The organism is Brevibacillus sp. HB2.2 (genome assembly GCF_013284275.1).
Classification (GTDB): domain Bacteria; phylum Bacillota; class Bacilli; order Brevibacillales; family Brevibacillaceae; genus Brevibacillus; species Brevibacillus brevis_D.
In genome coordinates this window covers 115081-210620 of sequence record NZ_JABSUV010000005.1, presented here as the reverse complement: position 1 = coordinate 210620, position 95540 = coordinate 115081, and the positions used below count along the sequence as shown (strand labels likewise).

General features: G+C 46.7%; 90 protein-coding genes, 1 other RNA gene and 1 pseudogene (1 of these 92 running past the window's edge). 56 read left to right on the top strand and 36 right to left on the bottom strand.

The features are described 5' to 3' along the window. Positions 1 to 184: 184 nt before the first annotated feature. Entirely contained in the window at positions 185 to 1750 is a 1566-nt protein-coding gene (locus tag HP401_RS05845; RefSeq protein WP_173604398.1) for an acyl-CoA synthetase, read from the top strand. Positions 1751 to 1815: 65 nt separating this feature from the next. Here the strand turns inward: HP401_RS05845 and HP401_RS05840 are convergent, their stop codons facing one another. Then, complete coding sequence (locus HP401_RS05840) at positions 1816 to 3879, bottom strand: exo-beta-N-acetylmuramidase NamZ domain-containing protein (protein WP_173604405.1); 2064 nt, start codon at positions 3877 to 3879, stop codon at positions 1816 to 1818. Between the two features lie 223 nt (positions 3880 to 4102). On the opposite strand from HP401_RS05840, the gene HP401_RS05835 reads away from it, so the two are divergent. From HP401_RS05835 to HP401_RS05805, 7 genes are all read left to right on the top strand, one after another. Further along, positions 4103 to 4933, top strand: coding sequence for a copper amine oxidase N-terminal domain-containing protein (locus HP401_RS05835; RefSeq protein ID WP_173604397.1), 831 nt, complete (start codon positions 4103 to 4105; stop codon positions 4931 to 4933). Between the two features lie 66 nt (positions 4934 to 4999). Beyond that, the gene (locus HP401_RS05830; RefSeq protein ID WP_173604396.1) at positions 5000 to 5623 is read left to right on the top strand and encodes a YhcN/YlaJ family sporulation lipoprotein; all 624 of its coding nucleotides are present in this window, start codon (positions 5000 to 5002) and stop codon (positions 5621 to 5623) included. A gap of 122 nt (positions 5624 to 5745) precedes the next feature. Then, complete coding sequence (locus HP401_RS05825) at positions 5746 to 8952, top strand: AfsR/SARP family transcriptional regulator (RefSeq protein WP_173604395.1); 3207 nt, start codon at positions 5746 to 5748, stop codon at positions 8950 to 8952. A 127-nt stretch (positions 8953 to 9079) separates the two neighbouring features. Beyond that, the gene (locus HP401_RS05820) at positions 9080 to 9691 is read left to right on the top strand and encodes a TetR/AcrR family transcriptional regulator (RefSeq protein ID WP_173604394.1); all 612 of its coding nucleotides are present in this window, start codon (positions 9080 to 9082) and stop codon (positions 9689 to 9691) included. Next, entirely contained in the window at positions 9688 to 10878 is a 1191-nt protein-coding gene (locus tag HP401_RS05815; RefSeq protein ID WP_173604393.1) for an HlyD family secretion protein, read from the top strand. The genes HP401_RS05820 and HP401_RS05815 overlap by 4 nt, the downstream gene beginning before the upstream one ends. Further along, a complete protein-coding gene (locus HP401_RS05810; RefSeq protein ID WP_173604392.1) occupies positions 10868 to 12046 on the top strand; it encodes an ABC transporter permease in 1179 nt (392 codons plus the stop codon). Before HP401_RS05815 ends, HP401_RS05810 begins: the two co-directional genes overlap by 11 nt. A gap of 162 nt (positions 12047 to 12208) precedes the next feature. Then, positions 12209 to 12721 (top strand): YpuI family protein, encoded by a 513-nt coding sequence (locus HP401_RS05805; protein WP_064203299.1) that lies wholly within the window; start codon positions 12209 to 12211, stop codon positions 12719 to 12721. Positions 12722 to 12800: 79 nt separating this feature from the next. Here the strand turns inward: HP401_RS05805 and HP401_RS05800 are convergent, their stop codons facing one another. From HP401_RS05800 to HP401_RS05780, 5 genes are all read right to left on the bottom strand, one after another. Beyond that, positions 12801 to 14201 carry a S8 family peptidase gene (locus tag HP401_RS05800; RefSeq protein ID WP_012685813.1) on the bottom strand — a complete coding sequence of 467 codons (1401 nt, stop codon included), beginning with the start codon at positions 14199 to 14201 and terminating at the stop codon, positions 12801 to 12803. Positions 14202 to 14286: 85 nt separating this feature from the next. After that, positions 14287 to 15057, bottom strand: a complete 771-nt coding sequence (locus tag HP401_RS05795; protein ID WP_173604391.1) for a Cof-type HAD-IIB family hydrolase — start codon at positions 15055 to 15057, stop codon at positions 14287 to 14289. Between the two features lie 112 nt (positions 15058 to 15169). Continuing rightward, positions 15170 to 16285, bottom strand: a complete 1116-nt coding sequence (locus HP401_RS05790) for an ABC transporter ATP-binding protein (RefSeq protein ID WP_064203302.1) — start codon at positions 16283 to 16285, stop codon at positions 15170 to 15172. A 112-nt stretch (positions 16286 to 16397) separates the two neighbouring features. Then, positions 16398 to 17405 carry a PucR family transcriptional regulator gene (locus tag HP401_RS05785; protein ID WP_173604390.1) on the bottom strand — a complete coding sequence of 336 codons (1008 nt, stop codon included), beginning with the start codon at positions 17403 to 17405 and terminating at the stop codon, positions 16398 to 16400. A 42-nt stretch (positions 17406 to 17447) separates the two neighbouring features. Next, a complete protein-coding gene (locus HP401_RS05780) occupies positions 17448 to 18347 on the bottom strand; it encodes a metallophosphoesterase (RefSeq protein ID WP_173604389.1) in 900 nt (299 codons plus the stop codon). 162 nt (positions 18348 to 18509) lie between these two features. Here HP401_RS05780 and acsA point away from each other — a divergent pair, with 162 nt between their 5' ends. Beyond that, on the top strand, positions 18510 to 20225 hold the full coding sequence (acsA, locus tag HP401_RS05775; RefSeq protein ID WP_173604388.1) for an acetate--CoA ligase: 1716 nt from the start codon (positions 18510 to 18512) through the stop codon (positions 20223 to 20225). Between the two features lie 49 nt (positions 20226 to 20274). Here the strand turns inward: acsA and HP401_RS05770 are convergent, their stop codons facing one another. The 3 genes from HP401_RS05770 to HP401_RS05760 form a co-directional block, all read right to left on the bottom strand. Beyond that, positions 20275 to 21288: a cation diffusion facilitator family transporter gene (locus HP401_RS05770; protein ID WP_173604387.1), complete on the bottom strand. Its 1014-nt coding sequence runs from the start codon at positions 21286 to 21288 to the stop codon at positions 20275 to 20277. A gap of 27 nt (positions 21289 to 21315) precedes the next feature. Beyond that, positions 21316 to 22356 carry a flavin-containing monooxygenase gene (locus HP401_RS05765; protein WP_173604386.1) on the bottom strand — a complete coding sequence of 347 codons (1041 nt, stop codon included), beginning with the start codon at positions 22354 to 22356 and terminating at the stop codon, positions 21316 to 21318. A 143-nt stretch (positions 22357 to 22499) separates the two neighbouring features. Next, complete coding sequence (locus HP401_RS05760) at positions 22500 to 22889, bottom strand: ArsR/SmtB family transcription factor (protein WP_012685821.1); 390 nt, start codon at positions 22887 to 22889, stop codon at positions 22500 to 22502. A 252-nt stretch (positions 22890 to 23141) separates the two neighbouring features. Between HP401_RS05760 and HP401_RS05755 the strand changes: the two genes are divergently transcribed. The 4 genes from HP401_RS05755 to HP401_RS05740 are packed head-to-tail and all read left to right on the top strand — an operon-like array spanning position 23142 to position 27019. Next, positions 23142 to 24068, top strand: a complete 927-nt coding sequence (locus tag HP401_RS05755) for a permease (protein WP_483862058.1) — start codon at positions 23142 to 23144, stop codon at positions 24066 to 24068. Between the two features lie 10 nt (positions 24069 to 24078). Then, positions 24079 to 25071: a TIGR03943 family putative permease subunit gene (locus tag HP401_RS05750; protein WP_173604385.1), complete on the top strand. Its 993-nt coding sequence runs from the start codon at positions 24079 to 24081 to the stop codon at positions 25069 to 25071. A 16-nt stretch (positions 25072 to 25087) separates the two neighbouring features. After that, complete coding sequence (locus tag HP401_RS05745) at positions 25088 to 25540, top strand: GNAT family N-acetyltransferase (protein WP_173604384.1); 453 nt, start codon at positions 25088 to 25090, stop codon at positions 25538 to 25540. 24 nt (positions 25541 to 25564) lie between these two features. Then, positions 25565 to 27019: a M1 family metallopeptidase gene (locus HP401_RS05740; protein ID WP_254457010.1), complete on the top strand. Its 1455-nt coding sequence runs from the start codon at positions 25565 to 25567 to the stop codon at positions 27017 to 27019. A gap of 86 nt (positions 27020 to 27105) precedes the next feature. Here the strand turns inward: HP401_RS05740 and HP401_RS05735 are convergent, their stop codons facing one another. The 3 genes from HP401_RS05735 to HP401_RS05725 form a co-directional block, all read right to left on the bottom strand. Then, positions 27106 to 27510, bottom strand: coding sequence for an SET domain-containing protein (locus HP401_RS05735; RefSeq protein ID WP_012685826.1), 405 nt, complete (start codon positions 27508 to 27510; stop codon positions 27106 to 27108). Between the two features lie 81 nt (positions 27511 to 27591). Then, a complete protein-coding gene (locus tag HP401_RS05730) occupies positions 27592 to 28239 on the bottom strand; it encodes a response regulator (RefSeq protein ID WP_012685827.1) in 648 nt (215 codons plus the stop codon). Further along, positions 28236 to 29042: a sensor histidine kinase gene (locus tag HP401_RS05725; RefSeq protein ID WP_173604383.1), complete on the bottom strand. Its 807-nt coding sequence runs from the start codon at positions 29040 to 29042 to the stop codon at positions 28236 to 28238. The genes HP401_RS05730 and HP401_RS05725 overlap by 4 nt, the downstream gene beginning before the upstream one ends. 108 nt (positions 29043 to 29150) lie before the next feature. On the opposite strand from HP401_RS05725, the gene thiD reads away from it, so the two are divergent. Next, positions 29151 to 29945 (top strand): bifunctional hydroxymethylpyrimidine kinase/phosphomethylpyrimidine kinase, encoded by a 795-nt coding sequence (thiD, locus tag HP401_RS05720; protein WP_064199742.1) that lies wholly within the window; start codon positions 29151 to 29153, stop codon positions 29943 to 29945. Positions 29946 to 30011: 66 nt separating this feature from the next. On the opposite strand, the gene HP401_RS05715 is transcribed toward thiD, so the two are convergent. Then, the gene (locus tag HP401_RS05715) at positions 30012 to 31343 is read right to left on the bottom strand and encodes a DUF4179 domain-containing protein (RefSeq protein WP_173604382.1); all 1332 of its coding nucleotides are present in this window, start codon (positions 31341 to 31343) and stop codon (positions 30012 to 30014) included. A 5-nt stretch (positions 31344 to 31348) separates the two neighbouring features. After that, on the bottom strand, positions 31349 to 31894 hold the full coding sequence (locus HP401_RS05710) for a sigma-70 family RNA polymerase sigma factor (protein WP_173604403.1): 546 nt from the start codon (positions 31892 to 31894) through the stop codon (positions 31349 to 31351). A 107-nt stretch (positions 31895 to 32001) separates the two neighbouring features. On the opposite strand from HP401_RS05710, the gene HP401_RS05705 reads away from it, so the two are divergent. The 4 genes from HP401_RS05705 (at position 32002) to HP401_RS05690 (ending at position 34907) form a co-directional block, all read left to right on the top strand. Then, a complete protein-coding gene (locus HP401_RS05705) occupies positions 32002 to 32229 on the top strand; it encodes a hypothetical protein (RefSeq protein ID WP_012685832.1) in 228 nt (75 codons plus the stop codon). Between the two features lie 73 nt (positions 32230 to 32302). Further along, entirely contained in the window at positions 32303 to 33376 is a 1074-nt protein-coding gene (splB, locus tag HP401_RS05700; RefSeq protein ID WP_012685833.1) for a spore photoproduct lyase, read from the top strand. Between the two features lie 154 nt (positions 33377 to 33530). Continuing rightward, positions 33531 to 34172 carry a deoxynucleoside kinase gene (locus HP401_RS05695; RefSeq protein WP_173604381.1) on the top strand — a complete coding sequence of 214 codons (642 nt, stop codon included), beginning with the start codon at positions 33531 to 33533 and terminating at the stop codon, positions 34170 to 34172. 42 nt (positions 34173 to 34214) lie between these two features. Further along, positions 34215 to 34907: a deoxynucleoside kinase gene (locus HP401_RS05690; protein WP_048032347.1), complete on the top strand. Its 693-nt coding sequence runs from the start codon at positions 34215 to 34217 to the stop codon at positions 34905 to 34907. 69 nt (positions 34908 to 34976) lie between these two features. On the opposite strand, the gene HP401_RS05685 is transcribed toward HP401_RS05690, so the two are convergent. Next, positions 34977 to 35567 (bottom strand): TetR/AcrR family transcriptional regulator, encoded by a 591-nt coding sequence (locus tag HP401_RS05685; RefSeq protein WP_173604380.1) that lies wholly within the window; start codon positions 35565 to 35567, stop codon positions 34977 to 34979. 33 nt (positions 35568 to 35600) lie between these two features. Then, entirely contained in the window at positions 35601 to 36026 is a 426-nt protein-coding gene (locus tag HP401_RS05680) for a VOC family protein (RefSeq protein ID WP_173604379.1), read from the bottom strand. A 176-nt stretch (positions 36027 to 36202) separates the two neighbouring features. Between HP401_RS05680 and HP401_RS05675 the strand changes: the two genes are divergently transcribed. The 7 genes from HP401_RS05675 to HP401_RS05645 all read left to right on the top strand — a co-directional run bounded on the left by HP401_RS05675 (position 36203) and on the right by HP401_RS05645 (position 40368). After that, positions 36203 to 36940: a class I SAM-dependent methyltransferase gene (locus HP401_RS05675; RefSeq protein WP_064199748.1), complete on the top strand. Its 738-nt coding sequence runs from the start codon at positions 36203 to 36205 to the stop codon at positions 36938 to 36940. Between the two features lie 76 nt (positions 36941 to 37016). Beyond that, positions 37017 to 37301: a 4a-hydroxytetrahydrobiopterin dehydratase gene (locus HP401_RS05670; protein WP_007724250.1), complete on the top strand. Its 285-nt coding sequence runs from the start codon at positions 37017 to 37019 to the stop codon at positions 37299 to 37301. A gap of 111 nt (positions 37302 to 37412) precedes the next feature. Then, positions 37413 to 37733 (top strand): hypothetical protein, encoded by a 321-nt coding sequence (locus tag HP401_RS05665; RefSeq protein WP_173604378.1) that lies wholly within the window; start codon positions 37413 to 37415, stop codon positions 37731 to 37733. Continuing rightward, positions 37730 to 38494, top strand: a complete 765-nt coding sequence (locus tag HP401_RS05660) for a DUF3109 family protein (protein ID WP_173604377.1) — start codon at positions 37730 to 37732, stop codon at positions 38492 to 38494. Before HP401_RS05665 ends, HP401_RS05660 begins: the two co-directional genes overlap by 4 nt. Before the next feature lie 56 nt (positions 38495 to 38550). After that, positions 38551 to 39060, top strand: coding sequence for an acyl-CoA thioesterase (locus tag HP401_RS05655; protein ID WP_012685841.1), 510 nt, complete (start codon positions 38551 to 38553; stop codon positions 39058 to 39060). 76 nt (positions 39061 to 39136) lie between these two features. Then, positions 39137 to 40057 (top strand): aldo/keto reductase, encoded by a 921-nt coding sequence (locus tag HP401_RS05650; RefSeq protein WP_173604376.1) that lies wholly within the window; start codon positions 39137 to 39139, stop codon positions 40055 to 40057. A gap of 14 nt (positions 40058 to 40071) precedes the next feature. Further along, positions 40072 to 40368: an RNA polymerase alpha subunit C-terminal domain-containing protein gene (locus tag HP401_RS05645; protein ID WP_064199752.1), complete on the top strand. Its 297-nt coding sequence runs from the start codon at positions 40072 to 40074 to the stop codon at positions 40366 to 40368. A 61-nt stretch (positions 40369 to 40429) separates the two neighbouring features. Here the strand turns inward: HP401_RS05645 and HP401_RS05640 are convergent, their stop codons facing one another. The 4 genes from HP401_RS05640 to HP401_RS05625 all read right to left on the bottom strand — a co-directional run bounded on the left by HP401_RS05640 (position 40430) and on the right by HP401_RS05625 (position 43552). Beyond that, on the bottom strand, positions 40430 to 40870 hold the full coding sequence (locus HP401_RS05640; protein ID WP_173604375.1) for a thiol-disulfide oxidoreductase DCC family protein: 441 nt from the start codon (positions 40868 to 40870) through the stop codon (positions 40430 to 40432). 79 nt (positions 40871 to 40949) lie between these two features. After that, complete coding sequence (gene hutH / locus HP401_RS05635) at positions 40950 to 42464, bottom strand: histidine ammonia-lyase (protein ID WP_173604374.1); 1515 nt, start codon at positions 42462 to 42464, stop codon at positions 40950 to 40952. Positions 42465 to 42793: 329 nt separating this feature from the next. Then, a complete protein-coding gene (locus tag HP401_RS05630; protein ID WP_041749367.1) occupies positions 42794 to 42985 on the bottom strand; it encodes a hypothetical protein in 192 nt (63 codons plus the stop codon). A 6-nt stretch (positions 42986 to 42991) separates the two neighbouring features. Continuing rightward, positions 42992 to 43552: a hypothetical protein gene (locus HP401_RS05625; RefSeq protein ID WP_254457009.1), complete on the bottom strand. Its 561-nt coding sequence runs from the start codon at positions 43550 to 43552 to the stop codon at positions 42992 to 42994. A 56-nt stretch (positions 43553 to 43608) separates the two neighbouring features. Between HP401_RS05625 and HP401_RS05620 the strand changes: the two genes are divergently transcribed. Next, the gene (locus HP401_RS05620; protein ID WP_173604373.1) at positions 43609 to 43929 is read left to right on the top strand and encodes a hypothetical protein; all 321 of its coding nucleotides are present in this window, start codon (positions 43609 to 43611) and stop codon (positions 43927 to 43929) included. Here the strand turns inward: HP401_RS05620 and uvsE are convergent. After that, entirely contained in the window at positions 43888 to 44814 is a 927-nt protein-coding gene (gene uvsE / locus HP401_RS05615; RefSeq protein ID WP_173604372.1) for a UV DNA damage repair endonuclease UvsE, read from the bottom strand. The two genes, HP401_RS05620 and uvsE, sit on opposite strands and share 42 nt — an antisense overlap. 190 nt (positions 44815 to 45004) lie before the next feature. Between uvsE and HP401_RS05610 the strand changes: the two genes are divergently transcribed. The 9 genes from HP401_RS05610 (at position 45005) to HP401_RS05570 (ending at position 54285) form a co-directional block, all read left to right on the top strand. Beyond that, complete coding sequence (locus tag HP401_RS05610; protein ID WP_173604371.1) at positions 45005 to 47422, top strand: EAL domain-containing protein; 2418 nt, start codon at positions 45005 to 45007, stop codon at positions 47420 to 47422. A gap of 145 nt (positions 47423 to 47567) precedes the next feature. Continuing rightward, a complete protein-coding gene (locus tag HP401_RS05605; protein ID WP_173604370.1) occupies positions 47568 to 47711 on the top strand; it encodes a hypothetical protein in 144 nt (47 codons plus the stop codon). A 4-nt stretch (positions 47712 to 47715) separates the two neighbouring features. Further along, positions 47716 to 49248, top strand: coding sequence for an amino acid permease (locus HP401_RS05600; RefSeq protein WP_173604369.1), 1533 nt, complete (start codon positions 47716 to 47718; stop codon positions 49246 to 49248). A 156-nt stretch (positions 49249 to 49404) separates the two neighbouring features. Then, a complete protein-coding gene (locus HP401_RS05595; protein ID WP_173604368.1) occupies positions 49405 to 49863 on the top strand; it encodes a hypothetical protein in 459 nt (152 codons plus the stop codon). A 276-nt stretch (positions 49864 to 50139) separates the two neighbouring features. Further along, on the top strand, positions 50140 to 51315 hold the full coding sequence (locus tag HP401_RS05590; protein WP_173604367.1) for an amidohydrolase: 1176 nt from the start codon (positions 50140 to 50142) through the stop codon (positions 51313 to 51315). Between the two features lie 27 nt (positions 51316 to 51342). Further along, a complete protein-coding gene (locus HP401_RS05585) occupies positions 51343 to 52173 on the top strand; it encodes a DUF3100 domain-containing protein (RefSeq protein WP_173604366.1) in 831 nt (276 codons plus the stop codon). Then, entirely contained in the window at positions 52170 to 52607 is a 438-nt protein-coding gene (locus tag HP401_RS05580; RefSeq protein WP_012685856.1) for a hypothetical protein, read from the top strand. Before HP401_RS05585 ends, HP401_RS05580 begins: the two co-directional genes overlap by 4 nt. A 93-nt stretch (positions 52608 to 52700) precedes the next feature. Beyond that, a complete protein-coding gene (locus HP401_RS05575) occupies positions 52701 to 53489 on the top strand; it encodes an ABC transporter ATP-binding protein (RefSeq protein ID WP_012685857.1) in 789 nt (262 codons plus the stop codon). Positions 53490 to 53595: 106 nt separating this feature from the next. Beyond that, positions 53596 to 54285: an MBL fold metallo-hydrolase gene (locus tag HP401_RS05570; protein WP_173604365.1), complete on the top strand. Its 690-nt coding sequence runs from the start codon at positions 53596 to 53598 to the stop codon at positions 54283 to 54285. Between the two features lie 52 nt (positions 54286 to 54337). On the opposite strand, the gene HP401_RS05565 is transcribed toward HP401_RS05570, so the two are convergent. The 3 genes from HP401_RS05565 to HP401_RS05555 form a co-directional block, all read right to left on the bottom strand. Then, entirely contained in the window at positions 54338 to 54985 is a 648-nt protein-coding gene (locus tag HP401_RS05565) for a SurA N-terminal domain-containing protein (RefSeq protein ID WP_238351933.1), read from the bottom strand. A gap of 108 nt (positions 54986 to 55093) precedes the next feature. Further along, positions 55094 to 55780, bottom strand: a complete 687-nt coding sequence (locus tag HP401_RS05560) for a tetratricopeptide repeat protein (protein ID WP_012685860.1) — start codon at positions 55778 to 55780, stop codon at positions 55094 to 55096. Between the two features lie 80 nt (positions 55781 to 55860). After that, complete coding sequence (locus HP401_RS05555; RefSeq protein ID WP_173604364.1) at positions 55861 to 57822, bottom strand: beta-propeller domain-containing protein; 1962 nt, start codon at positions 57820 to 57822, stop codon at positions 55861 to 55863. Between the two features lie 183 nt (positions 57823 to 58005). Here HP401_RS05555 and HP401_RS05550 point away from each other — a divergent pair, with 183 nt between their 5' ends. The 5 genes from HP401_RS05550 to HP401_RS05530 all read left to right on the top strand — a co-directional run bounded on the left by HP401_RS05550 (position 58006) and on the right by HP401_RS05530 (position 63299). Further along, positions 58006 to 59541 (top strand): fumarate hydratase, encoded by a 1536-nt coding sequence (locus tag HP401_RS05550; protein ID WP_173604363.1) that lies wholly within the window; start codon positions 58006 to 58008, stop codon positions 59539 to 59541. 165 nt (positions 59542 to 59706) lie between these two features. Next, positions 59707 to 60927 (top strand): metal-dependent hydrolase family protein, encoded by a 1221-nt coding sequence (locus HP401_RS05545; protein WP_173604362.1) that lies wholly within the window; start codon positions 59707 to 59709, stop codon positions 60925 to 60927. Between the two features lie 150 nt (positions 60928 to 61077). Beyond that, the gene (locus tag HP401_RS05540) at positions 61078 to 61419 is read left to right on the top strand and encodes a LysM peptidoglycan-binding domain-containing protein (protein ID WP_012685864.1); all 342 of its coding nucleotides are present in this window, start codon (positions 61078 to 61080) and stop codon (positions 61417 to 61419) included. A gap of 100 nt (positions 61420 to 61519) precedes the next feature. Beyond that, a complete protein-coding gene (locus HP401_RS05535; RefSeq protein WP_007724315.1) occupies positions 61520 to 61708 on the top strand; it encodes a hypothetical protein in 189 nt (62 codons plus the stop codon). Between the two features lie 181 nt (positions 61709 to 61889). Beyond that, complete coding sequence (locus tag HP401_RS05530) at positions 61890 to 63299, top strand: MDR family MFS transporter (RefSeq protein WP_173604361.1); 1410 nt, start codon at positions 61890 to 61892, stop codon at positions 63297 to 63299. A gap of 2 nt (positions 63300 to 63301) precedes the next feature. Here HP401_RS05530 and HP401_RS05525 read toward each other — a convergent pair whose 3' ends face one another. Both HP401_RS05525 and yfkAB read right to left on the bottom strand, forming a co-directional pair. Then, a complete protein-coding gene (locus HP401_RS05525) occupies positions 63302 to 63556 on the bottom strand; it encodes an alpha/beta-type small acid-soluble spore protein (protein ID WP_173604360.1) in 255 nt (84 codons plus the stop codon). 31 nt (positions 63557 to 63587) lie between these two features. After that, on the bottom strand, positions 63588 to 64703 hold the full coding sequence (gene yfkAB / locus HP401_RS05520; RefSeq protein WP_173604359.1) for a radical SAM/CxCxxxxC motif protein YfkAB: 1116 nt from the start codon (positions 64701 to 64703) through the stop codon (positions 63588 to 63590). Between the two features lie 77 nt (positions 64704 to 64780). On the opposite strand from yfkAB, the gene HP401_RS05515 reads away from it, so the two are divergent. Continuing rightward, positions 64781 to 65464, top strand: coding sequence for a DUF1385 domain-containing protein (locus tag HP401_RS05515; RefSeq protein WP_173604358.1), 684 nt, complete (start codon positions 64781 to 64783; stop codon positions 65462 to 65464). A 94-nt stretch (positions 65465 to 65558) separates the two neighbouring features. Here the strand turns inward: HP401_RS05515 and HP401_RS05510 are convergent, their stop codons facing one another. Beyond that, positions 65559 to 66092, bottom strand: coding sequence for a gamma carbonic anhydrase (locus HP401_RS05510; protein ID WP_173604357.1), 534 nt, complete (start codon positions 66090 to 66092; stop codon positions 65559 to 65561). Between the two features lie 13 nt (positions 66093 to 66105). Further along, complete coding sequence (locus tag HP401_RS05505; protein WP_087349415.1) at positions 66106 to 66414, bottom strand: iron-sulfur cluster biosynthesis family protein; 309 nt, start codon at positions 66412 to 66414, stop codon at positions 66106 to 66108. A gap of 116 nt (positions 66415 to 66530) precedes the next feature. Between HP401_RS05505 and rnpB the strand changes: the two genes are divergently transcribed. The 5 genes from rnpB (at position 66531) to HP401_RS05480 (ending at position 73729) form a co-directional block, all read left to right on the top strand. After that, an RNA gene (rnpB, locus tag HP401_RS05500) (RNase P RNA component class B) lies at positions 66531 to 66920 on the top strand. A 278-nt stretch (positions 66921 to 67198) separates the two neighbouring features. Then, on the top strand, positions 67199 to 69535 hold the full coding sequence (locus tag HP401_RS05495; RefSeq protein ID WP_173604356.1) for an S-layer homology domain-containing protein: 2337 nt from the start codon (positions 67199 to 67201) through the stop codon (positions 69533 to 69535). Positions 69536 to 69699: 164 nt separating this feature from the next. After that, complete coding sequence (locus HP401_RS05490; RefSeq protein ID WP_173604355.1) at positions 69700 to 71211, top strand: monooxygenase; 1512 nt, start codon at positions 69700 to 69702, stop codon at positions 71209 to 71211. Between the two features lie 103 nt (positions 71212 to 71314). After that, a complete protein-coding gene (locus HP401_RS05485) occupies positions 71315 to 71800 on the top strand; it encodes a MarR family transcriptional regulator (RefSeq protein WP_173604354.1) in 486 nt (161 codons plus the stop codon). A gap of 1251 nt (positions 71801 to 73051) precedes the next feature. After that, positions 73052 to 73729 (top strand): hypothetical protein, encoded by a 678-nt coding sequence (locus HP401_RS05480; protein WP_173604353.1) that lies wholly within the window; start codon positions 73052 to 73054, stop codon positions 73727 to 73729. A 437-nt stretch (positions 73730 to 74166) separates the two neighbouring features. Here HP401_RS05480 and HP401_RS05475 read toward each other — a convergent pair. From HP401_RS05475 to HP401_RS05465, 3 genes and pseudogenes are all read right to left on the bottom strand, one after another. Then, positions 74167 to 74407: pseudogene (locus tag HP401_RS05475) on the bottom strand (Tn3 family transposase); the annotation flags it as partial. Positions 74408 to 74839: 432 nt separating this feature from the next. Next, complete coding sequence (locus tag HP401_RS05470) at positions 74840 to 75703, bottom strand: alpha/beta fold hydrolase (RefSeq protein WP_173604352.1); 864 nt, start codon at positions 75701 to 75703, stop codon at positions 74840 to 74842. A gap of 18 nt (positions 75704 to 75721) precedes the next feature. Beyond that, positions 75722 to 76639: a PadR family transcriptional regulator gene (locus tag HP401_RS05465; RefSeq protein WP_173604351.1), complete on the bottom strand. Its 918-nt coding sequence runs from the start codon at positions 76637 to 76639 to the stop codon at positions 75722 to 75724. A gap of 812 nt (positions 76640 to 77451) precedes the next feature. Between HP401_RS05465 and HP401_RS05460 the strand changes: the two genes are divergently transcribed. Then, entirely contained in the window at positions 77452 to 79494 is a 2043-nt protein-coding gene (locus tag HP401_RS05460; RefSeq protein ID WP_173604350.1) for a molybdopterin-containing oxidoreductase family protein, read from the top strand. 121 nt (positions 79495 to 79615) lie between these two features. Here HP401_RS05460 and HP401_RS05455 read toward each other — a convergent pair whose 3' ends face one another. Continuing rightward, a complete protein-coding gene (locus tag HP401_RS05455) occupies positions 79616 to 80377 on the bottom strand; it encodes an alpha/beta fold hydrolase (protein WP_173604349.1) in 762 nt (253 codons plus the stop codon). Positions 80378 to 80523: 146 nt separating this feature from the next. Continuing rightward, entirely contained in the window at positions 80524 to 81705 is a 1182-nt protein-coding gene (locus HP401_RS05450) for a NupC/NupG family nucleoside CNT transporter (protein WP_064199784.1), read from the bottom strand. A 207-nt stretch (positions 81706 to 81912) separates the two neighbouring features. Here HP401_RS05450 and HP401_RS05445 point away from each other — a divergent pair, with 207 nt between their 5' ends. Then, complete coding sequence (locus HP401_RS05445; RefSeq protein WP_173604348.1) at positions 81913 to 82449, top strand: DL-endopeptidase inhibitor IseA family protein; 537 nt, start codon at positions 81913 to 81915, stop codon at positions 82447 to 82449. A gap of 56 nt (positions 82450 to 82505) precedes the next feature. Here HP401_RS05445 and asnB read toward each other — a convergent pair whose 3' ends face one another. Continuing rightward, the gene (gene asnB / locus HP401_RS05440) at positions 82506 to 84353 is read right to left on the bottom strand and encodes an asparagine synthase (glutamine-hydrolyzing) (protein WP_173604347.1); all 1848 of its coding nucleotides are present in this window, start codon (positions 84351 to 84353) and stop codon (positions 82506 to 82508) included. Positions 84354 to 84484: 131 nt separating this feature from the next. Here asnB and HP401_RS05435 point away from each other — a divergent pair, with 131 nt between their 5' ends. The 8 genes from HP401_RS05435 to HP401_RS05400 all read left to right on the top strand — a co-directional run bounded on the left by HP401_RS05435 (position 84485) and on the right by HP401_RS05400 (position 93848). Continuing rightward, positions 84485 to 86236 (top strand): LytS/YhcK type 5TM receptor domain-containing protein, encoded by a 1752-nt coding sequence (locus HP401_RS05435; RefSeq protein WP_173604346.1) that lies wholly within the window; start codon positions 84485 to 84487, stop codon positions 86234 to 86236. Beyond that, positions 86236 to 86964 (top strand): LytR/AlgR family response regulator transcription factor, encoded by a 729-nt coding sequence (locus tag HP401_RS05430; RefSeq protein ID WP_012685882.1) that lies wholly within the window; start codon positions 86236 to 86238, stop codon positions 86962 to 86964. The genes HP401_RS05435 and HP401_RS05430 overlap by 1 nt, the downstream gene beginning before the upstream one ends. 150 nt (positions 86965 to 87114) lie before the next feature. Continuing rightward, positions 87115 to 87462, top strand: a complete 348-nt coding sequence (locus HP401_RS05425; RefSeq protein ID WP_012685883.1) for a DUF485 domain-containing protein — start codon at positions 87115 to 87117, stop codon at positions 87460 to 87462. Further along, positions 87462 to 88988 carry a solute symporter family protein gene (locus HP401_RS05420; RefSeq protein ID WP_012685884.1) on the top strand — a complete coding sequence of 509 codons (1527 nt, stop codon included), beginning with the start codon at positions 87462 to 87464 and terminating at the stop codon, positions 88986 to 88988. The genes HP401_RS05425 and HP401_RS05420 overlap by 1 nt, the downstream gene beginning before the upstream one ends. Positions 88989 to 89077: 89 nt before the next feature. Next, positions 89078 to 90622, top strand: coding sequence for a solute symporter family protein (locus tag HP401_RS05415; protein ID WP_375140427.1), 1545 nt, complete (start codon positions 89078 to 89080; stop codon positions 90620 to 90622). A gap of 153 nt (positions 90623 to 90775) precedes the next feature. After that, positions 90776 to 91633, top strand: coding sequence for a patatin-like phospholipase family protein (locus HP401_RS05410; RefSeq protein WP_012685886.1), 858 nt, complete (start codon positions 90776 to 90778; stop codon positions 91631 to 91633). 120 nt (positions 91634 to 91753) lie between these two features. After that, a complete protein-coding gene (locus tag HP401_RS05405) occupies positions 91754 to 92815 on the top strand; it encodes an HD-GYP domain-containing protein (protein ID WP_173604344.1) in 1062 nt (353 codons plus the stop codon). A gap of 166 nt (positions 92816 to 92981) precedes the next feature. Further along, the gene (locus tag HP401_RS05400; protein ID WP_173604343.1) at positions 92982 to 93848 is read left to right on the top strand and encodes a universal stress protein; all 867 of its coding nucleotides are present in this window, start codon (positions 92982 to 92984) and stop codon (positions 93846 to 93848) included. A 59-nt stretch (positions 93849 to 93907) separates the two neighbouring features. Here the strand turns inward: HP401_RS05400 and HP401_RS05395 are convergent, their stop codons facing one another. Together HP401_RS05395 and HP401_RS05390 are read right to left on the bottom strand one after the other, a co-directional pair. After that, positions 93908 to 95155, bottom strand: a complete 1248-nt coding sequence (locus HP401_RS05395; RefSeq protein ID WP_173604342.1) for an MFS transporter — start codon at positions 95153 to 95155, stop codon at positions 93908 to 93910. A gap of 62 nt (positions 95156 to 95217) precedes the next feature. Continuing rightward, positions 95218 to 95540 carry the 3' portion of a TetR/AcrR family transcriptional regulator gene (locus HP401_RS05390; RefSeq protein WP_064199792.1) on the bottom strand. The gene runs 271 nt beyond the window's last position, so the window shows 323 of its 594 coding nt (coding positions 272-594); its start codon lies beyond the right edge, outside the window; its stop codon occupies positions 95218 to 95220.

The following is a 95540-nucleotide window of genomic DNA, read 5'->3' as shown; positions in this document are numbered from 1 at the left end:
CGGGTTCGAATCCTGCTCCCTCCGCCATAAATACAAATGAACCGACTCCAGTTGAGAAGCTGGGGTCTTTTTTATGGTCGAGCGCATTGAGAGTTGGTTGTCGGTTCTTTTTTTGTGAAATATCAGAAAATAAAGAAAGCTATTATATAATGGAGAGGAGACTATAAGTGATGGGGGAATTTGCATGCTCGAAGCGCAAAGGGTTCGTAGAAATGCACTTGGCGATATTCTGCGAAGAAGTCGTGGACGAAATCCTGATAAGCCTGCCCTATACTTTGAGGAAGAAGTATTGACGTACAAGCAGCTTGATCAGCTTGCTAACAAGACAGCTCATTCGCTTCTTTCAAAAGGCTTGCAAAAAGGGGAGCGGGTAGCAGTATTGTCACGCAACTCGATGGATTTTGCGATTCTGAACTTTGGGATAGCAAAAGCAGGGGCCATCATGGTGCCGATCAACTTCATGTTGAATAAAGAAGATGTCGCCTATATTTTCGGTCATGCGGAAGTGAGCGCGTGCTTCGCAGCTCCCGAATTCTTGCAGCTCGCCCAAGATGGACTCCGACTAGCTGGAATTTCCCCAAAGCTGCTTTCCCTCATGTCCAAACCAGCAGAACGAGCAGGGGAATGGTTGCCTTTTCGCACGATGATTGAAGCGGCAGACGACCACGAGCCTGAAGTAGACATAGTGGACGAAGATGTTGTGCAGATTTTGTATACCAGCGGAACGGAATCAAAGCCAAAGGGCGTTATGCTCACACATAAAAGCATTATCTCTGAATATGTCAGCACGATTATCGAAGGCGGGATGACGCAGGATGATGTGGCTGTTCATGCACTCCCCTTGTTCCATAGTGCACAGCTTCACTGCTTTTTGGGACCGTACGTGTATCTAGGTGGAAGTGGAATTATTTTGGAACAGGCAACCCCTGCGTTGATGCTACAGACAGTAGAGACGTATAAGGCGACTCAGTTGTTTTGCCCGCCAACCGTGTGGATTGCTTTACTGCGGTCTCCCGATTTTGCCGCGCGTAATTTGAGTTCTTTGCAAAAGTGCTACTATGGTGCAGCAATCATGCCAGTAGAAGTATTAAAAGAGCTCGGTAAACGCCTCCCAAACGCTCAGTTTTACAATTTTTACGGACAGACGGAAGTGGCGCCATTAGCAACTGTGTTACAACCGAAGGATCAGATGAGAAAACCAGGCTCTGCAGGCAAGCCAGCATTAAATGTGGAAACGAAAATCGTCGATGATGACGGGAATGAAGTCCCTCGTGGTAGTGTTGGTGAAATTGTACACAGGACCAGCCATGCGATGCTGGGGTATTTCCGAGATGAGGAAAAGACACAGGCTGCCTTCCAAGGAGGGTGGTTTCACAGTGGGGATTTGGGCATCATGGATGACGAAGGCTATATCACGGTCGTTGACCGGAAAAAAGATATGATTAAATCGGGGGGAGAGAACGTAGCAAGCAGGGAGGTTGAGGAGCTTATTTATCAACATCCGAAAGTGTCAGAGGTCGCTGTGATCGGAGTTCCTCATCCGTTCTGGATCGAAGCAGTGACGGCTGTTGTTGTCCCAAAAGCGGGTGAGTTACTGACTGCTGACGAGATGCTTGCTTTTTGCAAAGACCGCCTTTCCTCCTTCAAAGCACCCAAATATGTAGTGATTGCTGACAATCTTCCTCGAAACCCCAGCGGAAAAATCTTGAAAAGAGAGTTGCGCCTCCGATACGAAACACTGACGACTTAGCCAGTCACAAGGTCTAAAGCACAGAAAAACCCGCTCTGTTATGGAGCGGGCGTTTGCTACTGTGATTATTTGACGTTGGAAACAGTCGGGCGATCAGCTTGAATGACTTCAAAACGATAACCTTTTTCCTTCAAATACGAAATGATTTGGGGGAGAGCTTCAGCCGTTGGCGACTTGGTGCTGGAATCATGCATCAAGACAACGATTTCTTTTTGTGACTTTACTTGCTGCTTTACATTTGCCAGTGCCTGCGCGGCTGTGTACTTGTTGCTCCTTGCATCGCCGTTTGTTACATTCCAGTCGATAAACGTATAGCCACGTTGTTTTGCTTCTTCTTTGATCGCATGCATGACGGTCTGCTGCTTGTTATAACGTGTGGGATCTTGATATTTCAAACTAACGGTATTCGTACTGCCACCTGGATAGCGGAACACGGTTGGTTTTACGCCAATTGCCTTTTCAATCATTTGACTACCTTTTTCCACGTCTGCAAAAAAGCCATCCATATTTTTGTAAAGAAGCTGATAATTATGGGAATACGAATGTCCTCCCACCGCATGTCCTTCAGCTACGATCCGTTTGAGAATGGCCTCATGACCAGCTACCTCACGGCCCACAATAAAGAAAGTGGCTTTGACCTGATGCGCTTTCAGCGTATCCAAAATGCGTGGAGTGACAGGTGAAGGTCCATCGTCAAAGGTTAAATAAGCGATCTTCTCAGAAGACTTCGGTGTCTGAGGGATCGGCTTTGTAGCTGGTTCAGGCTTCTTCGTTTGATTGGTCGTTCCTTTTTGTTTGTCAGTCTGCGGTGGAGTCGGTGTCTCTGGTTTTGCTGGCTTAGATGGTTTTGGTTGTTCTGGTTTCGGTTGCTCCGGTTTCTTTGGTTGTTCAGGCTGCTTTGGTTGCTTCTGTTGAAGCGGCTGCATCGGGATAAACGGTTCATCGCCATAGATCAAATATTTTTGCCGCAGCTCAACAAATTTCTTAAGATCCGCTTCATAGGAAGAAACAATCTCCTGAGGGGATTTGCCTTGTTCGAGAAGCAGACCGATTTTGTTGGTACCCATCACCTTGTCGAACATAGAGATTTGCATACTCGTACTTTTTGGTATAGGGAATGATTGTAATTGCTTGGCATAAGCCAGCGCGTAAATACCTGTTTTTGCCGGATTAAACTGATGTGGATCGTTGATCTGAAGGCGGACGCCCCCGGCAGTTCCTTTAGTCTCAGGAATAAAGATGACGCCAGGCAGAAGACTTCCATTTAACAGATCGGCGTACTTGTGCGAATCTAGACCCTCTGCCCCGATCCAAGTGAAATGGTCTCCTTGTCGAAGGGGGGTACCCTCACCCAAACCAGTTGCCATATACCCGAAAACCGAGGTCAAGTTAGGGAGATGCGGAGAACTCGGAACCCAGGCCAATCCTGTCTGTTGATAAATCAAGCTACGTGTATACCCTTGCATCGGAATAACGGTTAGATCTACACCGATGGTACGATTGAAATACAAGGCCAGCTCTCCGATGGTCATGCCATGTGCAAGCGGGAGGGTATCCACTCCGATAAAGGAACGGTAAGGTAGTTCAACTACTGGCCCCTCGACAATCGTTCCACCGAGGGGATTCGGTCGATCCAGTACCATTACTTCTTTTCCTTGTTCTTTTGCTGCAGTCATGGCGTATTGCAAGGTAGATATGTATGTGTAGGTTCTCGATCCAATATCTTGCAAATCGACGAGAAGAATATCGATGTCTTTGAGCATTTCCGGTGTCGGCTTGCGAGTTGATCCAGATAAGCCGTAGACCGGAATAGCGTAGACGGGATGAACAAAGCTCGTTACCTGTTTTCCTGCTACCGTTTTTCCGTCGAGGCCGTGTTCAGGTGCATAGAGAGCGGCTAAATGGACGGAGCGATCTCGTCGTAACATGTCGATCGTGCTAACCATTTGACTGTTCTGACCTGTTTGATTCGTAATTAATCCGACTTTTTTGCCTTCAATGAGATAGTGGAACTGATTGAACAGTACATCACTTCCCAATTGGATGGCAGTGGTATTGGCGGAGCTTCCTACTGGAGGAATTAAAGTTAAGATAAGTGCCAGGATGAGGAAAGGGAGAAATTTATTCATCATTCATTGCCTCTTTCAAGATAAAATACTGTCGCTTCTTGTCTATTGTAACGTTTTTGGAAAGCAAGATGGTTGCATTTTTGTAACAATTTGAAATTAGGTCAAAAGGAGCAGAAAAAAGGAACGGAAAAGAGGAGGGGTATTAGGAAAAAATGTTCTTTTGAAAGGGAGTCTACAGGAAAATCTTGAAACAGCCTTCATCCTATAGTAGATTAAGAATCGTGTGAACCTTTTTGGAAATGGAGTGAATGTATTGCTGAAAAAAGTAACCTCATTACTGCTCGCAATTGCCTTGGTACCGATGGCAGCGTTTTCTGCAGCGGCAGCGACTGCACCTGTAGTGCCTAAAACCGTACAGAATGCTGTTAAGGTGGAGTACAATAAAAAACAAATTGCGTTTCCTGACCAAGCACCTATTATCTCCCAAGGGCGGACATTGGTTCCGATTCGTCCGATTGCAGAGAGTCTTGGATTTGAAGTGAAATGGAATGAACAAACGCGTACCGTTACCATCAACAAAGGGAAAGATAACATCAGATTGGTGGTTACTCAAAAAATTGCCAACAAAAATGGACAAACCATCAACCTCGACGTACCTGCACAGATTGTGAACAAGCGAACTGTAGTGCCTGTTCGTTTCATCGCGGAAGCTCTGAGCTACAAGGTTGAATGGGATCCGAAGACACAAACGGTATTGATTGCAGATAATGTGAACCCTAATCAAGTCGGCCAACAGGAAAAGCCAAAAGATACGACGAAACCGGCAACAGATGAGAAAAAGCCTGAGCAGGTAGCTTTGATCGACAAGGAAAGTATTGAAGGGAAATCTACCAAAATAGCTGTGATCGGACTGTATCGAGTTACTGGTAAGGTTGATCCGAAAGCGGATCTAACCGTTGTAATTGATGATGATACACATGAAGTAGAAGTTAATGCAGATGGAACCTTTAAATTACAAATTAATGGCGATGAAGGTATTCGCAGCTTTACCGTAAAAGCTGAAAAAGACGGTAAAAAAGATACTTTTGAAGGCGAATTTATTTCCATTGATTAAGCCATCTGATTTCTGAGTAAGAACACCTCCTGCACATCACACTAAGTGCAAGGAGGTGTTTTTGTTGTGAGACGAATAAGTAGGAGTATCGTTGCTGTACTCCTGTTTTCCGGCTTGCTGACAGGGTGTTCGCCTAACAAAGAACAGGGCACCGAAGATCAGAACGGAAATCAGGCTAAATTTGAATCTCTCGGAATTAACTTCCAGAACGATAACGTCGGTAGGGACAAAGGACCGGCAGCCATGATTAGCCAAAAGAGGGTTCATCAGCGAGAACCGCAGCTGGTGACGTACTTGGAAGGGCGTGCGGAAAAGCTGCCCGGTGTAGCCGATATCAAGGTGTTAGCGTACAAGGATAACTTGATTGTAGGTGTGCTGCCAGTTGATACACCAAAGCCTGACGAAGTCAATCCGCGAACGTCGATCCCGTATACGCCTGGAAAAATTGTGCGAGTCGATAATGGACATCCAGATTCACTGCACAGACGTGTTGTGAACCGGATGAGGTCAAGCTTACAGGCAGAAACACGCTTTAACATTTTGTACGTGTCTACCAATCGCGCTGTTTATGACCGAATCGCAGATTTGCATTCACGAATTACGAACGGAGAGCACATCAGTGACGAGGAATTTCAAGTCCTGTTAAATGATATTGGATATACGGTTATTGGATATAATTTAGTGGATTGAAAGAGCACCACCTGGACTCCCGGGTGGGCTTTTTGTCGATTAAGGGTCAAATGGCAGGAGAATAGTTAGAAATGGGGAAATAGTCAAAGAAGAGCAGGAGAACGGCAAGGAGTGCACATTATATGATTCCAATCCACATCCCTATATCCAAAATAACTCCTCCAGGACAGAAGCCATATGTTTTACGGCGACCTGCATTGGCAAAAAAATTACGCCTGTTGAAATATACGCAGATTTGTCTCATTCATGCAGGGGCAGGCTATGGCAAAACGACTTCTTTGGCTACATTTCTACATGATGAAGCACTGGCTGCATCCTGGTTTACCATTCAGGATGGAGACGATGCCCTTCTTGCGTTTGTCTTTTGTCTCGTCGAAAGTGTTCGGCAGGTTCATTCTGGTTTTGGACAGGTATTGAAAGAACAACTCAAAGACATCACTGAGCAAAGTCCGGTGCCGTCCCTAGACAGTAAAGTACTGGTCGACTGGTTTGTCGGGGAATGCGTACAGCTCCAGGCTGACCACATACTTGTTTTGGACCATTTCCAACGAATTGAGAATGGGAGTGAGGTCGATCAATTTGTTCAACGATTAGCCGAGGCGCTTCCACAAAAGGTCAAGCTGGTTATCTTAACGCGTACCCGACCGAAATGGTCCAATCTCGACTTGTTATCCGCAAGAGGAGAGTGTCTGGAGCTTACAACCAATGACCTTTCTTTTACACTGGAGGAGAGCGAGGCCTTTTATTCTGATCAATACGACATCACGTTGTCCGAAGAAGATTGGGGTCGTGTCGAAGAGGTGGCGCAAGGCTGGGTGATGGCGTTGCGAACTTTTGGTGAAATGGTGACGAGGGGGCAGACGGTGTCCGATAGTCTGCGTGAGCTATCCCGATTGTTGCATTTGCTGGAAGTAGAAGTCTGGACACAGCTGGGTGCAGGTATGCAGCGCTTCTTGATGGAGGCAGCCGTTCTCGAACAATTCGATTTGGAGGATTGCAAGCAAATACTCGGGGAGGGATGTATCGAGTACCTGTTGGAAGCACAGCGTTGTCATCTTTTTCTGCATGTCCAAGCAGATTCTCAATATTCCTTTCATCCGCTATTTCAGCGTCTCCTGTCGAGCAAGCTGGCTGCGAATCAAGCGACGTACGTGCATGTAAATCAAAAGGCCGCAGGATGGTATAGACGAAAAGGGGACGAGGCAAAAGCTTTTGGGCGGTTGCGTCTCGTTGAACAGTGGGAGATGCTGGGTGAGTGGCTGTGCCAAGCATCGGAAAGGTTGCTGCAAGCAGGGAAGCTGGACTTTTTATACGAGTGGATAACGCTATTACCAGAGCACATCAAGTGCGAACAGCATTGGCTGTTGTTTTATCAGGGCGAAGTAGAACGCTATCGCTGTCTATATGCGAAATCCTTTGCTTCTTATGAGCAATTTTTGAAACAATGTGAACAAAAGCAAGATCAAATCGGATTGTGCCGCGGGCTGGAAGGGCAAGCACGCGTCCATCTCGACAGCGTCCAAGGCGTCCGGGCCGAAGAGCTGCTCAAGAGGGCAATTCAACTTTTGCCCCCATTTGAACAAGAGAATGAGATGGCACCGAGGCTATATCGCTTGCTGGCAGAAATTTATACGAATCGCGGAGATGCCAAACAGGCGGCAGCTTGGTATGAACGGAGTCAGGAATTAGAGCAGCAGACGGAGGTTGAGCTAGAATCGCGCCTGTTGTTTCGTACTGGCCGACTGCAGTCCTCCATCCAGCTCTTGGAAAGTAAGTGGCAGGTAGAACAAGGGAAGCATCCCCCACTGACCAGATCGTATCGGGAAACCTCTTTACTGCTATCTTTTGTGTATGCATTGAATGGCGAATGGGAGCGAGGGTGGGAAGCGGCAGAAACTGCCATACAACTCGGACGTGCAGCGCATTCCCCTTTTGTAGAGGCGAATGGCTATGTTCGAAAAGCGCATGCGGCCCTCATCAGTCAAACATTGCCTACGGACGAGATTCGTGAGCTTTATGAAAAAGGTTTGCAAATCATGGAGGAGCTCCAGTCCACACGCGGAAAGTCAGAAACGCTTCTGGGACTAACCTTGTTTTATGCAAGAGAAAAGGCACTCGACCAAGCACTTCTGTATGGCAACAGGGGAATACAAGAGACAGAGGCAATGCGCGACGACTGGTTAGGCAGTCTGGTACGTATGGCCATTGGGATTGCCTATGCCAAATACGGGAAAGAAGAGGAAGCGTGGGCTATCTTTATCGATTGTGCCGACCGACTCAGTCACTGCGGGGATAGCTTTAATGTCGTCATTTGTCAATTGTGGTTGAGCTTCTTGGCTTATCGTAAAAAACAATGGGATTTGTTTGTACCTGCGGTGACACAAGCTCTGTCCTTGATGAAGTCCGGTGAATATCAATTCCTTTTGCAGAGACCTACGCTGCTTACACCGCATGATGTACAGCAGCTGATGCCGATTTTGATTGAGGCAGAGCGCCGAAAGGTATCCCCGGATTACGTCTCTCAGCTGTTAAATGATTTGGGCTTGCAAAACGTGACATTCCACCCCGGGTATACCCTTCGTATTCAGACGCTGGGCGCCTTCCGTGTATGGCTGGGAGAGCGGGAATTGAGCGAAAAGGCATGGCAGCGTGGGACGGCCAAGCTGTTGTTTCAGCTTTTATTGACGAAGAGACACCATTTGTTAGCCCGGGAAGAAATCATGAACCGACTTTGGCCAGACAGTATCGAAGAAGCGGCAATTCGCGATTTTAAAGTGTCGTTGAATGCATTGAACAAAGCCCTCGAGCCAGATCGTGCTGCCAGAACAGACACATTCTTCATTCAACGTCATGGCAGCTCTTACGGTTTCAACCTGGCATCGGGCTACCATATGGATGTCGAAGAGTTCGAGAAGCTGGTTACACTGGGCTTGGCAGAATCAGATCGGCGCCAAGGGGCTATCATGTTGGAAAAAGGACTTGCCTATTACTTGGGCGATTACATGCCGGAATGTCGTTATGAGGATTGGTGTGTAGAAGAGCGTGAGAGAGTGCAAACGCTGTTTTTACGCGGAGCAGAAAGGTTAGCCAAAATCATGCTAGAGGACGGGAAGTTGGAAAAAACAATCCGCTGGTGTGAAGCGATTCTGCGGGTGGATGATTGCTGGGAGGAGTCGTACCGCTTACTTATGACTGCGTATTATCAGCAAAATAATCGCTCACAGGCAATCCGCTGGTATGAAAAATGTGTAGCAAAACTGAGGGAGAACCTCGGCGTCGCGCCGATGCCTGCAACGATGGAGACTTACTTTCAAATTATAGAGAAGTAAAAGATCGCCCACAAAGCGATCTTTTTTTGTACATAGAGCAATGGCTGCTTGACAAAACTAGGAAGTATTCGTAATATAATCTTTGTACTGACCAGTCAGTTCAAAAGATCGAAAGGGGACAGGAGTGATGGCACCATCCAAAAAAGATCAAATTGCAAACGGAGCTTTAACCGCATTTGCCCAATTGGGTTATAGCGAAACGACCATGGATGCAATCGCGGAAATGGCACAGGTGGCAAAAGGAACCCTCTATTATCACTTTTCCACAAAGGAAGAGCTGTTTTTGTACGTGATAGAAAAAGGCGTGAAGATGCTGATTTACCATGTAGATCATGTAATGCAGAATGAAGAGCTTTCCTTGGAGGATCGTATTCTGAATGTGCTGGATGAGCATCTTCGCTTCTTTTCCGAGAATCAAGATTTGTGTTTCCTGTTGCTGAGTGCGTTCTCAGGAGATGGACAACGCGACAGGATGGTTGGCAATCTGCTAGGTGGCTATTTCAGCACGATGGAGTCACACATGCTAGAACTGCAGCGGCAGGGGTATATCCGGGCGGATATCGATATTCGCACACTCGCTTCCTCGTTGTTTGGCATGGTTGGTTTTACCGTACTTCGCAAGCAGTTTCGCAAAGAGCCAGTGAACAGTGCTGCAGATAAACAGACACTTCGTTATTTGCTGTCAGGAATGTTCCAAAATAGTCTAGAGAAATGTAAAACAAGAGGAGAAGACAGATGAACAAACGTGCATGGATCGGTGTAGGTGGCTTTGTAGTGAGTATTGCAGTACTTGGAAGCGTATTGTTTGGTTCGAATGTGAGTAGCATGGCTGGTCAGAATACAACGAAATTAGCAGGTGTAATCGAAGGAACAGAGGTCGACCTCTCTTTTAAAATGGGTGGTTCCATCGAACAGCTCTCCCTGAAAGAAGGAGACGAAGTAAAGGCAGGGCAAGTAGTTGCCACGCTAAGCAGCGCGGAAATCCTTGCGAAGAAGGAACAGGCTGAAGCTGCTTACAAGCTCTCACTCGTCAAGCTTGATCAGGCGAAAAAAGGAGTATCAGTGACAGATAGCTCCAGCAATGCCCAAGTCGACCAAGCAAAAGCAGTAGTCAACTCGGCGCAAGCGCAGCTTGACGCGAACAGAAATGGAGCGCGTTCAGAAGAAATCACGCAGCTCAAAGCGAAATTACAAGCAGCACAAACTTCGAATCAAATTGCCGCGACGAATTTGGAACGAATGAAGAAATTAATGGCGGAAGGTGCCGTTCCACAAGTGAAAGTGGAAGAGGCGCAGATGCAAGCAGATAAAGCCCAAGCGGAGTTTAAAGCAGCAGAAGAGCAGTTGAAAATGGCTCAAACTGGATCGCGCAAAGAGCAGGTCGATGCCGCACAAGCACAACTGGATCAAGCAAAAGCTGCATACAACCAAGCGGTAGCAGGGAGAGGTCAAGTAGGCTTGAAGGAGCTGGATGTTAAATCCGCAGAAGCGAACGTCATGCAGGCAAAAGGTGCACTGGCTGAAATGGAAGCCTATGTGAACAACACCAAGCTGACAGCTCCAGTAGACGGTATTGTAAAAGCAGTTGCCGTTCAAAAGGGAGAGCTGGTTTCGCAAGGCTTCACTGTATTGACGATCCAAACAAAATCAGACAACTATGTCAAATTTTATGTAAATGAATACATGCTTTCGAATGTGAAAACAGGCGATCAAGTGAAATTGTTTGTCCCAGCCCTGAACAGAGAAGTAGACGCCAAAGTGGTTACTGTAGCTCCTGCTGCTGACTTTGCCGTAAAAAAAGCGACACAAGAACTCGGTGATCGTGACATTCGTTCCTTCCAGGTGAAGCTATTGGTGTCCGATTCGGAATTGCGTCCAGGTCTGACGGTTGAGTGGCAACTTGAAGGAGCTGGTAATGGTGAATAGTTTCTCTCACCTGTTCTGGAGCGAATGGAAAAATCTTTTTGCAAACAAAACCATTCGGAATATTCTTTTCCTCGTTCCACTGATTTATTTGACGATGTTCGGCTTTCTGTACAGTGAGAAAAAAGTGATGGAGATCCCTACTGTGATGGTGGATGCCGATCAAACCGAATTGAGTCGTGAGCTCTACCGCGCCTTTGAGGTCGATCATACATTTCGGATCACGTCAGTCGTAGGAACAGAAGAAGATGCAATGAAGTTGGTTGACAAGGGCGAAGCAAATATCGCCCTGATCATACCTGCTGGATTAGAAAAGGATGTAAAGGCTGGGAGAGAGGCAGAGGTACTGACTGTTATCGACGGCAGTAACATGATGATTTCGAATACGGCAGTTCGAGCAGCGAATACAGCAATTAAGTCTGTTTCAGCAGGAACCACGCTGAAGAAGATGGAAGCAATTGGCGGATGGGGAGAAAAAGGGAAAAACATGTTTACGGGTATCGACTATCGATACAGAGTGTTGTACAACCCGACCTTCAGCTATCTGTCCTTCATGGTATTTGGTCTTGCAGGTACAGTGCTTCAGCAGGTGTTGTTCCTTGGAATTGTATTGTCCGTGGCCCAGCAAAAAGAAGAGGGGACCTGGAAGGATACACTCTCTCGTCATAGCTTCTTCGCGATCACGGCGAGCAAATTGTTGCCGTACTTTCTGGCAGGAACCCTCAACATGTTCCTGGCGTTTACACTGATGTTAAAAGGTTTTAATATCCCTTACTACGGAAGTACGTTTGATCTAATGCTACTGGCTAGCATGTTCAACTTGGCGGTGTTGGCTATTGGGTATGCCATCTCCTTTGTGTCCAGCAGCCAGCTCCAAGCTACTCAGATCGGGATGATGATTGCAGTCCCTTCTTTCATGCTATCGGGTTATACTTGGCCAATCATGTCGATGCCAACAGGGATTGCTGCGATTGCAAAATCTTTGCCGCTGACCTATTTCTTGGGTGGTGTAAGGGAAATTTTGTCGAAGGGACACGGGTTGTCATCTGTCATGAATGACATCATGGTTCTCGGTTTCATGACACTCATCGGGGTGTTCGCAGCCTATGTCATTTATTTGTTGCAGATAAGGAAAAGTAAGGGGAAAGTTAGAGAACAAACGGCGGCATGAGTGGAAGGATTTGGCTGCGCCAGAGTGATGGCGTAGCCTTATTTTTGTTTACAAGGATCTTGTTTGGCAGTCAAGTTGTATAAAAATAAACCTTGTGTAATAAATAATCTCTCCTTTATACTTATTATAAAAAAGCAGATTCTTCAACACTAGGGGGACTTTATGTCAGCGACTCATCTAAAGCAATTGTGCGAGGAGACGTACACCAAGTTGAAAAAGGTCAGCATGGAAGTAGAACGTTTTTTGAATCAGGTTACCTTATCTGGTCTTGTATCCGCATCAGGTGATCCTGAAGAATTTGAAACGTATTACCGTAACTATCTTTCCGACTTGCGCCACCTTTTAGTCTACTGCGAAAATGCATACGAAAGGCTGGGAGTATCACTCCGACGCGCACGATTTCATGAGGAGTTTGCCGAGGAAGTATTGTATCAGGTATACCATAGCTGTATAAATAACTTCTATTACCCCAAAGGTGAGGTTTACGAAGAAGATGGTCGGTTGGCCTATACGGGTCAGGACTGTATCATTTTTCGCAAGCAGGTCGTCCCTGAGTTGCAGCAGTTGACCTTATCCTTGTCCAGAGTGTTCGAACAGTTGCGTAATGATTTGCAGTATTACGAGACAGACTACATAGCGAAAAAACAAATGCAACAAGAAAAAGCACGAGCTTAAAAAAGCCGTGCCTCTATATAAACGGAAAAAGGTGGAATGGACCACCTTTTTTATTTTTGAGCTTTTTTGCTCACTAATCTTATTGCGCACCAAAACGCAGACGTTGAAAAAATTTATTGAGCAAGCCGCCGATTGTTTTTGGAGGCTGTTCCGTTTTGACTTCCTCGACCGGCTGGGCTTGACGAAGGGCCTGATTCACATTGATCATACCGTACCCATATAACTGATCGTGACCCGGAGCTCCGAGGTCAGTTGCAGAATGTCTTATGAGATTCATTACGTCTCGGGTGTTCATATCGGGATGAACGGACCGGATGAGTGAAGCGAGTGCAGCGACGTGAGGACAAGCCATCGAAGTACCTGATAGCGAGGCATAGTCGCTGTAAATGTACGTGCTCGGAATATCAACCCCAGGAGCAGATACATCTACATAATCACCAAAGTTGGAAAAATCCGCGCGTTCTTTACGGTGGTCGACAGCGGCAACGGCGAGGACTTCATCATAGGCCGCAGGATAACTAGGCTGATCGCTCGCATCGTTTCCGGAAGCAGCGACTAATACGACATTATTATCAAAAGCATAGCGACAAGCTTCCCGCAGAGCAGCAGAGGAGGTGTAGTTGCCTACGCTCAAGTTGATGACATCTGCTCCGTTATCGGTTGCCCAATAAATCCCGTGTGCAATGTCTACAGCTGATCCCGAGCCGTCTGCGCCAATGGCTTTAACCGGCATGATCTTACTATTCCAGGACATCCCGGCAATGCCATCTCTGTTATTCGTTTTCGCTGCTATGACACCAGATACGTGGGTTCCATGACCATTATCATCCTGAGGTTTGTTACTGCCATCCAAAACGTTATAGCCTTTGACCAGCTTTCCAGCAAATTCTGGATGCTTCATATCCACACCTGTATCGACGACTGCTACGATAACATCACTGCTACCTTCGCTGACATCCCAGCTTTTCTCCATGCCGATTAGAGGAAGATTCCATTGATATTCCTTGTAATACGGATCGTTTGGCTTCACGTTCGGGAGTAAGAGGTAATTTGGCTCTGCAAATACGGAGTCAGGATGTTCAGCCAGTTTTTTCATGAGCTGCTTGGTAGTCATGCTCTTTGATTTGATGATGAGAAATTTGTCAAAGTCGCGCTTGATCTTGGCATCCAAAGAGGAAACAAGCTGATCAATTTTTTCTTGCTTGGGACGAGGGGAAAAGCGCACGACGACTTCATTCTCTACATAATGACTGCGGTCACGTTGGTTATGATGAAGCGTTTGGATATGGCTTTTTTTCTCCAGGTCACGACGAACGTCTTTTACCTGTTCAATGTAGTTAATCCGTGGAATTCTCGCCTGAACAGATGTCACGCGGGGATGAGGTTCGCGCATTTCCTGTTCTGCATGCTGATTCATCCGATACGGGACAACGACGAGACCGACCAAGGCAATAGCGGCAACAAAAGGCCAGACGCGCAAAAAAACTCACTCCCTCCAGTGCTGTTATCTATATCGTGCACATGAAGGGAGTGTTTATGAAGGAAATAGCTTACAGTTAACGTGATTAGATTAAACCAAGCTTTGCTAAACCATGTTGGATGCCATTGTCGTTTACGTGGCGCGTAATCATATTGGCGAACGGCTTCAATTCATCATGAGCATTCCCCATCGCAACTCCCATGCCAACATAGGAGAGCATCTCTTTATCATTCAACCCGTCTCCAAAGGCAACAGCATCCGCCGGAGTCAGTCCAAAATGTTTTAAGACAGCTTCAATTCCTTTTGCTTTGGAGCCGTTCGGGGGCAAAATATCCATGCAGTGTTCATGCCAACGAATATATGAGACGTCATGGAATTCACCCGTGTATCTCGATTCATCTGCGCCACAGTAGAGAAATGCCTGATAAATCGGCGTTTCCTCCCAGTAGCGATGGCGATACGCTGGGTGTTCCAGTCCCAACCAATCAAAAGACTCGATGATATGTGGGTGGTCCATTGCATTGGCATAGAAGTGATCTGCACTCAAAAATACCATCGGATGGGAATGACCCTCAGCCATTTGTTCGAGCTTTGCCAATGTATCTGTCGCAATTGGCGTGTGCTGGATGATCTTCCCTTCACTCTGCACATACGACCCGTTAAAGCCCACGAATGTCTCAATGCCCAGTTGCTTAGCGATTGGCATCAAATGATAAGGAGCTCGGCCGGTTGCGATCGCGACATGGACACCGTTTTGCTTTAATGTTTGTACGGCGTCCACCGTTGTTTGTGGAATAATGTGATCGGTGTTCAGTAAGGTTCCGTCAATGTCAAAAAAGACGATTTGATAAGCCACTTCTTATCCGCTCCTCTCCACGCTCTCTCTCGTTGTTTTCTCTCTATAAAAGGTTTTGCACAAAAAAATAGGAAAAGGAATGCCGGCTGGGACACTCCTTTTCATTTCGCTATTAGAATACTGCTACTTCTGTCTCGCTGTCAAATACATGACATTTGGCAAGATCCATCGCTAGTTTTACCTTCATCTTTGGTTTTAGCGCTTCACGAGAATCCACGCGCGCCACCATCTGGGTATTCCCGATATTGTGGAAATAGACGTACAATTCGGAGCCCATGTTTTCTACGACTTCAACTTCTGCTTCTAGTGTGCTCTCAAATGGATTTGCTTCCATAAAAGAAGCGTCGCTGTAAATATCCTCCGGGCGGATTCCAAAAATAACCTGCTTATTTACATAACCTTTTTCCCGTAAAGTCTTGGCTTTATCTTCTGGGAAGCGTACATGAATATTTTGCGCATCAAAATAGAGTGCTCCGTCTTTCTCGGAGAGATTCCCTTTCACGAAGTTCATCGCAGGGGAGCCGATGAAGCTCGCGACAAACAGATTGACTGGATGATTGTAGATTTCAGTCGGGGTTGCCACCTGTTGGATAAGACCGTCCTTCATGACGACGATTCGGTCTCCCATGGTCATGGCTTCCGTTTGATCGTGCGTCACATAAATGATCGTGGTATTCAAGCGTTGATGCAGTTTCAAAATTTCCGTGCGCATTTGTACACGCAGCTTTGCATCGAGGTTGGACAACGGTTCATCCATCAAAAATACTTGCGGCTCACGCACGATCGCACGACCCAGTGCGACACGCTGTCTTTGCCCCCCGGATAGCGCTTTTGGCTTGCGGTCTAGCAAATGCGAAATATCGAGGATTCGCGCTGCATCTTGAATGCGCTTATCAATATCGGATTTGGAGAATTTGCGCAATTTCAGGCCGAAAGCCATATTTTCGTATACATTCATATGCGGATAGAGTGCATAGCTTTGAAACACCATGGCGATGTCGCGATCTTTGGGAGCTACATCGTTGACGCGGCGATCGCCTATGTATAAATCACCTTCCGAAATCTCTTCCAGACCTGCAATCATGCGCAGCGTGGTAGATTTTCCACAACCAGATGGTCCGACGAGAACGAGGAATTCGCGATCTTGAATTTCCAAGTGAAAATCGTCAACTGCCGTAACGTTGTTTCCATATCGTTTATAAATGTGGGAAAGACTTACCTTTGCCATGAAAAAGGCACCTCCTCGGGATTGTGAAGAGAGAAAATTCTTGGATGACTATAAGGGTAGGGTACCAATTCACTTGCAGGTTGGATATGGACAGTATATACAAAATGTTTTGTTAATTTTGACGAAAGAGAAGGTAGAGCTGTAGCAAGACGGCATCAGGAAACAATCGCGGGTCTAATCCGGTTTGTTCCGTCAGCTTGTCCAATCGATACAACAGTGTATTCCGGTGAAGGAAAAGCTGTCGTGCTGTATCGCTTACATTCAATTGTCTGGTGAACAACGTGTCTAATGTTTCCAGTTGTTCATCTGTCATGTGCGGAACAGTTATGACAGCAGACAGCTCGTTTGCGAGAGCGGCTGCTATTTCTTTGGGGAGAGAAGCTGCCCATCGTTCTAGCGGATAAGACCAATCTCCAGCGACCATCATTTGTGGCCGATAGGCTTGAAGGGCACGAGCTAGTGATAATTGCCGTAAGAGAGTGTCGCCCAATGCAAGTGGACTCGTGATTGGCGATCCGACAACAAGGCGAACGGGTTCCATCCATTCCATCGAAATCAGATCATGTAGGCCAAATGCCCACTCTAAAAGCTCTGAGGCCGTTTTTTGATGATCGAGCATGGAGACAGGAACGATGAGAAGCGCATGTGTTTGTGTTAACGGAATGAAATCGGGTACGCCTTCAAAAAAATCATGCAGCAAGAGCTGCAAAAAATCCCATTCGCCCTTTCGATCCGGTCTGCATCGCTCTAATAAAAAGGAGACGCGCGCTTCTTTCCACGGCCATTTTGCTTCCAGCTGAGCAGGGATGGCAACAGGGGAGCCGGAGACCATGCTTGAAAGCCAATTGGCTATCTGTTTTGGGAGGGGAAGCGTTGCTGGATCATCCAAATGAGGAAAAATCAGATCCAACAACGCTCGGGCTGAAGTATGCCAAGATGCCGTTTCGATAAGGATCATTGTCATCACATCGTTGCTCGAATGGATGGCAACTTGCTCCCAGCCTTTTTGTACCCAATCCTGCTGAGCCTGCGCTGCTTCTGTTTGTGAGACTTGTACATATTCAATAGGTAAATTCGTAGCTTGTCGGATGTGCTCGACATCTCTCTTCCAATTTTCCACAAGGTGACCCCCATCTCGACACGAAAGTAAGACTATTATACCTTAGTCGAGGGCGAGCACGGCAGCGGTTTCTTGAAGAGCCAGAGCTGGAGCGGCTATCTCATGAAGTGGAGTATTACTGCCCAGTACATGCAAGGTGATCTCGGGGCGGGAACGCAGACGGATGTTTACCCCTGTTTGCCCCAGGCCCTCGCTGATGTAAAAGGGTCGACCATCCATCTCGTGAAGACCTTTTACGATATTTTGCTTCGGAAGTTTCCCCATCTTTACGAGATGAAAGGGGCGAGGCCAATGGATCTGTCCTCCGTGAAAATGCCCTGACAACAAATAATCGTAAGCATACTCCTTCATGTGCAAAACTATATTAGGATCATGAGTCAAGACGAGCCTTGCTCCTGTCTCGGGAACTCCGAAGAAAGACTTGGCCAGGTTGCTATGGCGCGTGCTGAAATCATCCACACCAATAAGGTGCAGGGGCTGCCCCTTGTGATAGATCGTTTCATTTTCGTTGACAAGAACACGACAGCCAATTCGTTCCAACTCTGATTTTAACTGTGCAAGCTTGAAAGGGGTAAGCACGTAGTCGTGATTACCAAAAACTACATAAGTTCCGAGTGCCGGCTGTAATTGCTGAAGACATTGCACAAAAGCAACTGCCTTCGGAATGTTTTTGTCGCGGTCGAGCAAGTCTCCGGTAATCGCAATCAGGTCTACCTGACGCTGCGAAAAGTCATCGACAATGCGCTGGGGCAATACAGATAAGTTTTCCATGTGCAAATCAGACAAATGCAAGATCGAAATCGGCTCAAAATCATGCGGTTGTTGAAGGTGCCGGGATTTTTGCAAGGTTATTGCTACTTCCTTTATTTGAACATCGAATGTATTGCGATAGGCCCGAAAAAGCAACAAAGCGATAGCGCCAAGTAAAAGAAACCAGATCATCAAGGTCAGCCATCTCCTTTGCGGTAAGAATACTGTTCATTATACAAGAAAAAGTTCGCAATCGAATAAGTAGGTTCTGGCAGGAGGAATTACGCAAAAAATGTAGAAATATTATGAATGTTGCGTAGTGAGAAAAACGATGTAGAGTGGGAGAGTGAAGACATGAACGTTGAGAAAATTCCTGCAACGGAAGGCCCTTATAATCTGAAAAATTATGACGAAACATATGCGAATTTTGATTGGGCAGATGTGGAGAAGCAATTCTCTTGGTATGAAACCGGGAAAGTGAACATGGTGTATGAAGCCATTGATCGACATCTCGCTACTGATCGGAAAGACAAAATTGCTTTGATGTACAGCAATGCGACGAGAGACGAGACCTATACTTTCGCGCAATTAAGCGAATTATCCAATAAATTCGGGAATGTTTTGCGGAATTTGGGCATTGTAAAAGGAGACCGCGTTTTCGTCTTTATGCCGCGTTCGCCGGAGCTTTATGTAAGCGTTTTAGGCACAATCAAGGTTGGCGCAATTATAGGACCGCTGTTCGAAGCGTTCATGGAAGCCGCTGTGCGTGATCGCTTGGAAAATAGCGAAGCCGTTGCGATCGTTACGACACCTGCACTATTGCCACGCATACCCGTTAACGACCTGCCTGCCTTAAAACATGTGATTGTTGTAGGTGCAGAAGAGGAGCTAAAAGAAGGTCACATCCGCTTTGAAAAAGCGATGGAAGAAGCCTCCACCGAGCTGGAAATCGAATGGGTTGATCGTGAGGATGGAATGATCCTCCATTACACGTCAGGTTCAACGGGTAAGCCAAAGGGTGTTCTGCATGTTCACAATGCCATGATCCAGCACTACCAAACTGGGAAATGGATTCTCGACTTGCAAGAGGATGATATTTATTGGTGCACAGCCGATCCTGGCTGGGTAACGGGTACTTCTTATGGCATTTTTTCACCTTGGTTGAACGGAGCAACAATTGTTGTACGTGGCGGACGTTTCACTCCGGAAGACTGGTATAAAGTCATTGAGAAGAACAAAGTATCGATCTGGTTCAGTGCTCCCACTACGTTCCGTATGTTCATGGGGGCAGGGGATGAACTCGTCAAGCAATTTGACTTATCCAGTCTGCGTCACGTCCTGAGCGTTGGAGAACCGCTAAATCCGGAAGTCGTTCACTGGGGCATGCGCGTGTTTAATCAACGCATTCATGACAACTGGTGGATGACGGAAACAGGTGCTCAGCTGATTTCTAACTATCGCTGTATGGCGATCAAGCCTGGATCGATGGGTAAGCCGTTCCCAGGTATATATGCAGCGATTATTGACGACCGTGGAAATGAGCTGCCACCGAATCGAATGGGGAATCTGGCAATCCGTACAGGTTGGCCAGCTATGATGAGACAAATCTGGAACAACCCAGCGAAGTACGAAGAATACTTCAGCATCCCAGGCTGGTATGTATCCGGGGATTCTGCATACAAGGACGAAGAAGGCTACTTCTGGTTCCAAGGCCGTATTGATGACGTGATCAATACTTCCGGTGAGCGAGTCGGCCCGTTTGAAGTAGAGAGCAAGCTCGTGGAGCATCCAGCAGTAGCCGAAGCGGGCGTCATTGGTAAACCAGATCCGGTTCGTGGTGAAATTATCAAAGCATTCATCGCGCTGCGAGCTGGGTATGAGCCAAGTGAAGCGTTAATGGAAGAAATTCGCAAGTTTGTGAAAGAAGGACTGGCTGCACATGCTGCTCCTCGTGAAATCGAATTCCGTGACAAGTTGCCAAAAACGCGTTCCGGAAAAATCATGCGCCGCGTCTTGAAAGCGTGGGAATTAGGTCTACCAACTGGTGACCTATCTACGATGGAAGATTAATCACAAGAAGAACCATCTCTCGAAAATGCCGGGAGATGGTTTTCTTTTTTTAGGAATGGCTATGTTGTTTATGAGCATGCGGATGGTCGTGGTCGTGCTCATGGTTATGATCGTGATCGTGCGAATCGGATGTTGCCTGGCAATGTAAGTCACCATGTAGAGTAGAGGAGTTCTCAATCTGGATGGTAGCGTGTGTAATGCCGAAATCTTTTTCCAAAAGACTTAGAGCGTCATTTAACACAGGGTAGCTGGGCAAATCGTCCTCGACAACCAGATGGCATGTAAGGGAATCAAATCCGGAAGTAACCGTCCAAATGTGCAGGTCATGCACTTTGATAACTCCAGGCAGCTGACTGAGTGACTCTTCCACTTTTGTTGTATCCAGGCGTGAAGGGGCGCCTTCCAGCAAAATATTGACGGATTCTTTCGTTACACGCCATGCGCTCAGCATGATCAGGACTGCCACGACGATACTGATGATCGGGTCGGCAATGTACCAGCCAAAAGCCCACATCAGGATACCACCAACAATTGCCCCGACAGAACCGAGAAGATCGCCGAGAACGTGGAGATAGGCACTGCGTACATTGACGTTGTTTTTGGTATCGCCACGCATGAGTACCATGGCTGCAGCAATATTCGCCAAGAGTCCGACTGTGGCGATGATGATCATGGAGCCACTGGCAACCTCAGGCGGATTCCACATGCGTTGGAACCCTTCCCAGAAAATGAACAAGGAAATCAGTACAAGTGTCACACCATTGGTCAGTGCAGCCAAGATTTCAAAACGTTTCAATCCGAATGTTCTCTTTGCAGAAGGTGGTCGTGCAGCAAAATGAACAGCGATTAAGCTCAATAGAAGTGCTAATGCATCGCTCAACATATGCCCAGCATCAGAGAGCAACGCCAAACTATTGGTGAGGAAGCCCCCGATGGTTTCTACAACCAGAAATACAGCAATGATGAGGAAAGAAATGAGAAGAGCTCGTTTACTGGCTCCTTTTCCATGATGATGGTGATCGTGATCGTGTCCATCTCCATGATCGTGATGATGAAAGCCCATGATAGAATCCTCCTTCTAGAAAATAATTTATAAATGTTCCACTAGATAAAGGGCGTCTTTTCCTACGCCGCCCATAAGCGCTGACGCCCTCGTATGCTGCCATGGAAGTCCGAGAAAGGATAGGCCAGGCACTTTTGTGATACCCCGAAGATGAATGGGTCTGCCTTTCGAATCAAGCACATCTGGAATACTCAGCCAATCGTAGTTTGGTCGAAAGCCAGTGGCCCACAATACGTTATTGACTGTTGCCTCTGTTCCATCTGCAAAATAAACGGTACGCCCATTAACCTGTACGGTTCGAGAAACCAACCGCAATGCTCCTGAGCGAGAGAGCTCGCGCACCTGGTTTTTGTAGCCGAATATCGGATCGGGTGAGTTGCGCATTTTCTTGCCGATCCAGGTGGAGTGGGGAGCATCGAGTAATCCAAATGTCTTCATGTAATCAAATATAGGTTTTCCAAATATGAAGTTTGGCAAATAAGAGCGTGATTCTCCCTGTGAAAAAATAACGGGTCGATGAGCGGCGAGCTCTACCGCAATTTGTGCCCCAGAGTTGCCGCTGCCAACAACAAGGACCGGGCCGTCGATAAGCTGGCTCTCATTCTTGTACTGCGAAGTGTGCAGTTGATGAACGGTGTGGTCCAAGCTGTTCGCAATATCTGGGATAAACGGCGTATGAAATGGCCCTGTTGCAATGACGACTTGCTTCGCGTGGAGCAGACGATCTTGTGTCCGTACTTGGAAGCGGAAACCAATTTTGCTGAGCTCCATAACAGTCGTACCAAGCATGACAGGCAATTCGAAATGTTTGGCGTACAATTCTAGGTAGTCTGCCGCTTCATCCTTGCTTGGGAGCGTATTCTGCTCTCCGGGAAATGTAAGACCAGGTAGTTGATTATGTTTACGTGGTGTAAAAAGCACCAGCGAATCGTAGCGTTGCCGCCAACTGTCCCCGATCCGTTGGTTTTGCTCCACGATGACAAAACGGCGATTTTTACGCTTGAGTGCATATCCGAGAGCAAGTCCTGCCTGCCCCCCGCCAATTACGATGACGTCATAGTCGTTCATGATTCGGGCCTTCTTTCTGGTAATTGATTACCTAAATCATACCATATTCATTATTATATTCAAGTAATTGTTTGAATGTTTTTTGAAAATCAGCAAAAAAGGCCGCCACTATTAGTGACGGACCTGTTTAAAAGCCAGTGGATTTACGGTTTTGATTGCCTCAATTCGGCAGCATGCTCAATACCACACATGATTAAATGGCGGACATGATCGTCATCGAGTGAGTAATAGACGAGCTTGCCACTTTTGCGGTATCGGGCGAGACCCATGTTTTTTAACAAGCGCAGATGGTGAGAAGTATTGGGGATCGAACTATTGATGGTTGCTGCGACATCACAAACGCATAGTTCTCCTTCAAGTGCCAGCGCGTAAATAATTTTTGCTCGCGTATCGTCTGCGAGAGCCTTGAAGAGAGGGGCGACACCATCCGTTTCCGTCATTCTAGGCCGAAGCCTGTTTACTTTTTCTTCATCGATCGTCTGGACTTCACAAACCTCAAGATCAGTGGGAATGCGCTGGATGTCTTCGCTCACTTCATTCACCCCGAACCGTACGATTTTTCACCATTATAAGACGGATACAGGGGGAAGGGAAGGCTGGACAACCTGTTGATTTTGTAAAAATGTAAAGGACAAGAAGGAAAAATAGGTGTCTGTATATAAATAGGAATGATACCTATTTACAAAATGAGAGGAGAGAACTCCCGCTTGATTCTGAAGATTCGCCAATTTTTAGTTGAAATAATCGGGGCGCTTCTGCTTGGTCTAGGTGTCGTTTGGTTAACGATGGGAAGTGACAGCAGCTTGTTTTCCGGTTGGAGCATAAAGTGGTCCCCTTTATGGCTTGATGTGAAAACCTTTTTCCTTAGTATTTGGCTGGAAGCAATTCCGTTTGTCCTCTTGGGTGTATTCTTTTCGGCATTTATCCAGACGTTTGTGACAGAAGAGCAGGTGAGGCGTTGGACACCGAAGCATCCACTCGTGGCCCTGCCGTTTGCCGGGTTGCTCGGATTTTTGTTCCCTGTCTGTGAATGTGCCATTATCCCTGTGGTTCGTCGCTTGATTCAAAAAGGGATGCCGCTGTCAGTCGGGATTGTTTTTTTATTGGCGGGACCGATTGTGAATCCCGTTGTTTTGTCATCGACCTATGTCGCTTTCGCCCGTCAGCCGGAAATGGCTCTCTATCGGGGCGTTGCGGGATTCGTTGTTGCGCTCATAGTGGGCATGCTTGTCTTCTTGTTTGTTAAAAAAAATCCGATACGGCTCGGCATGGAATCGCAAATCAGTCATGAAGCCGATCATGTAAAAGCGACGAGTGGAAAGCTGTCCTCGACATTTGCGCACGCAGTGGACGAATTTTTTGACATGGGGAAATATTTGTTGTTTGGTGCGTTTATCAGTGCACTTTTACAAGTGTACATCAGCCGGGATACGCTCATGGACATCGGTCAAACGCCCCTCACCTCCCATTTTGTCATGATGGGGATGGCGTATTTGTTTTCGCTTTGTTCAGAGGCGGATGCGTTTATTGCTGCCTCCTTTTCCAATACGTTTTCAAGCAGCTCGTTGCTTGCTTTTCTGGTTTTCGGTCCCATGCTCGATTTAAAAACGACGTTGATGCTATTTGGAACGTTTCGCTTTGGTTTTGTTGTCAAGCTGGTCGTAGCTATTACGCTTTTGGTGATTGGCGTCACTATGCTTATGCCGATGTAAGGAGGAGAATATGGATCCGAATAAATTGAAGCGTCATCACATTATGCGCAGTTTGATTTTGGCGGGCATTACAGCATTGTTGGCCTATTTGATCCTGTCGGAAGCACTCAGTCACTATCTCGCACCCCGCTTGCACATGTTTAGCTATGTCACGCTCGTCATTCTGGCTCTGTTGACAATGGTCAGCATACGGCAAATTTTTGTTGGCAGTAGCGTTTACGATTGCGATTGTGAGGAGCAGCACAAAGTACCGCGTACACCCATGGGTTCCTTTTTGGTTTATGGATTGTTTGTGCTCCCCATCGTAATGGGATTTTTCATGCCGGATAAAATTCTTGGCAGTGATGTAGCGGAAAAGCGGGGGATCACGCTACTCAGCAATGATGTACGAAAGCTGGCGGATGTAACGGCGAATGCGAATGTGAATGCAACAGAGAATGTGTCGCAGACAGCAGGAGTCAAAGAAGATGCCGAGCCAAGTATAAAACCACAGCCAGAGGCTACGAATCAAGTAGCAATACCCCCGGTGCAAGCAACAGACGACGAGCAATTGCGGCAGCGATTCTCGAACGTGGGATTTGGTGACTTTTACACGGATATAGCCGTCTTTTTACATAAACAACCAGTGATTGAACTGAATGACAAAATGTTCTTGGACGGACTCACCACGATGGAGCTATATGCAAAAGAATTTGCTGGAAAAGAGCTTGAGACGATGGGATTTGTATATCGACAGCCTGATTTTACTAAGCAGCAGTTTGTCGTAGCGAGGTTCTCCGTCACCTGCTGTACAGCAGATTCCAGTGTCTATGGGGTTCTGGTGGAAAAGGAGGACGCGGACAAATGGAAAAAAGATAGCTGGGTAAAAGTACGCGGAAAGCTAGAGCTGCGTCAGGTAGAAGGATATGACATGCTTGTTCTCAAAGCCTCTCAGGTTGAAGCTGTCTCCGCTCCCAAAGATCCTTATGTGTATTACAGCTTTGAATCAGCTCCAGAAAGTTAAAAGCGGGGGAAACAAAATGATCGTGCGACTAGATTTACAGGATGAACAAACGGTACAAAAACTTTGGAACATGCAGAAAAGAGCGTATCGTGTAGAGGCGGAGTTAATTGGAACAGAAGATATTCCACCTCTGCGAGAATCAGTAGAACAACTGAGGGCATGTGGGGAAACGTTTTATGGCTACATAGAGGGAGACGAGCTGGCAGGGGCTGTTTCTTTTATGATCGAGGGGGAAACGTTGGATATTCACCGAATCATTGTCGATCCTATTCATTTTCGCAAGGGAATCGCGAGTCAATTGCTAGCCTCTGTCCACGAGCATGGTTGCAGCAGGATCGTCGTAGCAACTGGTTCCTTGAATGAACCGGCTGTTCGATTGTATGAAAGACGTGGGTTTACCTTGACGGATAAAAAAGAAGTGAAGCTCGGTCTTTGGCTATCTTTTTTCGAGAAAACGATTCGACGATAAGGAGAGAGGTTGGGAGGGTTTACGTTGATATCGATTAGGAAGGAAATCAAGTGGCAACAGCGTTTGCTCAAGGCCACGACAATGGCTTCCTTGTTGGCTTTGGTCCTCGGTGGATATGGGAGTGGCTGGTGGATGCCAGAACGGGTAAGGGCGCAGTCTCCTGCGGTGGGGAAGATAGACGACTTCACAGCCAAGCCTATAGCAGATGGCAGTAAAGGCTCGTACGACCTGAAGTTTGAGATGTCGCCAGAAGGAAAGTTTACCGCTGAGGCCAAGATCACCGTTGAAAATCGTTCCAAGGACGAATGGGATCAGCTGATCTTTTATTTCCTGCCTAATGCATTTATAAAAGAGAACAAACCTCCATTCTTCGAGGACGCAGCCGAAGTGAAAATTCGTGACGTCAAACTGGATGGTGTGAATGTGAAGTATCAGCTGACGGGTGATACGCTTGCCATCGCACTTGCCGATAAGCTAGCGCCAAATGAGAATCGAGAGGTAACCGTAAAATATGCGTTTACCGTTCCGAGAAAAGGACTGCGCTTTGACCGTACGGAAAATGGCTTTCATTTGGCGCAAGCATATCCGATGCTAGCTACCTACCAGGGGAAAGACGGATGGAATAAGAAGCCGTACTCGCTTCGAGGCGAATCTTATCATACGAGCCATGCGGATTTTTCTATTTCGTACCGCTTGCCGAAAGGGTATACCGTTATTAGCTCGTCTGATCAGGATAAGGAATCGAGCAGTCAGAGCGGTAATATAAATGTGAAAAATACGAAGGAAGTATTCATCGCAGTTGTAAAAGGAATGCGTAGTATAAGCAAAACGGTCAAAGGTGTCGAGCTTCGGGTATGGGGAAAGGAAGCAGACAAGGAAGCGATCACAGTCGCCCTGCAAGCTGCGGAAAAATCGTTTGAACAATTCACGGATAAATTGGGGCCGTATCCCCATAAACAACTCGATATCCTGCTGGATGAAACCGCAAGTATGGAATATCCTGGCGTGGTGACGGTCGGACACATGGGGAGTGTGGACCCTGATTTAAGTCACACCGTGGTGCACGAGATTGCTCATCAATGGTTCTATGGAGTGGTCTCAAATGATCCGTTCCATCACGCCTGGTTGGACGAAGGAATAACAGAGCTTGCCACGACGCTCTATTTTTACGATGTTGAGAAAAAAGGGGATGCCAGCTTTTATTTTGCTGAACAAGCTGACGCGACCCAATCGGTTTCCAATCTGCCGCTGGATGAGTTTGGCAAGGGACCGATCGTGGGTCCGGTGTACGGTCAGCCTGTAAAAGAGCTATGGAAGCTGATTACAACATATGGCGATGCGACGGATGGCTGGGAGTTTTTGCAAGCGTATTATCAGACGTACGCCTACAAACAGGTGGATACGCCTGAGTTTGTTCGTTTTGCCACAGCGTATTTTCCAGTGAATGAACAGTACTTTGCGAAATGGCTGCGTTTATAGTACGCCCCTTTACACAGAACAACCCGGATAACGGCACTTTTTTCAAGTGTCAGTTTCCGGGTTTTCCTTCTTTTTAAGGCGTACGCTTATTTGGTATCATCTGTTTCTTTCTGTTGGTCTTCATAAAACCAGAGAGGATCATCGCAATCTTCATCGCCATTGTAATTGATTAAAATTTCTTCACCCGCTTGAATGTCCGTATACGCATAAAAGTCAAACGTGTGGTTGTCGAAGTTAATCTCATACGTGGCATTTGGCGTGTAGGAATGATTAAATAGCATGCCATACCCTAACAAGAAGGCTGTATGATTTGCACCGTACTCAAATGCATAATCCGCGAGCAAGGTTTTCTCGATATGCTCATGCTCTTCGTTCAAATAGGGCAGCACGGGCGCTTCATGAATCAGGTCGCCTTTTCTGATATCTTGCGTTGCAAATACACCTCTATTTAATTCTCCATTGCTAAGTTTGGAGGTCTTGACTTCGATCATGCGGATCACCTGCATTTCTTATGTCTGTGGAAAACGTATCTTTCTAAGGATGACAGTTGATTGAGCAGAAAGCAATGTTTTTTATTTGATAACCAAATGATGGCGAACCGCATAAGCAGCGAGCTGGACGCGATTAGCCAATTGCAGCTTCTCGAGAATGTTTTTCAGGTGGTTTTTCACAGTGTTTTCTGCGATGATCAGCGCTTCGCTTATTTCCCGATTTGTTTTTCCGGCTCCCACATACATGACGATCTCTCGCTCTCGCGGGGTCAGAACAGCTGGTACCATTTCATCCGTCGCCTCTTCTTGACGGAAGCGGTACATGAGCCGGGTTGCCATTTCGCGGGTCAACTCACTGTCCTCGCCGAGCAAGGCATGCAAGTAGTTAATCCAGTCGTCAGGCTCTAAATTTTTCAGCAAGTAACCTTGGGCACCGAATTGAATGGCCGTGATCAGGTCAGCAACGTCATCGGAGACGCTGAGAATGACGACTTTGATGTGCGGGTATGCTTTCTTGACCTCACGGGTCGCTTCGAGTCCGCTCCATTTCGGCATGTTGATGTCCATGAGCACAAGGTCCGGCTGTATTTGTCCGCATAGGAGAAAGGCTTCCTCGCCATTTTGTGCTTCTCCGATGACTTCAAAAGAGGGATCGGGATCAAGCAGGCTGCGAATGGCCATACGAGCCATCGGGTGGTCGTCGGCGATCAATACACGGTAAGCGTTCATAGTGTTTTTCCTCCTGAATGAAAAGATAAGCGGATGATCGTACCGCCTGCCGGTCGTAACTGAATGTCGATGGATGCGTTCAACTGGCGTGCTCGCTCGCGCATCATGGACAGACCGTATTTTTTCGTATCGGGAAAAGGGTTAGAAATCCCAATGCCATCGTCCTCAACGGAGAGAACCCAACCAGTTGGTTCATCTGTCGTGAGGTGAATCCACGAATGCTTGGCCTGAGAATGCTTGCGAATGTTTGCAAAAGCTTCCTGGATGATCCCGAACAGTTGCACCTCTGCGGTGGGAGTAAAAAAGCCGTCTTTGACATGTAATTCGCTTGCAACGTCGATTCCAGATAAAGCGCTCCATTGCGCCAGCCATTTCTCAAGGCGCTGATCCAGACTGCCTTCTTCTGGCAATGAGCGCAAGTTAAAGATGGCTTGCCGCACATGATTGTCGATGGCAGATACAGCGATCCGTGCATCGTCCAAGTGTCCCTGCTTCAGCTTTACGTTGAGGAAGAATAGAGACTGGGCAATCCCGTCGTGTAATTCGCGGGCAAGGCGTTCCCGCTCCTCATAAACAGCGCGACGAGCTTGTTCCTCGATAATTCGTGCATTCATTTGTTTAAGGGTGTGAAACATCCAGGTAGCGAATAAAAAAGAGAGAAGGAGCGTCAAGAGGGTAATGTACACATTTCCGGCTTCCATAGACATATAGGGCAGCAGAAAGTCGTGACGGATGAATTCAAAACCCCCGATGATGATGGTTGGAATCAAAAAGGTCAACCAATAAAAAATTCGATAGGACATGCAGATGCCTCCTTGCATGACTGTTGGCAAACATTCCTTTAGTATACCGAATGGGACGAGCGGATGGTATACTCAGGTGAGAAAAGGTGGAAAGCAGGAGGGAATATCATGAGCACGATTGCGAAAGCATTGACGATAGCGGGTTCAGATAGCGGTGGGGGAGCTGGGATTCAGGCAGATCTGAAAACCTTTCATCAACACGGTGTGTACGGAATGAGTGCGATCACAGCAATCACTGCACAAAATACATTGGGCGTAGCAGGTGTGTATCCATTGCCGACAGAGGCAGTTGCCCAGCAAATGCATGAGGTGCTGCGTGATCTTGGCGCTGACGCGGCGAAAACGGGCATGCTGTTCAATGCTGATATCATTCGTGCTGTTGCGGAAGAGCTCAAGGCATTTGGCCTGAAAAAGTTGGTGGTAGACCCGGTGATGATCGCCAAGGGAGGGTCAAAACTACTGCTGGATGAGGCGATCGTTGCATTGAAAACAGAGTTGCTACCGCTGGCGGAAGTCGTTACACCGAACTTGCCGGAAGCAGAATGCTTGACTGGCATGAGAATCGAGACGACAGACGAGATGCGCGAAGCGGCAAAAGCGATACATGCGTTAGGCGCTCGCAATGTCCTGATGAAGGGTGGACATATGCAAGGGGACGTTGTCGTTGATATTTTATTCGATGGTACAGCATTCCATGAAATATCCCACGAGCGTATTCATACACGCCATACGCACGGCACAGGTTGTACGTTCTCAGCGGCTCTTACAGCAGAGTTAGCCAAAAATACACCTCTCATCACTGCGGTTGAAAAAGCAAATCGCTTTATCTTCGAAGCTATTAAGACTGCTCCGCAATTGGGTGGCGGGCATGGGCCGACCAATCACTGGGCGGTTGTAGATTGATTTGACGAATCAAAAAATGAATGCCCCACAGCGATGCCGTACAAACAATCGCTGAAGGGGCATTTTTTATTTGACTTCAATAGAAAAAGTCCCTTGAAGTCGTTCAGGATAGCTGGACAGAGGAAAGGAATAAGAAGTAGGCGTACCTTTGTTTGTTTTTCGCTTGAATAGCATGGAATAGTATTGAATGGAGTCATCATCTGTCGAGTGGGTGCTTCCTTGCACATAATCATATTTATTTCCCACGTCGTCAGTCAGGTCATACCCTAAGGAGATATGAGAGTCTTTATCTTGGGGTGGAACCTTCAAAGAAAAGTCCATACCCACCACATCATCAACTTGACGTAGTGCCGTTAATTTTAAGCGATCATTTGGCACGTTTGTTAATGTGCCTGCCTTCGCATCGATTACAATTTGCAATTTATCTTTGTCTATGGCACGAATACCATCGGCTTTGAGAATAAGGTTTTTGGGCTCTACAAAATAAATACTTTCCAGATGGTATACTCTTCGATTCTCACCGTTGTCCCGAACAGGAACGCCATTTCCCCAAAAAGCGAATGTTTCTCCTTTTTCATCTTCGAGCCTCAGCTTATCAAAATCAAATACGTGCTTTTGGTTAGCTGGATCAAAGCGAATGCTCACTTCAGTCTGAGTAGGAAAGACTGCAATTTGTTCAATCGTGAAGTGTTGACCGTCAACTTTGACATCCTTCATCACCGGATACACTTTTTTCTCAAAGGTCTTGAATTTGTTTTTATCTACAGCAAAGTCGATCAAGAGAGGAGTCTTTTGCTCGAGATTATCGATTTTTAGCGTGACTTTTGCAGTCATTGCATCGGGTATCTCAGTGGCTTCTTCGATGACAATATCAATACGATTCTGAATCACAGGCTCTTCGCTCTCCATGCTTGACCAAGCCATACCGTGTTTCCATTCTTCCCCTGTTTGGTCTAACAACTCGATCTTGTGCAAGCCTACATTTTTATCGGTGAAAGAATGCTTTAGTGTATAGAAGAGGACCATCCGTTTTTCATCGGCCAAAACTTGATCGATGGTAAACGTAACATCTTCTACTGAACCACTGGCACCAATATTTTGGACAAGATTGTGTTCTGCTGCTTTTTGTAAGCCTTTGTCATCCCGAAGAAACTCAACGATTTTCTCCATCCCAGGAATCGAGCTGACATAAGCGGCAACAGCAGGTGAAAGTCGAACGGAAAAAATAAACACGAAAATAAACAAACAGGCAACCAGACTAGACCCCACGCGTATCCACCGATTGCGGCTCCGATTTTGACGCAACTCTTTTGCTTGTTCCATTCCTCTGCGAATGTATTGATCAATCTCAGCGGGAACCATGAATGGACTCGCATTGGTTTTATCATTTTCACTCATAATGCTCACCAGCCTTTCCCGAGATCTTTGCGAAGTGCACCTAGAGCCTTGTGCAGCCATGTTTTGATGGTGCCTTCCGGATGACCGAGTACCTCTGCAATATCGCGTATCGTCCGATCTTCAAAATATTTCAAAATAATGATGTGGCGATAATTTGGACGGAGACGAGCGAGAGCCTCTTCGATTTGAATACGCTCGACATTTTGGTCGTCCATCGGGAGACTTGCACGACTTTCGACGTCATCTTCCATCGGACTCAAGATAATCCGTTTTCGATGCTTTTGCTCATCCAGACAAATATGAATAAGGATGCGGGTCAGCCATGTACGAAAATACGCAGTCTGTTTCAATCGTGCAAGCTTGAGATAGGAACGGCACGTCGCTTCCTGGATGGCCTCTAATGCATCTGTCTCGTTACGAAGAAAGGCGTAGGCGATTTTATACAGTTGATCTTTATGAAGGCTGACGAGTTGAAAAAAGGCATCATCATCCCCATTTTTTGCGCGCGAAACGAGCTGTTCCAGATTCACTTTTTCCCCCTCCTCTACCATTAGACGGTGCAGGGGCAAAAACGGTTTTCCTAAAATGTCAGCAACTTTCTTTTGTTTGAACCAATCCCCCGTCCACTGCTTACTGTAAAAGAAAGAAGTGTGTAAGGATGGGGTGCAGGTGTATGTGGATCAAATGGGTTACGATTCATGAATCGTATGGCCTCCCACGGATTGCTCAGGAATGTCGGCGTTATTTAGAAATGAAAGGAATTCGAGTCAGGCTTTTGTCCAAACAGACCAAAAAAGCAGGACATGTCTATACACTACAAGTACCGCTAGCTCAACAGGAGCAAGCAAAGGTGCTGCTACGCGATTTTAAAAACACACTGAAATAACGGGGCACAGCCATACTTCTCCTTACGTCCAGTCGAATGGTGCGGGCATACTAGGTGAGGGAGGGATGAAGGCATGGGAACGACCCTTTTGGAACGACCTGAAAAGACGGAACAAAAAGGCAGCAAGCTGTTTGTTCCGGATTATATTTTCGTGGAACCACATGCATTGAATTATCCACTTGGAAAAGAGCTGTATCAACGTTTTCAAGCAGAAGGAATTCCGATGCAGATGACGACCAGCCATAATCAGGTTCGTGGCATCCCTGGGGATACAGAAGTGGAGAAATATCGCAATGCGAAGCGGACGTTGGTCATTGGTGTACGCAAAACATTGAAGTTCGAGACTTCCAAGCCTTCCGCCGAATATGCCATTCCACTGGCTACGGGATGTGCTGCCCACTGTCATTATTGCTATTTGAACACCAATATCGGGACAAAGCCGTATGTTCGAGTGTACGTCAATACAGATGAAATTCTGGCACAGGCTGAGAAGTATATCCAGGAACGCCCGGGTGAGATCACTCGTTTTGAGGCTGCCTGTACATCCGATCCGGTTAGCATTGAGCATCTAACGGGCAATTTGAAACGAGCGATTGAGTTTATGGGCCAGCAGGAGTTTGGGCGGTTGCGCTTCGTGACCAAGTTTCACCACGTGGATTCCTTGCTGGATGCCAAGCACAACAAGCATACCCGGTTTCGCTTCAGCATGAATGCCGACTATGTCATCAAAAATTTTGAGCCAGGTACCTCCAGCTTTCATCAGCGACTAGAGGCTGCAGGGAAGGTAGCCAAGGCCGGTTATCCGCTCGGCTTTATTTTAGCGCCTTTGTATTGGTTTGAGGGATGGGAAGCAGGGTATACCGATTTACTGGAAAGACTGCGTTCGCAGTTGGTTCCCGAAGCGATGGAGGATTTGACGTTCGAGCTGATCCAACATCGTTTTACCAAGATTGCTAAAAGCTTGATCCTCCAGCGCTATCCGAAAACGAAGCTTGAGATGAAGGAAGAAGAGCGCAAGTACAAATGGGGGAAATACGGGAAAGGGAAGTACGTCTATCCCGACATCCAAGCAAAGGCTTTGCAGGCCCATTTGGAAAGTGAAATTGCCCGACTGTTTCCACAGGCTCGCGTTGAATATTTTACGTAAGAACCAGACTGCTCTTGATGAAGAGCAGTTTTTCTTTTAGAAAGAGGTGTACCAAATGATACCAAACGACACAATGCGAATGTTTTCGACAAACGCTTACATACGTGCTAGAATATGGAGTGCTCTCATTTTCTTGAAAAGGATCGAAGCATACATGAAGTCCATATTGATTACCGTTGAGGGACCTATTGGTATTGGGAAAACCTCTTTATCGCGGGAACTAAGCCGTGCCTGCAACTTGCAGCTACTGGAAGAGATCGTGTACGAAAACCCATTCCTGGGTAAATTTTATGAAAATATTGCCGAATGGAGCTTTCAACTCGAGATGTTTTTCCTCTGCAATCGTTACAAGCAGTTGCAGGATATACATTCACAGTTCCTGAATCAAGGTATCTCCGTTGTTTCTGATTACAATATTTTCAAAAATACGATTTTTGCCAAACGGACGTTACAAGGAAATAACCTACCAAAGTACCTTAAAATTTATGATATCCTAACAGAGGATTTGCCTCAGGCCCATTTAGTGATCTACATGACAGCTTCAATTGAAACCGTGATGAAGCGGATTGCGATGCGCGATCGCGAAATGGAGCGCAGCATGGATGTCACCTATATGGAGAACCTGATTGCGGATTACAACGAGTTTATGGACGCGTTTGAAAAGCATCATCCGGATACGCCTGTCATCAAATTCGATTGTGACGATTTGGATTTCGTACATAGACCAGAAGATTTGAAGTATGTACTGGATCGAATTGCACCACGGATTCAAGAGCTGATGGGACAAGAAGGATAGGGAACAAGGGAAAAGTAAGCATGGGGATAAGGAGTTGCGTACATGTCGAGGTTTCAAAACAGCACGCTTCGTGAAAAATACGGGATACCAAACAACGCAGTGATTACGATCGGCGGGACAGTAGGGGTAGGAAAATCCACCTTTACACATGCCTTGGCAGATCAGCTCGGATTTCGTGTATCTGTAGAGAAGGTTGACAATAACCCGTATTTGGGCCGTTACTATAATGATTTATCGCGTTGGGGTTTCCATTTGCAAATTTTCTTTTTGGCTGAACGCTTCAAGGAACAAAAACGGATGTTTGATTATGGCGGCGGTTTTGTCCAAGATCGCTCCATCTATGAGGATACCGGGATTTTTGCCCGTATGTTGTACGAGCAAGGCAACATGACAGAAGAAGATTACCGCACTTATACAGAGCTTTTTGAAGCGATGGTCATGACGCCTTACTTCCCGCATCCAGATATTTTGATCTACTTAGAGGGAAGCTTCGATGATATTATTGGTCGCGTAAAAGAGCGCGGGCGTCCGATGGAGCAACAAACGCCGGTGGATTACTGGCAAGATTTGTTTGGCCGCTATGATAGCTGGATTGCTTCCTTTACTTCCTGTCCGATTTTGCGGGTCAATATTAACGAATACGACGTTGTGGATGACCCATCTTCGGTAGAGAGCATTATTGCGCGGGCTGCTGAAAAAATTCGGCTTGGACGAGCTACCCGCTTTTCATCATAAAGATCCTATACCATAACAGAGCACCCCTGCATTTTGCCAGTAAGAGGCGGAAGCAGGGGTGCTTTGCTTTTATTTGCAGCGATATCCTTCCAAGAGAAGGGTCATCGCTGCTGAAATTTCCTCAAGGGACTTCTCATGATCGGGAGTCTCCGAAATCCAGAGCACGGCTTCGTTCATCGCACCAGACAGCAAATGCGTCAGAGCATCGATGGAAACGGGACGTAGGTACCCTTGCTCCTGTATCGTTTGAAGCTGCTCTCTGAGATGCCGCATGGAGTTTTCCTCGTCCATTCGGCGCCACTTTTCCCACCCGATGACAGCTGGGCCATCGATAAGCAAAATCCGCTTGTTCCGTTGTTCGACGGCCGAGGAGACAAAGGCCAAGCAACCCAAGATCAATTGTTGCCAAGGCTCCTCACTTTTCGCAGCTTCCGCTTCTACGCGCTCTCCGATTTCTTGTTGGACAGAAGCCAGTACTGCCTCAAATAATCCTTCTTTGCTCCCAAAGTTATGGTACAGTGCGCCACGGGTCACCCCGGCTTGTTTCACGATGTCTTCCATGGCCGCATCCGCGTAGCCTTTTTTGGAGAACATCTCTCTTGCCACTTCGATCAGCTTTTGCATCGTCTGCTGTTTTTGCTCGGCTTTGGACATCTTCATGGGATACGATCTCCTTACTTATTTCATGCCAGATTAGACAGGGTCAACATAACGGTCAGCAAATGCTTCGGAAGGCGGGATTACCTTTATGATATCAAGTAAAATGCCATTCGGATCGGATGTAATAAAATGCCGCTGACCAAAATCCTCATCTCGAATGTCGAGATGGAGAGGAAGACCTGCTTTCACAATAAGCCTCTCGTATTCAGCGTCAACATCATCGACTTCGAAATTAAGGATAAGACCACCCTCTACAGGCTTTCGGAATCCTTGTGGAATTGTGTCATGAGAAGGATTTAAGATGGCGAGCTCAAAAGCTGGAGTGCTGCTCTGATTCTGCATGCTCACATACCAGTCTGCTTCGAAAACAATATCAAATCCAAAGTGCTCTCGATAAAACTTCGAGCTAGTCTCAACTTGTTCTGTCAAGATGACAGGATAAAAGCTGTTCACTTTCATTCTGGGTCTCTCCCTCACGATTGGATGAGGTTAATTTAACATACATACAGTATGTATGTAAAGTGATTTCCCTTTTTTCAACAAAGAGTTTCCTACACTTTGCCACACGCAAATCGGCTACGGATAAACCCCGCTGTGGTATAATAAGAACATCTTGGAATTAAAGGGGCTCAGACATGGCTGAAGAATGGTTTGAACGCAGCTTTCGCGAAGATTATGTGCTTGTGTATCGTCATAGGGACGATTCGGCCGCAGATGGAGAGATCGCTAATCTGTTGGAAAGATTGCCGGTAAAGGACACAGGACGCGTACTTGATCTTTGCTGCGGGAGCGGGCGTCATTCGCGTGCGCTGGCTCGCCGGGGGTATGAAGTAGTTGGTGTGGATTTGTCGCCTGTTCTTTTACAGTTGGCTGAGGAACAAAACACCTATCCACAGCTAAGTTTTGCCCGCTGTGATATGCGCGACATTCCGTTTCACGAAGAATTTGATATCGTGGTGAATTTGTTTACCAGCTTTGGGTATTTCTCCACAGATGAAGAAAATGCTAACGTTATTCGCAACATGGCACAAGCACTCAAAACAAAAGGTGAAGTGGTCATCGACTTCTTAAATGCAGCGTACGTCATCGATAACCTCGTGCCGCACTCTACCAAGGAAGTCAGTGGGATGTTGATTAAAGAAGAACGCTGGGTCCAGGATGGATTTGTGAAAAAGCGGATACTGATTTCCGACGAGTCATCGAATGAACCGCGTGAGTATATGGAGCAGGTTCGCTTGTTTTCTGCCGAGCAAATGATTGCGATGCTAACAGAAGCGGGATTCGAAAAAATCCAAGTATTTGGAAACTATCTGTTTGAAGAATATGTAGCGCATGAATCACCTCGGATGATTTTTTATGCCGTGAAGCAATAGGGTGCGGATAACCTGTACGTCTCGTGAATATGATGGTGTAACAACCATTTATCGGGTAAAAGGGGGCATTGCTACAATGAGCAAGCTGTCTTTGGAACAGGTCAAATTGTATCTGAGCAAGGTACCTGGCTGGAAGCTGGTAGAAGACCGAATGGCGCTATCACGCACGTACCACTGTCGTGACTTTTCCACTGCAATCAGTTTCGTCAACCGTGTGGCAGAGATGCTTGAGCATGACAATCAGCATGTGGAAATTCATCTGGCAGGTGGCACAGTCACGTTTACATTAGCCACCCGCGAGGCAAAAGGTTTAACCGGCAAAGATTTTGCATTAGCCCAGACGATTAGCAAAGTAAGCTGACAGGCAAAAGAGAAATAGCCGCTTCCCACAGCGAAGCGGTGTTTCTTTTTGGCTTTTTAAGAGCTACTTTGTTATGATGGGCAGTATGAACCATTTCGGAGGGATTACAAGATGGACATTCAACAACATGAGCAATTGATTCAAGTGTTGGCGGAGTATAAGAATCAAAAGGCTTCCGTGACTTTTACCCAATGGGATACCGATAGGGAAGAAGAGGAAGAGGTATCCCAGTTTCAAGCTCAGCTTCTAGAAACCAAGCTGACTGACAATGAATTTGAAGAAAAAGATCTCCTGCTCGTGTTTACGACAGAAGAGGGCGATGAAATGGAAATCCTGATGGAGATTCCGGGTGATGAAGTAGATTTGGCTAGCTATGAGGAAGGTCATTTGCGAATTTTTGGAACAGAAGCGGAGATTGTTTTGCAAAAATGAAAACGAAACGAGCTTTTCGTTATGTAGGCACGCCTGATCCCATGTCTGATAAAGAGGCGTACCACTGCGAAAAATATATAAAGAAACACAAGCATTCCTTGGTGAGAGCGGGACAATATTTGGTTGATGTATCAGCCCTTCATGCTCTGTTTCATTTGGACTGTTGGAATTGCAGGACCGTTCATCGTGAGACCTGCTGTGAAGGTGGACAACCTTACGCTGTAGAAGAATGGCAGATTCCCATTATGGAGGGGGAAATCCCATCTATCTCTGCTGGACTAAAGGATGAGGCTGAACGCAATCATTGGCTTCTTCATGGGGTTTGGGATCGCAATGAGCCTCGAGGAACCATTCGTATGCGACATGGCAATTGTCTTTTTTATCAAGAAAACAATGGGCGTTACGGCTGTGCGATCCATGCTTATGCGGAACAGGCTGGTCGTGAAGTTGAGCCTCTCAAGCCATATAGCTGTCAACTGTATCCAATCGACTTGATTGATACAGGGGAAGGGATCCTGCTAACGGCGGTTACTAACGAAACGTCATCCTTTTCCAGGTGGGGTACAGATTATTTGGAGCAGTTTTACTGTGCCAGTCCGGCCCGCCGAAAGCTAGCTACGCATATAGATGACAAGCTGTTTGCACTAGACGGCTATCGGCCAGCCTATGAGTGGAATCTGCCTTTGTTACGTTATATTTTGCAAGAAGAGGCAGAGAGAATAGAAGGCATACTTGGGAGCAGCTATCAATTGGAACGTTGAATGCCTTGTGATATGATGATGTATGCATCAAGTAGATTGATAAAGGAGCAACAGCGATGAACGTCAAGACAACTCAAGAATCTCGTACAATTCAGGCATCACTGGTTCAGCCATCTGATACGAATTACCATGGTACTATTTTTGGTGGTACGATGATGGCTTATATAGATGAGGTAGCTGCAATCGCTGCGATGCGACATTCGCGTCGCCCTGTTGTGACAGCATCGATTGACTCGATTGATTTTCTTGCTCCCGTCAAAATGGGACATTCCATTTGCCTCGAAGCATTTGTTTCGTCAACGGGCAAAACGTCCATGGAGATTTTCGTAAAAGTCGTCTCGGAAAATCTCCAGACCGGCAAGCGTATTTTGACCGCGACATCTTTTCTTACCTTTGTTGCCTTAGATGAGGAAGGGAATCCGACTGAGGTGCCAGCTATTGTCCCTGAAACAGAGGAAGAAGAGCGATTGATGGCCACTGCGGACGAGCGGAAGAAAATGCGCAAAGAACGAAAAGGGAATCTGCAAGATTTTGTGAGCCAATTGAACATCGAGAAAAGCATATAATTTTTTTTAGTCTTCACCCTGAGCGAACATTCGTTCAGGGAATTCTCGTTTATTTATGAGGAGGAGGAATCGGGCAATGAAGTACCGCAGATTAGGAAAAACGGATCTGAACGTATCCGTAATCGGTGTAGGTACCTGGCAATTTGGCGGGGAGTGGGGACTGGATTTCTCCCAAGAAGCTGTTGACCAGATTCTCGACAAAGCAAAAGATCTCGGCATCAACTTGATTGATACAGCGGAATGCTACGGAGATCATCTGTCCGAACAGCTTATCGGGGGATATTTGAAAAAAAACCGCCGGGAAGACTGGATTGTGGCGACGAAATTCGGGCATCATTTTCACGACAAATTTTCTCGAACTAATCATTATGGAGCGGCTGAAGTTCAGCAGCAATTGGAAAAATCGCTACAAGCTTTACAGACCGACTATATTGACTTGTACCAATTCCACTCGGGACCTGACGAAGCGTTTGACAATGATGACTTGTGGACCTACCTCGACAAGCAGGTGCAGGCAGGAACGATCCGCCATCTCGGCCTCTCGATTGCGAAAAATGATAACATGCATCAAACATCTGCTGCTACTTCGGTAAATGCAAAAGCCATCCAGGTAGTTTACAATCGTCTGGATCAAAAGCCGGAAGAAGGTGTATTTGCTTCTTGCCAGCAGCAAGACCTGGGTGTATTGGCTCGCGTTCCGTTGGCGAGTGGTTATTTGAGCGGAAAGTATAAGCCGGGTTCTGTATTCGCTGGAAACGATGTGCGGCATCGACACGATCAGGAGCATGTCAACAAGCTGCTGCTCCAAGTAGAAGAAATCAAGAAAAATGAAGTTCCAGAAGGAATGGATATGGCGCAGTGGGCACTGGCGTGGTGCCTCAAGCATCCAGCTGTCACGACCGTGATCCCAGGTAGCAAGAGCCCAGCGCAGGTAGAGGCAAATGCCAAAGCGGCTGACTATGTGAGCGATGAGCATCCACAAGCGATGTCGAAATAAAAAGGATACGTGCCATGACAACTTCCAAAAAAACGGTTAGAACTTGCGCGAATGGTCATTCATACAGGAAAAGCACGGATTGTCCGACTTGTCCAATCTGTGAGCAAGAACGCCAACCGGACACTGGATTTCTTTCTTTGCTTTCGGCACCAGCGAGAAGAGCATTGGAACACAATGGGATCACGTCCTTGGAACAGCTCGCAAGCTACAGTGAAAAAGAGATCCTGAAATTTCATGGGATGGGACCAGCATCTATGCCGAAACTTCGGACTGCATTGAAGGAAAAGGGATTGTCATTCAAGAACGAATGAGTAAGGCACAGCGAATAAAAAAAGGAGGAGCCGCGAGAGACAGCGACTTCTCCTTTTTCTTTTAATCCAAAAAGCGGGATCTGATCTGCGGGGTAGGAAGCATGCATTGCTCTGCTTTACCCATCCACCGATAGCGATTTCTCGCGGCCCAATCATAAATCGGATTGCGGACAGGCCTTGGGATGAGCCGAGCTACAGTTGACAGCAGAGGCCATCCACCTTGAAGCTTGCGACCAACGTGCAAGATCGCATCCGATTTTGTATATAGCTGTCCGTTGGCTATAAAGACCACGGATGACATGTCTTTTTCCTGATAGTTGTAATGAGACAAAATTTCCTGGGCTCTACGTGACTGCAAGGAAGCAAAATGAATGTGTCCATGCGGATCACGCTTCAAAATAAACTGCACAGCACCGTGGCACAGGTGACAAACCCCATCAAACAGTAACAGGTACGCAGGATGGTCGAGTTCTCTGCCTGCATTCATGAGACAGCCCTCCATACTTCAAGTGGTTTGGTCGAAATGCTTATCCTTAGCTCCATCATAACAGAGAAAAACAATGGTTCCTATACATGAACGATTATTCCTTTACAAACGCGAGTGTCCCTTGGTGGATCAACTCTTCTGCCTTGACGAGATCAGGGTGCATTTCGCGGTCTTCATGCAGGCGGGGAATCACCCGGCGCAACTGCTCATAGGCTCTTGCTGTACCTGTTCCGAGATCTCCCGAACCAAAATCGATAGCTTGAGCTGCTGCCAAATATTCGATAGCAAGCACCTTGGTGACGTTTGATACGATCGTGCGAAGCTTGCGAGCAGAAGTCGTACCCATGCTGACATGGTCCTCCTGATTAGCAGATGACGGGATCGAATCGACTGATGCCGGATGGCAGAGCACTTTGTTTTCAGAAACAATGGAAGCGGCAACATATTGCGTAATCATAAATCCAGAATGGAGTCCGCCATTTTCAGTTAAGAATCCGGGAAGGCCACTTAGCTGTGGATTGACGAGACGTTCTGTGCGTCTTTCGGATATATTTGCTAGCTCAGCCATCGCAATGGCAAGAAAATCAGCTGCGAATGCCATTGGCTGACCGTGGAAATTCCCGCCGGAGATGACATCGCCTGTTTCTGTGAAAAGAATAGGGTTATCGGTAACGCTATTGCATTCGCGTGTAACCGTAGTCCATACATACTCAAGCGTATCACGAGTTGCACCGTGCACTTGCGGGAGGCAACGAAGGCTGTATGGATCTTGGACGCGTAGCTCACCCTGTCCAGTGGTTCGTTTGCTGCCGGATAAGTGCTGGAGCAAACGCTTTGCTGATTCCTGCTGTCCTGGATGCGGGCGGACGAGATGGAGCTGGGGATCGAAGGCTTTTGGAATTCCACGCAGCGCTTCAATCGTCATCGCAGCAATCAATTCCGCGCTTTCAAGTAGAACTCGCGAATCATACAAGGCGAGGCAAAGCTGTGCGGTCATTGCCTGTGTACCGTTAATCAGAGCCAGACCTTCTTTTGCCTCCAGTCGAATAGGGGAGAGGCCCACTTCGCTCAGTGCATCTTTACCGGATAGCCGCTTGCCATTGACGAGCGCTTCACCTTTGCCGAGCATGACCAGTACCATATGAGCAAGAGGTGCCAGGTCGCCGCTTGCACCAAGGGAACCTTGTTGAGGAATAATCGGATGAACCCCGCGATTGCATAGTTCTACTAGCTGAAGCAATGTTTCTTCCCGAATTCCCGAATACCCCTTTGCCAACGCATTGATGCGCAATGCCATCATCGCACGGACAACTTCAACGGCATAAGGGTCGCCCATCCCGCAGGCATGACTCATAATTAAATTTTCTTGCAGCTTGCTTACGTCCTCATCGTGGATCATGACATCGGAAAATTTTCCGAAGCCAGTAGTGATTCCGTATACGACTTCCTGCTGTGATACCATTCTCTCCACCATGGAACGTGAAGCACGAACACGATGCAATGCTTCTTCAGTTAATTGGATGTGGGTGGCGCTTCTTGCAATGGAAACAACATCTTCGATACGCAATTGATCCCCATCTACTTTTACAACGTTTACTTGCTGATTCATCTGTAATTTCCTCCTTTAGCAGAGCAGAGAACGAAAAGAGCGAGGGGTTAGGATACTATCTCCTAACCCCTCGCTCGAGAGCATGTATGTGATTGGATAAAAACGTGTAAGCCTGCATTCGTCGCGGCATACGTTCTTCCTCACTTTCGTTCATGTGCAACTGTCTGATTATTTTAGCTATTGCTATCATTGTATCAAATGCCTACGTGCAGTCAAGATGATCTTGTCACGGCGGCTTCCCTAGAGAGTAAAAAACGGGCTTAGTCCAATTTTTTAAACTGGGCGAGAGTCGTCTCTTGAGTTGGATAAATGTCATACCATGTACTGTGTTAGTTCATCCGAAAGGACGTGTAGAATTCCGTGGAAAAGCGACGTAAGATGCCGCCTATGCCTACCGCACTCCCAAGGCGTCCTAAAGAAATGCCGAAACCGCCTTCTTCAGCGATGCCATTGCCCTCTCCATCGATGCCGTCACCTATCAAGCCTTCTCCTGAAAAGCCCAAGTCGGAAAGTCCAATCAATCCGAATCATTCTATTCCTGCGCGCCCAATGCCGCAAAAACCGATCATGCCTGCTCCCAATCTGGCTAACCCAAACGTACCAAACGTGATGCCGCCAAATCGGATACCAGCGAATCCGATGCCACCTAATAAACCGTCCAATCCAATGCCACCAAATCTCAAACCGAATCCAATGCCCATGCCACCGAACCGGATTCCGGCAAATCCGATGCCTAACGCTTCACCAAATGTAAGGCCAAATGAGAGCCCAAACATGAGGCCAAATGTCAGACCCAATGTGCGACCGAATGAGAGTCCAAACATGAGACCAAATGTCAGACCGAACGTAAGGCCAAACGAAAGTCCAAACATGAGACCAAATGTCGGCCCGAATGTAAGACCGAATGTACGACCAAATGTCAGACCGAATGTGCGGCCGAATGAAAGTCCAAATATGATGCCAAATCTAAGACCGAATATCAGACCAAATATCAGACCAAATATCAGACCAAATATCAGACCAAATGTAAGGCCAAATGCTCGACCGAATGAAAACATAGGAAGGGAGCTGGAGTTGTACCTGTTCAAATTCCAGTTCCATATGGATCGGATGGATTATTTCCGCCACAAATGCGAGGAGCATCGTGAAAATCGCCGCAAATACATGGAATACCGCAAACATTACAAGCATCATGAACGAAGAATGCATCATTATCATGACCGTTGCCAATTATGGAATGACGGTAGCAGTTCATTTGGGCGAGGTTCATCATCTTCATCCTCGGGTGGCAGTAGCTCCTCCTCCGGATACCATTATCGACATAGACGGGATCATAGACGAGGACGTGGGTGTGACTGCGGATGTTCATTTTGAAGCGTATGAGGAAGGACGCCAGCTAATTAAGCGGCGTCCTTTTCCATACTCAATTCGTAAATGCTTCAACAGCGACTCCTTTTTTCTTTAACTCGCGTCTTAAAGTAAGGAGGGCATCATCTTTGTTTTTACATTCCAAGATGATGTCCACATTGTAATCCGCTAGCGCACTGACAAATGTAAGGAACGCCTCTGGATCAATATCGTCAGCATGAGCGCGAAAGTCATTTGCTGACTTAGGCGAGGACATGTGCATCTTCGGTGTGCGTTCTCCCCAGGTTTGAATAATTCGTGGAAGGTATTCCGTCCAATCCTCGCCATCAGAATGGCAGTTGTGGTGGTGAATATCGAGCACCATCGGCACACCGATCCGTTCGCACAGCTCCAGAACCTCGCGCATGGTAAAAGAAGTGTCATCGTTTTCCACGACTAAACGACGTTTGACGTTTTCAGGAAGCTGCTCGAAGTTGGATGCAAAACGAGCAAGAGAAGAGGCTTTATCTTCGTATACCCCTCCCACATGTGTCACCAAGACGGAGTTATCGTCAATTCCCAGTAAATCAAACACTTTTGCATGGTAGGAAAAATCGGCAATGGTCGCTTCCAGCACAGAAGGCTTGTCACTGTTCAATATGCTGTAATGTCCGGGATGAGCTGTCAAACGAATGCCATGATTGCGGATATAATTCCCAGCCTTTTGGAAGTCCCATGCGAATTCCTTTGCCCAATCCCATTCAGCTGCTACCGGATGAGTAGCCAGTGGAACAAATTCAGAAGGAAGCCGATACAAAAAGATCTGATTTTCTACATTATAAGCAAGTAAATCCATTAAATTGAAAAAGTTTGCCTGCATAACTTGCCGCAGCTTTTTTAATCGAGCTGGGGGATCTAATTTATTTACTTGGGCAACCGTCGTTTTTTTGTTTGGATTGTTTTTCGTCTTTACACTGATGCAGGCATAGCCCATACGGATCAAGGAAATCTCCCTCCTTTGCAGCAGCATTCCTTTGTAGTATCTCCAAAACGGGAACGTCGTCGACTTCTTGCCAGGGAATTATAAAACGGATAAGATGGGAGAATGTCACAGGCACGGCTACAACCTTTCCGTAAAAATGCAGACGTTCCTCGTGAGTAGACTTCGGTAAAGGTTTTTGAAGGAGAATGCAATGAATAGTCTTGACCAATCCTATAGTATGACTCTGGTTTTTCTCTCCTATTTTATTTCAGCAATGGCGTCATACACAGCATTAGATCTAGGCGCACGTCTCCATTATGCAAAAGGCAGGGGACGTGTGTTTTGGTTATGTGCTGGAGCCGTCTCCATGGGGCTTGGTATTTGGGCTATGCATTTTGTTGCCATGCTTGCTTTGCATCTGCCGATTACTGTCGAGTATGATCACTTGATTGTATTTTTCTCGATTGTTTTGGCCGTGTTATCATCAGCGCTTACATTATGGATCGTGAGCGAGCAGTCCATGTCCAAGACGAGGGTGGTAACAGGATCAGTTGTCATTGGAACTGGTATCGCAGGAATGCATTATACAGGGATGGCAGCGATGATGATGAACGCCGTTATTCTGTACGATTGGCTATGGTTTACTGTATCCATTTTCGTGGCGATCTTGTTTTCGAAGGTTGCGTTGATTCTTACGTTTCAATTGCGTTCGGTGGACCCAGTAGAAGGTCTCTGGCGTAAAATTTTTGCAGGGCTGTTGATGGGGGCAAGCATTACCAGCATGCATTACACTGGAATGTACGCCACCACATTCGTCGCTCACGAGCACATGACAATCGCAGTGATCCCGTATGATGATTCGGGGCTGATCGCTACCATGATTGGCATTGTCAGCGTGTTGATTCTAGTCGTGACCTTGGCTTCTGTATACGTGGACAAGCAATTCGCAGGGAAGACCTTGCGCGTTCTAGAAAGTGACCAGCGCTATAAATCGCTATTTGAGCACAATTACGACGGAGTAATCTTTTACTCGATCGATGGGACGCAAAGTGTCATGAATCCTGCGGCGATGCGATTGACAAAGGAGCAGAGCTTGCCTCTCAAAAAACTAATGACGATGTGTACTACTACAGATGCCGAGCTCATATCGACCCACTTTGCAAATGCCGTGCAAGGTGACGCGCGCAACTGCGATATTACCTTGACGACGCGCGAGGGCTGTCAGCTTCATCTGAACATGACTCATACCCCCGTATTTGTCGATCAGCAGATGACGGGTGTCTTTATGATTGTGAGAGACATTACCAATAAGAAGGAATACGAGGCAAAAATCAATTATCTCGCTTTTCACGATTCGTTGACGGGTTTGCCGAATCGCCGTTTTGTCGAACAGCAACTGGATCAGGTGATCATGGAGGCACAAAAAACAGATCAGCAAGTTTACGTGCTGTTTCTGGATCTCGACCATTTCAAACTGGTAAACGATTCCTTGGGGCATGATTTTGGTGACCTGTTACTTCAGGAAGCCTCCTTGCGTTTGCGGGAATGTGTAGGAAAAAAAGGAACGGTGTACAGGCTCGGCGGAGACGAATTCATGGTGATTCTGACAGATGTCACGGAAAGAGAAGTATCTTCCATGGCGAATGAAATCAACGAGACGATTGAACAGGCATTTTTTATCCATGGGCACGAGCTGTACATAACGACGAGTATCGGGATTTCTCGCTATCCAGAGAATGGGCAAGACAGAAGTGTCTTGATGCGGAACGCAGATGCGGCGATGTATGCAGCCAAAGACAAAGGGAAGAACAGCTTCCACCTGTACGTACCGAATCTGGAGCAAGCAGTGAATGACAAAATGAATATTCAAAATGAATTGAATCGTGCCTTGGCCAGGCAAGAATTTTTATTGCATTACCAGCCACAGGTAAGTGCCAAATCAGGCGCAATCGTTGGTGTAGAAGCACTGATTCGGTGGGATCATCCTGAACGAGGCTTACTTTTGCCAGACCAGTTCATCTCGGTAGCAGAAGAAACCGGGTTGATCGTACCGATTGGAGAATGGGTGCTGCGGACGGCCTGCAAGCAGAACAAGCAATGGCAAGATCAGGGACTCATGCCGCTTCGGGTAGCCGTCAATCTATCTGCACGACAATTCCTCAAACAAGATTTTACCCAGATGATCGCTGAGATTCTGCACCAGACTAGGTTAGCACCGGAATACTTGGAGTTGGAAATCACAGAAAGCAGCATGATTGACGTCCACCGTGCCACACAGGCACTTAAGGAACTGAAGCAATTAGGCGTGCACGTTGCGATTGACGATTTTGGAACGGGCTACAGTTCTCTCTACTATCTGAAAGAATTCCCGTTGAATCGTTTGAAAATAGATCGCTCGTTTGTGCGCGACATGATCGAACAGCCTTCCAATCAGGCCATTGTGTCCACGATTATCTCCATGGCGCATCATTTGCAACTGCATGTGATCGCAGAAGGGGTCGAGACAAAGGAGGAGCTTGCGTTTTTGCAGGAGCATCTGTGTGAAGAAGTGCAAGGCTATTTATTTAGCAGACCGTTACCGAGTGAAGACGTAGCATATTATTTGCAAGCCCAAAAAGGCGTTAGTTAAACAAGAGGAGCAGCTCTCATGAGTTGCTCTTTTGTTTTGCTTCTGCCAGCCGAATGAGGTGGTATAGCTGTCAAATTGGCACGTAAAATGTACTATTCCTGCTAACTTGTCAAGGAATTGCATCTAGGACGAAAGGAGGGAGAGAATGCTAGCTCTAGGTGTCACCTTATTGCTGTTGACCATTGGAGTTGCGATTGCCATTGGGTATCGGGCAAACGAAAGCGTCCGGCACTTTGATGAAAGCACGCATGAGAGTTTTATCGGTTCCCAAGCAGAGAGGGAGGGATAACGAAATGCAGCAGGAAAAAGAACAGCAATTGCTCGAGGACAGGAGAGACCTGAACAAGTTTGGTTATGCGCAGGAATTACTGAGGGATATGGGTGGCTTTTCGAACTTTGCGATCTCATTTTCGATTATCTCTATTTTGACAGGTGCAGTATCCTTGTATGGGCACGGATTACTGTATGGCGGTTCTGGCATGATGGGCTTCGGATGGACCTTGGTCGCCTTATTCGTCATCCTGATAGCAGCATCGATGTCTGAGCTCGCATCTGCGATCCCTACAGCCGGAGCATTGTATCATTGGGCAGCTATTTTAGGCAGCAAACGGTGGGGCTGGTACACAGCGTGGATCAATCTCATCGGCCAAATCGGGATTGTCGCAGGTATTGACTATTCGTTCTCTTTGTTTGCGGACCCGCTGCTCGCGAGTGCGTTTGGCTATACCTCAACGGAAACGACTACGTTAATCCTGTTCGGGATTACACTCCTTTTGCACGGTGCGTTTAACCACATTGGAATTCGACTTGTTGCCCGGTTAAATGATTTCTCTGCTTGGTACCATATAGGCGTCGTCGTCATACTCGTCGGAAGCCTCGTTTTTTTCTCCCGTCATGATCTGCAACCGCTTGATTACCTCTTCCAAGTCGGTCAAACCTTTTCAGACAAACCGTACGCGATTGCTTTTTTGATTGGGTTGTTACAGGCGCAGTGGACATTTACTGGCTATGATGCATCGGCGCATACGATTGAAGAAACGATTAACCCGCGGGTTCGTGCTGCTTGGGGGATTTATACATCTGTGGCCTTTTCCTTTATTTTTGGATTTATCATGCTTGCTTTTGTCACTTTATCCATCAAAAACGCAGCGGCTGCGAGTGAAGCGGAAAATGCATTTATTTATGTGATTAGCGAAGCATTAGGCGGCACATTTGGTTCCGTTGTGCTGTGGCTCGTCACCTTTGCGATGTGGTTCTGTGGCTTGGCATCGATTACTTCCTTTTCGCGAATGTTGTATGCGTTTTCGCGTGACAAAGGAATGCCGTGGAGCCATCAGTGGGCAGAAATTTCGACCAAATACCGAACGCCGGCAAAAGCAATTTGGCTGGTTATCATTCTTTCCTTTGCGCTTGCCTTGTTCGATTACATCGTGAAAAGCATCAATCCGAACACGTCGTATACGACCTTGGCATTTTTGACTGCGGTAAGTGTCGTTGGGTTATATGTCGCTTACGGGATTCCGTTGTACCTCAAGCTCCGGGCGGAATCGCGAGGACTTTTTCAGCGGAAGCATTACGGTCCTTGGCATCTGGGGAACTGGAGTAAACCCATTAATGTGTTGAGCCTGATTTGGATCGTCTTCATCTCGATAATGATGGTGATTCCGCCGAATCAAACAGCTGGGTATGCCTTGATCGCCATGTTTTTGGTGCTTCTGATCATGGATTTGGCTTATTACCGGAAGCATTTCAGGGGCCCGCAAGCTGCGTTGGGCAATTCAGAGGAAGACATAAAACGTCAGGAAGCAAAATTTCGCGACTCCTAATGGAAAAGAAGCTCTGGCTCACGGAATGTGAAGGGTCACCCTTATGTCAGTATTGGCATAGGGTTTTTTTTCGTGAAGGACGGTTTTGCATAACGAATGGCAGAGGACGAAAAGCTATCAGTAGGAAGGAAATAGCAATAAGATGGGAGGTAGGCGATGAAAAGGATGAGATGGCTGCTACTAACAATGGGAATCGTGCTGATGGCTCAAGCAACGAGCTTGGTTCCGCAGGTGAGTGGGTATGACAAATATGTGCGTGAAGGAAACTCCTCGAATCGGTATGAAGTCGCGGGTATTACAAATGCAGGCGCATTCGAAGCCTTTTTTGAAAAACTTCAAGAAGCGGTCAAAAATAGTGACAAGACAGAAGTAGCCAAGCAAGTCAGGTATCCTCTGCGAGTGAACAAAGACGGAAAAAGTCAGTTTATCCGAGATGAACAGCAATTTTTGGAAGAGTACAATCGAATCATGACTGAGAAGGTAAAGGAAGCGTTTTTACAGCAAAAGGTAACCGATACGTTTGTTAATGATCAAGGCGTGATGGTAGGGAATGGAGAAATCTGGCTGGGGCAATTTTCGAATCGCTTTGTCGTTTTTGCAATAAATGTGGAGTAGGACAAGAGCTTTTCTCTAGAAAAGCTCCCACTCTAGTAATATAAATCTTTTTATTGTTACAAATAGTATATTTTACATGGACATTATCGGTGGAAAATTCTAAAATAACAAATAAATAGACAGCTACAAATGTGGATTCGACAGCCTTGTCCTTGTGGAATGGACATTTGTTATTTTCATCGTTCCGTGATAGAATTCACAAAACGATATTTTTTTTAGCTAAACTTAACTGACTCGGGAAATGTTGAGGGATAAGGCAAAAAGAGGAGTGATTGTGTGAGTTTGGAAACGAAGAAATGGGCGGATGAAGTAGCTGAGCAGGTAATCTCATGGCGTCGATATCTCCATCAGCATCCAGAATTGTCGTTTGAAGAGGAAAAGACGTCTCAATTTATTTATGAAACGTTGGAATCTTTCGGGAATTTGGAGCTTTCGCGGCCAACCAAAACGAGCGTGGTCGCTCGACTGATCGGATCACAGCCAGGAAAAGTTCTTGGCATTCGCGCTGACATTGATGCTCTCCCGATCCATGAAGAAAATGATGTGCCATATGCATCAGGAAAAGCTGGCGTGATGCACGCGTGCGGACATGACGGTCATACAGCGATGCTGTTGGGAGCCGCAAAAATTTTGTCCCAGTACAAGGATCAAATCAAAGGTGAGGTTCGGTTCTTCTTCCAGCATGCCGAGGAGCTGCCGCCGGGTGGGGCTGCTGAAATCGTAAGAGCTGGTGCAGCGGACGGACTGGATTCGATCATTGGTATTCATTTGGCATCGTACATGCCTGTAGGGAAATTTGGTGTACTTTATGGGGCACTTACTTCATCGACAGATCGCTTCGATATCAAGATTCAAGGAAAAGGTGGACACTCCTCGCAACCGGAGGCATCTGTTGACCCGATCGTCATTGGGGCACAGGTTATTACTGGCCTACAACAAATTGTATCCCGCAACGTCAGTGCGTTGGACAAGGTCGTTATTTCGGTGACGATGCTGAATGCAGGGACAGCCTATAACATCATTCCAGATTCGATGACGCTGACGGGCTCCACACGCTGCTTCGATGCACAGATTCGCCAAAATATTCCGATGTGGATTGAAAGAATTGTCAAAGGAATTACCGAAGCGCATGGAGCAAGTTATGAATTCACGTTCTCACATGGCTACACATCCGTTGTCAACGACAAGCAGGTGACGAAGCTGATGGAGGATACGATCCGCGAGCGTTGGGGAGAAGAAGAGATTATTTACATTGATCCTTTGATGCCGGGTGAAGATTTCTCTGAGTATTTGAAAAAAGCTCCTGGCTGTTTTATTCAATTGGGTGCTGGCAATCCGGACAAAGGCTTCACGTATCCGCACCATCATCCTCGCTTTGATTTTGATGAGGATGCAATGGTACGCGGCGTGGAATTGTTTGTTCGGGCAGCTCAAAAAGTCGTCATGGCGTAGAGCAAGATAGAATGAGGGGGATGTCGTATGGCAGAGGCACGCGTCAATGAGTACAAGCTGCATTTTCTCGTACTTATTCTCGTCGCATTGACAGAATTTATCGGGACAAAAAAAATCAGTATTGGCATCGGGGTTATCGCTCTGTTTCCGATGCTTTACGCGCTCGTTTTAGGCGGGGCAATCAGCTGGCCTAAGTTTAAATTCTTGAGTGAAAAAGAAATGAATGTCGCAGCCAATATTTTGGGTGTTTCGTTTTTGATCTTTATTGCGAAGCTGGGAGCCAATATCGGTCCTGAGCTGCCTAAGCTGCTCGGCTCTGGTGTATCCTTGATTGTACAAGAGATGGGACACATTGTAGGGACAATTGCACTTGGTCTGCCAATCGCATTGTGGCTGGGTCTGAAGCGTGAAGCAATTGGGGCGACTTATTCTCTTGACCGCGAACCAAACTTGGCGATCATTGTAGACAAGTTTGGAGCAAACTCTGCCGAAGCTCGCGGCGCGCTGGGCGTATATATTTGCGGAACCTTGTTTGGTGCTATTTATATGTCGATTCTAGCAAGTATTTTAGGAAGCAGCGGGTTGTTTCACCCGATTTCACTGGCGATGGGAGCTGCAGTTGGTTCTGGTAGTATGATGGCAGCAGCTACAGGCTCATTGGCTGTTATTTTCCCAGAAGCTCAAAAAGACATTGCCTTTTATTCCGGAGCAGCAAATTTGATGATGAGTATCGTCGGAACGTACGTATGTATCTTCTTCTCCTTGCCGGTTACACAAAAGCTGTACGCATGGCTTGAGCCTATCATTGGACGCAAAAGTGCTTCTTCTGCAGCAGAAGGGGGGAGAAAAAGCGCATGAATCAAATCTTGACGATTTTTATCATCGGCTTCATTGCTCTCATCGGTAACTGGATCGGTTATAAAGTTCCAATCATGGACTCTTTGCCAGGTATTTTGCTCTTGGCGGTCATTACGCTGATTGGAATGGGCTTCACGCGCATCCTGCCATTCAAATCTCCCGTCATTGTATGGATTTCTTTGTTTGCGATGCTTGCGACATCCCCGTTTTTCCCAGGGAATGAATATACGGCTGCTGCGATTGCCAAGATCAATCTACTCGCATTGGCCACGCCGATTCTCGCCTATGCAGGTCTGTCACTCGGAAAAGATGTTCATCTATTCAAACAGCTTAGCTGGCGTATCGTAGTCGTGTCTCTCGTCGTCTTTACTGGCACGTTCCTCTTCGCTACGTTGTTTGCTGAGATTGTCTTCAAGATTCAAGGTAAATTTTAACGAAACTGTTTTTGGGTTAGGGCCTCCGTGTGCTTCCATATGCCATGGAGGTTCTTTTCACATACAACTGTGAGAGTCAGGAGTGGAGAGAGTATGGTCATTGATGTTAGAAAGGTTACCTGGCAAAGAGATGAAACAACCATTCTGCGAGACATTGCCTGGCAAGTGCAAGACAAGGAGCATTGGTGTTTAGTCGGGTTAAACGGCTCTGGTAAAACCAGTCTGTTGAAAATCATTTGTGGTTATGTATGGCCGACAAAGGGGGAGGTCAGTGTATTAGGCAACCTTTACGGAACCGTCGACTTGCGCGAGGTGCGTAAATCAATCGGCTGGGTAAGCACAGCGTTGATGGCTCAGCTTCATGAGCATGAAACCGCACTCCGTGTCGTCTTGAGTGGACGGGAGGCAACCATCGGCTTGTATTCCGTTCCAGAGGAGGCGGACGTAGAGAAAGCGTCGGATTTACTCGATACATTTGGATGCCGTGCATTGAAAAACAGACCTTTTGCCGCTTTATCGCAAGGGGAGAGACAAAAAGTACTGATTGCTCGCGCATTGATGGCTTCCCCTCGCTTACTCATTCTAGACGAGCCTTGCACTGGGCTGGACCTGCTATCAAGAGAACAGCTGTTGGCCATGATTGAACAAATCGCCAAGCAGCCTAACGGACCCACTCTCATTTATGTCACCCATCACATCGAAGAAATTTTGCCTTGCTTCACGCATACTTTGCTGCTAAAAGCGGGGGAAGTTGACCAGGCTGGAAAAACAGATGAGGTCCTAACGGCGGAACGTCTGACAAGCTTTTTCGGCGTACCTGTTCACATTCAACGCTCGCAAGGAAGATCTTGGGTCAGCTTAGGGGAAGAGGCGACCGTGTGATTGTGTAGTGTGTTGGATAAGTTTGGGCACGAGTCAGCACGGTTGTGCATGATTGTGTATAATAACAATAAGAAATTGTATCTGGGAGGAGAGGAGAGATGGAGGCATGAACAATGTGATTGCACCAATCACAGACTCCACCTGGGCGATCATCACCTATGAGGAAGCGTGGAATAGCTACGTGAACAGCTATGTGATCAAACAAGGGAATGCCTTTGTATTGATTGATTCTCACCAGCGCAAGCAACGCTCATTTTTTCAACAGGCGTTGGAAGAGATCGGGGTCAAGCCAGATCGAACGGAATATGTCTACTTCACTCATCGACATGCTGATCATATTGGAAATGCCGATATGTTCCCTTCTCGTAACAATTGGATTCACCTCGACGATTATTACGAACTGGATGATTTTTCACAGACGCTATTCGGCCATACGTTTACAGGTAGTGGGGGGGATCTGCCGTCCCTGCGTTTCCGACAGCTTTCTTTTCATACAGAAGGCTCCGTTGCCTTCTTTGATCCCCAGTCGAAAATATGCTTTGTTGGCGATCATTTATGCTTTGAAAACACAGAACTCGGCCAAATCGTTGGCGGAGAAGTGGACTGCCGGGCAGCTTATCAAGAACAAGTGAAGCAATGGGTAGCGCGTGAACCAGAGCGAGCGGCGGAGTTTACGGGGGGCTTGGAGATTTTGCAGGATTGGCCCATTGAGTATTTAGCTACTGGTCATGGCCCCATTCTTCATGGCGAAATCAAGGAGTTTTTGCAAGAGTTGATTGCGATTGCTCGTCCGTAACGAAAAAAGACTTGTGCGCCGCGCATTGACGGCTAGCACAAGTCTTTTTGCATTACTTGCTGGAAGGTGTTGTATCTTCTTCATCCACTTGTTTTTCGCTTTCCAAATCTTTATCCATGATTTGGACGTTATGCTTTTTATACAATTCATCGATCCATTTATCCATATTATTTCGTTTATTTCTGGATTTTACTTTTTCGATCACTTTCGGGCGGGCTTCTTCAAATGTTCCCTCGAACTTATCTTTGTTTTTCTCATAGTATTCTTTGATTTGTTCTTCAGTGATCGGGTTATCCTTCTCGAACAGCTTGTCCCGCAACATAACAGAGCGCACACCTTCACGGAGCTCTTGCTCAGTCATTTGCTTATCCTTCAAATACTGTTGGAATCTTTCTGGTGATCCCATTTTTTCTTTAACTGGGTTCACACGTGCATCGAGTTCTTGATCGGTTACAGTAATTCCTCGTGCAGCGCCTTCCTGTTTGTACAGCTCCAAGGTGATGATATCAGCCATGACACGCTTACCAGCATCTTTTTTCAATTTGTCGTACATTTGCTCTTGCGTAATCGTCACATTACCGATTTTGGCAACAGGGTTATCCGCAGAGAAAGCGGAATCTTTTCCAGGTGTACAGCCCGCTACAGCGAGACCGAGTACAAGTGCTGAGGCAGCAAGTATAGATACATTGAATTTTTTCATGAAAAATACCTCACTTTCTTGATAGTAATACGACTGTGCGTAGAGCAGCGTTACGGGAAGCGGAAAATAAAAACCGCACACATAAAGCAATGTGCGGTCGTCAATCAATTAGCTGGCTTGTGTAGAGGCTTTTTTCCACTCTTCCAAGCGTTTTTCCAGTACGGAGTGATTCAGATGCACAAGACTAGCTGATTTGTCCATCAATTGTTTCAGATAGGAAAGGGCTCGCTCATAATTTCCTTTGGCAGCTTCAATCTCTGCCAAGCAGAAGAGCTTCCAGTCCTTTGCCGATCGTTTGCTTGCGATCAGCTGGTAAGCTTCTATCGCACTCTCCACTTCACCCAGGCGTGCGTGCGAGCAGGCAATAAGTGCTAAGGAATCAGTCATTCCCTGATCACGCTGGTAAATACGAAACGCCACTTCCAATGATTCGTTGTATCGTTCGGAGGAATAGTAAACGATCGCCAGGTTGTAAAACAAGTAGTGAATCATCGCTTGATTGAATAACGTTGGTCGTTCCTTGCAGACGTTGATTCCTTGAACGATATATTTTTCGGCCATTTCATAATTGCCAAGCATGATCTCATGGGTTGATTTATCCAGCATAGCGACAGCACGGGAACGGTTCTTCCGATAGGAAGCCTCCAGCCAGCGCAATCGAATATTCAAACGGCGTTTGAACAGATTGGCCATGTACTGAAAGCGGAAGGGCCAGTGCAGGCGAATAAACATAACTAACAGCACAGCCGCAATCCCTGCCAGCGTTGATGTCAAATTAAAACTCAAATACTCCACGTAGTGACACCCTCTCTATATACGCTGCATCTATTAACCCATCTTAGCACAGAACCTGTCCGCATGACAGAGCATTACCGCTATTTCGCCAATGGCAAGATATTCTCTTTTTTTGATGCAGAGAGCTGCTGCGCTTTGACGTAATCGTCTGAAACGGTATAGAGCGTGTCGCCAATCGTGAGTATCCGCTTAATGTTACTGGAGCTGTCGTACCAGCCTTCGCCTGCTTTCGCAACATCTTCCTTCGACAGATGGGTGATCTGATCTCTCAGCTGAAACCCTTTTTGTAGATCAAGCTGATAGACGTAGGCACCTTGGAAAGTAAAGTGGCCATACTCGCGCATATCGTTTTTGGTTTTTTGTTCAGCCGTACGTTCGTGGACGGATACAGGAAAGGCGAGCAGATTTTTTTCTTTGGAGAACAGCAGAGCCTTGTGATTGCGCAACAGCTCGGAATCCGTTCCTCTGTCCCCGATCACAGTCTTGAACTTTTCCTTCGGTTTCGTTACATCACTGACGTCAAAGAGGGCAATTTTCATCCCTTGGTAGTACGCCCATTCTTTATCTGATTCTGCGTCTTTGCCAAAACCGATGATATGGTTTTCATCATACGGGTGTAAATAGTCGCTGTAACCTGGAATTTTCAGGGCACCTAGTACGCTTGGTGCAGAAGGCTTCTTCAGATCGAGAACGAACAGCGGGTCGACTTTTTTGAAGGTGACCATGTAGGCACGATCTCCCATGAAACGGACCGAATAAATGCGTTCTCCTGGAGCGATGCCTTCCAGCTTCCCAAATACCTCAAGTTTATTGTTCAGCACATACAAGTTGTTTTTGGACGTAAGCTCATCGTCCCGCCACATGTTCCCGCTCGTGGTGGCGATTCGGAAATAACCGTCGTTTTCATCCATGGAAAACTGGTTCAGAATGCGTCCAGGCACTGCCCCTTTTCCTGTAAACCGAATGTCACCCTTATTCATGGCAAATCGATAAATGGTTGTATCTGACTCAAGGGGAGGGGCAATCAAAGGAGCTGTCACCCCTTTTTGCTTAGCGGCTACTGGCTGGGCATTGTTCTGGGTGACGGCTACATACAGATTTTTGGTGGATGCATAGATGTTCTCACCAGCACCAAGGTACGTATTCAGTGACATCTTTTGTTTCGAATCATCCAGATTCACGCCAGTGACGATCAAATACTCTGGACGAAAGTGATCCGGGAAGTAACGAATCTCGCTGTAGGGAATGGTTTGGTATTGGTTATGATGGGCGCTGTCTTTATACGTTGGGCCTGGCACTTCTGCTTTCTCTTGCATGATACGATACGCATCCATATAATGGTTGGCTGTCACGTACAAGCTCGCGCCGATTTTGCGGGACGACATGTACTGGCCTTCCAGCTCCAGTTGACGAATGAGCCGCGGTTGTTTTTTGTCAGTAATATCGTAGATCATGGTTTTCACGGACTGCATGCTTTGGAAACGGGGGATGCCTCTTTTGGAAGCGGTACCAGGAGGATAGGAGATGTTCTCATCCGCTTGCCCGATAACGATGAGTCTGCGATCGTCTACGTACATTTCTTGTGGTACGAATTTTCCATTGTCATAGCTGATACGGCTTGCGACCTTCATTTCGGTCGCTGGATACGCTTTAATGATGCGCACTTCATTTTGCGTGGATTGATAAAGATAAGTTCCATCTGATTTGACGATATCTGCTTCATCGACGCCCTGCACTTGTGTGTTCGTTGTGGAAAAATCACCGCGAGCAGCGCCACCGGAAGTGTCCGCTACTTTGTTGGCTGTGCTAGGTGCGGCTACTGGCATAGCGGCAGTCGTTTCCAAGGTGCCGTAATGATAGCTATCCAAGTCAGATGATTGGATGAGCTTTTTTAGCTCCGCATAGGAACCGACTACTGGCAACTCTTCTGTAGTTGCTGCGGCTTGAACGGTTGGCTCCGCAATTGTACCTGTCGTGAACAGGAAGGGTATAGAGGCCACCACCATCACGGAGGCGAGAAGCCCGGCAAATGTTCTTTTCATTATTAATCCCCCTCATATCTGCTTCTTGCCAAAATTTGCTGTCGGTAATAAGACGACGCACGTTTACGGAATGTTTCACACACTCTTTGGGCAGCAATCTACGGACAGGTGGGGGAGCGTGTGCTATAATAATAGGCGGTTTATGCTACCATTTACACCACTACGTCAAAAGGGGCGTCATAGATGGAAAACTTGAAGAAAAGCATTCTGGAACTCATCACGGATACTTCTACGAATCTACCACCAGACGTGCGTCGTGCCGTCAATGCAGCTAAAGTGAAAGAGGATCTTGGCACACGTGCAGCGCTGTCTTTGTCTACAATTGCGCAAAACGTCGTCATGGCAGAAGAAAATGTTTCTCCGATCTGCCAAGATACAGGGATGCCTACATTCGAAGTGAAAACTCCGGTTGGAGTCAACCAGTTGATCATTAAACAAGCAATCAAAGAAATGATTGCAGAAGCAACCAAAACGGGTAAGCTGCGTTCCAACTCCGTAGATTCCTTGACGGGTACAAACACAGGGGACAATCTCGGACCAGGTACTCCTGTCATTCACTTTGAGCAATGGGAAGAGAATGAAATCGAAATCAAGCTGATTCTCAAAGGCGGCGGCTGTGAGAACAAAAACATCCAGTACTCCCTGCCTTGTGAGCTTGAAGGCCTGGGCAAAGTGGGCCGCAACCTGGATGGTATTCGCAAGTGCATTCTGCATGCGGTATATCAAGCGCAAGGACAAGGCTGTAGTGCCGGCTTCATCGGCGTAGGAATCGGTGGCGATCGCACCTCCGGCTATGCACTGGCGAAGCATCAATTGTTCCGCAAAGTGGACGATGTGAATCCAATTGCTGATCTGGCTGCTTTGGAAGACTACATCATGGAAACAGCGAACCAACTCGGAATCGGAACCATGGGCTTTGGTGGTAACTCTACTCTCTTGGGCTGTAAAATCGGCGTGGAAAACCGCCTGCCAGCGAGCTTTTTCGTATCCGTTGCGTACAACTGCTGGGCATTCCGCCGTCAAGGTGTTCGCCTGAATCCGGAGACTGGCGAAATCCTCCGTTACCTCTATAAAGACGAAGAAGTGGCGATGGACTTGTCCCCTGTAGCAGCTACGGACGATGCGGGCGAAAAGCGCAGAGAGGTTGTTCTGCAAGCGCCAATCTCTGAAGAACAAATCCGCAGCCTGCGAGTGGGCGATGTGGTCATTATCAATGGTGAAATGCACACAGGACGCGACGCCCTGCATAGCTACCTGATGGATCATGACTGTCCAGTGGACTTGAACGGTGGCATCATCTACCACTGCGGTCCAGTCATGCTGAAGGACGAAGCAGGCGAGTGGCATGTAAAAGCGGCTGGCCCGACTACCTCCATTCGCGAGGAACCGTACCAAGGCGAAATCATCAAGAAATTTGGAATCCGTGCCGTTATCGGAAAAGGCGGAATGGGTGCGAAAACCCTGAAAGCATTGAACGAGCATGGCGCTGTGTACTTAAATGCGATTGGTGGAGCGGCTCAGTATTATGCAGAATGCTTGGAAAAAGTAGAAGGTGTGGACTTCATGGAATTCGGTATTCCAGAAGCGATGTGGCACCTGCGCGTAAAAGGCTTCGCAGCAATTGTCACCATGGATTCTCATGGCAACAGCTTGCACGCGGATGTGGAAAAGTCTTCCGCTGAGAAATTGGCTCAGTTTGCTGCACCTGTATTTAAATAAGGAATGTAACACGAAAGCCTCTGGCGCACTTCACGTGCTGCCGGAGGCTTTTTTTTCAAACTAGACGAGAGAGGAGAAGGAAATAGTCGGATAGATGATGAACTTTCGAGGAACGAACCACGATTGCGGACAGATGGATTTTCATTTTTGACAGGGGGGACAGAAATGAAATGGTTGATTGCTGATCGCGTCATTATCGGAGATGGAGAGCATGTACTCGAACAAGGCGCTGTCGGGATTGATGAGCGAGGAAAGATTGTAGCAGTGGGGACAGAATCGGAGCTTACGGATTCCATATCGGAAGGAGAGGTAAAGCGATACAGCGGATGCTCCATTTTGCCAGGCTTGATCGATTTACATGTTCACATCGGGTATTGGTGGAGCAAACCAGACTCCGCTGAGTATCGCAACAACGACGGACTCGTGGCTTTACTGGCGACAGCGAATTTGAAAGAGGCACTTTCCTTGGGGGTTACGACGATCCGTGATGTGGCAGCACCGGATGGATTGTGCAGTACGCTGAAGCTGGCAGCCAAGAACGGCTTCATTGTTTCCCCTCGTCTTTTTCAGGTAAACCAAGGGATTATTATGACCGGGGGACACGGCTGGCAATTAGAGGGTGCCCTGCGAGAAGCAAATGGTCCGTGGGACGTGCGGACAGCCGTACGTGAACAAGTAAGAGCAGGAGCAGACTGGATCAAGCTCATGACGAGTCATCGTACACCAACGCCGGAGTTCACACAAGAGGAGCTGGATGCGGCGGTTGATGAATCTCATCGCTTGGGACGAAAATGCTGTGTACATGCCTCACTCCAACCGGCGATCCAGATGGCGATTGATGCGGGATTTGATACGATCGAGCACGCGACATTTATGACCGTTGAACAAGCAGAGCAGATGAAAGAAAAAGGACTGGTATGGGTACCGACTATGGTTACCTTCTTCCAGATTGCTGATTATTACAAGCATATTTGGAATGAGCAGCAACAGGCGAATCAAGGCATCTTGAGCGAAGAGATTATCGAGCAGGGAGCCTTTTTCATCGAATCGGAAAAGGCGTATCGCGAGAACTTCGTACAATTGATGAATACAGGCGTAAAAATCGCTACGGGTACAGATGTCGTATTGGAAGGCTATCCAATTACGCCTGTGGCAGAGGAAATCAAGCTGATGGTGGAGCTGGGGATGGAGCCAATTCGGGCGATCCAGGCTGCTACTCAAAATGCTGCTGAGGTGCTGGACCAAGGAAGTAGGATTGGGACGTTAGCGCCAGGTTATTTTGCAGATTTGCTTGTGGTAAAAGGTGATCCATTACAAGAGATAGGGGAATTGAAGCAAGTAGAGGAAGTGTTTCTTGAGGGTGTTTCTGTCTATTCAAAGTGTTGATGGGACTGAGCCTTGCTCTTTCAGGTTTGTAACGGCGTTTGTACTGGGTGTTTGACTATTTTCAGCCAAAATGGGTATTGGTTTATTGCGCGTGTACCAGGGCGGGCATAGGTTAATAGCGAATGATCACAGAAAAAAGGAGTGAGATTCGTGAACTATGTAGTCCGTTCGGGAGATACGCTAAACAGCATTGCGGCTCGATTTGGTGTATCCGTTCAGGAATTGATCCGTGTGAATAATGTCGCCTATCCCTACTACATTTACGTTGGTCAAAATTTGTACATCCCAATTACGCCGACACCAGCTCCTGGTGGGGATGTCGAGCGTCGTCTGAATCGACTAGAGAATCGAGTAGATGCGCTGCGTGAAGACTTTCGCAGGCTGGATAATCGAGTAGATCGGTTGGAGAACCGTGTCACTCGTCTGGAGCGGGCCACTACGCCGACACAACCTCCGCGCCCGCGTCCGACCGCTACGCCTCGTCCACGCTAAGCAGCTGGATAGAGGGCCAAATAATTTTCCACATTTGGCAATTTCCTCTTCGCTTGATCCTGCATAAAGTAATACGAGAGGATTAAGAGGAGGTGCGGCCATGCTAGGGTTAAATGGAAAAAACGTCCGACACCATTTCATGGGCGTCTATGGAAAAGTGGTGCAGATTCGGGAACTGGTGGATGTGATCGACCAAGTTTTTGACTCTGTAAACAAAGTGGGCGACATAGGTAAGGCAATGCTTGGACCTCGTAAGGCAAGTGCCAAAAAGCTCGACAAGCTGAGATGAATGGCAAAACAAAAAAACCGCGTCCGTAATGGAGGCGGTTTTTATTTATGGTTCATTCGTGATTTCTAGGGGCAGACTCTAACATCAGAATAACTCATCGGAAAGAAAAAGTCTACTCTTTTTCTAAAAATTCCCTTATATTTTTGGAGCTGTTATCAACTACTTCAAAAAGGGGAGTGCGATGGAGATGGAAAAGGAAAAGCGTCGTGTAGGCTTAGTCACGTGTGGAGTGCTGATGGGATTAGTCTTGTCAGCGTTGGATCAGACGATTGTCTCAACAGCCATGCCGACAATTACGAAAGAGCTGGGAGGGCTATCTCTTTATAGCTGGGTGTTCGCGATTTATATGCTTACATCGACCACGAGCATGCCCATTTATGGGAAAATGGCGGACTTGTTTGGAGCGAGAAAAATGTATTTGATCGGGTTGTTTGTGTTTCTTTTAGGATCTCTCCTGTGCGGCATGGCGAATTCCATGACGGGTCTTATTGTAGCGAGAGGAGTTCAAGGTTTGGGAGCTGGGGCATTAATGCCGGTTGCATTCATCATTGTGGGTGAACTGTATCCACCCGAAAAGAGAGGCAAATTTCAAGGACTTTTCGGAGCTGTCTTTGCCATGACGAGTATATTCGGTCCCTCGTTGGGAGGAATGATTGTGGAGCATCTGCCATGGGGATGGATCTTCTTTATCAACCTTCCTATTGGTATCGCTGCCTTTTTGATCATTGCGCTAGCCTTGCGTGATCAGCGGCACTACGATAAGAAGTCAGTCATCGACTGGTACGGGGCGATTAGCTTGAGTGCAGCCATCATTCTCATCCTGCTGTCCCTTGTCATGGAGGGGAGGGAATACAAGATCGGAATAGGGGGAGCAGGTACCTTATTTCTCGGCTTGTTCATCTGGATTGAAACCAAAGCAAAGGAACCCCTGCTTCCGCTTTCCCTATTTCGCATTCCAGCCATTGGATATGGCAATCTCGCAGGATTCTTTGTGAGTGCCGCTTTGTTCGGTGCAATCGCATATGTCCCTCTGTTCGTCCAAGGGGTACGCGGTGCGAGTCCCTCAGAGGCTGGATTCCTTTTAGTCCCACTCATGCTGTCTGCAGCGATTTCTTCGACGATTGGGGGAAGATGGATGGCAAAAGCTTCATTTCGGGCGATTCTGATTCCCAGCTTACTCATCATGGCGACAGGCTTCTTCCTTTTAAGCACGATGAATGGAGAGACAACGAACGCACAGCTCGTTATCTACATGATTGTCACAGGTCTAGGCATGGGGGCAATCTATCCGGCACTCGGTACAGCAGCACACAGCGCTGTCAAACCGGAAGATCGGGGTGTTGCCATGTCGACATCGCAATTATTTCGTTCCATTGGGGGTACGATTGGAGTGAGTGTGTTTGGGAGCATTGTAGAATGGCGGATGCGGGGAGGACTGGTGTTTAGTGAAGCTTTGCACGACGTCTTTATCACTGGTTTGATTCTGATTGGAATCAGTTTGATAGCCAGTGTCCGACTTGGCAATACTCGATTACTCGACAAAGAACCCCGCCATTCGCATTCAACAAATAGCGGGGTTCCCAAACAATAGAATTACGGTTTTTTATTCATACCTTCCATTGCCATCCGAACCATCTCTTTGACCATACTGCCGCCTAAGCGTCCTCCGATTCGACCGGCATCGTGAGAGGTTAACTGTCCATTGTAGCCGGGCTGCAATGGGACATGAATTTCTTCTGCGACCTCGAATTTGGCCTGCGCAGGATCAGCAACGTGTGCAATCTGCGCTTTTAGGGCGTCCAGCCCTTTTCTCGCCTCGGGGACGAGAGGGCGTTTGCGTCTGCTCATGGTAGATCACCTCACACCCTAGTGTGCCCAATTAGACGAGTGCTTTGCGCAGAGTAAAATCAGTCTCCTGATAGTAAGTATTAGCAACGAGCAGGTTCGGTCCTGCACATCCAGCAGCAGGGCAGAAGCAATTGATCTTCTGATTCAGTGTGTGTTCTTGCCATTTTTCAAACATCGACTGGAGCTGATCGGTTTGAATATTGCCCAATGGCTCTACATCCCCGAAATCGGTCACGATGACATCACCGGTGAAAATGTTGATGTTTAGACGATTCCGACCATCTGGATCATTGCGAGTCGTCACATTTTTCGCAGAGCGCAGTCTGCTGATCAATTCCCTGTCTGCTGCTTCAGAACTACAAGCAAAAAACGGAAGCGTCCCGAAAAGCATCCACAAATCTTCATTACGTACATCGAGCATCCGATGAATGGCTTGACGGAGCTCATCGAGCGAAAGGACATCCAGATCACGGGCAAAATCACTCGCATACATCGGGTGTACCTCATGTCGCTTGCTGCCCATCTCCTGAATTTGACGGTGGAGGGTATCGAGCTTTGTCCATGTGCGATGATTCAGCATCGTTTCGGCTGAGACAAATACACCTGCTTCCGAGAGCTTGCGTGCATTTTCCACCATCTCATGAAATTGTGCTTCCGCTCTTTTCATTGAAACCGGCTGCCGTGCTTTTGCGTAAACAATATCATGGAATTCTTCGGGAGTAGACCAGTTCCATGAAATATGCATGACATCGATGTAAGGCAGGATCAACTCATACCGAGAAAATGGCATGGACATGTTGGAGTTGATTTGCGTCCGCAGCCCACGATCTGCTGCATATTGTAGAATAGGAGCGATCACAGTTTTCACGGTACGCTCGCTGTACATCGGTTCGCCGCCTGTTATACTGAGAGTAAGCAGATCTTTTGCTTCATCGAGACGACGAAGTATGAGATCAACAGGGAGTGCGGGATCGTCTTTGTATCGCAATGTATCACCAACCGCGCAATGCTCACAGCGGAGATTGCACAGATTCGTTACAGTAAACTCGACGCTGGTAAGTTTATAGGCGGGGGGTGTCGCATTGAACAACGGCTCCCATGGATCGTGTAAAGGTGTTAATGGTGTAGTTGGAACCATGCGGATCAATTGTGAAACCTCCTTCATTCTGCGTACAACTCAACCTATTATAACGACATTAGGGCGGAAGGAGAATAGCTAACGAGATGATTATGGGGATGTCTTTTGGACGCGGTGTGCTTTTTCATGATCGAAATGTGCTGGCTTGCGCGGAAGTAAAAGACGGCGTGATTCATATGTGGGCGGAAAAAATCACATTGAAGACGATAGGGAAGCTCTGGTATCGAATCTTTTTTTCCTTCCCGTGGTACTATCAATTGTTTCATCTCCTGCTTGCTGGTTATGTACTAGCAGCGATCGTGAAGCCAGACTGGGCCATCCTCGATCCGATGTGGGTAGCTGTATACATCGCAGGCTTTCACTTCGTTTTTCCGAAAAAGATGAAAAAATTTCACGGTGCAGAACATAAAGTGTTTAGCTATGGAGGGAAGAAGTCACTAGCAGCACTGAATGAGATTCAACGGGCAAATATCGTGAATGACGGTTGCTCGACGAATCTGGTCGTGTGGTTTTTTACAGGATTCATCTTGTCTGTATTCTTTTTACCTTTAGAATGGAGCGTCGCATGCGGGGTAGCAGGACTGCTTGTTGGCATGCTCGGTGAGCGCTACGTGCGTAAATATTTCGGTTTTCTTTACAAGCTGTCGGCTTTCTTTCAAAAATACAGCACGACCAAAGAACCGGATCAGCTTCATTTAGAGACAGCGATCCGCTCGTATATGCTATTTGAGCACATTCGTGAGGTAGATCGATTGCAGAATGCTTCGTAAGGAAAAAGCGGTGTTAATCGGCTTGGATCGCCAATCATAAAAAACAGGGAGGATAGAAGGTGCTTATGCGCCCTCGACCTCCCTTTTCTTTTTCCTACTCCCGTTCGAGCGGGCTTTCTTCCAGTTGGCGATACATCTTTCCTTTATCCACATACGATTGGCGAATGCGTACGAATTCTTTCAAGTCTGCCTCGTTGAGTTCACGTTTTACTTTTGCTGGGTTGCCGACAACAAGCGAGCGAGGTGGTACCTTCATGCCTGGAGGAACGAGTGCACCCGCAGCAACCATCGCTTCTTCTCCAATTTCCGCACGATCCAGCACGATCGCACCCATTCCAATCAATGCGCCGCGACGTACCACGCAGCTATGTAAAACGGCGTTATGTCCAACGGTCACCTCGTCTTCGAGGACCAGCGGGTTGTTCGGGCTTTGGTGCAGGGTGCTGTTGTCTTGGACACTGACGCGTTTTCCAATGACGGTCGGAGCGATGTCCCCGCGGATCACAGTGTTGTACCAAATAGAAGAATCCTCGCCGATTTCGACATCGCCAGAAACGACGGAGCCTTTTGCCAAGAAAACGGTAGGGTGAATCTTCGGTTTGATGTTTTCAAATGATAAGAGCAGCATAGTTACCTCCTAATCAATGAGTAAGCGAGCAATCTGTTTGCATCGGGCGCGGATGGAAAATAGAGAAGCGGCCAGTTGCAGGATCGCAGTCGATGACTGTCCCGGAAAGCTGGTCTATCTCATGTGTTTGATAAAAGAAACGAATTCCACTTATTTCTTGGGCGAGATCATGTTTGTCCGCTTCCGTAATGGCAATGCTATATGTATAGCTGCCACAACCCGTCGTAGTCGGGACGAGTCTGATTCCGAGCTGTTCTGCGTCCGATTCTTCCGCGATCATTTGTGCAAGACGTACCGCCGCAATTGGAGTAATGGTTATCATCGTCATACCTCCTTGTAGCCATTTCTATTGTACTACAAATGGCCCTTCCAAATCCTGCTTGTTGACCATGTAGGAGGCATGTGATAGAGTAAATGTTACTGATTCTGATGTGCAGGAAATGTGGGTAGTCGCTGCCGCAATCGTTTCGACGATTGGCGGTAGAGGAAAGTCCAGGCTCGCCCAGGCTGAGATGCCTGGAGTGTTCGTACCTGGTGCAAGCCAGGGCAGTGAGGTGTTGAGCCTTGCTGACGGCGTGGAAAGGGCTCTCTCTGAGGCCCGAGTACGCTGAAAGTGCCACAGAAACGTAGCTTTTCTGGCGACAGAAAAGATGGAACGCGGTAAACCCTGCGAGCGAGAAACCCAAATTAGGTAGGGGAACCGTCCTGAAGGAATCAAACGGAAAGGACGGATGGTATCTTCGGATGCCATAGATAGATGGCTACCGCTCTTGGTGCGAGGGATTGCCCCGCTTGAAGCACGGGAGAGACAGAACCTGGCTTATAGCATTTCCTGCTGGAATGAAAACGTAAAACCACCTGAGACCTCAGGTGGTTTTTTTACGTTCTGCGAAATATCGTGAACCCGCTCCCTATCCATGTTTGAGGAGCAGTGGAATGATTTACCCGAACAAGCTTTGAAACTTTTTCGGAAATCGTGTCGTCTAAAAAGAGCGTTCAGCCGAAGAAAACAGTTCTACTGTGGACTATTCCATCATTTCTTCAAATGGGAGAGTCTGCTGGAGAGAAAGAACTGATAAACGGTTACAGTGATGGAGGGGTTTATTTTGAAAAAAGAAAAGAATCGAGCAACCAAGGATTTTAAAAAATTAGTAGCGACTGCGGTTCTGGCAGGATCGCTTGCGTTGCCGGGTACCGGATGGGCTGCTACGGCACTGCCATTCTCCGACATCGGAGGAAACGTGAACAAAGACGCGATTCTGAAATTGAACTATGCGGGTGTTCTGAAGGGTTATACAGATGGTACTTTCAGACCGTATAAAGAAGTGACGAGAGCGGAGTTCGCCAAAGTTGCGGTGCTGGCACTGGGGTACACAGACGCGCAAGCAAAGCTCCTGCAAGGAAAGACCGCATTTAAAGATCTGCCAGCAGATCACTGGGCAACTGGGTACATTAATCTTGCGGTATCCCAAGGCATCATCAAGGGATATCCAGATGGAACCTTCAAACCGAACAACAACGTAAAAATTGCGGAAGCATTGACTGTTTACGTACAAGGCTTAAAAATTGACGTTCGTCCATCAGCCTCAAGCGAGTGGTACATCCCATACTTACTGGAAGCGGACAGAGCAGGTATTTACGATGCAAAAGAAACACCGACAGCAGCAGCTCCGCGTGATATCGTCGCGAAGTACACGGATCGCTTTATGGAAACGCCTGTCTATGCAAACGGCGCGTACTACGACAAAGATGGCAACGCAAAAGGAACCAATCAGAAGCTGCAAGTAGTGAAGGGCGCAGTTGCTTCGTATGACAAGTCTGGCAAAAAGCTGAAGCTAGTCGGACAAAACAAAGAAATCGAATTGGCTGATTCCGCGCAAGTATACGGCAATCTGATCGTAGGCGCGCAAGTCGAATACATTACGAAAAATGGCCGAGTGGCTTTCCTCACCGTTGTTACTTCTGACTCCGAAATTGTGGAAGGAATCGTGAAGACTGGCCTTAATTTTACAACGGCTGTAGGCGATGAAAAGAAATTCAAGGCAATCGTCAATGGAAGAGAAGTTGTTTTGGAAGTAGAAGATGGCGTAAATGTAAGCCGCTCTCACATCGGCCAAAAGTTTGTGGCAGTGGTTGGCGACAATGGAAAAATCAAGTCCATCACGATCAGCGACAACACGACAAAAGGAATCGTGGAAAAAGTATCTTCCGTGAGCGGTTCCAACTCGAAGAAAGAGCTGAGAGTAGACGGCACGACCTACACGCTGGATTCCAAAGCAACGGTCAAAGGTAAGGCGCATCCAGAGGCAAAAGCAACAAGTGCTTCGTTCTCTGACATCGAAAAAGATGACTTGGTCGAGCTGACACTCAATGTGGACGGAAAAGTATCTGAGCTTGTTTACACGAAGCTGAGCTTCACAGATACGATCACAGTTGATACAGACAAAAACCTGATTCGCGTTGGCGGCGTCAATTACGAGGTGCATGAAGATACAGAGTTGTTCGTAGACGAAGACGAAGTAGATGAGCTGGATGAGTTGACGAGCGGCAAAATTGCAGTGCTTACGTTTGACAAAAATGGAAATCTGGTGAAAGTAGAGCAGGGTGTAGGGGCAGCTACGAACAAACAGATCTCAGACACAACTGCGTATGCACCAGGAAAACTGGCAACTGTGAAAATCGACGGGAAAACCTACGATATCTTGACCAACGCGAAGCTGACTGTCGATGGCAACTCCGTATCTCCAACGACGATTAAAAACGATCAGTTTAATGACCACCGCATCCTTACTTGGAAATACAACGTCGGCACGAATGACATTGTGGAGCTGACTTTGGAAAAGCAAACCGTAAAAGGATACGTGACGAAAAAATCCGGTTCCAAAATTACCGTGAACGGGAAAGTGTATGAGCTCTTGTCCGGGGTTACGATTGACAGCGATGCAGCATCCAACGACAACGAGTACACGCTGACACTCAACAACGCTGGCAAAGTAAAAGCCATTACAGGTGCGCCTAAGAAAGTAAGCGGCGTGGTTGACTCAGTTGAGGTCCGTAACGATAACGGTAAGGTGACTTCCGCGAAAGTAGAGGTTAACGGCAAGACGTACGATGTAACGGATGAGGACGCGATTGAAGATGTCGATCAATTTGAGTACGTGACATTGACTCTGGATCGTGACGGCGATGTCATTGCTGCTTCCGTGAGTGGAAAGCTGGCGAAGGAAAACGTGCGTTTCGTCGGAATTGAATCCCGCGTAAACAAAGACAAATACGTATTTTTCGATGACGTATCGACGAGCTTGAAGCTGACAGAAGACGCGAAGATCAAATACTACAACGGTAAGGACATGAAAGAAAGCGAGCTTTCCTCCAAGGACAAAGTGGATTTGTGGACAAATGATCAAGGTCTTGTCTATGCCATTGTCGTAGCAAAACGATAAGAAACTGGAAAAAGGCGATCTCCTCCTCCATTCGAGGAAAGGGGTCGCCTTTTCATTTGGTGGCATAGGCATTAAAAAGTATTTAATTGAAAATGGTTTTCAATTAAAAGGAGATATGATATATTATTTTTGTTTCGTGCAAAACAAAAATAGGAGTGATTTTAATGCAGGTCGATTATGAAGTAATTATTGTTGGTGGTGGACCAGTTGGCATGATGGTGGCTGGAGAGCTGGCATTGGCTAAAGTGAAGGTATGCGTACTTGAGCGCTTAAAGGAAACAACCCCGTATTCACGGGCGCTCACGGTACATCCGCGCACACTGGAAATCCTGGATATGCGCGGGTTGAAAGCGAAATTACTCGAGAGAGGAAAGCCGATTTCGACGACGCATTTTGCTGCGCTTGATACACGCTTGGATTTTTCAGTCTTGGATTCTTCCTCCAACTACACCTTGATTATTCCCCAACATGACACGGAGAAGGTACTAGAGGAGTGGGCAAAAAGTCTAGGGGTAGAAATACGAAGGGAAGAGGAGGTAGTTGCCGTACACCAAGATCAGCATGGGGTTGAGGTTGAGACTTCCGGGCCCAATGGAAAGGCTGTGCTGACAGCAAGCTATGTGGTGGGTGCAGATGGCGCTGGCAGCATTGTCCGCAAGCAGACAGGCATTCCGTTTGTCGGTAAGAATGCGACCTTTACGGCTATGCAAGGGGATGTTGTTTTGAAAAATCCGCCGGAATCAGGAGCTCCTTCCTACTTTAATGAACAAGGCTTGGTCATGATTGTACCCTTGCCAAACGGAATGCATCGGGTGGTGCTGATCGATACGGAGCGAATGGCTGTACCAAAGGAAGAACCAGTTACTTTGGAGGAACTGCGCACTAGTTTGCTGCGTATTCTTGGAGACGATTTTGGAATTTCCGATCTGTTTTGGATGACTCGTTTTGGCAATGCGACTTTGCAAGCTCAGCGTTATCGAGAAGGGCGGATTTTCCTGGCGGGAGATGCGGCGCATATTCATTTTCCAGCCGGAGGACAGGGGATGAACGTTGGCTTGCAAGAGGCAATCAACCTGGGGTGGAAGCTGGCGGCCCATTTAAAAGGCTGGGCACCGGATTGGCTGTTGGACAGCTATCATACAGAGCGTTTCCCCATCAATACCGCATTACTTACGAATACACAGATGCAATCACTGCTATTCGGTAGTTCGGAATTCTCCCCATCCGTTATCGCTTTGAGGAATATGGTGTCCGACTTGCTGCAAATACCCGAGGCAAATTATCGGTTGGCTACTCAAATCTCTGCGTTCAATGTCCAGTATGAACCGGTTGGGGAGATGCCGTCGCATGTATTGAACGGTCGACGTTTTACAGAGTTGAATCTGCGTCTGGAGAACGGTGAGTGCCAGAATGCGTACGAGCTTTTTCATTCTGGTTCATTCCTCTTGCTACATTTGGGCTCGGATGAACGAGTGGATGAAGCTCTCGATTGGTCGAAATATAAGCATGTCCATGTAGTTCGTGCTTCGCTTGCAAAGGGAGCTGCTGATTGGCATGACGTGCATACAGCGTTGATTCGACCGGATGGATATGTCGCATGGGCTGTTTCCCAAGAGGAGTCTGATCCGCTGGAAGCTATTCGGAAAGGAATCTCCTACTGGTGCGGACATGATTGATTGAAAACGGAATTGTTTTGTGCAAAACAAAATGGAATTGTTTTTCTCGAAACAATCAGTATATAATGGAGGGGAGATGAGATGGTAATCTAGGAGACATGATATGCAAAGCACAGAACTTTCCAAGCAGCGGATCATACAGCTTTACATACAACTAGTCACGCAGCAAGAGCTGCGAGAAAGCAAATTGACTGCGCGAATGGCAGAAGAGATGCAGAAGCTGGAATCCGAGATGGGGATGAAGCTAAACCTTACCCTATCCGAAATTCATTTCATTGCCTGTATCGGGGATCATGGTCCCATCAATGTCACCACGATTTCGGAAAAAGTCAATTTAACGAAAGGGTCCATAACACGGATCAGCAAAAAGCTATGGAAGCTTGATTTAATTAAAAGGCAACAGCTGGTTGATAATAAGAAAGAAGTGTACTATCGGCTAACCACAAAGGGACAAAAGCTGTATAAGATTCATCATCAGATGCATCAGGACATTGAACAGCGATTTAAGAGCTTTCTGGATAAATACACACCGGAGCAATTAGCATTTTCCCGCGAACTGCTGGAGGACTTGTTGAATTGGGATTTCTAAGAACGAAACAAAGGGGCGCCATCACACTGATGGTGTCCTTTGTCTGTGAACAGAACTCTCGATAAGTAAAAAGCCGAATTACCCCACGGTAATCCGGCTTTTTTGCTTATTTAATCTTAGGGTTGAATTTTACATTTCTCATAGGAAAACGCTCTTAGTTAGGTATACGCCAATTTGCTTGCAGAGACTCCTTCACTCGTTCAAATTGATTTAAACAGTAATGAGAGTCGGTATACAATTACGCATCAGCTAAAGCTAAAAGAAAATTTGTCAGAAGCTGATAATCAGGCGCTATTGTCTCCTGCTAATTACCGACTTCAGGTCATAAACGAAGAAAAACTCTCTGTAGCTAGTTTTATGGGTTTAGAATATTCGCTACTTCCTGAAGATAATCAGAAGTAGCAAATCGCTTGTTACGAATTGTACCTCTTGTGGTAATCGTGGCCACAGCCTACATGGTATTTTTTGGGGGGTACCGCCAACAAAATGTGACTTGGATGTAATAAAAAACTCGTATTCCTGTACGCTAAGGAACACGAGTTTTTTCATATTGCTGGTACCCTTTATTTTTCGAGTCTAATACATTATTTTGAGTGAACACCTAGGCTTTCTAGCAACTTCTTGTTAGTATCCCTAAGCGTAAGCGTGCTATATGGCAAATGTAAAGAGTAGGCCAACAAAGAGGTTTAAATGATTCTCATTTTAAAGATTCGGATCACTTTAAGCCTAACTGAAATGCTGATGTAGCATAATTTACCTAATCATGTGGTCATAAAGACATGTCAATTAAGTTGAAACGGAGTTTACTGTTTAGCGTGGTTATAATTATTTGCTTGGGCACTTGGACTATAGTGCTACAAAGTATGACAGAATCTAAAGTGGTATAAAAGTCATCTAAAAAAAATCATCATCATCAGAAAACGATTGTCGTTAATAAATATAGCGTAAAAACAGAGGCTGAGATATTGAATTACGGAGCCGATCCCATGCTTGCAACACAGTATGCCCCTGAACACCCAACCAAGTTAGGGACCCCCAATCGCAGAGGCAAAAATGTTGGGGAATCGTGAAATGATTGCATTACTAGAAGCATACATCCAGAATTAGAATAGCGTTTGTTAAAGCGTAGAAGTAGGGTTCAGGCTATTATTCTGGAAATTATTAGACTGATAACGTATAATTTCCTTATTGTAGTTCTATAGTCCTCGTGCTTTTTACACTTCAAATCTAACAACAACGGAGAATGTGATAATGAAAAAAGTAGCAGGAATCACGCTTATGGTAGCGTTGCTAGGTTTCAATGCATACCTGTGGCCAACATTGATTAAGGAAGTAAAAGCCGATCAGAAAAACACGAAAAACGTCCCGAAAGCAACGGAAACGACTTCGGCTTCGCTTTTGTCAGTTTCGACTCCGGTTATGGATTTAGCCAATCAAGGGACGAGGCCAACCAACGTATCGGCGTATCCGGTTGAACAACCAGTAGTTCAGTCAACCCCATCAAAGTTGGTAGCAAGCAAGTCTGGCACAGAAGCGAAAAAACAGTCATCGAAAAAGTCCCTAAAGACGGCATCAAATAAGCAACCGAAGAAAACGGTCAAAAAGCCTTCCAAATCATCAAGACAATCGGATGGTCCAGACGTTCAGATGTCCTTTACAGTTGAGCCAACTAGGATACATTATGAAGAGACGACCTATACAACGACGAGCAACTACGGCGGTGGGTCGTTCAATATGCCGCTCCAATATAATCCGTATAGGGGAAAAGTCGAAGAACCATTCAAAGTTACTCTAGACAACATATATCCTGATACTCCGACGTTGGACGAACACAAACAGAGACTTGGTATTCCAGTGACTGATGAACCGTATGTACCTCCTGTAAAAAAGGATCAACAACGACTCGCACCGCAGTCGTATCCAAGATGATAGGAGAATACGGGATTAAATGAATAGCCTTTGATTGGAAGGCGGTTTAAAAGAGAATATATCCACGTCAAAGAACTAATTGTTACTTTATTGAAGATAGAAGCGGATATAGCTATCTTTCTGTCGAAGATCCATCACCTGATATGTGCCCTAGCCACAGATATCAAAGAAGGAAAAAATCCATTTGGGGACTCCTATGATGAAAAAGCTAACGAATTTGTAACTTTCTTTAATGAGGATTTCTCTACAGAAGTTGGTGAGTTTCAGCCTATCTCTGAAGAATTCTTCTTAAAAGTAAAAAGCTAGTGGGACAACTTCAATAATCAATAAGTACATTAATCTAAAAAAGAGGGGCCCTCATCATTCAGGGTTCTTTTTAATATTTCTCCAGAAAGAAGACTATACATAATGTGCATAAAATAAGGAAAGCACTCTGGGTCTTCGTACAGCCGCCATTGCGCTGCATTAGCCATCTGCCGATATGAAATGCTCGGCGTGGCTTCAGCCATTTTCGTAAGCCCAATTTTCGTTCCCATTGCCATAATGGTAGCCATAAGAATTGTCGGTTCTTCCTCGTTTTGAGTGCGGTTACTGGAGGCGTGAATAAACTGTTCATGAAAATTCGTCAAGTTGGCTTACTTCCATGAGCAGATCCGTTAGTTTGATTCGTGGAAGAAGTGGCTATGTTGGTTTATACCGACAGAGGATTGGCACTTTTCGGGCTCTCTTTGAGGTCAATCACGGCGGGATCTACAAATAAAAATTAAAAAAGAGAACCCGATTCAGTTTGAAGAATCGGGTTTTATAAGTCCAGGGCATTACGCTAACGGGAGGATAGTTGAATAATAATTCCAGTGAGCCGTATCATCGATAGTGGTAAAGCAAAAGGTCGAGTTAAAGTTTGAATCTTCTATCCTAAGATTTCAGATGGGAGCATAAATGCTTCGCAAACGGGGAGTGTGTAGTATTGAAGTAAAGGGCAGATAAATGGGAGGGCTGAAAATGCCCATAAACAAAGGGTCTCGAGACATGGAGTTTTTCTCTCGGCTGTTAGGCCGGAGGTGCTAATGTCGGGAAACCCTTAATTTTATTGTTTGCGGTAACATATTATCAACCACCTTGAAGGTTCAAGAATTTTAATATCCTATCTCCTTGGTTGACAATTAGGTGGCCCGTACCAGGCAACAGCTCGATCTTAGCTTGTTGTGCAAATTGTTTAAGTCGCTTTATACTCTTGCTTGCAGGTATTATTTGATCAGAATCGCCAAAAAGCATTAAAATCGGCATAGTTAATTGATAAAGCGACTGATCACTAAATAGTGGCATTCTTGCTGTTCGTGGTTTGAAATATTTGAACGTAAGTGATGCCAATGGAAGCTCTTCTCCCAATCCGGATAACGATGATGAAGAAATATTACCGCCACCCACTAATTTGAGTGTTTGTAGCTGGCCCCATTTTCCAAGTAGTGAGAAAAAAATTGCTTTCCATAGGAAACTGGCTTTTTCATGTGCAAGCCCTCCGGGACAAAGCAAAACCAAATTATTAACCTTATCCGGATAGGTGGTAGCGAAACTCAATGCCATCCAGCCGCCTAATGACATAGCTACAATTGAACAGGTGCTTAATCGAAGTGCATTTATTGTTTCATTCAACCATAAAGCATATGAACCACTTTCGTAGCTTGGTCGGCTTGCCGCTGATAATCCTGCTTCTCCAATAATGTCGATCGCATAGACATTGTGGGTTTTAGAAAGAGAAGCTACATCGCCGTACCAGGTGAAAGAATTCGATACGCTTCCATGCAGGAGGATCAGTGGGGGATTGTCCTTTGATCCAGACTCTATGATAAAAGTCGGTCCAAGACTTGTTTCAACTTCGTATTGGTGGTTTTCCACTGGCCAGTTGGCAAGTATTTTGCGGTACTGTCCTAAAACTTCTCGTTTGCCTACTTCTGACTTATATATATTTTCCATTATTTCTCGCCTTTCTTTCTATTTCAGAAGCCATTTTTCAGCTTCTTCTTTACTTTCATATAATCTAAAATGATTGCCTTTGTTCGTTTCCATGGCCATTTGTTTAAATATGCCTTTTTGAATTGTCTCCTGAGGAATAATAGCAGCAGCTTTTATGCCATAGTTTATAAATTTCTGAATAATATTACCTGCCAGTTTGGTTTTAAGTTTGAAGAAATCCTCTGATAAGGCTGCATAGTGTATCATAAGCGCATATGTCTCATGTTCCCAGCATAAAGCCACTAGATCAAGTGCATTATTCTCTGTACTTAAAGGTTCAGTAGTAGAAATGAGTTCAATATATTTTTTACTTTCTATTACTCTAATCTCATAGTTCATCCTGTCTTTTGTCTCCAAAATTTCATTTTCAAACAACTTCTGACGAGTTTCACGGACCCAATTAAGTTCATTATTATAGGTTGAAATAACGTTTTTTGAAATCATCTCCCATATTAAGCTTTCCCTAGTGCTTCTATTAGGCGAATGAAGAGCACGTTTGTATTTTTCCTTCTGCATAATCAATTGGAGTTTGATTTCATTTTCATATTTTGAGAGTACTTCACTTAATTCTTGATTACTTAACATATCTGACCATGCAAGCTGTACTAAAAATGTTTTTTTAATTTCAGGAGCTTCTGGTGATGACACAAGCCATTTTCTTAATTCTTTAAGTCCTTCTTCTGTTATGGTATATATTTTTTTTGAAGGAGAGTTATCCTGGTGGACCACATCATTGGTAACGAAACCTTCATTTTCCATACTTATTAGAGCTTTGTAAATTTGATTATTATTACCGGACCAATACATGAATGAGGAATCTTCAAAAATCTTTTTTAGGTCATATCCTGTTGAGGACTTCCAACTCAATATGCCTAATATTGCTAATTGGATTGACATAGTTACACCTCGTTAAAAATAACATAGGTTAATAGTAACATATGTTATTGCTTTTGTTAATCTATTTTCGTCATGCTTGTCAGCTGCTTCAAGCATCCACCACTCAAATATATGCCCAGTACGAGGAGAGCGGCGAAAGCTCTGCTCACAGAGCAATACGGGCAAAAGAGAGAACGGATCGCAAGTGAGATGTGTACTTTACTCCAGGTGTCAGAGCTTCCTCGTGAATTTTCAGAAGCTCTCGAATGGTTCATGGTAGGGGCTACATACCAGTGATCCAATTCATAGGGTTGGTACAATTGATTTTGTGATAGCTACCTACTAAAACCCCCACAACCGCAACTTCACGGAAGATCGACATCGTGAAGCTGCGGTTTTTTTCATGGCCGAATACGTGCAATGGCTGACGGTTTTCAACTCAACGGATTTAGGCAATCCAGGTGGAGGCGGCTCCGCACAAACACGAAGAATGTCGTGTTCTTTTATGGAGAGGGCTGCTTAGTTGTTTTAGACAACAGGAAGATCATGGCGTAATAAGTCTACACATTCCTTACATACAAATGTGCTTTGTAAATTAACCTTCTTTGTATGGAATGAAGCAATGCTTGTTCTTTTCTTGTCACCAGTAGCACTTGATTTAGGGTAACGGGATAGCTGCTTTGATTGCCGTGGCTATTTGGAGCCTTTCTCTGCTATTTGCCGCGATTTAAAACTCAGTAACTTATCATTCGCGCAGGGGTAGTGCCTTCTTTTTTCAATCGAGTATAATAGCGTAAAAAGCTAGTAACTGTTATGAGAAAGAGGGAACCTCCATGACTTATACGACCCAGGAGAACGGTGTTTTTCCAGCAGTCTGTTCACTTGATTGCCCGGACCAATGTGGATTGCTCCTTCATAAAAAAGACGGGAAAATCGTCAAAATCGAAGGAGACCCGAACCATCCGGTGACCAAGGGGAATATTTGCAACAAAGTCCGCAACATGACAGAGCGCATCTACGATCCCAAGCGACTCACGTATCCGATGAAGCGTATTGGCAAAAAAGGGAGCGGGGAGTTTGTTCGAATCAGTTGGGAAGAAGCCATCACTATCATAACCGAACGCTGGCGTGCCTTGATCGATTCAGACGGTCCCGAGAGCATTTTGCCTTACAGCTTTTACGGGAACATGGGGCGGATTAGTGTTGAGGGAATGGATCGCCGCTTTTTTCATCGGATGGGGGCAAGTCAACTTGACCGTACGATCTGCAACAGTGCAGGGGCTGTAGGGTACAGCTACACGATGGGCGGAGCCTTTGGCACAGATCCGGAAGACACTGTACATTCCAAGCTGTTCATCATGTGGGGGATCAATACGGTTAGCACGAACATGCATCAAGTGGTGTTTGCGGAACAGGCGCGAAAAAATGGGGCGAAGATCGTCGTGATTGATGTCCATAAAAATCAGACGGGACGATGGGCTGATTGGTTTATTCCGATTTTACCCGGAACAGATACGGCTTTGGCTTTGGGCATCATGCATGTGCTTTTTGCAGAAAACTTGGTGGATTCAGCCTTTATGGAAAAGTATACGGTCGGGCATGAAGAGCTCAGGGAGCATGTACGCACCTACGATCCTGCCACCGTATCATCCATAACGGGTGTCCCTGTCGATGATATTTACAAATTGGCGAGAATGTATGGCACCACTTCTCCGTCCTTTATTCGCATTGGAAACGGCATTCAGCATCACGACAATGGTGGAATGTGTGTAAGGACGATTGCTTGTCTTCCGGCCCTGACAGGGCAGTGGCTTGTCAAAGGCGGTGGGGCGAATAAAGGGAATAAAGGTTTCTTGGAGCACAACAAGCTTGCCGTGCAGCGGCCAGATTTGCTGGCCAATAAACAGACCAGAGTCATCAATATGAATGAACTTGGAAAAGCGTTGCTCGATACAGAGCCGCCGGTCAAATCGCTCTTCGTCTATACAAGCAATCCAGCCATTGTTGCACCGGATGGAAACAAAGTGCGGCAAGGCTTGGCGAGAGAGGACTTGTTCACCGTTGTGCATGATTTGTTTTTGACGGAGACGGCTCTTTATGCCGATATCGTTTTGCCAGCGACGTCTTCCTATGAAAATACGGATTTTTACACGTCGTATTGGCATCATTACATTCAACTTCAGCAGCCGGTGATCGCCCCATTTGGAGAGAGCAAGTCCAACACGGAAGTTTTTCGCTTGCTGGCTGCTGCTATGGGATATGACGAACCTGCTTTTCAAGACAGTGATGCAGAGATGGTCAGACAGGCGTTGGAGGGGCACGGCAATCCTCATCTGGAAGGAATCACGTATGAAACTTTGGTCGAAAAACAATATGCCAAAGCAAATCTGGAACCTTTCTTTTTGGAACACCTTCCCACCCCAAGTGGCAAAATTGAGCTTTACTCACAAGCAATGGCAAAACGAGGGCTGCCCGCATTACCGACGTACACGCCATTGGTGAATGATGGGGATTTCCCGTATTTATTTGTGCCAGGGCCGAATCACAATTATTTGAACTCCACGTTCTCGAATAATGAGAAGCATCAGAAAATGGAGAAAATACCACGTTTGCATATGAATGTGGCAGATGCGTCTGCATCAGGCATAAGTGACGGAGATACGGTCCGCATATGGAATGAGCGGGGAGAATGCGAGCTGGTTGTATCGATAGGAGAAAATGTTTTACCGGGAGTGGTGGTCAGTCAAGGCTTGTGGGCTGATGCTCCTCACTCCAAGCATCATGTAAATGCGCTGACCCCGGATCGCATCGCGGACATGGGGGGAGGAGCTACCTTTTTTTCCGGACGTGTCGATGTAGAAAAGGTCATACGATAAAAATCAGCGAGTGTCTCGATTGTAGCCAGACACTCGCTGGTTACTTTTATTACCCGAAAGGATAGCAAGGGTTATAGTGAGGGAGTTGTCCAATGATCATAGTTGCTGTAAAACCAATTCATCATAATGATTTTTGAGCTTTACACAAAAGCAGCATGTCTTGAATGATATCTACGACAACATTTGGCTGATCAATATGAATGGCATGTCCAGCATTTTCAACGATGATATGCTTGCCGCGGGTTGATAATTTCGTAAGCTCTTTATGTAAGTGGACCCAAGCAGCCATAGATTCGGGATTATGATGAGGTTGTAATGTACCCGATACGACAATGAGTGGCTTGTTGCCAAGTGATTTAGAATTTCGAGCTTGTTCAAAGCTTTCTTCTATCTCTTGAATAGAACCTTCAAGAACAAACTGACTATAGTACGCTGCTTGAACTTCTTCAGAGAACAAAGGAACCATGACTTTATTTTGATCTTCATGACATGGATCTAATAAAATCACTCCGGCAACCTCTTCTGGGAATGTACTTGCATATAGTCGAACATTCAATCCCCCAAAAGAGTGGCCGACCAAAACGTAAGGGGGAGACACGTTTGCTTTCTGAAGCAAGCTTCTAAGATTCTCAATGATTTGCTGACTATGACGAGGTCTTTTATCACTTTCACTTTCCCCTATACCTGCTCGGTCATAAATGAACATCCTAGTATGCTTTGAAATGTCACCACCAATCGAACTCCAGTAGTTCAATGTACACCCATAACCAGAATCAAAAACCACCGTCGGAAAATCACTTATTTCACCAAAATATTTGAAACATAGTCTAACTCCACCGATGTCGAGCTTTTGACTCGGTTCATTTATTCCAATGTCACTCATTTTATCTCCTCCAAATATTTTTTTATTTGGTTCATTTCCACAAACCATGCAATCATCCTTTTTTTGTAATAGAACTTTAGCTATACCCTTTGCATACAAAAAAGTGTCCCTACTGCACATAGCAGAGGGACACTTTCTTATGTCACTTACAGGACAAAGCTGACGACGATACCAGACAAAAGACTAACCAGCGTGGCACCGAACAACAGCTTCAACCCAAAACGAGCAACCACATTGGATTGTTTCTCATTCAGCCCTTTCACCGCACCAGCGATAATGCCGATAGAGGAGAAGTTCGCGAACGAAACGAGGAAGACGGAAAGAATTCCTACTGTACGTGGGGAGAGTTCAGATACGACTTTGCCCAGCTCGATCATCGCTACAAACTCGTTCGTTACGAGCTTCGTCGCCATGATACTACCAGCCTTCATCGCTTCCCCAAAAGGAATGCCCATCAGGACGGCAAAAGGAGCGAAGACGAAGCCAAGCATTTCTTGGAATGTCCAGCCGAAAATCATGCCGAACAAGCTATTTACAGCTGCAATTAAAGCAACAAAACCGAGCAGCATTGCGCCAACGACTACCGCTACCTTGAAGCCGTCCATGATGTACTCGACGAGCATTTCGAAAAAGGACTGCTTTTCATTGCTTTGAATCTCCAGTAAATCGTCTTCTTCTTTCACGGTATAAGGGTTGATGATCGAAGCGATAATAAAGCCGCCAAAGAGATTCAAGAACAGGGCCGTGACAACGTATTTCGGCTCAATCATCGTCATGTACGCACCGACAATCGACATCGAAACTGTGGACATGGCTGACGCGCACAGCGTGTACAGACGGTGCTCCGGCAAGGAACCGAGCTGTTTTTTCACCGTGATGAATACTTCATTTTGGCCGACGATAGCAGAAGCAACAGCGTTGTAAGACTCTAGCTTACCCATGCCGTTAATTTTGCTTAGAACAAAGCCAATTGCCTTCATGATAATCGGCAATATCTTGAAGTGACGCAAAATACCGATGAGAACAGAAATGAAGACGATTGGGAGCAATACACCAAGGAAAAAGGACATTTGTCCGTCGTTTGCCAGATTACCAAATACGAAATTGATTCCTTCCGCAGCAAAAGCAAGAAGCTTTTCAAACGATTTGGAAATGGCTGAAACGAATATAACCCCAAACTTGGTTTGCAGAAGAAGAAAGGCCAGCAAAAATTGCAGAGCAATCATGACGATGATCGGTCTGTATTTGACCTGTTTACGTCCATTGCTTCCTAACAATGCTAACCCGATCACGATGAGTATGCCAGCGATGGGAATGATAAAATTCATTACAACCTCCAAGAAATTAAATAGTGCTAAACGTAAAAGGCAAAAAAACGCACTTCCCGACAAGAGAAGTGAAAGCGGTTTATATTCTATCATCCCGATAATATGATTGCAATTTATATGTATGTTCAGAATTATTGTCCGTTACGTGTGGAACGCTGAAATCGGGCGTACTAGCATAAGCCTACCGCCATACGGTTTATGGAGGAGGTGAAATCCTTGGATGAGTTGCAGAGGCTCAAGCAGTTTATTACTTCAGCAGAGCATGTCTGGACTCAGATCGCGAATTCGCCGAGAGGAAAGCCTGTATATACCGTAAACGGTGTGGATTACACGCCATTGCCCGAAAAATACAACACCAAACGAAAAATCTCCCGTATTTTCCGCCGGTATTGGGGCAAGCAATTGACGGAAGTGATGATTCGGAATCTCCATTTGCGGATGCTGAAAGGAAAGCTCTGTATTCCTTATCGTGACATCCCAACTTTTCCAGCAACCGTGCTGTCGTTGCAAATAAAAGTGAATCTGCCGGATCATCGGACCGTGGCTGCGATACTGAGCGGGGGAGGGAAAAAAACAAGAGTGGACTACCGTTTGATCCGAGTCGGCGCAACCAAAACGTTTACGATCATGAAACGCTCAGGCGAGCAGTTTGATCTGAGATATCAATCTCTTGCTACCATACCCCTCAACCCGAAGACACAACCCGTACGTAGAAGCAAGCAACGGGGAAAAACCAAAAAGTGACGAAAAGCTCCTCAATTCCCCCGAAACATAAGGGGCGAGGAGCTTTTGTTATACCGTTACGTACGAATGGAAACGCGGTACTCCCGCAGCCAATAATCCAGTTGGCCGAGATAGGCAAATAACTGTGGGGTACTCATGAGCTGACCGAAAAACGGAATGCTCGAAGCCTGGGCATCTGACTCGGCAATCTTTCGAATCGTTGGGACATCTACCAGTTGAAGAAGTGGAGAGGAAGAGTCGTTTATGATATCCAGCAGCCAAGAGCGAACGGCTTCCGTATAGGCGGGATTGTGTGTCTTCGGATACGGGCTTTTCTTGCGATATAAAACCTCATCAGGCAAGATTCCTTCCATGGCTTTTCGCAAAATTCCTTTTTCCCGATTCCCGTGCTTCTTCATATCCCATGGGATGTTCCAGACATATTCCACGATGCGGTGGTCGCAAAACGGGACGCGCGCTTCCAGACTGGCTGCCATACTCATTCGGTCTTTCCGATCCAACAGCGTGTTCATGAACCACGTAATATTCAAATAAAACATTTCCCGACGGCGCGCTTCAAGTGGGTCTTCGCCTGGAAGATGTGGGACTTCATCGAGAGATTCCTCATATCGCATGGCAACGTATTCCTCGGGTTTGACCCAATCACGAAGCTCAGGTGATAGCCAGGAGGCACGTTCTTTCGTCACTCTCGACCAAGGAAACGTTCCGGCATGCAGCAGTTCCTCACGATGAAACCACGGATACCCGCCAAATACTTCATCTGCGCATTCTCCAGAGAGGACGACGGTCGTCTCTTTTTTTATTTCGCGGCAAAACAGGTAAAGGGACGCATCCACATCAGCCATTCCCGGCAAGTCGCGAGCAAGTGTCGCAGTTTTCAAGGAGTCGATCAAATCGTCAGTGTCGAACTTAATTGTGTGGTGCTCGGTTCCGAGAAACTTTGTAACGAGTTGCACATAAGGTTCATCCTCATTCGGTTGAAAAGCACTCGCCTTGAAATGTTTTCGGTTGTCGACGTAATCGATAGAGTAGCTGTGCAAAGTTCCGCGGCCTGTTTTTTGAAAATGATCTGCCGCAACAGCTGTAATAATGCTCGAGTCCAACCCGCCTGACAAGAGGGTCGAAACGGGCACATCTGCAACCAATTGGCGTTCAATCGAATCCGTGACTAGCTCCCTGACACGTTCCGCAGTTGTCTCCAAGTCATCCGTATGTGGGTGGCTTTTGAGCTGCCAGTAACGTTTTTGCTTGACGCCATCACGAGTTACCAACAGATAAGCACCGGGCCGAACCTCGTGTACGTTGTGAAAAACTCCATGGCCAGGCGTACGAGCGGGACTGATTCCGAAAACCTCTGCCAAGCCTTCACGAGAGAGCTCTGGTTTGACTTCGGGGTGAGCGAGCAAGGCTTTTAGCTCGGAAGCAAGCAGAAATGAACTGCCTCTTTGCGCATAAAACAGCGGCTTAACCCCCATACGGTCACGGCCGACAAATAATCTTTGTTCCCGTTCGTCCCAGATCGCAAAAGCGAAGATGCCGTTTAGCTTTGACAGACAATCTGGGCCCCACTCTAAATACGTGTGCAAAAGTACCTCCGTATCCGAGTGAGATTGAAAAGTATGTCCGCAAGCAAGCAGTTCTGCTCGTAAATCCTCGGTATTATACAATTCACCATTGTAAATCATGGTGCAGGCATGTTCGTTTTTGAGTGCTGACATAGGCTGCTGTCCGCCAGCAGGATCAACGACCACAAGGCGACGATGACCGAGGGCCGCGCGAGGAGTTAGCCAAAAGCCTTCTGCATCAGGGCCTCGATCCTTGAGGCATTGGGTCATTTTTTGCAGCATATCACGTTCACCAGATAAGTCCTTTTCCCAATCAATCCATCCTACAATTCCACACATGGCATAATCACCCTTCTCCTGAAGCATTGCACACACAGCGTATGCAATCAGCCTAGCGCGGTTGTCTGTCCAGCAGGGAATTGAGGGTAATACGCGGAATTTATAGAAGATTTAAACTAAGGGAGGCTGCGGTGGACAATCTTACGTTATTGCTCATTGAAAGGATGGGCATTCTTTTGACGCTGGCATTTATTTTGACAAGGACATCATTGTTTCGCCAGCTTTTAGACCGCGAATTGCACGTAGGGACGTCAATCGCATTTTCCGTCATGTTCGGGTTGTTTGGGATTGCGGGTACATATGCAGGAGTGGTTGTACAAGGAGAGAGCTATCTCCCTGCATTTTGGATTTTTCGTTTGTCGCATGACGAAATAATCGCCACTTCTACGCTGGTAGGGGTCGTCATCGGAGGTTTGCTAGGGGGACCTCTCGTTGGCCTGGGGGCAGGTGTCATTGCTGGGCTTCATGTCTTTCAATTGGGAGGATTCGCCGCAGCACCGATGGGCTTGTCGATCCCGATCACGGGATTACTGGCAGGATACGTAGCGCGTTTTTTCTCGCAGGAGCGGGTTATTTCTCCGTCCAAAGCCATGTTTATCGGCATGTTCGCGCCCATTATTCAGATGTCGCTTTTATTGATCATGGCCGCTCCGCCTGAGCTGGCGCGAACCATGGTCAACGTGATCGGGATTCCGATGGTACTGACAAACAGTGTTTCGATTGCGATTTTTACGACGATGATACGGGTTGCCTTGCAAGAGGCAGAGCGTTCCGCTGCCATTGAAGCGGAGCGTTCCTTTACGATAGCGGAAAGAATTTTGCCACACTTAAAAAGGGGGCTTACACCGCAGACAGCTCAGTCAGCAGCCCTTGTCTTACAAAAAGAAACGAAAGCAGCCGCCGTTGCAGTAACAAATCGGGAACGGCTTCTTGCGCACGTTGGAGTGGGGGCTGATCATCATCATCCGGGAGAAGCGCTCCATAGTGAACTCGATAAGCGGGCTCTGTTTAGCGGTGGAATCGACAAGGGATTGACGCGAGAGACCGTCGGGTGCAAGCGTAAAAATTGTAGCCTGCATGCAGCGATTCTCGTGCCGATTAAAGAGGGGGACAGCGTCGTTGGTCTGATCAAACTCTACTATCGGAGGCCGCAACAAATAGGAAAAGTTCAGGAGGCATTAGCAAAAGGGCTTGGCAACCTGATCTCTAATCAATTGACCCTATCTCTCACGGAGCAAATGAAAGGCTTGATGAAGGATGCTGAGTTGCGAATGCTGCAGGCACAGATTCAACCACACTTTTTGTTCAACACGCTGAATTCAATTGTGACCTTGATACGAATTGATCCGCAGCTAGCCCGGCATATGACCATTCAGCTTGGCGTGTTCATGCGTTTTAACCTGAAGCTCACAGCAAGTCCGCTTGTCACCGTGAGACAGGAGTTGGATCACCTGCATGCCTATTTGGAAATTATCAAGATAAGATTTTCCGAGCAATTCGCCGTTCGCACCATCATTGAGGCGGGGGTAGAGGAAGCCCTTATTCCCCCTGGCACGTTGCAGCCGTTATTTGAAAACTGCATTCAGCATGGTGTTCGCGACATCACGAACGGCGGTGAGATCATTCTCCATGTGAAACGGCAGGGTGTGCACGTTGTTTTTCAAATCGAAGATAATGGCCAAGGTTTTCCTGACAACTTGCTGCCAGTTCTCGGAAAGGTTCCCATGGAGAGTAAGGAGGGCAATGGAATTGGCATTCATAATGTCAACCAACGCCTGATCAGCTTGTGCGGACAAGAGGCCCAACTTCATTTTGCCAATAAACAAGAAGGCGGTAGTATGATTACCTTTACGATTCCGATTACAAAAGAGGTGAGTGCCTGATGCCAATACGCGTCATGATTGCAGAAGACGAGCGACTAGCACGCGAAGAACTGAGCTATTTACTGCTTCAAGAAGGAGACGTTGAACTGCTGCCCTATGCCACCAATGGACGAGAGCTGTTGGAAATGGTCGATGTGCACGAACCGGATGTCGTATTCCTCGATATGAAAATGCCTGAGCTGGAAGGAGCGCAGGCAGCAAGAATGCTGGCTTCGCGTAAGCAGCACCCCCTCATCGTTTTTTGTACCGCGTATGAGGAATTTGCCATCGATGCGTTTAAGCTGTACGCCGTCGATTATTTGCTGAAGCCTACGGAGCCCAAACGGCTGGTAGAAACGATGCAACGAATACGAGAGCGTCTAGTCAAGCCAAAAGTAGAGCCTGTCCAGACAAAACGAACGAAGCTGTTGGTAGAAGACAACAGCCGATTAGTGGTCATTGATCCAACGACGATTGTCTATGCGGTGCGGGAGGAGCGATATGTGCAAATCGTCACCCAAACGGCTACCTATTCGACGCGGATGACCCTGACACAGCTGGCTGAGAAGCTTTTTGCATACGACTTTTTCCGTACCCACAAAAGCTATCTGGTCAATCTTCAATTCGTAAGCGAGCTCGAACCATGGTTCAACGGTGCCTACAACCTGATTTTGAAGGGAGAAGGAAGACCGCGTATTCCCGTATCCCGGACCTCCGCCAAGGATTTGCTCAAACGTCTCGAGGAGTAAGCCAGATGATCCATGGTTTGCAGATCGTGGTTGAAAATCTGCCACTGACACACTCTCCCCGACATCTTACGCAGAAAAATACACGGATAAAAAAGGATTCTCTACAATGTAGGAAGCGCTTACATTTCGGTTGATAAAGGGGAGGTTCCTATGGGCAAATCCGCTTCGGCAAAAAAAGCCGAGGATCAGAAGAAGGATGCTGTTGATTATGCAGCAGTGATTCAGTCAGCCACTTTCAAAGAGCTGTTGAGAAGAAAAAAAGCGTTTATTTTGCCATCTTCTATTTTTTTCTTTGTATTTTACTTTACTCTTCCGATTTTAACCTCCTACTTCACCGTACTGAATCAACCAGCGTTTGGGGCCATTTCGTGGGCGTGGGTATTTGCCTTTGCTCAGTTCGTCATGACATGGGGTCTCTGTATCCTGTACACCAAGCGGGCAGAGCAGTTTGATCAACTCGTAGAGAAAATCAAACGAGAGGCAGGTGGGAGGGGCTAATGAATGTTACTGCATTTTTACTCTTTCTCGTCATTGTTCTTTTGACGCTTGTCATCACCTTTTACGCGTCGAAAAAGACGAATACGACTAGTGAGTTTTACACCGCTGGAGGAGGCTTGACGGGTTGGCAAAACGGCCTTGCGATTGCGGGAGATTACATGTCCGCTGCTTCCTTTCTTGGAATTGCCGGGATGATTGCGTTGAGCGGGTTTGATGGTTTCTTCTACAGTATCGGTTTTCTTGTCGCGTATCTCGTGGTGCTCTACTTGGTAGCAGAGCCTTTGCGTAATTTAGGAAAATACACGATGGCTGATATGATAGCCGCGCGTTTTGACAATAAAAAGGTTCGTGGTGTCGCTGCTCTCAATTCGATTGCCATCTCGATTTTTTATATGATCGCGCAATTGGTCGGAGCAGGCGCCTTGATCAAGCTACTGTTGGGTCTGGATTACACGACCTCCGTATTGATCGTAGGGGCATTGATGACCATCTACGTCGTCTTCGGCGGGATGACGGCAACCTCATGGGTGCAGATCGTCAAAGCCGTTTTGTTAATGATTGGGACATTCATTATCTCTATGATGGTTTTCGCCAAATTCGATTTTAATCTTTTGAAAATGTTCGAGCAAATGAAGCTGGCGACACCATTGGGAGAGCAATTCCTCAATCCTGGCAACAAGTTTAAAGTGGGGCTCGATACGATTTCATTGAATCTCGCGCTTGTGCTCGGAACGGCTGGATTGCCGCATATTTTGATTCGTTTCTTCACCGTAAAAGATGCCACGACAGCTCGCAAATCGGTTGTGTACGCAACGTGGATCATTGGTGTCTTCTATGTCATGACGATCTTCCTCGGCTTCGGTGCGGCAGCGTTTGTCGGAGCGGGCAATATGGACCCAGCAGGTAACATGGGCGCTCCATTACTAGCGCAAGCACTCGGCGGTAACTTCTTGTTCGCCTTCGTATCTGCGGTTGCCTTCGCTACCATTCTCGCAGTAGTGGCTGGGCTGGTGCTGACTGCGGCTTCTGCCTTCGCGCACGACTTTTACGGACACGTATTACGCCAAGGAAAAGCAACAGAAAAGGAACAAATGAAGATGGCCAAATGGGCGTCTGTCGGCGTCTCGATTGTCTCTATCCTGCTCGCCTTGTTTGCACAAAATCTGAACGTGGCTTTCCTTGTTGCTCTGGCTTTCGCAGTAGCGGCGAGTGCAAACCTACCAGTGATTTTGTTCACGATCTTCTGGAAAAGATTCAATACGGCGGGAGCAATTAGCGGGATGCTCGTCGGACTGTTCAGCGCTCTCATTCTGGTTGCCTTGAGTCCGAACGTTTGGAATCCTGTGGCTGGAAAAGCCATTTTGGTCGGCGAAGCGCTGTTCCCATTGCCGAATCCGGGGATTGTCTCGATCCCGTTAGGGTTTTTGGCAGCATGGATCGGAACCTTGTTGTCCAGCTCCCGTGATGATAAGAAGTACGATGAAATTTTGGTGAAAGCGAATACAGGAATGAAAGATTCAGCGTAGAAACAGTAAGCATAGGAAGCTCATGCCACGAAGAGAAGGCTGGGGTTAACCCCTGGTCTTTTTTTCATTTTTGCAAGAAGGGAGAGGTATTGTCCGTGACGACGATCATCTTTTTCCTTGCCGTCATTATTGGAACGATGGCTATCACTTATTCGGCTGCCAAACAGACAGGAACGACGAGAGACTTCTATGCAGCAGGAAATCGCTTGAACGGGTTACAAAATGGCATTGCCATTGCGGGCGATTATATGAGTGCTGCCTCGTTTTTGGGGATTGCGGGAACGATTGCGATGTACGGCTTTGACGGGTTCGTGTATGCGATAGGCTTTTTTGTCTCTTATCTGATTATTTTGTTTTTAGTTGCGGAGCCGTTACATAATTTGGGGCGCTATACGCTGGCAGACGCGATTGCCGTCAGGTTTGACAGTCTTTGGCTGCGTGGCGTTGTTGCCTGTACGACTCTATTAATTACGATTTTTTACATGTTGGCGCAATTAGTTGGGGCTGGTGCCCTCATTCATTATTTATTAGGAATCCGTTACGATACGGCGGTTCTGATCGTCGGGAGCCTGATGACATTTTACGTGGTGTTCGGCGGGATGGTGGCGACCTCGTGGGTTCAGATTATTAAAGCAATTTTGCTCCTGACAGGGACATTGATCCTAAGTCTGATCGTGTTTGCCCGTTTTGATTGGAGCTTATCCGAAATGTTTTCCCATGTGAGTACGATTACACCTCTTCAGGAACAGTTCTTACAGCCAGGTAATCAACTTCATGATCCGCTGGAAACGATCTCCCTGCATTTGGCTTTGATTCTCGGTACCGCCGGACTCCCCCATATTATCTCCCGGTTGTTCACAGTCAAAGACGCAAAGACGACTCGTAATTCGATTTATACCGCCACTTGGGTCATCGGCGCCTTTTATTTGATGACGATCTTCCTCGGCTTCGGAGCGAGCACGTTCGTAGGCTACGAGGCATTGAAAAATGTGGGCTTCGGGGGGAATCTGACTGTCACGCTCTTGGCGAATGCTCTCGGTGGAGAGTTTTTGATGGCATATATCGCTGCTGTTGCCTTTGCGACGATATTGGCTGTCGTGACAGGACTCGTGCTCTCCGCGTCTTCAGCGTTCGCGCATGATGTCTACAGTCATCTGATCAGGCGAGGGATGGCATCGGAAAAAGAACAGGTCACCATGGCAAAGCTTTCGTCAGTTGCGGTGGGCGTGATCTCCATTTGGCTGGCGATCGGTGCAGAAAAAATGAACGTGGCGATTCTCGTTGCGCTGACGTTTGCAGTAGCAGCATCATCCAATTTGCCATTACTGTTGTTTACGTTATATTGGAAGCGGTTTACCGTGAGAGGAGCGATTTGTGGCGTCCTGACAGGGTTAACGGCATCCGTAGTCCTTGTCATTTTGGGACCGACTGTTATGCATCCCGTTGCTGGACTTATTCGTGCGGAGCCATTATTTCCACTGACGAATCCCGGATTGGTCTCGATACCACTCGGCTTTCTAGGGGCGGTGCTCGGAACACTACTGGATCGGCCTGATCCGGATGCTGAGAGGAAGTATGAGCGCGTACTGTTTCAGGCGTTGACGGGAATCCGAGTTCCATCTGGGAAAACGTAACGATGATTCGTGATGAGCACAGCATGATGAAAAAAGACGATGGAATGGCGACCCTTTTGAGGGTCGTTTTTTGATTGGCACGATCCGGCCCTGCATGTTTCATTGGGCAATCATTCATACTACGGGTAAACGACATCAAAATGGGTGATAGGTATGGAAAAGGTCGGGCTCGTTTTGCAGGGAGGAGGTAGCCGTGGGATTTATACTGCTGGCGTTTTGGATTACTTCATGGAGCAGGAGCTATACATCCCGTACGTGATTGCCGTATCAGCAGGTGCGTGCAATGGGGCGGCATATTTGGCGAGACAGCACGGATTGGGCAAGATTTATCATACGAAATACATTCGCGATCCCCGATACTTTCACTATAAAAATTTGATCAAGAAACGCTCGCTGTTTGGCATGGATTTTATTTTCAGTGAGATGCCTAACAAGCTGGAGCCGTTCGCCTTTGATCGGTTTCGCGAAGCGAAGGAACAGTTTGTCGTCGTCACGACGGATTGCGCGACAGGGGAAGCCGTTTACTTTACGAAAGACGACTGTGAGGATATTTTCCATGTGATTCGGGCTTCGTGCAGTCTCCCGTTTTTATCCCCAAAAGTTGCCTTCAACGGACGTAAGCTATGGGATGGAGGCATCGTGCATCCGGTACCTCTCATGAAGTCCATGCTTGATGGCAATCAAAAGCATATTATTGTGCTTACGTCTTCTTGTCCGCCCAGTGAGTGGATGCGCAAGCTTTCGCGTGTCGAGCGTCTTTTTTCCAGAGGTACGCGCTTGTGTCAAGCATTCATTCGTCATTTTCGCATCTATTACGAGGCAATAGAGCAGATCAAGGAGATGCAGAAGGAAGGCAAAGCGTTTGTTATCGCACCTCCAGAGGGTACCTTTCTACGAGGATTTGAACGTCAAGAGGAGAAGCTGGAGCATTATTACAGACAAGGCTATCAAGATGCGCGTACTCAATTTTCTGGGCTTTGTACATGGCTTGGTCTTGGCGGGAACAGGTGAAAAATGAGGAGACATCGATCCCGCGGATGTTTTTTCGGCAAAATCATGTGAAACAGGTTTTTCCAAAGCAAAGATAGGGAAGAAGCATCAGGGGAGGATGGAATCAGGAGGAAAGACCCCATGAAATATGTGAATGTAGACCTAGTAGAGCCAGGAGACGTTTTGGCTCGAAGCATTTATACAAGTGAAGGCTTGACGCTCTTGCATGCAGGTGTCCAGCTGACTGTCGGAATGATAAATAAATTGCGTCGGTTTGGCGTCACGATGTTAAGCATCAAAGACCCTCTGCTCGATGAAGTGAAAGAGCAGGAGGTCGTCACAGAGACCACTCGGAAGGACGCAATCCGCAATCTATCTCAAGCGATTTCGTGTGTGCAGACTGGAAAAAATTTTGATGTCCGAGGCATTCAAAAATCAGTGGGAAGTATCATCGACGAGACCTTGAAAAATCGTCGCGTGCTCTTGAATCTGGGAGAAATTCGCACGACCGACAACGCGATGTACATTCATTCTTTGAATGTGTGCATGATGGCGACAGTAATGGGCGTAGGATTAGGTTATAATACGGCTCAATTAAAAGAGCTCGCCATCGGAGCCCTCTTGCATGATATTGGAAAGCTGTCAGTCGACAAGGAAGCACCAGCCTACAAAAAGAACAGCAAAACCAATCATCATACCTGGCTGGGCTTTGATCTGTTGCGAAAAAAACATGAGATGAGCATTGTGTCCGCACACGTTCCTTTGCAGCATCATGAATGGGTGGATGGTAGTGGGCAGCCACGAGGACTGACTGGCGATGAGATTCATGATTTCGCCAAGATTGTGGCGATTTGTAACTACTATGATAATCTCATCTCGCCTTTTTCAGCGGAAGAGGAGACCTTGCCTGCGTATGAGGCTTGCGAAAAAGTCATGGGGCTCGCGGAGAAACGCTTTGATCATAAAATGGTCATTCACTTTTTGCGCTCGATTGCCATGTATCCGACAGGAACCTCGCTGAAGCTGTCGACAGGAGAGATCGGTGTGATCATTGACCAAAATAGAGGCTTGCCTTCGCGCCCAGTTGTTCGGGTCATTCGAAGAGAGCAACAGGCGAATCGGCGGATCGTCGATGATCATGAGATTACGGACATTGATTTGAGTGAAAAGCCTACTATTTTTATCTCAGCTGTCATGGACTAGGCCATAGAAAGAATAGGACTCCCTATCAGGGAATATCCCTATCAAGATCAGGGAATACCCCTACATACACGTAGGGCCCACGGGGCTACAATGAACTCAAGGCAGATGGATACATAGAGCTACACCAACACATTTGCCAGATGAAAAAGAGGAAGGACGTGTCATTATGTCCCGTATTCTAGTTCCTGTTGATTTCTCAGCGCAGTCCATTCAGGCGGTCCGCTTCGCGCTGGCCTACGCCAAAAATAAGCATGATATCACATTGCTTCATGCTATCTCGCCATTCCCTTCACGCAATGTTGTCAGAAGGTTAGGACGAGAAGTCGTAGAAGATTATCAATTGGATGAGGCAAGAGAGGATCTGAAAAAATTCCTGTCGATCATAGAAGAAGCAGGTATCACGTATGAATTGGAGATTGAGTTCGGAGAGCCGCATGAAGTCATTGCGAAGCACGCTGCGAATGACTATGCTGCCATCGTAATGGGAACACATGGCTACGGCCGAATCACAGGCTTCCTGTTGCAGAGTGTCAGCTATCCGACACTCCACGATGTCAAAGTTCCGGTCTTCCTTATTGCAGAGGAGACAGATGAGAAACGCTTCCCTTGGAATAAAGTGCTCATTGCAGTAGATGGTTCCGATCATTCGATGGAAGCTGCGAAGAAAGCCATCGAGATGGGTCAGCACCTCCCGAATGTATCCTATACACTTCTGTCCGTTGTCATACCGCCAGTCACATACGCAGGTGTATATGGCGTAGGCTGGGATAACATGAATACACTCGAAGGTTGGGGACGGGAATCGTTAAAACCTTGCGAAGAGATGCTTGAGGCTGCATCGATTCCTTTTGAAAGCATGGTTGTAGTTGGAGATCCAGCTACTGTGATTCGCCAGACCGCTGAAGAAATCAACGCTGGACTGGTTGTGCTCGGTCATCATGGCCAAGGTGCGGTTGCAGGGACATTGCTTGGAAGTGTTACATTTAAGACGATTCATCGTACGAAAATACCACTCCTCATTGTGAAAACATAGCATTTCGCTAGAAAAAGCTGTCCCATTCGTGGACAGCTTTTTTGCTTGGGCGCAGCCTCTTACGATAGCGTTTGCGCTTGTTTTTGTTCGAAAGGTTGATTCGCCCCATCTGGTGTAACTTCTGCCGAATCCCACTTGATTCGCGTACATCCCCATGCAGCGAGCAGAAGGATGACAGATGATATCAGAAATACGGTAATCAACGAAGTCATCTGCATGAGCGGACCTGCAACAAAGGAGCCGACCATCATGAGTCCGACCATGAGGGGGGAAATCGTTCCACTCACCCGTCCGATATACGCCTCATCCACGAGCTTGATCATGAACATACTGATCGCAATCTGTAAAAATGCCATCCCAATTCCGGTGAAAAAGCGCATTGCTGCGGTTACGTATACCCAAACAGAGAGAACTTCTACGGCGACGGAGAGAGCGAAGAATATCAATCCACCTGTAATAACCCAGCGACTATTCATGCGCTCCAGATAAACAGAAGCCAAAATGCCGCCCAACAACATACCCAATCCGTCTAATGCGGTAAACCATTGGATGGCTTCTTTGGAGAGTAAAAGACGATCCGTGACGACGAATACCTCCAGCGAATTAATAAAACCCGAGGATAGCCCCAGACACGAAAAGGTAATGGCAATCCCGAGCAAGGCTGGTCGCTTTTTTACATAGGCAAAACCTGCTTTAATCTCAGAAAGGAGAGTTCCTTCTTCCTCTGTTGCAGTGGCAGATGAGGTAGGGAGCGTCAAGAGAATCAATGCCGCGACGAGGAATAGGCCAGCCATCGTCAACAGGGAAGGGTAGATGCCCCAATGTTCAAAGAAGAAGGTACCGACAATCGGGCCAACCAGTAGAAAAATAGAACCCGTACTTTGGGAAATAGACACAGCTGCTGCCATTTGCTCATCAGGAATATGGCGCTTCAACATCTTGGCAGAAGAAGGCTGGGAAAACTGCGACACGACAGCTGAGATAAATGTCGCAAAGAATACAGCGATCCACATCCCTTGCCAGAGCAAATACACGATGACCAAAACAGAGAGGGCGCTTAACAAGTTCCCGGCTATCATCGTTCGTTTTGGATTCCAGCGATCAGCCAATGCCCCGCCAATAATCGAAAAAACCAAGATCGGCGCGAGTTCGATAGCGGTCAAAAGCGATACCGCGGTCGGATTGTTGCCGCTCGTTTCCATTACGTAGTAGAGTAAGGCCATGTTACGGATCCATATCCCGATATTTTCTAATGTATCCGTGATAAAGACGGTAAGAAAAACTTTGTTTCCCCAAAGACCTTTCATAGGTCATATCACTCCCGAAAAGTTATACCGAACGTCCGGTCTAATTAAAGTTGAAAAAAATGCTACTTGGCAACAATGCCATGCAGCAAAACGTCAATGCTCCTCTTCAGCAGAGCATGAAGACGCTCGTCATCCATCTGATAACCTACATTAATGATTCCGTTCATAAGCCCTTCTAGTATCATCGCCATTTCTTCAGGATCGCATGGGGCAAAATCGCCTCGATTGATTCCTTCTTGGAAGATTGAGGTATAGAGGGTGTACGAGGAGCTGAGCATTTCCAGCACTTGTTCCAAAATGGCTGGATCGGCGAGCTGGCTGCCGGAGAACTCTTCGCCTGCTTTTTTTAGAGGGTGGGACAAAAAGTCCTCCAAGAAAAAAGCAG

Excerpts from the sequence above, each read along its gene's own strand:
- HP401_RS05845 (WP_173604398.1), top strand. The coding sequence starts at position 185 with ATGCTCGAAGCGCAAAGGGTTCGTAGAAATGCACTTGGCGATATTCTG.
- HP401_RS05840 (WP_173604405.1), bottom strand. The coding sequence starts at position 3,879 with ATGAATAAATTTCTCCCTTTCCTCATCCTGGCACTTATCTTAACTTTA.
- HP401_RS05825 (WP_173604395.1), top strand. The coding sequence starts at position 5,746 with ATGATTCCAATCCACATCCCTATATCCAAAATAACTCCTCCAGGACAG.
- HP401_RS05820 (WP_173604394.1), top strand. The coding sequence starts at position 9,080 with ATGGCACCATCCAAAAAAGATCAAATTGCAAACGGAGCTTTAACCGCA.
- HP401_RS05815 (WP_173604393.1), top strand. The coding sequence starts at position 9,688 with ATGAACAAACGTGCATGGATCGGTGTAGGTGGCTTTGTAGTGAGTATT.
- HP401_RS05810 (WP_173604392.1), top strand. The coding sequence starts at position 10,868 with ATGGTGAATAGTTTCTCTCACCTGTTCTGGAGCGAATGGAAAAATCTT.
- HP401_RS05805 (WP_064203299.1), top strand. The coding sequence starts at position 12,209 with ATGTCAGCGACTCATCTAAAGCAATTGTGCGAGGAGACGTACACCAAG.
- HP401_RS05790 (WP_064203302.1), bottom strand. The coding sequence starts at position 16,285 with ATGGCAAAGGTAAGTCTTTCCCACATTTATAAACGATATGGAAACAAC.
- HP401_RS05780 (WP_173604389.1), bottom strand. The coding sequence starts at position 18,347 with ATGATCTGGTTTCTTTTACTTGGCGCTATCGCTTTGTTGCTTTTTCGG.
- acsA (WP_173604388.1), top strand. The coding sequence starts at position 18,510 with ATGAACGTTGAGAAAATTCCTGCAACGGAAGGCCCTTATAATCTGAAA.
- HP401_RS05770 (WP_173604387.1), bottom strand. The coding sequence starts at position 21,288 with ATGGGCTTTCATCATCACGATCATGGAGATGGACACGATCACGATCAC.
- HP401_RS05765 (WP_173604386.1), bottom strand. The coding sequence starts at position 22,356 with ATGAACGACTATGACGTCATCGTAATTGGCGGGGGGCAGGCAGGACTT.
- HP401_RS05755 (WP_483862058.1), top strand. The coding sequence starts at position 23,142 with ATGGGAAGTGACAGCAGCTTGTTTTCCGGTTGGAGCATAAAGTGGTCC.
- HP401_RS05750 (WP_173604385.1), top strand. The coding sequence starts at position 24,079 with ATGGATCCGAATAAATTGAAGCGTCATCACATTATGCGCAGTTTGATT.
- HP401_RS05745 (WP_173604384.1), top strand. The coding sequence starts at position 25,088 with ATGATCGTGCGACTAGATTTACAGGATGAACAAACGGTACAAAAACTT.
- HP401_RS05735 (WP_012685826.1), bottom strand. The coding sequence starts at position 27,510 with ATGATCGAAGTCAAGACCTCCAAACTTAGCAATGGAGAATTAAATAGA.
- HP401_RS05730 (WP_012685827.1), bottom strand. The coding sequence starts at position 28,239 with ATGAACGCTTACCGTGTATTGATCGCCGACGACCACCCGATGGCTCGT.
- HP401_RS05725 (WP_173604383.1), bottom strand. The coding sequence starts at position 29,042 with ATGTCCTATCGAATTTTTTATTGGTTGACCTTTTTGATTCCAACCATC.
- thiD (WP_064199742.1), top strand. The coding sequence starts at position 29,151 with ATGAGCACGATTGCGAAAGCATTGACGATAGCGGGTTCAGATAGCGGT.
- HP401_RS05715 (WP_173604382.1), bottom strand. The coding sequence starts at position 31,343 with ATGAGTGAAAATGATAAAACCAATGCGAGTCCATTCATGGTTCCCGCT.
- HP401_RS05710 (WP_173604403.1), bottom strand. The coding sequence starts at position 31,894 with ATGGTAGAGGAGGGGGAAAAAGTGAATCTGGAACAGCTCGTTTCGCGC.
- HP401_RS05705 (WP_012685832.1), top strand. The coding sequence starts at position 32,002 with ATGGGGTGCAGGTGTATGTGGATCAAATGGGTTACGATTCATGAATCG.
- splB (WP_012685833.1), top strand. The coding sequence starts at position 32,303 with ATGGGAACGACCCTTTTGGAACGACCTGAAAAGACGGAACAAAAAGGC.
- HP401_RS05695 (WP_173604381.1), top strand. The coding sequence starts at position 33,531 with ATGAAGTCCATATTGATTACCGTTGAGGGACCTATTGGTATTGGGAAA.
- HP401_RS05690 (WP_048032347.1), top strand. The coding sequence starts at position 34,215 with ATGTCGAGGTTTCAAAACAGCACGCTTCGTGAAAAATACGGGATACCA.
- HP401_RS05685 (WP_173604380.1), bottom strand. The coding sequence starts at position 35,567 with ATGAAGATGTCCAAAGCCGAGCAAAAACAGCAGACGATGCAAAAGCTG.
- HP401_RS05680 (WP_173604379.1), bottom strand. The coding sequence starts at position 36,026 with ATGAAAGTGAACAGCTTTTATCCTGTCATCTTGACAGAACAAGTTGAG.
- HP401_RS05675 (WP_064199748.1), top strand. The coding sequence starts at position 36,203 with ATGGCTGAAGAATGGTTTGAACGCAGCTTTCGCGAAGATTATGTGCTT.
- HP401_RS05670 (WP_007724250.1), top strand. The coding sequence starts at position 37,017 with ATGAGCAAGCTGTCTTTGGAACAGGTCAAATTGTATCTGAGCAAGGTA.
- HP401_RS05665 (WP_173604378.1), top strand. The coding sequence starts at position 37,413 with ATGGACATTCAACAACATGAGCAATTGATTCAAGTGTTGGCGGAGTAT.
- HP401_RS05660 (WP_173604377.1), top strand. The coding sequence starts at position 37,730 with ATGAAAACGAAACGAGCTTTTCGTTATGTAGGCACGCCTGATCCCATG.
- HP401_RS05655 (WP_012685841.1), top strand. The coding sequence starts at position 38,551 with ATGAACGTCAAGACAACTCAAGAATCTCGTACAATTCAGGCATCACTG.
- HP401_RS05650 (WP_173604376.1), top strand. The coding sequence starts at position 39,137 with ATGAAGTACCGCAGATTAGGAAAAACGGATCTGAACGTATCCGTAATC.
- HP401_RS05645 (WP_064199752.1), top strand. The coding sequence starts at position 40,072 with ATGACAACTTCCAAAAAAACGGTTAGAACTTGCGCGAATGGTCATTCA.
- HP401_RS05640 (WP_173604375.1), bottom strand. The coding sequence starts at position 40,870 with ATGGAGGGCTGTCTCATGAATGCAGGCAGAGAACTCGACCATCCTGCG.
- hutH (WP_173604374.1), bottom strand. The coding sequence starts at position 42,464 with ATGAATCAGCAAGTAAACGTTGTAAAAGTAGATGGGGATCAATTGCGT.
- HP401_RS05610 (WP_173604371.1), top strand. The coding sequence starts at position 45,005 with ATGAATAGTCTTGACCAATCCTATAGTATGACTCTGGTTTTTCTCTCC.
- HP401_RS05605 (WP_173604370.1), top strand. The coding sequence starts at position 47,568 with ATGCTAGCTCTAGGTGTCACCTTATTGCTGTTGACCATTGGAGTTGCG.
- HP401_RS05600 (WP_173604369.1), top strand. The coding sequence starts at position 47,716 with ATGCAGCAGGAAAAAGAACAGCAATTGCTCGAGGACAGGAGAGACCTG.
- HP401_RS05595 (WP_173604368.1), top strand. The coding sequence starts at position 49,405 with ATGAAAAGGATGAGATGGCTGCTACTAACAATGGGAATCGTGCTGATG.
- HP401_RS05585 (WP_173604366.1), top strand. The coding sequence starts at position 51,343 with ATGGCAGAGGCACGCGTCAATGAGTACAAGCTGCATTTTCTCGTACTT.
- HP401_RS05580 (WP_012685856.1), top strand. The coding sequence starts at position 52,170 with ATGAATCAAATCTTGACGATTTTTATCATCGGCTTCATTGCTCTCATC.
- HP401_RS05575 (WP_012685857.1), top strand. The coding sequence starts at position 52,701 with ATGGTCATTGATGTTAGAAAGGTTACCTGGCAAAGAGATGAAACAACC.
- HP401_RS05570 (WP_173604365.1), top strand. The coding sequence starts at position 53,596 with ATGAACAATGTGATTGCACCAATCACAGACTCCACCTGGGCGATCATC.
- HP401_RS05565 (WP_238351933.1), bottom strand. The coding sequence starts at position 54,985 with ATGAAAAAATTCAATGTATCTATACTTGCTGCCTCAGCACTTGTACTC.
- HP401_RS05555 (WP_173604364.1), bottom strand. The coding sequence starts at position 57,822 with ATGAAAAGAACATTTGCCGGGCTTCTCGCCTCCGTGATGGTGGTGGCC.
- HP401_RS05550 (WP_173604363.1), top strand. The coding sequence starts at position 58,006 with ATGGAAAACTTGAAGAAAAGCATTCTGGAACTCATCACGGATACTTCT.
- HP401_RS05545 (WP_173604362.1), top strand. The coding sequence starts at position 59,707 with ATGAAATGGTTGATTGCTGATCGCGTCATTATCGGAGATGGAGAGCAT.
- HP401_RS05535 (WP_007724315.1), top strand. The coding sequence starts at position 61,520 with ATGCTAGGGTTAAATGGAAAAAACGTCCGACACCATTTCATGGGCGTC.
- HP401_RS05530 (WP_173604361.1), top strand. The coding sequence starts at position 61,890 with ATGGAGATGGAAAAGGAAAAGCGTCGTGTAGGCTTAGTCACGTGTGGA.
- HP401_RS05525 (WP_173604360.1), bottom strand. The coding sequence starts at position 63,556 with ATGAGCAGACGCAAACGCCCTCTCGTCCCCGAGGCGAGAAAAGGGCTG.
- HP401_RS05515 (WP_173604358.1), top strand. The coding sequence starts at position 64,781 with ATGATTATGGGGATGTCTTTTGGACGCGGTGTGCTTTTTCATGATCGA.
- HP401_RS05510 (WP_173604357.1), bottom strand. The coding sequence starts at position 66,092 with ATGCTGCTCTTATCATTTGAAAACATCAAACCGAAGATTCACCCTACC.
- HP401_RS05505 (WP_087349415.1), bottom strand. The coding sequence starts at position 66,414 with ATGATAACCATTACTCCAATTGCGGCGGTACGTCTTGCACAAATGATC.
- HP401_RS05490 (WP_173604355.1), top strand. The coding sequence starts at position 69,700 with ATGCAGGTCGATTATGAAGTAATTATTGTTGGTGGTGGACCAGTTGGC.
- HP401_RS05485 (WP_173604354.1), top strand. The coding sequence starts at position 71,315 with ATGCAAAGCACAGAACTTTCCAAGCAGCGGATCATACAGCTTTACATA.
- HP401_RS05480 (WP_173604353.1), top strand. The coding sequence starts at position 73,052 with ATGAAAAAAGTAGCAGGAATCACGCTTATGGTAGCGTTGCTAGGTTTC.
- HP401_RS05470 (WP_173604352.1), bottom strand. The coding sequence starts at position 75,703 with ATGGAAAATATATATAAGTCAGAAGTAGGCAAACGAGAAGTTTTAGGA.
- HP401_RS05465 (WP_173604351.1), bottom strand. The coding sequence starts at position 76,639 with ATGTCAATCCAATTAGCAATATTAGGCATATTGAGTTGGAAGTCCTCA.
- HP401_RS05460 (WP_173604350.1), top strand. The coding sequence starts at position 77,452 with ATGACTTATACGACCCAGGAGAACGGTGTTTTTCCAGCAGTCTGTTCA.
- HP401_RS05455 (WP_173604349.1), bottom strand. The coding sequence starts at position 80,377 with ATGAGTGACATTGGAATAAATGAACCGAGTCAAAAGCTCGACATCGGT.
- HP401_RS05450 (WP_064199784.1), bottom strand. The coding sequence starts at position 81,705 with ATGAATTTTATCATTCCCATCGCTGGCATACTCATCGTGATCGGGTTA.
- asnB (WP_173604347.1), bottom strand. The coding sequence starts at position 84,353 with ATGTGTGGAATTGTAGGATGGATTGATTGGGAAAAGGACTTATCTGGT.
- HP401_RS05430 (WP_012685882.1), top strand. The coding sequence starts at position 86,236 with ATGCCAATACGCGTCATGATTGCAGAAGACGAGCGACTAGCACGCGAA.
- HP401_RS05425 (WP_012685883.1), top strand. The coding sequence starts at position 87,115 with ATGGGCAAATCCGCTTCGGCAAAAAAAGCCGAGGATCAGAAGAAGGAT.
- HP401_RS05420 (WP_012685884.1), top strand. The coding sequence starts at position 87,462 with ATGAATGTTACTGCATTTTTACTCTTTCTCGTCATTGTTCTTTTGACG.
- HP401_RS05410 (WP_012685886.1), top strand. The coding sequence starts at position 90,776 with ATGGAAAAGGTCGGGCTCGTTTTGCAGGGAGGAGGTAGCCGTGGGATT.
- HP401_RS05405 (WP_173604344.1), top strand. The coding sequence starts at position 91,754 with ATGAAATATGTGAATGTAGACCTAGTAGAGCCAGGAGACGTTTTGGCT.
- HP401_RS05400 (WP_173604343.1), top strand. The coding sequence starts at position 92,982 with ATGTCCCGTATTCTAGTTCCTGTTGATTTCTCAGCGCAGTCCATTCAG.
- HP401_RS05395 (WP_173604342.1), bottom strand. The coding sequence starts at position 95,155 with ATGAAAGGTCTTTGGGGAAACAAAGTTTTTCTTACCGTCTTTATCACG.